102 protein-coding genes, 1 tRNA gene, 11 pseudogenes and 1 riboswitch (2 of these 115 cut by a window edge) are annotated in these 113794 nt (G+C 70.6%); of the genes and pseudogenes, 54 read left to right on the plus strand and 60 right to left on the minus strand.

The genetic code is table 11. The features are described 5' to 3' along the window. Positions 1–1245: the 5' portion of an amidophosphoribosyltransferase gene (gene purF, locus Phou_RS18860; protein WP_173057234.1), read on the minus strand. 336 nt of this gene lie to the left of the window's left edge; only the first 1245 of its 1581 coding nucleotides appear in the window; its start codon is at positions 1243–1245; the stop codon falls past the left edge of the window. 122 nt (positions 1246–1367) lie between these two features. After that, positions 1368–1640 (minus strand): sterol carrier family protein, encoded by a 273-nt coding sequence (locus tag Phou_RS51140; protein WP_218579150.1) that lies wholly within the window; start codon positions 1638–1640, stop codon positions 1368–1370. A 265-nt stretch (positions 1641–1905) separates the two neighbouring features. Here Phou_RS51140 and Phou_RS18870 point away from each other — a divergent pair, with 265 nt between their 5' ends. Beyond that, positions 1906–4122 carry a carboxypeptidase regulatory-like domain-containing protein gene (locus Phou_RS18870; protein ID WP_173057235.1) on the plus strand — a complete coding sequence of 739 codons (2217 nt, stop codon included), beginning with the start codon at positions 1906–1908 and terminating at the stop codon, positions 4120–4122. A gap of 630 nt (positions 4123–4752) precedes the next feature. Here Phou_RS18870 and Phou_RS18875 read toward each other — a convergent pair. From Phou_RS18875 to Phou_RS18900, 6 genes and pseudogenes are all read right to left on the minus strand, one after another. Further along, the gene (locus tag Phou_RS18875) at positions 4753–5940 is read right to left on the minus strand and encodes an amidohydrolase (protein ID WP_173057236.1); all 1188 of its coding nucleotides are present in this window, start codon (positions 5938–5940) and stop codon (positions 4753–4755) included. Positions 5941–5977: 37 nt separating this feature from the next. Continuing rightward, positions 5978–6733, minus strand: a complete 756-nt coding sequence (locus Phou_RS18880; protein WP_173057237.1) for a 2-phosphosulfolactate phosphatase — start codon at positions 6731–6733, stop codon at positions 5978–5980. Further along, positions 6729–9023: pseudogene (purL, locus tag Phou_RS18885) on the minus strand (phosphoribosylformylglycinamidine synthase subunit PurL); the annotation flags it as partial. The pseudogene purL and the gene Phou_RS18880, both read right to left, overlap by 5 nt. Positions 9024–9069: 46 nt before the next feature. After that, positions 9070–9804 carry a phosphoribosylformylglycinamidine synthase subunit PurQ gene (gene purQ, locus Phou_RS18890; RefSeq protein ID WP_173057238.1) on the minus strand — a complete coding sequence of 245 codons (735 nt, stop codon included), beginning with the start codon at positions 9802–9804 and terminating at the stop codon, positions 9070–9072. 76 nt (positions 9805–9880) lie between these two features. After that, entirely contained in the window at positions 9881–10177 is a 297-nt protein-coding gene (gene purS, locus Phou_RS18895) for a phosphoribosylformylglycinamidine synthase subunit PurS (protein ID WP_173057239.1), read from the minus strand. 134 nt (positions 10178–10311) lie between these two features. After that, positions 10312–10920: a TMEM165/GDT1 family protein gene (locus Phou_RS18900; protein ID WP_173057240.1), complete on the minus strand. Its 609-nt coding sequence runs from the start codon at positions 10918–10920 to the stop codon at positions 10312–10314. Positions 10921–11056: 136 nt separating this feature from the next. On the opposite strand from Phou_RS18900, the gene Phou_RS18905 reads away from it, so the two are divergent. Continuing rightward, positions 11057–11734, plus strand: coding sequence for a S1 family peptidase (locus Phou_RS18905; protein WP_173057241.1), 678 nt, complete (start codon positions 11057–11059; stop codon positions 11732–11734). Between the two features lie 87 nt (positions 11735–11821). Then, positions 11822–12169: pseudogene (locus Phou_RS18910) on the plus strand (heavy metal-binding domain-containing protein); the annotation flags it as partial. Positions 12170–12314: 145 nt separating this feature from the next. Here the strand turns inward: Phou_RS18910 and purB are convergent. Beyond that, positions 12315–13733 (minus strand): adenylosuccinate lyase, encoded by a 1419-nt coding sequence (gene purB, locus Phou_RS18915; RefSeq protein ID WP_178134968.1) that lies wholly within the window; start codon positions 13731–13733, stop codon positions 12315–12317. 17 nt (positions 13734–13750) lie between these two features. Next, a complete protein-coding gene (locus tag Phou_RS18920; RefSeq protein ID WP_173057242.1) occupies positions 13751–15058 on the minus strand; it encodes an acetyl-CoA C-acetyltransferase in 1308 nt (435 codons plus the stop codon). A 95-nt stretch (positions 15059–15153) separates the two neighbouring features. On the opposite strand from Phou_RS18920, the gene Phou_RS18925 reads away from it, so the two are divergent. Together Phou_RS18925 and Phou_RS18930 are read left to right on the plus strand one after the other, a co-directional pair. Continuing rightward, entirely contained in the window at positions 15154–16473 is a 1320-nt protein-coding gene (locus tag Phou_RS18925; RefSeq protein ID WP_173057243.1) for a 3-oxoacyl-ACP reductase, read from the plus strand. Beyond that, positions 16473–17273: a MaoC/PaaZ C-terminal domain-containing protein gene (locus Phou_RS18930; protein ID WP_173058557.1), complete on the plus strand. Its 801-nt coding sequence runs from the start codon at positions 16473–16475 to the stop codon at positions 17271–17273. Before Phou_RS18925 ends, Phou_RS18930 begins: the two co-directional genes overlap by 1 nt. Here the strand turns inward: Phou_RS18930 and Phou_RS18935 are convergent. Continuing rightward, positions 17270–17920, minus strand: a complete 651-nt coding sequence (locus Phou_RS18935) for a TetR/AcrR family transcriptional regulator (protein ID WP_173057244.1) — start codon at positions 17918–17920, stop codon at positions 17270–17272. The two genes, Phou_RS18930 and Phou_RS18935, sit on opposite strands and share 4 nt — an antisense overlap. A gap of 57 nt (positions 17921–17977) precedes the next feature. Between Phou_RS18935 and Phou_RS18940 the strand changes: the two genes are divergently transcribed. Genes Phou_RS18940 through Phou_RS18950 form a run of 3 tightly spaced genes read left to right on the plus strand, consistent with a single transcriptional unit; the run spans position 17978 to position 21199 of the window. Further along, a complete protein-coding gene (locus Phou_RS18940) occupies positions 17978–18430 on the plus strand; it encodes an SCP2 sterol-binding domain-containing protein (protein ID WP_173057245.1) in 453 nt (150 codons plus the stop codon). A 1-nt stretch (position 18431) separates the two neighbouring features. Beyond that, complete coding sequence (locus Phou_RS18945; protein WP_173057246.1) at positions 18432–19646, plus strand: acyl-CoA dehydrogenase family protein; 1215 nt, start codon at positions 18432–18434, stop codon at positions 19644–19646. Further along, entirely contained in the window at positions 19643–21199 is a 1557-nt protein-coding gene (locus tag Phou_RS18950; RefSeq protein ID WP_173057247.1) for an AMP-binding protein, read from the plus strand. The genes Phou_RS18945 and Phou_RS18950 overlap by 4 nt, the downstream gene beginning before the upstream one ends. 1 nt (position 21200) lies before the next feature. Here the strand turns inward: Phou_RS18950 and Phou_RS18955 are convergent, their stop codons facing one another. From Phou_RS18955 to Phou_RS18965, 3 genes are all read right to left on the minus strand, one after another. Next, positions 21201–21794: a hypothetical protein gene (locus tag Phou_RS18955; protein WP_173057248.1), complete on the minus strand. Its 594-nt coding sequence runs from the start codon at positions 21792–21794 to the stop codon at positions 21201–21203. Between the two features lie 50 nt (positions 21795–21844). Beyond that, positions 21845–23092 carry a phosphoribosylamine--glycine ligase gene (gene purD, locus Phou_RS18960; protein ID WP_173057249.1) on the minus strand — a complete coding sequence of 416 codons (1248 nt, stop codon included), beginning with the start codon at positions 23090–23092 and terminating at the stop codon, positions 21845–21847. A gap of 94 nt (positions 23093–23186) precedes the next feature. After that, the gene (locus Phou_RS18965; protein ID WP_173057250.1) at positions 23187–24473 is read right to left on the minus strand and encodes an adenylosuccinate synthase; all 1287 of its coding nucleotides are present in this window, start codon (positions 24471–24473) and stop codon (positions 23187–23189) included. 129 nt (positions 24474–24602) lie between these two features. Between Phou_RS18965 and Phou_RS18970 the strand changes: the two genes are divergently transcribed. From Phou_RS18970 to Phou_RS18985, 4 genes are all read left to right on the plus strand, one after another. After that, positions 24603–25433: a diacylglycerol kinase family protein gene (locus Phou_RS18970; protein ID WP_246273615.1), complete on the plus strand. Its 831-nt coding sequence runs from the start codon at positions 24603–24605 to the stop codon at positions 25431–25433. A 1231-nt stretch (positions 25434–26664) separates the two neighbouring features. Next, on the plus strand, positions 26665–28614 hold the full coding sequence (locus Phou_RS52765) for a MinD/ParA family ATP-binding protein (RefSeq protein WP_246273805.1): 1950 nt from the start codon (positions 26665–26667) through the stop codon (positions 28612–28614). Between the two features lie 71 nt (positions 28615–28685). After that, complete coding sequence (locus Phou_RS18980) at positions 28686–29057, plus strand: YciI family protein (protein ID WP_173057251.1); 372 nt, start codon at positions 28686–28688, stop codon at positions 29055–29057. Then, complete coding sequence (locus Phou_RS18985) at positions 29054–30256, plus strand: RNA polymerase sigma factor (RefSeq protein ID WP_173057252.1); 1203 nt, start codon at positions 29054–29056, stop codon at positions 30254–30256. Before Phou_RS18980 ends, Phou_RS18985 begins: the two co-directional genes overlap by 4 nt. Here Phou_RS18985 and Phou_RS18990 read toward each other — a convergent pair whose 3' ends face one another. Continuing rightward, positions 30257–30685 carry a DUF3151 domain-containing protein gene (locus Phou_RS18990; RefSeq protein ID WP_173057253.1) on the minus strand — a complete coding sequence of 143 codons (429 nt, stop codon included), beginning with the start codon at positions 30683–30685 and terminating at the stop codon, positions 30257–30259. Between the two features lie 193 nt (positions 30686–30878). On the opposite strand from Phou_RS18990, the gene Phou_RS18995 reads away from it, so the two are divergent. Then, positions 30879–32057 (plus strand): LOG family protein, encoded by a 1179-nt coding sequence (locus Phou_RS18995; RefSeq protein WP_173057254.1) that lies wholly within the window; start codon positions 30879–30881, stop codon positions 32055–32057. Between the two features lies 1 nt (position 32058). On the opposite strand, the gene Phou_RS19000 is transcribed toward Phou_RS18995, so the two are convergent. From Phou_RS19000 to Phou_RS19010, 3 genes are all read right to left on the minus strand, one after another. Then, positions 32059–32577 carry a hypothetical protein gene (locus Phou_RS19000; protein ID WP_173057255.1) on the minus strand — a complete coding sequence of 173 codons (519 nt, stop codon included), beginning with the start codon at positions 32575–32577 and terminating at the stop codon, positions 32059–32061. Between the two features lie 123 nt (positions 32578–32700). Next, positions 32701–33744, minus strand: coding sequence for a class II fructose-bisphosphate aldolase (gene fbaA, locus Phou_RS19005; RefSeq protein ID WP_281365074.1), 1044 nt, complete (start codon positions 33742–33744; stop codon positions 32701–32703). A 102-nt stretch (positions 33745–33846) separates the two neighbouring features. After that, positions 33847–34236, minus strand: coding sequence for a phage holin family protein (locus tag Phou_RS19010; RefSeq protein ID WP_173058563.1), 390 nt, complete (start codon positions 34234–34236; stop codon positions 33847–33849). A gap of 124 nt (positions 34237–34360) precedes the next feature. Between Phou_RS19010 and Phou_RS19015 the strand changes: the two genes are divergently transcribed. Together Phou_RS19015 and Phou_RS19020 are read left to right on the plus strand one after the other, a co-directional pair. Continuing rightward, positions 34361–34570, plus strand: a complete 210-nt coding sequence (locus Phou_RS19015) for a hypothetical protein (RefSeq protein WP_173057257.1) — start codon at positions 34361–34363, stop codon at positions 34568–34570. Between the two features lie 57 nt (positions 34571–34627). Continuing rightward, positions 34628–35392 (plus strand): DedA family protein, encoded by a 765-nt coding sequence (locus Phou_RS19020; RefSeq protein WP_173057258.1) that lies wholly within the window; start codon positions 34628–34630, stop codon positions 35390–35392. A gap of 132 nt (positions 35393–35524) precedes the next feature. On the opposite strand, the gene Phou_RS19025 is transcribed toward Phou_RS19020, so the two are convergent. The 8 genes from Phou_RS19025 to Phou_RS19060 form a co-directional block, all read right to left on the minus strand. Then, on the minus strand, positions 35525–35902 hold the full coding sequence (locus tag Phou_RS19025) for an ArsR/SmtB family transcription factor (protein WP_173040617.1): 378 nt from the start codon (positions 35900–35902) through the stop codon (positions 35525–35527). A 64-nt stretch (positions 35903–35966) separates the two neighbouring features. Continuing rightward, positions 35967–36500 (minus strand): orotate phosphoribosyltransferase, encoded by a 534-nt coding sequence (pyrE, locus tag Phou_RS19030; RefSeq protein WP_173057259.1) that lies wholly within the window; start codon positions 36498–36500, stop codon positions 35967–35969. 60 nt (positions 36501–36560) lie between these two features. Further along, positions 36561–37349: an SDR family NAD(P)-dependent oxidoreductase gene (locus Phou_RS19035; protein WP_173057260.1), complete on the minus strand. Its 789-nt coding sequence runs from the start codon at positions 37347–37349 to the stop codon at positions 36561–36563. Further along, on the minus strand, positions 37325–38002 hold the full coding sequence (locus Phou_RS19040) for a hypothetical protein (protein WP_173057261.1): 678 nt from the start codon (positions 38000–38002) through the stop codon (positions 37325–37327). The genes Phou_RS19035 and Phou_RS19040 overlap by 25 nt, the downstream gene beginning before the upstream one ends. Next, positions 37999–38850: a hypothetical protein gene (locus tag Phou_RS19045; RefSeq protein WP_173057262.1), complete on the minus strand. Its 852-nt coding sequence runs from the start codon at positions 38848–38850 to the stop codon at positions 37999–38001. The genes Phou_RS19040 and Phou_RS19045 overlap by 4 nt, the downstream gene beginning before the upstream one ends. Before the next feature lie 96 nt (positions 38851–38946). Beyond that, the gene (locus Phou_RS19050) at positions 38947–39306 is read right to left on the minus strand and encodes a hypothetical protein (RefSeq protein ID WP_173057263.1); all 360 of its coding nucleotides are present in this window, start codon (positions 39304–39306) and stop codon (positions 38947–38949) included. Positions 39307–39352: 46 nt separating this feature from the next. Continuing rightward, positions 39353–41956, minus strand: a complete 2604-nt coding sequence (clpB, locus tag Phou_RS19055) for an ATP-dependent chaperone ClpB (protein ID WP_173057264.1) — start codon at positions 41954–41956, stop codon at positions 39353–39355. Between the two features lie 68 nt (positions 41957–42024). After that, positions 42025–42597 carry a DUF1707 SHOCT-like domain-containing protein gene (locus tag Phou_RS19060; protein WP_173057265.1) on the minus strand — a complete coding sequence of 191 codons (573 nt, stop codon included), beginning with the start codon at positions 42595–42597 and terminating at the stop codon, positions 42025–42027. A gap of 23 nt (positions 42598–42620) precedes the next feature. Here Phou_RS19060 and Phou_RS19065 point away from each other — a divergent pair, with 23 nt between their 5' ends. The 3 genes from Phou_RS19065 to Phou_RS19075 all read left to right on the plus strand — a co-directional run bounded on the left by Phou_RS19065 (position 42621) and on the right by Phou_RS19075 (position 44910). Beyond that, on the plus strand, positions 42621–43121 hold the full coding sequence (locus Phou_RS19065; protein WP_173057266.1) for a cation:proton antiporter regulatory subunit: 501 nt from the start codon (positions 42621–42623) through the stop codon (positions 43119–43121). A gap of 4 nt (positions 43122–43125) precedes the next feature. Further along, the gene (locus tag Phou_RS19070) at positions 43126–44334 is read left to right on the plus strand and encodes a cation:proton antiporter (protein ID WP_173057267.1); all 1209 of its coding nucleotides are present in this window, start codon (positions 43126–43128) and stop codon (positions 44332–44334) included. 144 nt (positions 44335–44478) lie between these two features. Next, a complete protein-coding gene (locus tag Phou_RS19075) occupies positions 44479–44910 on the plus strand; it encodes a hypothetical protein (RefSeq protein WP_173057268.1) in 432 nt (143 codons plus the stop codon). Positions 44911–44998: 88 nt separating this feature from the next. Here Phou_RS19075 and Phou_RS19080 read toward each other — a convergent pair whose 3' ends face one another. The 5 genes and pseudogenes from Phou_RS19080 to dnaK form a co-directional block, all read right to left on the minus strand. Beyond that, positions 44999–45199, minus strand: coding sequence for an antitoxin (locus Phou_RS19080; protein WP_173057269.1), 201 nt, complete (start codon positions 45197–45199; stop codon positions 44999–45001). A 106-nt stretch (positions 45200–45305) separates the two neighbouring features. Then, entirely contained in the window at positions 45306–45740 is a 435-nt protein-coding gene (locus tag Phou_RS19085; RefSeq protein ID WP_173057270.1) for a heat shock protein transcriptional repressor HspR, read from the minus strand. 22 nt (positions 45741–45762) lie between these two features. After that, positions 45763–46944 carry a molecular chaperone DnaJ gene (dnaJ, locus tag Phou_RS19090; protein WP_173057271.1) on the minus strand — a complete coding sequence of 394 codons (1182 nt, stop codon included), beginning with the start codon at positions 46942–46944 and terminating at the stop codon, positions 45763–45765. 87 nt (positions 46945–47031) lie between these two features. After that, positions 47032–47756 (minus strand): annotated as a pseudogene (gene grpE / locus Phou_RS56055) (nucleotide exchange factor GrpE). Further along, positions 47753–49639 carry a molecular chaperone DnaK gene (gene dnaK, locus Phou_RS19100; RefSeq protein ID WP_173057272.1) on the minus strand — a complete coding sequence of 629 codons (1887 nt, stop codon included), beginning with the start codon at positions 49637–49639 and terminating at the stop codon, positions 47753–47755. Before dnaK ends, grpE begins: the two are co-directional and overlap by 4 nt. A gap of 981 nt (positions 49640–50620) precedes the next feature. Between dnaK and Phou_RS19105 the strand changes: the two are divergent. The 4 genes and pseudogenes from Phou_RS19105 (at position 50621) to Phou_RS19120 (ending at position 55613) form a co-directional block, all read left to right on the plus strand. Further along, positions 50621–52329, plus strand: a pseudogene (locus Phou_RS19105) (ABC transporter). Then, positions 52326–53981, plus strand: coding sequence for a GTPase (locus Phou_RS19110; protein WP_173057273.1), 1656 nt, complete (start codon positions 52326–52328; stop codon positions 53979–53981). Before Phou_RS19105 ends, Phou_RS19110 begins: the two are co-directional and overlap by 4 nt. After that, positions 53978–54388: a hypothetical protein gene (locus Phou_RS19115; RefSeq protein WP_173057274.1), complete on the plus strand. Its 411-nt coding sequence runs from the start codon at positions 53978–53980 to the stop codon at positions 54386–54388. Before Phou_RS19110 ends, Phou_RS19115 begins: the two co-directional genes overlap by 4 nt. A 10-nt stretch (positions 54389–54398) precedes the next feature. Continuing rightward, complete coding sequence (locus Phou_RS19120) at positions 54399–55613, plus strand: hypothetical protein (protein WP_173057275.1); 1215 nt, start codon at positions 54399–54401, stop codon at positions 55611–55613. Here the strand turns inward: Phou_RS19120 and Phou_RS19125 are convergent. Next, complete coding sequence (locus Phou_RS19125; RefSeq protein ID WP_173057276.1) at positions 55606–56049, minus strand: VOC family protein; 444 nt, start codon at positions 56047–56049, stop codon at positions 55606–55608. The two genes, Phou_RS19120 and Phou_RS19125, sit on opposite strands and share 8 nt — an antisense overlap. A 17-nt stretch (positions 56050–56066) precedes the next feature. After that, on the minus strand, positions 56067–56438 hold the full coding sequence (locus Phou_RS19130) for a flagellar biosynthesis protein FlhF (RefSeq protein WP_173057277.1): 372 nt from the start codon (positions 56436–56438) through the stop codon (positions 56067–56069). A gap of 694 nt (positions 56439–57132) precedes the next feature. On the opposite strand from Phou_RS19130, the gene pdhA reads away from it, so the two are divergent. From pdhA to Phou_RS19165, 8 genes and pseudogenes are all read left to right on the plus strand, one after another. Continuing rightward, positions 57133–58290, plus strand: a complete 1158-nt coding sequence (gene pdhA / locus Phou_RS19135) for a pyruvate dehydrogenase (acetyl-transferring) E1 component subunit alpha (protein ID WP_173057278.1) — start codon at positions 57133–57135, stop codon at positions 58288–58290. Beyond that, positions 58290–58762: pseudogene (locus Phou_RS54480) on the plus strand (alpha-ketoacid dehydrogenase subunit beta); the annotation flags it as partial. The gene pdhA and the pseudogene Phou_RS54480, both read left to right, overlap by 1 nt. Positions 58763–58921: 159 nt before the next feature. Then, positions 58922–59263, plus strand: a complete 342-nt coding sequence (locus Phou_RS54485) for a transketolase C-terminal domain-containing protein (RefSeq protein ID WP_281365075.1) — start codon at positions 58922–58924, stop codon at positions 59261–59263. 5 nt (positions 59264–59268) lie between these two features. Continuing rightward, positions 59269–60572 (plus strand): annotated as a pseudogene (locus Phou_RS19145) (dihydrolipoamide acetyltransferase family protein). A 93-nt stretch (positions 60573–60665) separates the two neighbouring features. After that, positions 60666–60803: a hypothetical protein gene (locus Phou_RS19150; RefSeq protein WP_173057279.1), complete on the plus strand. Its 138-nt coding sequence runs from the start codon at positions 60666–60668 to the stop codon at positions 60801–60803. An 836-nt stretch (positions 60804–61639) separates the two neighbouring features. After that, positions 61640–64987, plus strand: a complete 3348-nt coding sequence (locus Phou_RS19155) for a hypothetical protein (RefSeq protein ID WP_173057280.1) — start codon at positions 61640–61642, stop codon at positions 64985–64987. Next, a complete protein-coding gene (locus Phou_RS19160; RefSeq protein ID WP_173057281.1) occupies positions 64984–65262 on the plus strand; it encodes an LppU/SCO3897 family protein in 279 nt (92 codons plus the stop codon). Before Phou_RS19155 ends, Phou_RS19160 begins: the two co-directional genes overlap by 4 nt. Then, a pseudogene (locus Phou_RS19165) lies at positions 65255–67101 on the plus strand (NHL domain-containing thioredoxin family protein). The gene Phou_RS19160 and the pseudogene Phou_RS19165 overlap by 8 nt, the downstream one beginning before the upstream one ends. Here the strand turns inward: Phou_RS19165 and Phou_RS19170 are convergent. Genes Phou_RS19170 through Phou_RS19180 form a run of 3 tightly spaced genes read right to left on the minus strand, consistent with a single transcriptional unit; the run spans position 67075 to position 69264 of the window. Further along, complete coding sequence (locus tag Phou_RS19170) at positions 67075–67833, minus strand: LamB/YcsF family protein (protein ID WP_173057282.1); 759 nt, start codon at positions 67831–67833, stop codon at positions 67075–67077. The pseudogene Phou_RS19165 and the gene Phou_RS19170 sit on opposite strands and share 27 nt — an antisense overlap. Beyond that, positions 67817–68662, minus strand: a complete 846-nt coding sequence (locus Phou_RS19175) for a 5-oxoprolinase subunit C family protein (RefSeq protein WP_173057283.1) — start codon at positions 68660–68662, stop codon at positions 67817–67819. Before Phou_RS19175 ends, Phou_RS19170 begins: the two co-directional genes overlap by 17 nt. Continuing rightward, the gene (locus Phou_RS19180; RefSeq protein ID WP_173057284.1) at positions 68659–69264 is read right to left on the minus strand and encodes a 5-oxoprolinase subunit B family protein; all 606 of its coding nucleotides are present in this window, start codon (positions 69262–69264) and stop codon (positions 68659–68661) included. The genes Phou_RS19175 and Phou_RS19180 overlap by 4 nt, the downstream gene beginning before the upstream one ends. A gap of 65 nt (positions 69265–69329) precedes the next feature. Here Phou_RS19180 and trhA point away from each other — a divergent pair, with 65 nt between their 5' ends. Next, a complete protein-coding gene (trhA, locus tag Phou_RS19185) occupies positions 69330–70007 on the plus strand; it encodes a PAQR family membrane homeostasis protein TrhA (protein WP_173057285.1) in 678 nt (225 codons plus the stop codon). Here trhA and Phou_RS19190 read toward each other — a convergent pair. Further along, positions 69998–70282: a DUF6458 family protein gene (locus tag Phou_RS19190; protein WP_173057286.1), complete on the minus strand. Its 285-nt coding sequence runs from the start codon at positions 70280–70282 to the stop codon at positions 69998–70000. The two genes, trhA and Phou_RS19190, sit on opposite strands and share 10 nt — an antisense overlap. 50 nt (positions 70283–70332) lie before the next feature. On the opposite strand from Phou_RS19190, the gene Phou_RS19195 reads away from it, so the two are divergent. Further along, positions 70333–70830: a SixA phosphatase family protein gene (locus Phou_RS19195; protein ID WP_173057287.1), complete on the plus strand. Its 498-nt coding sequence runs from the start codon at positions 70333–70335 to the stop codon at positions 70828–70830. Between the two features lie 146 nt (positions 70831–70976). On the opposite strand, the gene Phou_RS19200 is transcribed toward Phou_RS19195, so the two are convergent. The 4 genes from Phou_RS19200 to Phou_RS19215 all read right to left on the minus strand — a co-directional run bounded on the left by Phou_RS19200 (position 70977) and on the right by Phou_RS19215 (position 75380). Further along, entirely contained in the window at positions 70977–71258 is a 282-nt protein-coding gene (locus Phou_RS19200) for a DUF6458 family protein (protein ID WP_173057288.1), read from the minus strand. Positions 71259–71341: 83 nt separating this feature from the next. Next, complete coding sequence (locus Phou_RS19205; RefSeq protein ID WP_173057289.1) at positions 71342–73201, minus strand: acyl-CoA dehydrogenase; 1860 nt, start codon at positions 73199–73201, stop codon at positions 71342–71344. A gap of 348 nt (positions 73202–73549) precedes the next feature. Continuing rightward, complete coding sequence (locus tag Phou_RS19210) at positions 73550–74677, minus strand: PP2C family protein-serine/threonine phosphatase (protein ID WP_173057290.1); 1128 nt, start codon at positions 74675–74677, stop codon at positions 73550–73552. A gap of 109 nt (positions 74678–74786) precedes the next feature. Beyond that, entirely contained in the window at positions 74787–75380 is a 594-nt protein-coding gene (locus tag Phou_RS19215; RefSeq protein ID WP_173057291.1) for a septal ring lytic transglycosylase RlpA family protein, read from the minus strand. A 133-nt stretch (positions 75381–75513) separates the two neighbouring features. On the opposite strand from Phou_RS19215, the gene Phou_RS19220 reads away from it, so the two are divergent. Next, a complete protein-coding gene (locus tag Phou_RS19220; protein WP_246273616.1) occupies positions 75514–76065 on the plus strand; it encodes a phosphoribosyltransferase family protein in 552 nt (183 codons plus the stop codon). Between the two features lie 279 nt (positions 76066–76344). On the opposite strand, the gene Phou_RS55540 is transcribed toward Phou_RS19220, so the two are convergent. The 3 genes from Phou_RS55540 to Phou_RS19235 form a co-directional block, all read right to left on the minus strand. After that, on the minus strand, positions 76345–76569 hold the full coding sequence (locus tag Phou_RS55540; protein WP_173057292.1) for a ribbon-helix-helix protein, CopG family: 225 nt from the start codon (positions 76567–76569) through the stop codon (positions 76345–76347). A 1006-nt stretch (positions 76570–77575) separates the two neighbouring features. Next, positions 77576–78280, minus strand: a complete 705-nt coding sequence (locus tag Phou_RS19230) for an HAD family hydrolase (protein ID WP_173057293.1) — start codon at positions 78278–78280, stop codon at positions 77576–77578. Further along, on the minus strand, positions 78277–79191 hold the full coding sequence (locus tag Phou_RS19235) for a winged helix-turn-helix domain-containing protein (RefSeq protein WP_371872139.1): 915 nt from the start codon (positions 79189–79191) through the stop codon (positions 78277–78279). Before Phou_RS19235 ends, Phou_RS19230 begins: the two co-directional genes overlap by 4 nt. Before the next feature lie 319 nt (positions 79192–79510). Here Phou_RS19235 and Phou_RS19240 point away from each other — a divergent pair, with 319 nt between their 5' ends. The 14 genes and pseudogenes from Phou_RS19240 to Phou_RS19305 all read left to right on the plus strand — a co-directional run bounded on the left by Phou_RS19240 (position 79511) and on the right by Phou_RS19305 (position 88807). Further along, a complete protein-coding gene (locus Phou_RS19240; protein ID WP_173057295.1) occupies positions 79511–79771 on the plus strand; it encodes a DUF6284 family protein in 261 nt (86 codons plus the stop codon). Further along, on the plus strand, positions 79771–79980 hold the full coding sequence (locus tag Phou_RS19245; protein WP_173057296.1) for a hypothetical protein: 210 nt from the start codon (positions 79771–79773) through the stop codon (positions 79978–79980). Before Phou_RS19240 ends, Phou_RS19245 begins: the two co-directional genes overlap by 1 nt. A 4-nt stretch (positions 79981–79984) precedes the next feature. Further along, the gene (locus Phou_RS19250; protein WP_173057297.1) at positions 79985–80347 is read left to right on the plus strand and encodes an RRQRL motif-containing zinc-binding protein; all 363 of its coding nucleotides are present in this window, start codon (positions 79985–79987) and stop codon (positions 80345–80347) included. A gap of 3 nt (positions 80348–80350) precedes the next feature. Further along, on the plus strand, positions 80351–81139 hold the full coding sequence (locus Phou_RS19255) for an ABC transporter permease (protein WP_173057298.1): 789 nt from the start codon (positions 80351–80353) through the stop codon (positions 81137–81139). Positions 81140–81229: 90 nt separating this feature from the next. Then, positions 81230–81703: a DUF3307 domain-containing protein gene (locus tag Phou_RS19260; RefSeq protein ID WP_173057299.1), complete on the plus strand. Its 474-nt coding sequence runs from the start codon at positions 81230–81232 to the stop codon at positions 81701–81703. Continuing rightward, the gene (locus Phou_RS19265; RefSeq protein ID WP_173057300.1) at positions 81700–81918 is read left to right on the plus strand and encodes a hypothetical protein; all 219 of its coding nucleotides are present in this window, start codon (positions 81700–81702) and stop codon (positions 81916–81918) included. Before Phou_RS19260 ends, Phou_RS19265 begins: the two co-directional genes overlap by 4 nt. Continuing rightward, on the plus strand, positions 81915–84059 hold the full coding sequence (locus Phou_RS19270; RefSeq protein ID WP_173057301.1) for a cell division protein FtsK: 2145 nt from the start codon (positions 81915–81917) through the stop codon (positions 84057–84059). Before Phou_RS19265 ends, Phou_RS19270 begins: the two co-directional genes overlap by 4 nt. A gap of 137 nt (positions 84060–84196) precedes the next feature. Then, positions 84197–84466, plus strand: coding sequence for a hypothetical protein (locus tag Phou_RS19275; protein ID WP_173057302.1), 270 nt, complete (start codon positions 84197–84199; stop codon positions 84464–84466). Then, a complete protein-coding gene (locus Phou_RS19280; RefSeq protein WP_173057303.1) occupies positions 84463–84777 on the plus strand; it encodes a hypothetical protein in 315 nt (104 codons plus the stop codon). The genes Phou_RS19275 and Phou_RS19280 overlap by 4 nt, the downstream gene beginning before the upstream one ends. Further along, the gene (locus Phou_RS19285; protein WP_371872140.1) at positions 84774–85076 is read left to right on the plus strand and encodes a hypothetical protein; all 303 of its coding nucleotides are present in this window, start codon (positions 84774–84776) and stop codon (positions 85074–85076) included. The genes Phou_RS19280 and Phou_RS19285 overlap by 4 nt, the downstream gene beginning before the upstream one ends. A 23-nt stretch (positions 85077–85099) precedes the next feature. Further along, a complete protein-coding gene (locus tag Phou_RS19290) occupies positions 85100–86020 on the plus strand; it encodes a bifunctional DNA primase/polymerase (protein WP_246273617.1) in 921 nt (306 codons plus the stop codon). Further along, positions 86017–87115: pseudogene (locus Phou_RS19295) on the plus strand (AAA family ATPase). The gene Phou_RS19290 and the pseudogene Phou_RS19295 overlap by 4 nt, the downstream one beginning before the upstream one ends. 244 nt (positions 87116–87359) lie before the next feature. Then, positions 87360–87602 (plus strand): excisionase family DNA-binding protein, encoded by a 243-nt coding sequence (locus Phou_RS19300; RefSeq protein ID WP_246273618.1) that lies wholly within the window; start codon positions 87360–87362, stop codon positions 87600–87602. Then, positions 87602–88807 (plus strand): tyrosine-type recombinase/integrase, encoded by a 1206-nt coding sequence (locus tag Phou_RS19305; protein ID WP_173057304.1) that lies wholly within the window; start codon positions 87602–87604, stop codon positions 88805–88807. The genes Phou_RS19300 and Phou_RS19305 overlap by 1 nt, the downstream gene beginning before the upstream one ends. Positions 88808–88897: 90 nt before the next feature. Here the strand turns inward: Phou_RS19305 and Phou_RS19310 are convergent. Then, positions 88898–88971 (minus strand) — tRNA-Gly (locus Phou_RS19310). A gap of 167 nt (positions 88972–89138) precedes the next feature. Between Phou_RS19310 and Phou_RS19315 the strand changes: the two genes are divergently transcribed. Further along, positions 89139–90065 (plus strand): zinc metalloprotease, encoded by a 927-nt coding sequence (locus tag Phou_RS19315; protein WP_173057305.1) that lies wholly within the window; start codon positions 89139–89141, stop codon positions 90063–90065. Here the strand turns inward: Phou_RS19315 and Phou_RS19320 are convergent. Next, the gene (locus tag Phou_RS19320; RefSeq protein ID WP_173057306.1) at positions 90007–90555 is read right to left on the minus strand and encodes a pyridoxamine 5'-phosphate oxidase family protein; all 549 of its coding nucleotides are present in this window, start codon (positions 90553–90555) and stop codon (positions 90007–90009) included. The two genes, Phou_RS19315 and Phou_RS19320, sit on opposite strands and share 59 nt — an antisense overlap. A gap of 54 nt (positions 90556–90609) precedes the next feature. Between Phou_RS19320 and dcd the strand changes: the two genes are divergently transcribed. Beyond that, positions 90610–91191 carry a dCTP deaminase gene (gene dcd / locus Phou_RS19325; protein ID WP_173057307.1) on the plus strand — a complete coding sequence of 194 codons (582 nt, stop codon included), beginning with the start codon at positions 90610–90612 and terminating at the stop codon, positions 91189–91191. 512 nt (positions 91192–91703) lie between these two features. Here dcd and Phou_RS52770 read toward each other — a convergent pair. Both Phou_RS52770 and Phou_RS19330 read right to left on the minus strand, forming a co-directional pair. After that, positions 91704–92270 (minus strand): annotated as a pseudogene (locus Phou_RS52770) (transposase); the annotation flags it as partial. Positions 92271–92629: 359 nt separating this feature from the next. After that, positions 92630–93601, minus strand: a complete 972-nt coding sequence (locus Phou_RS19330) for a C40 family peptidase (protein WP_173057308.1) — start codon at positions 93599–93601, stop codon at positions 92630–92632. A 12-nt stretch (positions 93602–93613) separates the two neighbouring features. After that, positions 93614–93746: riboswitch (cyclic di-AMP (ydaO/yuaA leader) on the minus strand. Between the two features lie 388 nt (positions 93747–94134). Here Phou_RS19330 and Phou_RS19335 point away from each other — a divergent pair. Next, entirely contained in the window at positions 94135–96090 is a 1956-nt protein-coding gene (locus tag Phou_RS19335) for an N-acetylmuramoyl-L-alanine amidase (protein ID WP_173057309.1), read from the plus strand. A gap of 820 nt (positions 96091–96910) precedes the next feature. On the opposite strand, the gene Phou_RS19340 is transcribed toward Phou_RS19335, so the two are convergent. The 5 genes and pseudogenes from Phou_RS19340 to Phou_RS19360 all read right to left on the minus strand — a co-directional run bounded on the left by Phou_RS19340 (position 96911) and on the right by Phou_RS19360 (position 102394). Next, complete coding sequence (locus tag Phou_RS19340) at positions 96911–97933, minus strand: hemolysin family protein (protein ID WP_173057310.1); 1023 nt, start codon at positions 97931–97933, stop codon at positions 96911–96913. Further along, a pseudogene (locus Phou_RS19345) lies at positions 97926–99234 on the minus strand (hemolysin family protein). Before Phou_RS19345 ends, Phou_RS19340 begins: the two are co-directional and overlap by 8 nt. Positions 99235–99265: 31 nt before the next feature. Continuing rightward, positions 99266–99829: a VanZ family protein gene (locus tag Phou_RS19350; protein WP_173057311.1), complete on the minus strand. Its 564-nt coding sequence runs from the start codon at positions 99827–99829 to the stop codon at positions 99266–99268. Between the two features lie 60 nt (positions 99830–99889). Then, a pseudogene (locus Phou_RS19355) lies at positions 99890–101996 on the minus strand ((Fe-S)-binding protein). Positions 101997–102130: 134 nt separating this feature from the next. Then, entirely contained in the window at positions 102131–102394 is a 264-nt protein-coding gene (locus tag Phou_RS19360) for a cell division protein CrgA (RefSeq protein ID WP_173057312.1), read from the minus strand. A gap of 130 nt (positions 102395–102524) precedes the next feature. On the opposite strand from Phou_RS19360, the gene Phou_RS19365 reads away from it, so the two are divergent. From Phou_RS19365 to Phou_RS19380, 4 genes are all read left to right on the plus strand, one after another. Then, positions 102525–103331, plus strand: coding sequence for a DUF881 domain-containing protein (locus Phou_RS19365; RefSeq protein WP_173057313.1), 807 nt, complete (start codon positions 102525–102527; stop codon positions 103329–103331). Between the two features lie 243 nt (positions 103332–103574). Further along, entirely contained in the window at positions 103575–104474 is a 900-nt protein-coding gene (locus Phou_RS19370) for a class E sortase (RefSeq protein WP_371872141.1), read from the plus strand. A 9-nt stretch (positions 104475–104483) separates the two neighbouring features. Beyond that, entirely contained in the window at positions 104484–104762 is a 279-nt protein-coding gene (locus Phou_RS19375; protein ID WP_173057314.1) for a hypothetical protein, read from the plus strand. 4 nt (positions 104763–104766) lie between these two features. Further along, the gene (locus Phou_RS19380; RefSeq protein WP_173057315.1) at positions 104767–105414 is read left to right on the plus strand and encodes an aminodeoxychorismate/anthranilate synthase component II; all 648 of its coding nucleotides are present in this window, start codon (positions 104767–104769) and stop codon (positions 105412–105414) included. Positions 105415–105467: 53 nt separating this feature from the next. On the opposite strand, the gene pknB is transcribed toward Phou_RS19380, so the two are convergent. The 7 genes in view from pknB to Phou_RS19415 are tightly spaced (at most 36 nt apart) and all read right to left on the minus strand, a layout consistent with a single transcriptional unit that may run on beyond the window. Then, on the minus strand, positions 105468–107237 hold the full coding sequence (gene pknB / locus Phou_RS19385; RefSeq protein ID WP_173057316.1) for a Stk1 family PASTA domain-containing Ser/Thr kinase: 1770 nt from the start codon (positions 107235–107237) through the stop codon (positions 105468–105470). Beyond that, positions 107234–108619 (minus strand): serine/threonine-protein kinase, encoded by a 1386-nt coding sequence (locus Phou_RS19390; protein WP_173057317.1) that lies wholly within the window; start codon positions 108617–108619, stop codon positions 107234–107236. Before Phou_RS19390 ends, pknB begins: the two co-directional genes overlap by 4 nt. Beyond that, entirely contained in the window at positions 108619–110121 is a 1503-nt protein-coding gene (locus Phou_RS19395; RefSeq protein WP_173057318.1) for a peptidoglycan D,D-transpeptidase FtsI family protein, read from the minus strand. Before Phou_RS19395 ends, Phou_RS19390 begins: the two co-directional genes overlap by 1 nt. Continuing rightward, positions 110118–111614: an FtsW/RodA/SpoVE family cell cycle protein gene (locus Phou_RS19400; protein WP_371872142.1), complete on the minus strand. Its 1497-nt coding sequence runs from the start codon at positions 111612–111614 to the stop codon at positions 110118–110120. The genes Phou_RS19395 and Phou_RS19400 overlap by 4 nt, the downstream gene beginning before the upstream one ends. Before the next feature lie 36 nt (positions 111615–111650). Next, positions 111651–113102 (minus strand): PP2C family protein-serine/threonine phosphatase, encoded by a 1452-nt coding sequence (locus Phou_RS19405; RefSeq protein ID WP_173057319.1) that lies wholly within the window; start codon positions 113100–113102, stop codon positions 111651–111653. Further along, complete coding sequence (locus tag Phou_RS19410; protein WP_173057320.1) at positions 113099–113581, minus strand: FHA domain-containing protein FhaB/FipA; 483 nt, start codon at positions 113579–113581, stop codon at positions 113099–113101. Before Phou_RS19410 ends, Phou_RS19405 begins: the two co-directional genes overlap by 4 nt. 5 nt (positions 113582–113586) lie before the next feature. Next, positions 113587–113794, minus strand: partial view of an FHA domain-containing protein gene (locus Phou_RS19415; RefSeq protein ID WP_173057321.1) — the final stretch only. It continues 590 nt past the right edge of the window; 208 of the gene's 798 nt are visible here — the last part of the coding sequence; its start codon lies beyond the right edge, outside the window — the gene reads right to left on this strand; the stop codon is at positions 113587–113589.

Raw genomic sequence — 113794 nt, forward strand, 5'->3', positions numbered from 1 at the left:
GGCTCGCGTCGCGAAGTCGATGCCGTAGAAGCACGGCCAGGAGACCGGCGGGGAGGAGATGCGCACGTGCACCTCGAGCGCGCCGGCCTCGCGGAGCATCCGCACGATCGCCCGCTGCGTGTTGCCCCGGACGATCGAGTCGTCGACGACGACGAGCCGCTTGCCGCGGACGTTTTCCCGCAACGGGTTGAGCTTGAGCCGGATGCCGAGCTGGCGGAGGGTCTGCGACGGCTGGATGAAGGTGCGCCCCACGTACGGGTTTTTCATCAGGCCGGCGCCATATGTGATGCCGGAGCCCTCCGCGTAGCCGATTGCGGCGGGCGTGCCCGACTCCGGAACCGGGATCACCAGGTCGGCGTCGACCGGGTGCTCCTTGGCGAGCTGGCGGCCGATCTGCACCCGGGCGGCGTGGATGTTGCGGCCGGCGATCGTGGTGTCCGGACGAGCGATATATACGTACTCGAAGAGGCAGCCCTTGGGCTCGGGGGCGGCGAAGCGAGCCGAACGCAGGCCATGCTCGTCGATGGCGATCAGCTCTCCGGGCTCCACCTCCCGCACGACGCTGGCCCCGACAATGTCCAACGCCGCGGTCTCGCTGGCGACCACCCAGCCACGCTCCAGCCGGCCCAGCACGAGCGGGCGCACGCCGTGTGCGTCACGTGCGGCGTAGAGCGTGGTCTCATCCATGAACACGAAACTGAACGCACCGCGGAGGGTAGGCAGGACCTCCAGCGCGGCCGCCTCGACAGAGAGGTCGGGACGGCTGGCGAGCAGCATGGTCACGAGCGCGGTGTCCGACGTGGCGCCGTCGGAGTTGAGCCCGCGCGAGGTCGCCTCACGCGCGAGCTGAGCGGTGTTGACCAGGTTGCCGTTGTGCGCGAGTGCGATCGTGGTGCCGGCTGGCGTCGCCCGGATCGTGGGCTGTGCGTTTTCCCACGTCGAGCCGCCGGTAGTGGAGTAGCGCGCGTGCCCGATCGCGAGGTGGCCGCGGAGGCTGGCCAGCGTGGGCTCGTCGAAGACCTGGGCCACGAGACCGAGATCCTTGTAGACCACCACGCCGGAGCCGTCGCTGACCGCGATGCCCGCGGCCTCCTGGCCACGGTGCTGCAACGCGTACAGACCGAAATAGGTGAGCTTCGCCACCTCTTCCCCCGGCGCCCAGACACCGAAGACGCCGCAAGCATCTTGCGGGCCGGGCCGTTGGGGGTCGAGGTCGTGGCTCAACCGGCCGTCGCCTCGGGGCACCTGCCGCTCCTCAGTGCTGATCCGGGACTTCCTGTCGCCACAGTGTACGCGAGGCAGAGCCGATAACAGAGAGCCACCTTTCGGCTTCCTCTCGTTACCGAGATCGTCAAATTACTACGGTGTTACATAGGTATGTAGGCGGATATGTCTGCCCGGTTGCCGCTAGCACTGATGCGTCCCTGCGTAACCGCCTCGTCCCAGGCAATCCGACCGGTGGCCAAACGGACCCAAGTGACCGGATCCATCTCCACGACATTCGCCGGTGTACCCCGGGTGTGTCGTGGACCCTCTCCCACCTGGACCGCACCGTATGGTGGGATCCGCACTTCCACGGACCGTCCCGGCGCGCGACGCGCGAGGGCGGAGAGGAGCTCCCGGACGGCGTCACGCAGCATCGACCGGTCGGGCGTACGCCCAGCGTCTAGCTCTGCGAGGACCGCTTCCAAGACGACGGACTTATTGTGCGCAGGGGACACGTCGGGACGATACGACCCTCTGTTTCTCCACAACGTCCCGCCCCTGGGTCGCGCCGGTACCCCCAAACAAGGCATAGTTGCCGACGGTGTACTCGTCACGGGCTGGTTGCTGCGCTGCGGCAGCCGCAAGCGGGATGACAGAAACGGAAGGGCGGTGGACGTGACTACGCACCGACAAGCCTGGATGCTTCGCGCCGGTGTGGTCGGGGCGCTGGTTGTCGGCGCCGCGGTCGCCTTCCCCGCGGCTGCATTCGCCCAGGACCCGGACGTGCAGATCACCAATCTCTCGTCCGGCACCATCCAGGCTGGACAGCAGGCCCAGCTGTCGTTCACGGTCAGAAACAACAACAACCAGCCGACGACATTCGCCGTGAGTGTCGAGACCTTCGACGGACTGCAATGTCAGGGTGACTGCAACATCCCCGCCCGGCAGATCGGTCCCAACGAGACCGTCACCTTCAACGCGCGGCTCGTCGGCGGCAACGTCGGCGCCGGCCAGCAGCGGCAGGGCACGGTCCGGATCACCGCCGAGGCGGACGACGACAACGACACCGCCCAGGCCCAGGTGACCGTTCGCGGCCAGGAGCAGCAGCAGGAGCAGACGGTCAAGCAGGTGTCCGGCAAGGTCAAGGACAGCACGACCGGCGAGGGCATCGAGGGCGCGTCCGTCGCGATGCTCGACTCCAAGGGCCACAACTGCAGCACGACGACGACCAGCAGCGGCAATTACCGGTTCACCAGCTGCCAGGGCGAGCCGATCGCGGTCGGCGAGATCTTCGTCGGCGCGCAGCACGAGGACTACGGTCCGGTCGACGAGAAGAAGGTCGTCGGGGCCGCGGGGCAGTCGGTGACGGTCGGCACATTCGCGCTGAAGTCCACGAAGGCGGCGACGCCGTCCGCGGCCGCCTCCGCTCCGCCGTCCGAAGAGCCGGCACCGAGTGACGAGGCCGCGCCGGAAGCCTCCGACCTCAACGCCAACAACGCCTCCAACAACTCTGAAGGCGGCGGTATGGGCTCGTGGCTCCTCATCATCGTGGGTGGCCTTCTCGTCGCCCTCGGTGTCGGCGCGATCGTGCTCCTCATCGTGCGGCGCAAGCAGGACGGCGGCGACCCCGGCCTGGACGACGACCAGCCGCTGCGCCCCGGTGGCCGCACGCCGGTGCCAGGTGCGGCGGGTGTCTACCACCCCGCCAACGACATGACCCGGATGGCCGGCGCAGGTGGCGTGGCCGCACCGACGATGGTCGGCCGCCCCTCGATCGCCGACGCACCGACGATGATGCACAGCCCGGTGCCGCCCGCCGACGAGTTCCCCGATCCGTACGGCGCACCGCTGCCGTCGCAGAGCCCGGGCTACAACGGCCAGGCCGGCGCTGGATACGGTCCCGGCGGCGGCGCCACCTCGGTCTACGGCGCGGCCCCGGGCCCGAGCAACGGTTACGGCGGTCCGGGCGGCGGTGGCCCCAACGGCGCCGGCACCTACGGCCGCGCCCCCGCCGGCGGCCCCGGGGAGTACGGGCGGCCCACGAGCGGTAGCGGCTACGGCGGACCCAGCGGCCCGACCAGCGGCAGTGGCTACGGCGGGCCCAGCGGTCCGACGAGTGGTGGCGGCTACGGCGGCCCCAACGGCGCGCAGGCCGGCGGGGAGTACGGGCGACCGACCAGCGGCAGTGGCTACGGCCCCTCCGGCGGTCAGGGCGGATACGACCGCGGCGGCGCCAATGGCTACGGCGGCCCGGCCGCTCCTGGTGGCTACGGCAGCCCTGCCGCACCCGCCGGCCCGTATGCGGGTGGCGGCCGTGGTGGCGACGACGCCTACGGCGGTAGCCGTGACTACCGCGAGCCGCAGGGCGGCGCATACGGCGCTCCCGCCGGTGGTGGCGCTGCATACGGCGGCGGCGACCGCTACGACGAGCCGACCGGCCGCTGGGATGGCAAGAGCGCGGGTGGCCAGGGTGGCGCCTACGGCCAGGCCAAGCCGTCGTCCTACGAGTCCGGTCCCTACGGCGGTGGCGGTGGCTACCGCGGCGAGCCGGAGCCGGACCGTGGCGTGGCGTATGGCCCGGCGGGCGGCGGCTACGAGCAGGGCGGCTACGGCCCGGCGGACAACGGCTACACCCGGCCGGCCGGTGGCGGCTACGAGCAGGGCGGCGCCTACGGCGGCCAGGGTGGCGGCGGCTACGGCGGCAACGGATACGACCAGCAGTCGGGCTACGACCCGCGTGGCGGCTACGACCAGGTGCCGCAGCAGCGCGGCGGTGGATACGACCCGCGTGGCGGCGGCTACGACGACCAGGGCGGTTACTACGACGACCAGGCCGGGCCGCGCACCGGTCGGGGTGGTCCGCAGCAGCCCGCTGGCCGTGGCGAGCGCCGCTCCCTCGACTGGCTCGACGACTGACCGATCAGACAGTGTGAAAGTGGCCGCGCCCGAAAGGGTCGCGGCCACTTCGCTTTCTAGAGAGACCTTTCGGCGTCAGGGTGGGGCGCGATCGTGGTGGCCCGGTTCAGAACGATCGAATTCGAACAGATCCGGGCTACCGCGACGTCCGCCGTGGTCCGGACCGTTGCTCCCGCGGCCTCACCCTCCGCGGTGGGCGAGCTCACCCACGATCTTCTTGATCGGCATCGGCAACGGCGACCACCCTCGCTCGGTTGTGGACGGATTCGCCCACCTCGACCCGGTTGCCGCCTCACCCTATGCGGTCGCCCAGCTCAACCCAGGAGCCCGCTCCGGCAGATCTTGGCAAGTTAGCGTCGAAATAACTCGCTAACTCACCAAGATTTTGAAGCTCACACCGCCTGCACCTGATCGGCAGTCACCGACCGCGACGACGGTGCCGAGCTGCGGGTGGCCTCGCGGACTCCCGCCTCGAAAGATCTGCAGAAGCTGGGAGGAACACCGGAAGCTGTCGCGGGAGCTGGGTTTTCGGGGCTGAGATGGGCGACCGCAGAGGGTGAGGCCGCGGGAGCAGCGGTCCGGACCACGGCGGACATCGCGGCAGCTCACATCTCGTCTTGGGTTGGACATCTACCAGACCGTTCCGGCGCGCGCGACGACCTGACCGGCCTTGAGTACCAGGTCGCGCGCCGGATGGACGACCACCGCCTCCGCGGGAGTACGCGCGTCCACGACGACGAGGTCGGCGGGTGCTCCGATCGCCAGCCCGTACGCGGGGAGCCCTAGCACGCGCGCGCCGCCGTACGTGGCAGCGGTCAGCGCGACCTCGATGTCCTCGTCGCGGCGGAACATGCTCCGGTAGGCGACGTGCATCGCGCGTTCGAGCATGTCGCCGCTGCCGTACGGGCCCCACAGGTCGCGGATCCCATCGTGTCCACAGGCGACGGTCACGCCGGCGGCGATGAGCTTCTTCAGCGGCGGGACCGGGAAGTCGTACACCGCGGCGGTCACCACTGCCACACCCGCCTCGGCCAGCCGCGCGGCGATCCGCTCCTGGGTGGCGACGTCGGCCTGGCCCAGCGCGTACGCGTGGCTCACCGTCACCCGCCCGTCGAGCCCGGCCGCCTTGGTGCGCTCGGCGATCAGCTCCAGCTGCCAGATGCCCAGCGTGCCACCGTCGTGCAGGTGGATGTCGACGCCCGCGCCGTACCGCTCGGCGAGGCCGAACACGACGTCGAGGTGCCGCACCGGGTCGCGGTCGAAGCCGGCCGGATCCAGCCCGCCGATCGTGCCCACGCCCGCCGCGAGCGCCTGCTCCAGCACCGCCTCGGTGCCGGGGTTGGCGAGGATGCCGTACTGCGGGAAGGCCACCTGCTCGACCGTCACGCGGCCGGCCAGCCGCTCCGCCGCGGCGTTGACCGCCTCCACTCCGGACAGTCCGATCGCCGGGTCGATGTCGGTGTGGCTGCGGACGTACGTGGTGCCGGCCGCGACCATCCGCTCCAGGAGCGCGGTGATGCGGTCCACATCCGGCACGCCGAGCTCGGTGCGGCGGCGGCGTTCGTTGCCGATGCGGTCGGCAAGCGCGTCGCCGGCGGTGTGCGGCACCCAGTCGCCGCCGAAAAGCGTCTTGTCGAGGTGGCAGTGCGCCTCGACGAGCCCTGGCAGGATCAGCCGCCCGGCCACGTCGACGACCTCGGCGCCGCCGGGCACCGGCAGGTCGGCGTCGATGGCGGCGATCTCACCGTCGCGCACGAGGATGTCGGCCACGGTGGGGCTGCGCCAAGGGCGCCCGCCGCGCAGAAGCACGTCGCTCATCACGACATCGTGCCCGACGGCGGGCTTCAAAACGGTGTCAGGCGGCGGCGAAGACGCCCTTGTCGAGCACGGGCACCACGTCTGACGCGCCCACCTCGACGGCGATCTCGACGTCTCCGCCGAACCCGGACCCGGACAGCTCGCGCCCGGACGCGCACAAGCGGATCGCCGCCGGCACGTCCGGCACGCCGCTCAGCGCGGACAGCGCCACCGCCGCTTCCACCGAGAGCCCGCCCGTGGCCTCGGCAAGGCCGTCGAGCACGGAAGCCGCACCGAGGAGGTCTTCGACGCAGGGGCGGAGGGTGCCGTCGGGCCAGCGTTCACCGGCCGCTATGACGCCGACCGGGGCGTGCGACGACCCGTACCCATTGGAAAGGAGCCAGCGCGCGACGGCGGGTGCGTTTCGGACGCAGCCGGCGAGTACCGGAAGGCCGGTTGCACTCGCGGCGGCGGAGATGGCCGACCCGTTCGGCGACGGAAGTACCAGGTCGGGGACGACCGGCGCGGACCGCAGCGAGGCCGGCGACAGCGACCAGGGCCGTTCCGGGCTCACCGCTCGGCGGCCGACCGCGGCGACCGCGCCCATGCGGCGGGCGAAGTCGTCGGCCTGCGCGCCCCACGGAAACGGGTGCACCCGCATGCCGCGCCCGACCGCGACGTCCACCGACGTGGTGAACGAGAGCACGTCCACCACGACCAGCGCCGCGCAGACCCGACCCAGCTCGGACGCGCCGGCGAGACCCCAGTCGAAGCGGACGCCGGCGCCGGGCTGCGCGAAGACCGGCTCAGCCACCGAAGAGGGCGGGGAGGGTCCCGGTGTGCGCCTCCCGCAGCTCGTCGAGCCCGATCGTGAACTGGTCGCGCACCTCGAGCTGACCGCCGTTTTCGTCGGTCACGCCCAGCGCGGTCCAGGGCACGCCGTGCTCGGTGCAGAGGGCGGTGAACGCCTTCTCCTGGCCGTGCGGCACGGACACCATCGCCCGGCCGGCAGACTCGCTGAAGAGGAAGACGAACGGCATCGAGCCGGCCGTGAACTCCTCGGGCAGCGCGATCCGGGCACCGACGCCGCGCCGCAGGCTGGCCTCGACGAGTGCCTGCGCGAGGCCGCCGTCGGAGAGGTCGTGCGCCGCGGTGAGGTGGCCGACGCGCGCGGCCTCGGCGAGCAGGCCGGCGAGCGCCTTTTCACCGGCCAGGTCGACCTTCGGCGGGACGCCACCGAGGTGCTCGTGGGTGACCCAGGCCCACTCGGAGCCGGACAGCTCCAGCCGGGTCTCGCCGAGCAGGAAGATGATGTCGCCGTCGGGGTTGGCCGGCTTGGGGAAGCCCATCGGCACCCGCTGGGCGACGTCGTCGAGCACACCCAGCACGCCGACGACCGGGGTGGGGTGGATCGCCGCGGCGCCGGTCTGGTTGTAGAAGCTCACATTGCCGCCGGTGACCGGGATGCCCAGCTCGGCGCAGCCGTCGGCGAGGCCGCGCACCGCCTCGGCGAACTGCCACATCACCGCCGGGTCTTCGGGCGAGCCGAAGTTGAGGCAGTTGGTGACCGCGAGCGGCGCGGCGCCGGTGACCGCGACATTGCGGTACGCCTCGGCGAGCGCGAGCTTCGCCCCGGTGTACGGGTCGAGCCGCGCGTACCGCCCGTTGCCGTCGACGGAGAGCGCGACGCCGAGGCCGGAGCGCTCGTCGATGCGGATCACGCCGGCGTCTTCGGGCTGGGCGAGCACTGTGTTGCCGAGCACGTACCGGTCGTACTGCTCGGTCACCCAGGTGCGGTCGCAGAGGTTCGGCGAGGCGACCATGCGCAGCACTGTCTCGCGCACCGCGTCCGGTGTGGACGGCCGGGGCAGCGTCTCGGCGCGGTCGGCCTGGAGCAGGATCAGGTCGGCGGGCTCGCGCATCGGCCGCGCGTAGACCGGGCCGTCGTCGGCGAGCGAACCCGGCGGCACGTCGACGACCGTGTGCCCCTGCCAGGTGATCGTGACGCGGCCGGGCAGCCCCTCAGGACCGGGCGGGGTGACCTCGCCGATCGCGGTGGCCAGCACGCCCCACCGGGCGGCCGTCTTGAGCACGGCCTCGAGCTGGTCGGGCTCGACGATCAGGAGCATGCGCTCCTGCGACTCGCTGGCGAGGATCTCGTGCGGCTGCATCGAAGGCTCACGCAGCGGCACCTTGTCGAGCTCGACCGTCATGCCGGTGCCGGCAGCCGCGGCGGTCTCGGTCAGCGCGCAGGTGAGGCCGGCACCGCCGAGGTCCTGGATCCCGACGACGCGGCGGTCGTCGTAGAGCTCCAGGCATGCCTCGATCAGGAGCTTTTCCATGAACGGGTCGCCGACCTGCACTGACGGGCGGCGCTGCTCGCTCTCGCTGTCGAACGTGGCGCTGGCCAGCACCGATACGCCGCCGATGCCGTCGCGGCCGGTCTTGGCGCCCATCAGCACCACGATGTTGCCCGGGCCGGCGGCGGCCTTGTTTTGCAGGCGGTCGACGGGGAGCACGCCGATGCAGAGCGCGTTGACCAGCGGGTTGCCCTGGTAGCAGGGGTCGAAGACGACCTCACCGCCGATGTTGGGCAGGCCGAGACTGTTTCCGTACCCCCCGATGCCGCCCACGACGCCGGGCAGAACGCGCGCGGTGTCCTCGTGGTCGGCGGCGCCGAAGCGCAGCGGGTCCATGACCGCGACCGGGCGGGCACCCATCGCGAGGATGTCGCGCACGATGCCGCCGACGCCGGTGGCAGCGCCCTGGTACGGCTCGACGTAGCTCGGGTGGTTGTGCGACTCGACCTTGAAGGTCACCGCGATGTCGTCGGAGATCTGGATGACGCCCGCGTTTTCGCCGATGCCGGCGAGCAGCTTGTCGCTGGGCGGCGCCTTTTCCCCGAACTGGCGCAGGTGCACCTTGCTCGACTTGTAGGAGCAGTGCTCGCTCCACATGATCGAGTACATCGCGAGCTCGGACTGCGTGGGCCGGCGGCCGAGCACCTCGCGGATCCGCTGGTACTCGTCGTCGCGCAGGCCCAGCTCCGCGTACGGCTGGAGCTCCTCCGGGGTGGCGGCGGCGCGCTGGACCGTGTCAGGCCCCCGTCGAACTCGCCCACCACGATGTCCGCTGCCTCGGACTGGGTTGTCATCCAGTGGCTCCCTGGTCCGCCTGGGCTGTGCCGGCTGCGCTCGCTTCGCTCGCTGGACGCCCGGCGAGGAACTTCAGCATCGACGTGAAGAAGCCGAGGCCGTCGACGGAAGGCCCGGTCAGGGCGTCCACCGCGTGCTCGGGGTGCGGCATGATGCCGACAACGTTGCCAGCCGCATTGCTGATGGCGGCGATGTCGCGCTGCGCGCCGTTGGGGTTGCCGCCGATGTACCGCGCGACGACCTGGCCATTGGCCTCGAGCTCGTCGAGCGTGCGCTCGTCGGCGACGTAGCGGCCCTCGCCGTGCTTGATCGGGATGACGACTTCCTGGCTGTCGTTGAACGCGTTGGTCCACACCGGCTGCACAGCCTCGATGCGCAGCCGCTGGTCACGGGCGCGGAAGTGCATGTGCTGGTTGCGGATGAGCGCGCCCGGCAGGATGTGCGCCTCGCACAGGATCTGGAAGCCGTTGCAGATGCCGAGCACAGGGAGGCCGTCGCGCACGGCCGCGGCGATCGTCTCCATCACCGGGGCGAAGCGGGCGATGGCGCCGCCGCGCAGGTAGTCGCCGTACGAGAAACCGCCGGGCAGGACCACCGCGTCGACGCCGTGCAGGTCGGGGTCGGCGTGCCACAGCCCCACGGCGTCGGCACCGGCGAGGCGCACGGCACGCGCCGCGTCACCGTCGTCGAGCGACCCCGGGAACGTGACCACACCCACCCTCGTGCTCATGGCCGTCCTCGCTTCGCTGCGGGCGCCCACGAGCCTTCAATGGCGCTGAGCCCGATGATTCGCTCGCTGCGCTCGCTCATGCCGGCGCCTCCGCCGGCTCCGACTCCTGCGAGTCGCCCTCGGGGGTCACGGTGCCGGCCGCGTCGGCGTGCACCACGAAGTCTTCGATCACCGGGTTGGCCAGGAGCTTGTCGGCGATCGCACGGGCCTGGTCGAGGTCGGCCTCACCGGCGAACTCGATCTCTATACGCCGCCCGATCCGCACCGAGGTGACATCGTTGACACCCAGCCTGGGCAGCGCGTTGGCGACTGCCTGGCCCTGGGGATCGAGGATCTCCGGCTTGAGCATGACGTCGACAACGACGCGAGCCACTGGACACTCCTGACTGTGTACGCAGAATTTGCCGCTATCGGCCGCGGGGCCGGATGTGTGCCGCCTCGCGAAGGGAGACGAGCGCTGCCCAGCGTACCTGGTAGAAGGTGACAGGCACGCACCGGCCGCCCTGCTCAGCCGGTCACCGCACCGACGACCGTGATCACGCAGAGCACGGCGCAGACGCCGGCCGCGACGTACCGCACGAGAGAAAGCCGCACGTGGCGCAGTAACCACCGCCCCAGCAGTACCGCCAGCCCCGAGACGACCGCGAGCGCGAGCCACGAGCCGAAGAAGACCGGGATGGCCGGCTTGCCGCTGGCCACCAGGCCGGCCGTGAGCAACTGGGACAGGTCGCCCCACTCGGCGGTGAAGAGCACCGCGAAGCTGGCACCTGCCGCCCGCAAACCACTGCGGGCCGGCGCCGCGCGACCCGCGTACTCCCTCTCCTGCTCCTTCTCCTCACTGTCGGCGCGCCGCGCCCCGCGGAGCAGGACCACCGCGCCGGCCCCGAAGAGTGCGGCGGCGACCAGCGCGACCGGCTTTTCGGGCAGCTGGGAGAGCAGGTGTCCGGCGCCGACGGCCACCAGGCACTGCACGCCGAACGCCGCGACCACGCCGAGCCACACCGGGAGCGGCGGGTAGCGGGTGCTGAGCACGAGGGTCGCGACGAACGTCTTGTCCGGCAGCTCCACCGGCAAGATCAGCACGAACGCGGTGAGGGCGACCAGCAGGTACTCCATTGAGGTCCCTTATACCCCGTAGCACCGTAAACACGTTGGGACCGACATCAACGCATCGTATGACCTCGATCTGATCTTTTAGACGATCGTCAATACCCCTAGCGTGTGGATCCACCCCCTACAAAGGAGTGCCCCCATGCGCATCCGCCTCACCGTGGCCGCCATAGCCGCCACCCTCACCGGCGCCCTCGTCGTCCCCGGCACCGCGGTCGCCGACCCGACCCCCCTGATCATCGGCGGCGGTACCGTCTCCTCCGCTCCGTGGGCGGCGGCGGTGTTCGCCAACGGCTCGTTCACCTGCTCCGGCTCGATCATCGCGCCGACCTGGGTGCTCACCGCCCGGCACTGCATCAACGGCACCATGTCGGTGCGGGTCGGCAGCGTGTACCGCAGCTCCGGCGGCGTCACCCGGACGGTGTCCGCCACGTACGCGCAGAACGACCTCGCCCTGATGCGGCTCAGCAGCTCGGTGAGCACGTCGTACGTGACGCTGGCCAGCAGCAACCCGCCGGTCGGCTCGACCAACTCGATCTACGGCTGGGGCATGACCTGCTACAGCGGCTGCGGCGCGTCCACCCAGCTGAAGACCGCGAGCGTGCAGGTCACCAGCCTCAACGCCACCGACGCCTACGGCGGCCAGGCCATCCGCAGCACCCGGATCAACGGGAACGCGTGGCGCGGCGACTCCGGCGGCCCGGAGTTCTACAACGGTCAGCAGGTGGGCGTCGCCTCGACCGCCAACGGCACGACCATCCAGAACTACGGCAGCGTCGCGTACAACCGGTCCTGGATCCGCTCGGTGTCTGGTGTGTGACGGTTACGACCTTGATCCGGCGCGGCGCGGGTTCTTGTCCGCGCCGCGCTGTTTTGCGGTACGCGGGGGCTTGTGCTGATTGCCGGCATGTCGGCGTCCGGAAAGTCCTACTTTCTCGTTGTGCTCGTCGTCACGACGGACGACTTACCCGGCTATCACGTGCACGCGGTGCTGGGTGAAGTCATCGTCTCTCTGGCCCGGACCCGCAACGCGTTCGCCGAAGGTGTGAAGTCACTGCGCGGCGGCGCGTACGACCCGCGCGCCCCGCAGCACCTGCTGCGCTGGCGCACCGAGGCCGTCGCCGAGTTGGGAAGGGCGGCCCGCAAGCGCGGAGCGAACGCGGTGCTCGGCATGCGGTTCGACCACCGCGACACAGGCACGCTCTGGGTGGAGATGTGCGCATACGGCACCGCCGTCGTCGTGACGAAGGCGGTGGCCTAGGGCGTGGAGCACGTCACTGCGTTGAGCTTCAAGCGACCGCCGGCCGTATGAGGGGCCGGTGGGCCGCACGGCCCGCGACATGTTGGGCCGTGTCACGCCGCTGGGTCGGGGAGGTTCTCCCCGACCCAGCGCGTCTTGGCTAAAGGATCGGCGCCGGTGCGTACGCGGCGGCTTGCGGGTGGCGGGCCACGACCTCGGCCACGCGGTCGACCACGGCCCGCACCTGGGCCGGCGCGGCGCCGACGAAGGCTTCCCGGTCGGCGACCAGCGCGTCGATCTCGGCGCGGGTGAGCCCGAGCCGGCTGTCGAGCGCGAGCCGGTCGAAGAGGTCGTTTTCGGCGACGCCCTTCTCCCGCATCGCCAGCGCCACCGCGACCGAGTGCTCCTTGATCGCCTCGTGCGCGGCCTCGCGACCGACGCCGCGCCGCACGGCCGCCACCAGAATCTTCGTGGTGGCCAGGAACGGCAGGTAGCGGTCCAGCTCGCGGGCGATGACCGCCGGGTACGCGCCGAACTCGTCGAGCACGGTGAGGAACGTCTGGAACAGGCCGTCGGTCGCGAAGAACGAGTCCGGCAGCGCGACGCGGCGCACGACCGAGCAGGAGACGTCACCCTCGTTCCACTGGTCGCCGGCCAGCTCGCCGACCATCGACAGGTAGCCGCGGACGATGACGGCCAGGCCGTTGACCCGCTCGCTGGAACGGGTGTTCATCTTGTGCGGCATGGCCGACGAGCCCACCTGGCCTGGGCGGAAGCCCTCGGTGACCAGCTCCTGGCCCACCATCAGCCGGATCGTGGTGGCCAGCGAGGAGGGGGCGGCGACGAGCTGCGCCAGCGCGGCCACCGTGGCGAAGTCGATCGACCGGGGGTACACCTGGCCGACGCTGTCCAGCACGCGGGAGAAGCCGAGGTGGGTGGCCAGCCGCCGCTCCAGGTCGGCGAGCCGCTCGGCGTCACCGTCAAAGAGGTCGAGCTGGTCGGCGGCGGTGCCAACCGGGCCCTTGATGCCCCGCAGCGGGTACCAGGCGATGAGGTCTTCCAGCCGCTCGTACGCGATAAGCAGCTCCTCGGCCGCCGACGCGAACCGCTTGCCGAGCGTGGTGGCCTGCGCCGCGACGTTGTGCGAGCGGCCGGTCATCACCAGGTCGGAGTGCTCGACGGCGAGGCGGGCCAGCCGCGCGAGCGAGGCGACGGCTCGGTCGCGGACCAGCTCCAGCGAGCGGCGCACCTGCAGCTGCTCGACGTTTTCGGTGAGGTCGCGGGAGGTCATGCCCTTGTGGACGTGCTCGTGGCCGGCGAGCGCGCTGAACTCCTCGATGCGCGCCTTCACGTCGTGCCGGGTCACCCGCTCGCGCTCCGCGATCGAGGCGAGGTCGACGTCGTCGAGGACCCGCTCGTACGCCTCGACCACGCCATCCGGCACCTCGATGCCGAGGTCGCGCTGGGCGCGCAGGACGGCGACCCACAGCCGCCGCTCCAGCCGTACCTTCTCCTCCGGCGCCCAGATCGCGGTCAGCTCGGCGGAGGCGTAACGGGCGGCGAGAACGTTGGGGATCACCCGCCCATTCTCACAGGTCAGCGTTCGAGGATGGCGACCACGCCCTGCCCGCCGGCCGCGCAGATCGAGATGAGACCGCGGCCGGACCCGCGCTGCGCGAGCAGCTTGGCCAGCGTGGCGACGATCCGGCCGCCGGTCGCGGCGAAGGGGTGCCCCGCGGCCAGGGACGAGCCGTTGACGTTGAGCTTGGACCTGTCGATCGAGCCGAGCGGCGCGTCGAGCCCGAGCTTGTCCTTGCAGAACTCCGGCGACTCCCAGGCGGCGAGCGTGGCCAGCACCTGTGACGCGAACGCCTCGTGGATCTCGTAGAAGTCGAAGTCCTGCAGCGTGAGCCCGCGGCGGGCGAGCAGCCGCGGCACCGCGTACGCAGGGGCCATCAGCAGCCCTTCCGCACCGTGCACGAAGTCGACGGCGGCCGTCTCCGCGTCGACGAAGTACGCCTGGACCGGCAGGTTGTGCGCGGCCGCCCACTCCTCGGACGCGAGCAGCACCACGGCCGAACCGTCGGTCAGCGGCGAGGAGTTGCCCGCGGTCATCGTCGGCTCGCCGCCGCCCGGCGCGCGGAAGGCCGGCTTGAGGGAGCCGAGCTTCTCCAGCGAGGTATCGGGGCGCAGGTTCTGGTCGCGGCCCAGCCCCAGGTACGGCGTGAGCAGGTCGTCGAAGAAGCCCTGCTCGTACGCCGCGGCCAGCTTCTGGTGCGACTCCAGCGCGAGCTGGTCCTGCTCGGCGCGGCCGATCCCCCACTCCAGCGCGGTCACCGCCGCGTGCTCGCCCATCGAGAGCCCGGTGCGCGGCTCGGCGTTGCGCGGAATCTCCGGGCGGAACGGCTGCAGCGGGCGCAGCCGGGTGGCCGCACGCAGCCGCCCACCGAACGAGCGGGCCGAGTTGATCTGGAGGAGCGCGCGCCGCATGTCCTCGTTGAGCTGCAGCGGAGCGTCCGACGTCGTGTCGACGCCACCGGCGATACCCGCCTCGATCTGGCCGAGCGCGATCTTGTTGGCGACGAGGATGGCCGCCTCCAGGCCGGTGCCGCACGCCTGCTGTACGTCGTACGCCGGGGTGTGCGCGTCGAGGCGCGAGCCGAGCACCACCTCCCGGGTGAGGTTGAAGTCGCGCGCGTGCTTGAGCACGGCACCGGCCACCACCTCGCCGAGGCGCTGGCCGGCCAGCCCGTACCGGGCGACCAGGCCATCCAGCGCGGCGGTGAGCATGTCCTGGTTGGACGCTGAGGCATACCGGCTGTTCGATCGGGCGAACGGGATCCGGTTGCCACCGATGATCGCGACCCTCTGCACGGACTTCCCCTCCCAGAGAAACTTACTCACGAGTAGGATACGCCCATGAGCGAGCGAAGCGAGCGAATCATCCGGCACAGTGCGACTGGAGTCTCGTGGCCGCGCGCAGCGAAGCGAGCACGGCCATGAGTGACGGGTACGCGAGATTCGCCAACTCTGGTCCAGGCCGTGCGGTGGTCAAGCGCCTCGGCTTGCCGGCTCCGCCCCGGCTGCGCCGGTTCAAGCCCGGTGAAGAGCTGGGTCCCGTGCTGCTCGACTCGGCACCCGGCGGCCGCCTGTTCGAGCCGGTCCGCGGCATCCTCAAGGCCGCCGGCATCTCCGAGGAGGGCGAGCGGTACAGCGCACTCGTCTTCGACGCCTCGGGCATCACCGACTCCACCGGCCTGCGCGCGCTCTACGACTTCTTCCACCCGAACGCCCGCTCGCTCGCCGGATCCGGCCGGGTGATCGTGCTCGGCACCCCGCCGGAGGCGTGCGAGTCGCCCCGCGAGGCCACCGCGCAGCGGGCGATCGAAGGGCTGACCCGGAGCCTCGGCAAGGAGGTCGGCCGCGGTTCCACCGCACAGCTCGTCTACGTCACGCCCGGCGCCGAGGGCGCGGTCGAGTCGACCGTCCGCTTCCTGCTCTCCGGCCGCTCGGCGTACGTGTCCGGGCAGGTCATCCGCATCGGCCCGGCCACCGCGGTCAACCCGCCCGCCGACTGGGAGCACCCGCTCGACGGCAAGGTCGCCCTGGTCACCGGCGCCGCCCGCGGGATCGGCGCGGCGATCGCCAAGGTCCTGGCCCGCGACGGCGCGCAGGTGATCGGCCTCGACGTGCCCGCCGCCGGCGACGCGCTCGCCGCGGTGGCCAACGACATCCGGGGTACCGCGTACCAGCTCGACCTCACCGCCGCCGGCGCGCCCGACCGGCTGGCCGACCACATCGGCGGGCGGCACGGGCGCGTCGACATCGTGGTGCACAACGCCGGCATCACCCGCGACAAGACGATCGCCCGGATGGACGCCGACCGCTGGGACTCGGTGCTCGACGTCAACCTCTCCAGCCAGGAGCGGATCAACGAGGTACTCCTGGATCGCGGCCTGCTCGCCGACGGCGGCCGCCTGATCGGCGTGGCCTCGATCGCGGGCATCGCCGGCAACCGCGGCCAGACCAACTACGCCACCAGCAAGGCCGGCGTGATCGGCCTGGTCCAGTCGATGGCGCCGGTGCTCGCCGAGCGCGGCATCACCATCAACGCGGTGGCGCCCGGCTTCATCGAGACCCCCATGACCGCGAAGATGCCGGTGATGCTCCGCGAGGCCGGCCGCCGGATGAACAGCATGGCGCAGGGCGGCCTCCCGGTCGACGTGGCCGAGACGATCGCGTGGTTCGCCTCGCCCGCGTCCGGCGGCATCACCGGCAACGTCGTCCGCGTCTGCGGCCAGAGCCTGCTGGGGGCGTGATGTACGCGCGCGCCGCGATCGGCCTCGTGCCGGGCTTCAACCGCCCCGGCTGGCTGCCCGAAGCCGTGCTCGAACGGGCCGGCGTCACCGTCGACCGCGCCCACCTCGCCGACTACAGCCGGGTCTGCGGCTTCCGCCTCTCCGACACGCTGCCCGCGACGTACCCGCACGTGCTCGCGTTTCCGCTGGCGTTCCGGCTGATGTCGCGGCGCGACTTCCCGTTTCCCGTGGTGGGTCTGGTGCACGTGGCCAACCGGATCGAGCTGCACCGCCCGATCGACGCGGATGAGCCGCTCGACCTGTCGGTACACGCCGCGGACCTGCGCGAGCACCCGCGCGGCCGGCAGCTCGACGTCGTGGCGACCGCCTCGGTCGGCGGCGAGGTGGTCTGGCGGGACGTGTCGACGTACCTGCGGCGCGAGGGCAAACCCTCCGGCGGCCGGCGGGAGGGCGAGCCGCCCGAGCCGCCCGCCGCCTCGGCGCAGTGGCGGCTGACGCCGCGGGTCGGCACCGACTACGCGCGCGTCTCCGGCGACCACAACCCGATCCACACGTCGCGGCTGGGCGCGCGCCTCTTCGGCTTCGCGCGACCCATCGCGCACGGGATGTGGAGCAAGGCGCGCTGCCTGGCCGCGCTGGAGGGGCGGCTGCCCGAGGCGTACACAGTGGACGTCTCGTTCAAGCTGCCGGTCTTCCTGCCGTCCACGGTGGCATTTTCGGCGGCTCCGGAGTGGAGCTTCGCACTGCACAGCGCGAGGTCGGGCAAGCCGCACCTCGCCGGCAGCGTGACACCGGTTTAGGGCGTCCAGGTCTCGCCGCGCAGGAGCTGGCCGGCGCCGAGCCAGGCCACGTTCATCATGCGGGTCGCGGTCTTCTCCGGGTCGGCCTCGGGGTGGTCGGCCAGCCAGTCGGCGAGCGACTCCGAGGCGCCGACCAGCGCGTACGCCACCACCTCAAGGTCGGTGTCGCGGACCTCGCGCCCTTCGGCGGCGAGCGCCCGCCCGAGCATCATCGCCACGACCTCGACCATCCGCTCGCGCATCTCGGCCGAGGCGCCGGCGAACGGCTGCTGCCCCCGCGCCTGCCGGTAGAGCACCGCCCAGCCGTCGCGGTACGCGCCGACGAACGTGAAGAACGCCCGCAGGCCGCGCCACAGCTGCTGGTCCGGCGTGTCGGCGCCGACGACCTCGGCGGCGATGGCCTCCATCAGCCGGGTGCCCTCGCGTTCGAGGCAGGCGACGAAGAGCTCCTCCTTGGTGCCGAGGTACGCATACACCATCGGCTTGGAGATGCCGGCGTCCTCCGCGATCTCGTCCATGCTCGCCGCATGGAAGCCTCGTCGGGAGAAGACGCGCACGGCGGAGTCGAGCATCTGCTGCTCACGTACCGCCCGCGGCAGTCGTTTGAAGGTGGGGGTGCCTGATACCGCGGTCACCCTTGCGAGCATACCTACCCGTGCGTAAGGTTACGCACGAGTAACTACTCATCCGGAGGCAACGAAACGATGACCGACTTCGACTTGTCCGATTTCTCCAGCGTAGACCCGAAGCAGTTCGCGCAGATCGTGAAGTCCGTCCCGGACTCCAAGATCCAAGAGGTGATGTCGAGCGACGCCCGTGGAAAGGTCCTCGACGAGGTGTTCGGGCGCATGCCCACCCTCTTCCGCCCCGACCGGGCGGGTTCGACAAACGCGGTCATCCACTGGAACATCACGGGTCGCCCGGACGGTGGCACGGACACGTACGAGGTTGTGATCGAAAACGGCGCCTGCACGGTCTCGCCGTCGGCCGACCGCGACCCCAAGCTGAGCCTCACGATGGGCCCTGTCGAGTTCCTCAAGGTCGTGTCCGGCGCCGGCAACCCGGTGATGATGTTCATGACCGGCAAGCTGAAGGCCAAGGGCGACCTGGGCCTGGCCGCCAACATCGCCAACCTGTTCGACATCCCCAAGGGCTGACATGTCCGAATTCTCGCTCGACCTGAACGAGGAACAGCGGGACCTGCGGGACTGGGTGCACGGCTTCGCGAAGGAGGTCGTGCGCCCGGCCGCCGCCGAGTGGGACGCCCGCGAGGAGACGCCCTGGCCGGTGATCCAGGAGGCCGCGAAGATCGGGCTCTACGGCTTCGAGTTCCTCGCCAACTGCTGGTCCGACCCCACCGGCCTCTCGCTGCCGATCGCCAACGAGGAGCTCTTCTGGGGTGACGCCGGCATCGGGCTCGCCCTGTTCGGCACCTCGCTCGCCGTCGCCTCCATCTACGGCTCGGGCACCCCTGAGCAGATGTTCGAGTGGGTGCCGCTGTGCTTCGGCACGGTGGACGAGCCCGCGGTGGGCGCGTTCTGCAACACCGAGCCCGAGGCCGGCTCCGACGTCGGGGCGATCCGCACCCGCGCGGTGTACGACGAGGCCACCGACGAGTGGGTTCTCAACGGCCAGAAGTCGTACGCCACCAACGGGGGCATCGCTGCCATCCACGTGGTGACCGCGGTGGTCGACCCGGAGCTCGGGTCGCGCGGGCACGCCGCGTTCGTCGTGCCGCCAGGCACCGCGGGGTTCTCCTCGCCCGGCAAGCTCAAAAAGCTCGGCCTTCGGGCGTCACACACCGCGGACGTGTTCCTCGACGACGTGCGGGTGCCGGGGCGGTGCCTGCTCGGCGGGCGGGAGGCGCTGCTGGAGCGGCTCGACCGGGCCCGGTCCGGGCAGCGGTCGGCGCGGCAGGCGGCGATGCGCACGTTCGAGCTGAGCCGCCCGACCGTGGGCGCGCAGGCGATCGGCGTGGCCCGTGCCGCGTACGAGTACGCGCTCGACTACGCGCGCGGCCGCGTGCAGTTCGGCCGCCCGATCGTGGAAAACCAGGCGGTCGCGTTCGCGCTCGCCGACATGAAGATGGAGATCGACGCGGCTCGGCTGCTGGTGTGGCGGGCCGCGTGGATGGGGCGCAACAACCGCACGTTCGACGCCGGCGAGGGCTCGATGTCCAAGCTCAAGGCCGGCGAGGTCGCGGTTGCCGTGACGGAAAAGGCGGTGCAGCTGCTCGGCGGCGCCGGCTACCTGCGCGAGCACCCCGTCGAGCGGTGGTACCGGGACGCCAAGATCTACACGATCTTCGAAGGCACGTCCGAGATCCAGCGCCTCGTCATCTCCCGCGCCATCTCCGGAGTACAGATTCGATGATCACGCCGTTCGCCGTCGCGACGCTGACCCGGCGCGGGCTGCTCACGCCCGGGTCCCCGGTACGGATTGCCGCCCAGCTCAATGCGTTGCGCCGGTGGGGCTTCAGCCTCTCCGGCGAGCTGCGCCAGGCGGCCGCCAGAGACCCGGAGCGCGTCGCGATCATCGACGAACGGCGCGGCGAGGTGACGTACGGCCAGCTGCTGGGCAACGCCGAGCGGCTGGCCCGGGCGTTGCGCGGCACCACCGGCGTGCGGGCCGGCGACCGCATCGGCCTGCTCTGCCGCAACCACGCCGGCATGGTCGAGGCGATGGTGGCGGGCACGCTGCTCGGCGCCGACCCCGTCTTGATCAACACCGGCCTCTCCCCGGCACAGCTGGCCACGGTGGCCGAAGAGCAGCGGCTGCGCATCCTGGTCCACGACACCGAGTTCGCGGAGAAGGCGCTGGCGCTGCCGCCCGGCGTCGAGCGGATCACCGAAGAGCGGGCGGCCGAGCTCGTGGCGACGGCGCCGCCGGGCGAGCTGCGCCCGCCGGAGCAGGACGGCCGCACGATCGTGCTCACGTCCGGCACCACCGGCACGCCGAAGGGTGCCCGCCGCCGCACGCCGTCCGGCTTCGGCCCGCTCGTGTCGATCATCCACCGCATCCCGCTGCACGCCCGCGACCGCATCATGATCTCGGCGCCGCTCTTCCACACCTGGGGGTACGCGGCGCTGCAGGTCTCGTTCGCACTGCGGGCCACCGTCGTGCTCCAGCGCCGCTTCGAGCCGGCGGGCTGCGTCGCGCTCGCGGCCCAGCATCGGGTACGTGGACTCTTCGCCGTGCCGGTGATGGTGCAGCGGCTGTTGGAGGTGCCGCCGCCCCGGCCAAACCCGCTGCGGATCGTGGCGGTGAGCGGCTCGGCGCTGCCGGGCGGGCTGGCCACACGCTTCATGGACGTCTACGGCGACGTGCTCTACAACCTGTACGGCTCGACCGAGGTCTCCTGGGCCTCGATCGCCACGCCACGCGACCTGCGCGCCGCACCGCACACCGCCGGCCGGCCGCCGCACGGCACCCGCCTCGCGATCCTCGGTCCGGCCGGGGAGCGGATGCCGCCCGGCCACGTGGGACGGATCTTCGTGGGCAACGACATGCTCTTCGAGGGGTACACCTCGGGTGCCGGCAAGGAGTCGCACGACGGCCTGTTCGCCACCGGCGACCTCGGCCAGGTCGACCACGACGGGCTCGTCTTCGTCGTCGGACGGGAAGACGACATGATCATCTCGGGCGGAGAGAACGTCTTTCCGTCCGAAGTGGAGAATCTCCTGGCCGACCTGCCACAGGTGCGCGAGGTCGCGGTGATCGGTGTCCCCGACCGCGAGTACGGCCAGCGCCTCGCCGCCTACCTCGCCCTGCACCAGGGTGAGGCGCTCGACGCCGACGCGGTACGCGAGTACGTGCGCCGCTACCGGGCCCGCTACTGCATACCGCGTGACGTCTACTTCGTGCCCTACCTGCCGCGCAACGCCACCGGAAAGGTTGTCGTGCGCGAACTGCCGCGCTTTCGGTGACTCAGACCTGCGTGACCTCGTAGGCCTCGGCAGTGGCGGAGATCTGCTTCGACCTCGTCGAGCCGCCGCCCACCGTCTTGAGCAGGTACGTGTGCTTCACGGTCTCGCCCGGGTCCGCGCCGCCGCAGGAGAAGGCGAAGGTCTCGGAGCCCTCGGTCGGGTACGTGCCGTAGACCCCCGGCCCGTCGAGGGAGATCGTGACCTCGTGCGCGCCGGTGACCTTCCACTCCACGATGACCGGCGTGCCCTCGACCGGGTACTCACTGGTCCCCTGTGGACACTGCGGCCTCTGCTTGATCCGGAAGTACACGATCCGGGGTCCGCTGTCCTGCGGCGGCCGGGTCGTGGCCGTTGTCGTGGTCCTGGTGGTTTCCGTGTTTCGTGGCGTCTCGCGGGTCGCGGTCGCGGTGGGGCTGGGAGTCGCGTCCGGGGTGCCGAGGCCGGCGTCGGCGCTCGGTGACGGCGTGCTGCCGGCACTGATGCCACCACCGTTTTCCCCGCCGTTGCTCAGGGAGAGGCAGCCAGCGACCGCACCGATCGAGCTGGCGAACACCACAGCGCTCGCGAGCACGAGCATTGCCGTCCGGTTCTTCATGACACAGACGGTAAGAGCCCGGTGGCACTGGGGTAATCCCGTGTTCGTGCCTAAGGCAGGCGCACGCGCCCCTCGACCGCGGCCAGCGCGATGTCCGAGCGCCTGTGCGCGCCCGCGAGCGTGACCCCGTCGACGAGTGCGTACGCGGCGTCGCGGGCGGAGGCCAGGTCGGGGCCGATGGCGGTACCACAAAGGACCCGGCCGCCCGCGGAGACGAGGGCGCCGTCGGTGGCCCGGCGTGCGGTGCCGGCGTGGATGATGCCGGGCCCGTCCGCGCCGGTGATGACATCGCCGGAACGGGCCGAGGCCGGGTAGCCATGCGAGGCCAGCACCACCGTGACCGCGGCGCCCGGGTGCCACCGCAGCGGCGGGTGGTCGGCGAGCGTGCCGGTGGCGGCCGCGTGCAGCAGGCCGGCGAGTGGCGTCTCCAGCAGCGCGAGGACCACCTGCGTCTCGGGGTCGCCGAAGCGCGCGTTGAACTCGATGACCCGCGGGCCCGCCTTGGTGAGTGCCAGTCCGATGTAGAGCAGGCCGGCGAACGGGGTGCCGCGCCGCCGCATCTCCGCGAGCGTGGGGTGGGCGACGTCTCGCATGACCTCGTCGACCAGGTCGGCGGGGGCCCAGTCGAGCGGCGCGTAGGCACCCATGCCGCCGGTGTTGGGGCCGGCGTCGCCGTCGCCGACCCGCTTGAAGTCCTGCGCCGGCATGAGCGGCAGGGCCGCCTCGCCGTCGGTGACGACGAAGAGCGAGACCTCGGGCCCGTCGAGGTACTCCTCGATCACGACCTGCCCGCACGCCTCGGCGTGGGCCAGCGCGACGTCGCGGTCGTCGGTGACCACGACACCCTTGCCGGCGGCGAGCCCGTCGTTCTTCACCACGTACGGCGTGCCGAACTCGTCGAGGGCCCGCTCGGCCTCCGCGCGCGTGGTGCAACTGAAGGCCCGCGCGGTCGGCACGCTCGCCGCCGCCATCACGTCCTTGGCGAACGCCTTGGACCCCTCCAGCCGCGCGGCCGCCCCGGACGGCCCGAAGCACGCGATCCCCTTGGCCCGCACCGCATCGGCGACACCCGCGACAAGTGGCGCCTCCGGCCCGACCACGACGAGGTCGGCCGCGAGCTCGACGGCGAGCGCGGCCACCGCCTCGGGGCTGGTGGCCTCGACATCGCGAAGCTCCGCGACCGCGGCGATCCCGGGGTTACCGGGTGCGGCGACGAGCCGCTCGGTGGCGGGATCCTGGACCAGGCCGAGCGCGAGCGCATGCTCCCGCCCGCCACCCCCAATGAGAAGAACGCGCACGCTGGAATCCTAGTAGCGCCCGTTGATCATGGTTCAAGCAGCGACAATCCGGACACGCCCTCCGCTGGCCCTCCGCGCGCTCCGCAGGGACGAGCTAGAGGAGGTCGTGGCGGACGACGTTTTCCTCGCGGCCGGGGCCAACCCCGACGATCGAGACCCGCGTGCCCACCAGGTCCTCGATGCGCTCCACGTAGGTGCGGGCGTTCGGCGGGAGGTCGCTGAAGGCGCGCGCCTTCGTGATGTCCTCCCACCAGCCGTCGTGCTCCTCGTAGATCGGCCGGGCGTGGTGGAACGCGGTCTGCGTCATCGGCATCGTGTCGACGCGTTCGCCGTCGATCTCGTAGCCGACGCAGATCGGCACCTTCTCAAGGCCGGTCAGCACGTCGAGCTTGGTCACCACCAGGTCGGTGATGCCGTTGAGGCGCGTGGCGTACCGCGCGACCACCGCGTCGAACCAGCCGCACCGGCGCTCACGGCCGGTCGTCGTGCCGTACTCAGCGCCGATCTTGCGCAAGTGGGCGCCGTTTTCGTCGAAGAGCTCGGTCGGGAACGGGCCGGAGCCCACCCGCGTCGTGTACGCCTTGCTGACGCCGATCACCTTCGAGATGGCGGTGGGCGGGATGCCTGCGCCGACGCACGCGCCGCCGGCCGACGGGTTGGACGAGGTCACGAACGGGTACGTGCCGTGGTCCATGTCCAGCATCGTGGCCTGGGCGCCTTCGAGCAGGACGGTGTCGCCCCGGTCGAGCGCGTCCCACAGGATCGTGCGCGTCTCCGCGATGTACGGCCTCAGCCGCTCCGCATACGCCAGGTACTCCTCCACCACCGCGGAGGGGTCGAGCGCCTTGCGGTTGTACACCTTGAAGAGGATTTGGTTTTTCTCCCGCAGCACCAGCTCAAGCTTCTTGCGGAGGATGCCGGGGTCGAGCAGGTCCTGCAGGCGGATGCCCATGCGGGCGACTTTGTCGCCGTACGCCGGGCCGATGCCGCGGCCGGTCGTGCCGATGCGCGAGGAGCCGAGGTAGCGCTCCACCACACGGTCGAGCGCGCGGTGGTGCGGCATGATCAGGTGCGCGTCGCCGGAGATGCGGAGGCGGGAGACGTCGACGCCCCGCTCGGCGAGGCCGTCGATCTCGCCGATCAGCACCTTGGGGTCGACCACCACGCCGTTGCCGATGACGATCATCGCGTTGGGCGAGAGCGCTCCGGATGGCATGAGGTGCAGGGCGTACTTCTGGCCGTCTGGCGTGATCACCGTGTGGCCGGCGTTGTTTCCGCCCGAGTACCGCACCACGTAGTGGACCCGCTCGCCCAGCAGGTCGGTAACCTTGCCCTTGCCCTCGTCGCCCCACTGGGCTCCGATGAGCACGATCGCTGGCATCTCTTTCCCGCCTTACTGGGGGCTCGGGTGCCAGTGTGGCGACCGCGTGGCGAGCCCGAGGTGTCAGGCTAACAAGAAGTTACGGCCAGCTCAGCGCTGGCCATAGAGATCAGCAGGGGGTCACCGCCGGTGTACGACGTGGTGTTGCTCACGCTCGGCGGCGGTTGTGGCGCTCCGCGCGTGCCCGTGCTCGCCTGTGCCGATGCGCTCACGGCGGCGGGCGCCACTGTACAGACGGTCACCGCAGAGTCCGATGCCGACATCGACGCAACCCTGGACGGCCGCCGGCTGGTCGTCGCCACGGCCACCGACGGGCAGTTGCGCGCCGTCGTGCGGCGCATGGTCCGGCGGTACGCCCCGGCGCCCAGCAAGCGCCCTACCGACCTGCCCGCCAACCGCACCGTGCCCGACCTGCCCGCGATCGGCGTGCTCCCGCTCGACCCGACCGCCGACGACCTCGCCACCCAGCTCGACCTGCCGCGCGACCCGGCCGAGGTGGCCAAGGCGGTGCTCGGCGACAAGGTGCGCCGCCTTGACCTGCTGCGCAACGATGGCGGGTCGGTCACGCTCGACGGTGCGCTGGTCGGCGGCGAGCAGGGCATGTGGCGGGGACGCGTGGAGGTTGACGACGCCGTGCTGAGCGACGGGTCCGACCCCATACTGGCGTGCGCGGTCGGCAACGGTGCCGGCTACACGCGGCTCGACGGACTGGCACTGCTCACGACCCCGGACCCGACCGACGGCGTGGTCGAGGTCGCGGTGGCGGTGCCGGTGGTCGCCCAACGCCTGCTGCGCCGCCCCCGCATGCGGATCGAGGTCCGCCGGGCCCGCGGCCGGGCCGTGGCCATCACGCCCCGCGAGCCCGAGATTGGGTACACCGACGACGGCGTGAGCGGCACCCTGACCCACAAGCGGTCGTGGTGGGTGGAGCCGGGAGCTTGGGCGGTGTACGTCCGCTGACGACTGTGCGAGGCTGCCGGTTGGGAGAGGAGGCTGCACGGTGGACGAGGAACGGCCGAAGTCGCGGCAGGTGCCGGTCGGCCCCAACCGCGGCGTCAAGCCGCTCTGGCCGACGGCGGACTACGTGCCCGAGGAGGACCTCAACCCCGCCCCCGCGGCGCCGCCACCCCCTCCGCAGCCGATAGCCGAGCCCTTCCCACCGCCCGACTCGCCCGCTTTCGGCGCTCCCCACGAGCCCTTCCCCCACAGCGGCCCAGCTACGCCACCCTTCGGCCCGCCCGGCGTTAACGCCCAACCGCCGCCCTACGCCCCGCCCGCCCAGCAACCGCCTTACGGCCCGCCCGGCCAGCAAGCGCCCTACGCCCCGCCTGGCCAGCAAGCCCCTTACGGCCCGCCTGGCCAGCAACCGGCGTACGGTCCGCCGCTGCACTACGGCTCGGCCGGGGCACACGGTGAGCCGCCCGCTTACGGCTCGGCCGGGACTCACGACCAGGCGCCGGCATACAGCCCGCCGATGGCTCACGGCCAGCCGCAGGTCCCCGGCCAGCCCGGTGTTTCCGACCCGGCGGGTGTCTACGGCCGGCCAGCAGCGCAGGGCGAGCCTGCCGAGCACGAAACGCCGCCGCCGCCCGCCTCCGACGCCGCGGCACAGGCCGGGCCGGGCTTCGGGCCGCCGCCACCCGGACCGCAAGGCTGGTCCAACGGCACGGACAACCTCCCGCCCGGCGTGTGGCACCTGGCCGGCACGTCACCGCACGCCGAGCCACTCACCCCCGTGCACAACGGCCCGCCGATCGCCACCACGCCGCCCGCTGGCATCCCGGTCTCGTCGGGCCACCACTCGGGAGGCATCCCGTTTCCGGCGTTGCCACCGACATCGGCCCCGCCGGTGACCTCGTCGCCGCCGGCTGAGTACGCCCCGCCGATCCCGACGGCCCCACCGGCATCGGCACCACCCGCAGCGCCGGCCGTCTACGGCGCAACGCCACCTGCCTACGGCCAGCCCACGTCGAGCCCGCCCGCCTACGGCCAGCCCACATCGGCACCGCCGGCACCGGGCTCAAACGCTTACGGGCAGCCCACCTCCGCACCGCCCGCCCCAGTATTTGGCCAGCCCACCTCGGCACCGCCCGCATACGGCCCACCGGGCGATGGTCAGCTCGCGCCCGACCCGCAGGCATTCAGCCAGCCGACCTCGGCGCCGCCGGCACCCGGACCGCAGGCCAGCAGCATGCCGACCTCGGGACCCCCCGCACCAGACCCGCAGGCATACCTCCAGCCCGCCTCAGCACCACAAGCGGCCGGACCGCCCGGCTACACCGAACCCACCTCGGCACCACCGGCATCAGGGCCGCCCGGCTACACGCAACCCACCTCGGCACCGCCAGCGGCCGGACCGCCCGCCAACACCGAACCCACCTCGGCACCACCGGCATCAGGGCCGCCTGCCTACGGCGGACCCACGTCCGCGCCGCCCGCATTTGGACCGCCCGGACCCGACCCGCACGCGCACGGCCAGCCCACCGCGGCACCGCCTGCGCACAGCCAGCCCGCCAGCGGATCGCCCGCGCCGGAACCACCGGCCTCCTACAGCCAGCCCACCTCCGCACCGCCCGCGCACAGCCAACCCGCGTCCGGACCGCCGGCCTACGGTCAGCCCACCGCGGCCCCGCCGGCCTATGGTCAGCCCACCGCGGCGCCGCAGGCCTCGGCGTCGCCGGCGTGGGTGCAGCCAGCCGGGCCGGCACCGGCTGACGGCGGGCCTGCATGGGATGGGGCCCAGACCGGCGCCGCACCGCCCAACGGTGGTCCACCGTGGAACGCCGCGCCGGCGCCCAACGGTCAGGGTGCGCACGTCGCCGGTCCGGGCGGGTGGGTGGCGCCGGCCGCTGAGGTGCCCACCAACAACCACGCGCTGCAGCCGCCCGCGGACCCGTGGGCCGGCGCCGCGCCGCTGCACCACCCGCCGGGTTCGCCGTGGGCCACCCCACCGGGCCACGTGCCGCCGGGGGCGGGACAGCCGCAGCCTGGCACGAGCGACGCCACGCCGGCCCAGGCCGCGCCAGCGGTGGGGCAGCCTGGCGCGCCCGCGTACCCGGTGCTGGGCTGGCCGGGCCACGGCGGGCAGGCAGGCTTCCCGCCGGTCCAGGGTGAGCCTGCGACGGTACCGACACAGCCTCACCCTGGCGTCACCCCGGCGCCGCCGCAGGTGTACCAGGAGCAGCAGCCCCATCGCCCGACGGAGGCGGGGGTGCCGACGGCGGAGGAGTTTGCGCGGCGCCGTGCGGTCCGCCCGCCGGAGCCGGTGGCCCGCACCGGCGTGCGGGCGGCGGTCAACAAGTCCACGCTGGGCCTCGTCAAGCTGGCGCCCGGCCGCCACGAGCAGGAGTTTCGCCAAGACGTCGAGAAGGTGCGGCGCAACTTCGGCGGCCTGCGCCAGGTGACCGTGGTCAACCCCAAGGGTGGCGCGGGCAAGACGGTGGCCGTGCTGCTGCTGGCGATGACGTTCGGGCAGAAGCGCGGCGGCTACGTGCTGGCCTGGGACAACAACGAGACCCAGGGCACGCTCGGCATGCGGGCGCAGCAGGACTTTCACAGCCGCACCGTGCGGGACATGCTCCGCGACCTCTCCAGCTTCCAGGGCGCGCGGGGACGTGTGGGCGACCTTTCGCAGTACGTGCGGTCGCAGGGCGAGGGCATGTTCGAGGTGCTGGCGTCGGACGAGTCGGCGACGGCGGGCGAGATGCTGACGGCGCACGCGTTCGGGGAGATCCGCGAGGTGGTGAGCCGGTTCTACAAGTTGATCTTTGTGGACACCGGCAACAACGTGCGCGCGCAGAACTGGCAGGCCGCGATCGACGCCACCGACCAGCTCGTGGTCACGATGTCGGCCCGCAACGACTCCGCCGAGCCCGCCGCCCGCATGCTCGACCACCTCGAGCAGTCCGGGCGCACCCGGCTGGTGCGGCAGGCGGTCACGATCATCTCAATGCCGCCCCGCGCCAAGGACATCGACCTCGCCCCGATCCAGCGGCACTTCGAGGCGCGCACCCGCGCGGTCCTGCTGGCCCCGTACGACCGCGTGATCGACACCGGTGAGCCGATGCCATACAGCCAGCTCTCCAACGCCACGCTCGACGCCTGGCTGAAGGTGGCCGCCGCCGTCGCGGAAGGGTTGTAGCCGGTGTCGAGATCCGGCCTCCGGCCTCGACCTATGGGGTAGGAAGGGCATCGAGACCCGGAGGTACCCCGATGAAGTACTTGATCATGATCTGGCACAACCCGAAGTCGCGCGCGATCTGGGAGAGCTTCTCCGACGCGGAGCGCGCCGAGGGGTGGCGGGCGTACGCCGAGCTGAACGAGAACCTGATCGCCTCCGGGGAAATGGTCATCTCCGAGGCGCTTGCCGACCCGTCGCAGGGCCGGCGGGTGCCGGCGGCCGAAGGGCAGTCGCTCGCCACCGACGGCCCCTTTCCGGAGGCGAAGGAGCAGCTCGCCGGCTTCTACCTGGTCGACTGCGAGAGCTACGAGCGGGCGATGGAGATCGGTGCGATGGTCCCGGAGAGTGCCCTCGGCCTGGTCGAGGTGCGCCCCGTCCTCGCCATGAACGGGCCCGACATGTGAACGAGGTCGAGTCACTGCTGCGCGAACACGCGCCGCAGGTGCTCGCCGCGCTCGTGCGGCACCACGGCGGCTTCGAGACCTGCGAAGACGCCGTGCAGGAGGCGCTGCTCGCGGCCGCCACCCAGTGGCCCGTCGAGGGCGTGCCGGCCAAACCGCGGGGCTGGCTGATCACCGTGGCCTCGCGCCGCCGCACCGAGCTTTGGCGCAACGAGACGGCCCGGCAGCGGCGCGAGGAGACGGTGGTGCTCCTCGAGCCGGCCGGGGCGCCACCGCCTCCGGACGTCGACGACACGCTCACGCTGCTGTTTCTGTGCTGCCACCCGGCGCTCACGGCGGCCTCGCAGGTGGCGCTCACGCTCCGCGCCGTCGGCGGCCTCACAACGGCCGAGATCGCCCGCGCGTTCCTGGTGCCGGAGGCCACGATCGGCCAGCGGATCAGCCGAGCGAAGCAGCGGATCAAGGCGAGCGGCGCCGAGTTTCGAATGCCACCGCCGGCCGAGCGGCCGGCACGGACCGCGGCGGTGCTGCGGGTGCTCTACCTGATCTTCAACGAGGGGTACACCGCCAGCTCCGGCCCGGCCCTGCACCGCGTGGAGCTGACGACCGAGGCGATCCGGCTGACCCGCCAGCTTCACGCCCGCCTGCCGGGCGACGGCGAGTTGGCCGGCCTGCTCGCGCTCATGCTGCTCACCGACGCCCGCCGTCCGGCCCGCGCCCGCCCGGACGGCAGCCTCGTGCCGCTCGCCGAGCAGGACCGCACCCGCTGGGACCGGGCGGCCATCTGCGAGGGCGTCGGGCTGGTCAGCGCGGCGCTGACGACCACCGAGGTCGGGCCGTACCAGCTGCAAGCCGCGATCGCCGCGGTGCACGACGAAGCCGAGCGCACTGAGGACACCGACTGGGCTCAGATCCTCGGCCTGTATGACCTGCTGGACCGGCTCGCGCCCGGACCCATGGTCACCCTCAACCGGATCGTCGCGGTGGCGATGGTGTACGGGCCGGCGACCGGCCTGGCCCAGCTCGACCGTGCCGAAGCCGACCCGGCACTGGCGGGACACCATCGGACACACGCCGTCCGCGCACACCTGCTGGACCTCGCCGGCGAGCGGGAGGCGGCACGCGAGCAGTACCGGCTGGCAGCCAAGCGCACGCTCAGCGTGCCCGAGCAGCGCTACCTGGAGTCGAAGGCGGCCGGATAGCTACACGCTGGAGAGCGCGTCTCCCGCGGCCGGGTCGCAGTCGCGCAGAAACTGGGCACACCGTGCCGCCTCGTCGGACTCGCCGATCTCGTCGGCCGCCCGGGAGAGCGCGTGCAGCGACCGCAGGAAGCCGCGGTTGGGCTCGTGCGACCACGGCACCGGGCCGTGGCCCTTCCAGCCGTTTCGGCGCAGCTGGTCGAGGCCGCGGTGGTAGCCGGTGCGGGCGTACGCGTACGCCGCGACGAACCTGCCCTCCGCGAGTGACCGGCTCGCGAGCGTCGCCCACGCCGCGCTGTACGTCGGGAAGTGAGCGGCCACATCCGCGTACGCCTCGTCGGTGTCGACCCGCTCCGCCTGGGCCAGTGCGGCCGCGGCCTTGTCGTCGGCGGGCAACAACGTGGCGGGCGGTTCGGGCAACAGGTTCTGCATGGGCACATTCAACCCGCAACGCCGCTCAGCATGCCTGAAAGGCTGAGGGATTCGTCACGCGTGCGGCCGGTGTGCGCGACCCCACACTGGACTACAAATGAAGGTCCGGAGCCTCCCCAGGACCCGGTAACGGGAGCCCGGTGGCCTTTGTGCCGCCGGGCTCTCTCTTGTACCGGTGGGGCAGGATTGGCACGTGCCGTCCCTCGATGTCCTTGAGCCGTTCGACACCACGCCGGAAGAAGTGGAGTCGCGCGCCGAGCTCGACCTGCACCTGCGCAGTGGCAGCCTCGCCGGGCTGACTGTCCAAGGGCTGCACCTCGACGCCGAGCCCGTGCCCGACCTCTCACAGGTGGACGTCGCCGGCACGCTCTTCATCGGCTGCCGCTTCGCCACCGTCGAGGCCGAGGCCGACGTGGTGCGGCGCGGGGCGCATGTCGTGCCGCCCTTCCGCGACCTGCCGTTCCCGACCCACCCGGCGCACCTCTACACGCCGGAGGACCTCGCGGCCGGCTTCGAGACCGGTGGCTTCGCCGGGATGTACGACACGGTGGTCTACGAGCAGTTCCTGGCGGCGGGCGGTGCGCTGCCGTCGGTGCGCGAGGCCCTCGCCCAGCGGCTGCACGACCACGGCATCGACAACGCGCTCGCCGACGTCACGCTCACCTGGCTGGGCCGCCACGGTCCGGGCTCGGTGATCGGCGTGATGGGCGGTCACGCCGTGCCGCGCGGCTCGTCGACGTACCGCTTGGCGGCCACGCTCGGCTGGGAGCTGGCCCGCGCCGACCGGCTCGTGGTGACCGGCGGCGGCCCGGGCGTGATGGAGGCGGCCAACCTCGGCGCCTACCTCGCCACCTACGACGCCGAAGACCTCACCGCCGCGATCGACCAGCTCAGTGCCGTGCCCGACTTCCTGGACCACGACCCGTACACGGCGGTCGCGCTGGAGGTGCGGGCCCGCTTCACACCGGCCGGCGACGTCGACTGGCCACGCCGCGGCGGCCTCGCGATCCCCACCTGGCTGTACGGGCACGAGCCGGCCAACCTCTTCGCCGGCCGCATCGCCAAGTACTTCTCCAACGCCATCCGCGAGGACACGATCCTGCGGCTGGCACGCGGGGGCATCGTGTTCGCGGCGGGCCGGGCGGGGACGGTGCAGGAGGTCTTCCAGGCGGCGACCAAGACCTTCTACGGTACCGACGGCGCGAGCGGGGCGTACGTCTTCCTCGACCGCGCCTTTTGGACCCAGACCCTGCCGATCGAGTCGCTGCTGCGGCCGCTGCTGGCGCTCTCCCCCGCGGGCGACCTGTCCGGCACGATCCACGTGACCGACGACGTGCGCGAGGCCGTGCGCGTCCTGACCGCCCAGAGCTGACTCAGGCGATCGGCACCCGGCACCAGAAGCCGACCGGGAGGTCGACCTCGGTCTCGTCGGTGACCCCGTTCTCGTCGAGCGCGTTGTAGATCGCGACCCGGCAGCCCTCGAAGAGGAACTCGACCGCGTGCAGGACCCGCGGCCGCCAGTGCGACGGCATGATCCGCTCGATCACGTTGACCTCGCGCAGCCGTCGGCCGCGGGCGGCCACCAGCGCCGGGTGGGCGTCGGGGCGCCAGTCGAGGGCGAGGCCGGGCCAGTCGAGCGGCATGGACATGTCCACCTGACCCCAGGTGATGCCGCACTCGTCGAACTTGCGGTGGGTGACCTCGACGTTCACGTCGCCGAAGCCGAGGATCACCGGCCCGTCGGCAAACCACTGGCGGCGCTCCAGGTCCCACATCAGCCAGGCGTCTTCCAGCGTCCGCCCGATGATGCGGGAGAAGCGGGGACGGTGGACCGCGGCCAGCGTCTTACCGCTGTGACACCACTGCGGTTCGTACCCTTCGATGCCGAGCACGACCGACCTCCAGAGGGCATTCAGATCGGACGATAGTACCGAAAAGCCGCCCATGACCACGGAACGGCGCGCGGCCGGCCCCCGAACGGGGACCGGCCGCGGACGTCTGGTTGGGGAGCGTGGTTACTTGGTGATCGAGGTACCCGTCGAGCGAAGGTGCTCGCAGGCCTCGACCACGCGCTTGGCCATGCCCTCCTCGGCGGCCTTGCCCCAGGTGCGCGGGTCGTACGACTTCTTGTCGCCGACCTCGCCGTCCACCTTGAGCACACCGTCGTACTTGCTGAACATGTGCCCGGCCACCGGACGGGTGAACGCGTACTGCGTGTCGGTGTCGATGTTCATCTTCACCACGCCGTAGTCGAGCGCGGAGCGAATCTCCGACAGCAGCGAGCCCGAGCCGCCGTGGAAGACCAGGTCGAGCGGCTTCTCCTTGCCGTACTTGGCGCCGAGCGCGTCCTGGATCTCCTTGAGGATCTCCGGACGCAGCTTGACGTTGCCCGGCTTGTACACACCGTGCACGTTGCCGAAGGTCAGCGCGGCGATGTAGCGACCCTTTTCGCCGAGGCCCAGCGCGGCGACGGTGGCGAGGCCGTCCTCAACCGTGGTGTAGAGCTTTTCGTCGATCGCGCCGACGATGCCGTCCTCTTCGCCGCCGACGACGCCGACCTCGATCTCCAGGACCACGTGGGCGGCGGCCGCCTCGGCCAGCAGCTCCTCGGCGATCTGGAGGTTTTCGTCCAGCGGCACCGCCGAGCCGTCCCACATGTGTGACTGGAAGAGCGGCGCCTCACCGCGCGCGACCCGCTCCTTGGAGATCGCCAGCAGCGGGCGGACGAAGCCGTCCAGCTTGTTCTTGGGGCAGTGGTCGGTGTGCAGGGCGATGTTGACCGGGTAGTTCTTGGCCACCTCCGCCGCGTACGCCGCGAACGCCACCGACCCGGTGACCATGTCCTTGACCGTCGGGCCCGAGAGGTACTCGGCGCCGCCGGTGGAAACCTGGACGATGCCGTCGCTCTCCGCCTCCGCAAAGCCACGCAGCGCCGCGTTCAGCGTCTGCGACGAAGTCACGTTGATCGCGGGGTACGCGAACGCGCCGGCCTTGGCGCGGTCGAGCATCTCGGAGTAGACCTCAGGGGAAGCGATAGGCATGTCAAACGCTCCTAGTATTCGGGCTTGTGTGCGCCGGACCGCGCTGTCCTCCAGCCGGAAGTATCGCGCAGGTCACCGGCCGCCACCTCACCGGCCCGGGGTGGTTCGGAGCGCCGGGAGTCAGGCTTCCTTGCCCTCCCACCGGTCCGGGATGACGAGGCTGATCAGCCAGCTGACCACGGCCATCACGATCGCGCCCCAGAACGCCGGCCAGAAGCCGTCGATCTGGAACGGCAGGTCGAGCTGGCTCGAGAGCCAGTCGGTCAGCAGGAAGAGCAGGGCGTTGACCACGAGCGCGAAGAGCCCCAGCGTCAGGATGTAGAACAGGCACCCGACGACGTGGATAATCGGCTTGAGAATGGCGTTTACCAGGCCAAATATGAGCGCGACGACGATCAGCGTCAGTGCGTTGCGACCGGAGGAACTGCCGGTCACGTCGATGCCGGGCACCACGAGCGTGGTGATCCACAGCGCTACCGCGTTGATCGCCCATCGGACCAGAAAACCCACCGTTCCATCCTGACACCGCAGCACCGGACCGGAGGCCGGTTTCCCCACCTTGATCAGCGGGCACCCTGCCCGCGGTACCAGCAAGACGCCGTCGTAACCGGGAAAGAAGCAGAAGGAGGCCACCATGGCCGACCCCGACGAAGACTTCGCACCCGAAGCAAGCCTGGCACCGGATGAGCGCGACCCGGAGGCACCGGCAGAAGACGCGGTAGAGCAGGCCCGCGTGGTCGACCCCGCCGACACCGACGCGGAGGTGCGCCGAGGCCTTGAGGTGGACGATTGGGACGCGCTGGAGCAGGCCCGTGTGGTCGGGCTGGACGACGACTACCGGTAGGGCCGGTCCGCCTTCAGCAACCACACAGCTTCGCCTGGTCGGGCACCGGTAGCCTATGTGCCCGTGGACACAGCCGAGAAGACCCGCGCGCTCACCGAGCAGCTCGCCGTCAACCCGCTTGATCCCAAGGAGCTCCTTCAGACGTTCGGTCTGGTGGGCGTCTGGGTGATCCTGTTCGCCGAGACCGGACTACTGCTCGGCTTCTTTCTCCCCGGTGACTCGCTGCTCTTCCTCGCCGGCGTGGCCGCTTCGCCGGTCGCCGACGCGATGTTCGGCGACGGCACCAGGCTCTCGCTGATCGGCCTCGTGATCGGTGCGCCGATATGCGCGATCGCGGGTGCGCAGCTTGGCCATTTCCTCGGCGCCCGCTACGGCCGCAGGATGTTCGAGCGGCCCGACTCCCGGTTCTTCAAGCGGGAGTACGTGGAGAAGGCCGAGTACTACTTCGAGAAGTTCGGCCCGGCGAAGGCCGTGGTGCTGGCCCGCTTCATCCCGATCGTCCGCACGTTCCTCAACCCGGTGGCGGGCGTGCTCGGCATGCCCGCCAAGACCTTCTTCTTGTGGAACGTCGTGGGCGGCGTCATCTGGACCGACGGGATCATCCTCGGCGGTTACTTCCTTGCGGACAGCATCTATGACGCGGTCGGTGACCACATCGACCGCTACATCCTGCCGGTGGTGGCCCTCATCGTGCTGATCTCGGTCTTGCCGATCTTCATCGAGATCATCCGGGAGCGGCGTGCCCGCCGCCGGGCGGCCGCCATCGCCGCCGAGGACCCGGAGCAGACGTCGCCTGCTGCCGGCCGGCACTCTCAGGTTTGATCAAATACCGGCGACTACCGCCTGTGATAGGCGCAAATCGCACCAGATGCCATACCTGAGGCGTGAGGAAATCGCCCGGTGTCACTGAGAATGGTGGTGCACCCAGTGACGCCGGGCGATCCCCGCGCTAACTCAGCGAGCCTTCTTGGTGGCGCGCTTACGAGGCGGAGTCAACAGGTCGGCGATCGTTGCGATCGCGGTAGGCACCAGCCGGTAGTAAGCCCACACACCGCGCTTCTCCCGCTCCAGCAAGCCGGCTTCGGTGAGGATTCGCAGGTGGTGGCTTACCGTCGGCTGCGAGAGGCCGAGCGGTGCGGTGAGGTCACAGACGCACGCTTCGCCTTCCGGGGCCGACTGGATGAGGCTCAAGAGCCGCAGCCGGGCCGGATCGGCAAGTGCTTTCAGGACCCCAGCGAGGCGCTCGGCATCAGCGCGCTCGATCGGCTCGCCGCCAAGCGGCGAGATCTGAGGCATGGTCGTTTCAGCCAACGCAGTTCCCACGTACTCCATCCTTCCACCTACACCATCGATCCGCCTGCATATCAGCAGGTCCGAATCGACAAACTTGTTAGACCTAAAGGCCGAGGTCGCCCAACGTGTAGGCAGCGCGATACGGGAGTCCCACGTCCCGAACCGCCTCACCCGCACCTCGATCAACGATAACCGCTACACCCACAACCACGGCTCCGGCCTGTTTGAGCGCCTCGACCGCGGTCAGCACGCTGCTGCCCGTCGTCGAGGTGTCCTCCACCGCCACCACCCGGCGGCCCGCCACATCGGGACCTTCGATTCGACGCTGCAGCCCGTGCGTCTTCTCCGCCTTGCGCACCACGAACGCGTCGAGCTGCCGACCTGCCGCGGCGGCCGCGTGCAGCATCGCCGCCGCGATCGGATCCGCGCCCAAGGTCAAGCCGCCGACCGCGTCGAACTCCCAGTCCGCGGTGAGGTCGAGCATTACCCGACCAACGAGCGGAGCGGCCGCATGGTGCAACGTTACGCGGCGTAGATCGACATACCAGTCGGCTTCACGACCCGAGGACAGCACGACCCGGCCCCGGACAATGGCCAGTTCAGTGATGGATTTACGCAGGTCGTCATGGTCCCCCATGGCGCACAAGGGTACTTGCCGAATGCCCGGTTCGTACCGTCGACCCGGTCACATCCCCAATTACTGTTCGTCGCGACCTGTACGCCCGCGCGTGTCGCGTGCGACGGCCTGCAGCAAACCGCGGGGCAGGTGCCGCATCCCGAAGACGGCGACCTTGTACTTCCAGTCGGGAACGCTCACGACCTTGCCCCGCCGCAGGTCGCGCAGGCCGTCCTCGACGACCCTGTCGACCTGGAGCCACATCCACTCTGGAGTTTTGGACATGTCGATGCCGGCCCGGTCGTGAAACTCCGTGTGCGTGTAACCGGGACAAAGTGCCATCACGCGAACGCCTTGGCGCCGCACGGATTGAGCGACAGATTCACTGAAGTTGGTGACCCACGCCTTGCTGGCCGAGTACGTCGAACCGGGCATCACCGCCCCGAAGCCGGCGACGGAGGAGACATTTATCACGTCACCCCGGCCACGCTCGATCATCCCTGGGAGGGCGGCGAGGGCGAGGCGCATGACCGCGTGCACGTTGACCCGCAGAAGCCGGCTCTCAGCCTCCACGGTGGACTTTACGAACGACCGGTTGAGGCTGAAGCCCGCATTGTTGACCAGCATGTCGACGCCCTCGGCGAGCCGCTTCTCCACCACCGCGCAGCCTTCGTCGGTGGACAGGTCGGCGCCGAGCGGCGTGACCGTCACCCCGTACCGATCGGACAGCTCAGCGGCCAGCTCGCTCAGCCGCTGCTCGCCACGCGCGACGAGCACGAGGTCGTACCCCTCAGCCGCGAGCCGGCGGGCGAACGCCGCACCGAAGCCGCTGCTGGCGCCCGTGATCAGGGCCGTCCGGGAGGCTGCCAATCGGAGTTCCTCACCTCGGGAAGCGGGGGCGGGATGGTGGGGATGGCTGGGGGCGTGGTGGGTGGCACCGGCGCCTGCGGCTCCGCCGGGCGCCGGAAGTACGGGTGCGAGGCTGGCAGCGCCAGCAGCAGAGCTACTAAAAGGTAGCCCAACGCCTGTCCCACGGAAACCACGCCGCTGAGGCCGATCCACCAGCCCGGGTACGAGTCGGTGAGCGCCTGGGTGAGGTCCTGGATCTGGTCGTCGGTCGATACGTTCCAGGACAGTGCGCTCTGGCTGACCACGGCGAGAAGGCCGCAGCAGCCGCAGAAGAGGCCCAGGCCGCTGACGATCCAGGTGGCGATGCGGGCGCCGCCACGACCCTGGAGGTTGCCCACGCCGAGCCCGATCAACAGGACCGCGAAGACGACCGAGAGCACCGCGCCGGTGATCACCGTGCCCCAGGCGAGCCCGGCGAGCCCGTCGATGTCGGACTGGCTGGCGCCCGTGGCCTGTGCCGCGTCGCGGAAGTCGTCGACGACGCCTCCGATGGTGGCCAGGCCGACGACCGCGTTCACCAGCCCGGCGACTCCCATGAAGATCATGATCGCCGCGGCGGTGGTGACGGTCGCCGGCCGTGGCCGGGCCGGCTCGGTGATCGAGACGTCGGTCATGCAGTTAGAACTACAGGACTGCCGGCTTGATCACTGACTGGGGGTGAATTCGGGTTGTCCCGCTTGTCCTCGACCGGCGCCTCCGGCGCACTCGCCGCTGGTGGGGCGGCCGGCGGCGGTGTGGGGTCGGACGAGGGCGGTACGGACGGTGTGGGCGGCGCGGGCGGCGGGACCTGCGTGCCAGGTGCCGGCGGTGCGCCCTGAGCCGGCGCCCCAGGGGCTTGCGGGACCTGCGGGTAGCCGGGGTAGGCCGGGTAGGTCGCGCCCGGTACGGGCGGCTCCCAGGCCGGGGCCGGCTTGCGGAAGAACTCGTTGGACGGCGGGAGCGCCAGCAGGATCAGCGCCGCCAGGAGCGCGAGCAGGCTGATCACGGCGAGCGTGATCGTGACCGGCGTGTACCAGCTCGGCAGCGCGTCCTCGAGCCGCCGCTGGATCTCACTCGCGTCGGGCACGTCGTTCTGCCCGGAGTCGAAGTTCATCGAGTTGCTGAACGCGGAGCCGGCGAGCGAGACGCCGGAGCAGCACAGCGAGATGCCGCCCAGCACCCAGGTGACGATGCGGGACGGATTCTTGCCGCGGTTATTGAAGATCGCCAGAACGACGAACGCGATGGCGAAAAGCAGGCCGATGACGCCCACGATCACCGAGGTGACGGTCACGAACGCCTCGGCGCCCTCGGCCGAGGTGCCTTCGTACGCCTCGCGGTACACGTCGGACGTGGTGCCGATCACCGAGAGCCCGATGATCACACCGAGCAGGCCGAGCGCGGCGTACAGGTAGAGCAGGTAGCTGGAGATGGTGACGGTCCCCGGGCGCCTGGGCGCTCCCGGGCTCGTGGGATCAGCCACGACGCTCCTTCCCTAGATCAAACTCAGGACGTATGCATACCCTGCCAGTTGACCGGCGCAAACGGTGGCCCCCTCGGTCCACTGTGGCTGCTCGGCTCAAGCCACGGTCAGCTGGCCGGTGGCGTACTTCCCCAGCGTCGTGCGGTCCATGATGCAGCCGTGGAAGGTGGTGAACTCCGCCGTCTCGTGGCTGAGCGAGCCCCACGCCGCGCGGGCCGCCTCGGGGTCGAAGGTGGCCAGGAGCGTGGCCGCGTACGCCTTGCCGGCCGGCGAGCCGTTGGCCAGCAGCCACGCCAGGTGGGGACGGAGATCCTCCGCCCCCTCCGGCAGCTCGGCCACGATCGTGCGGTACGCCTCGGTGACCGGGAGGATCCGCGCGGCAAGTCCCACACCGTTGAACGCGACGACCTCCGCGCTCGCCAGTTCCCGTACCGCAGCGGCGATTTCTCCGGCCATACCCGATTCTTACCCGGTCTGACCTGGGCCTAAGCCAACTTCGCGATCACGACCCGGCACGCGCTGGGAAAACCGACAGTCCGTCCTTGGTGTCCGCGATATCCACGCGCACGGTGTCGCCGTCCCGGATCTCACCGGCCAGCAGGGCCTTGGCGAGCCGGTCGCCGATCGCCGACTGCACCAGCCGGCGCAGCGGGCGAGCACCGTAGATCGGGTCGTACCCGTGTTCGGCCAGCCACGTGCGAGCCGCATCCGAGACCTCGACGCCGAGGCGCCGGTCGGCCAGCCGCTTGCGCAGGCGGTTGAGCTGGATGTCCACGATGGACGTCAGCTCCTGCCCGGTCAGCGAGTGGAAGACCACGATGTCGTCGAGCCGGTTGAGGAACTCGGGCTTGAAGTGCGAGCGCACCACGGCCAGTACCGCCTCGCGCCGCTCGTCCTCCGACAGGGTCGGGTCGGCGATCACCGACGAGCCCAGGTTGGAGGTGAGCACGAGGATCGCGTTGCGGAAGTCGACGGTGCGACCCTGGCCGTCGGTGAGCCGCCCGTCGTCGAGCACCTGCAGCAGCACGTCGAAGACGTCGGGGTGGGCCTTTTCCACCTCGTCCAGCAGCACCACCGAGTACGGCCGGCGGCGCACCGACTCGGTCAGCTGGCCACCCTCCTCGTACCCGATGTAACCGGGCGGGGCGCCGACGAGCCGGGCCACGGAGTGCTTCTCCCCGTACTCGCTCATGTCGATGCGCACCATGGCCCGCTCGTCGTCGAAGAGGAACTCGGCGAGCGCCTTGGCGAGCTCGGTCTTGCCCACGCCGGTGGGGCCGAGGAAGAGGAACGAGCCGGTGGGGCGGTCCGGGTCGGCGACGCCCGCGCGGGCACGGCGCACGGCGTCGGAGACCGCGCCGACCGCCTCGGCCTGCCCGATCACGCGGGAGGCCAGCGAATCCTCCATGCGCAGCAGCTTGGCGGTCTCGCCCTCCATGAGGCGGCCGGCCGGGATGCCGGTCCAGGAGGCGACCACCGCGGCGATGTCGTCGGCGCCGACCTCCTCCTTGAGCATCGCCCCGTCGGCCTGCAGCACGGCCAGCTCCGCCTCGGCCCTGGCCAGCTCGGCCTGGAGCTGGGGAATCCGGCCGTACCGCAGCTCGGCCGCCCGCTCCAGCTCGCTGTCGCGCTCCGCCCGGTCGGCCTCGCCGCCGAGCCGCTCCAGCTCCTCCTTGGCCGTGGAGATCTTGGTGATGTGCTCCTTTTCCAGGCGCCACCGCTCGGAAAGTGCGGTGAGCTGCTCGCGCTTGTCGGCCAGCTCGCGCCGCAGCCGCTCCAGCCGAAGGGCCGAGGCCTCGTCGGGCTCCTTGGCGAGCGCCATCTCCTCGATCTCCAGCCGGCGCACGGCCCGCTCGATCTCGTCGACCTCGACCGGCCGTGAGTCGATCTCCATGCGGAGCCGGGACGCGGACTCGTCGACAAGGTCGATCGCCTTGTCGGGCAGGAAGCGGTCGGTGATGTACCGGTCGGAGAGCGACGCGGCGGCCACCAGAGCTGCGTCGGTGATCCGCACGCCGTGGTGCACCTCGTACCGCTCCTTGAGGCCGCGCAGGATGCCGATCGTGTCCTCGATCGTCGGCTCGCCGACGAACACCGGCTGGAAGCGCCGCTCCAGCGCCGGGTCCTTCTCGATGTTCTCCCGGTACTCGTCGAGCGTGGTCGCGCCGACCATCCGGAGCTCACCGCGGGCGAGCATCGGCTTGAGCATGTTGCCGGCGTCCATCGAGCCCTCGCCCTTGCCGGCCCCGACGACCGTGTGCAGCTCGTCGATGAACGTGATGACGTGGCCGTCCGAATTCTTGATCTCTTCGAGGACGGACTTGAGGCGCTCCTCGAACTGGCCGCGGTACTGCGCGCCGGCGACCATGGCGCCCAGGTCGAGCGAGATCAGCCGCTTGTCGCGCAGTGACTCGGGCACGTCGCCGGCCACGATCCGCTGGGCGAGGCCCTCGACGATCGCGGTCTTGCCGACGCCGGGCTCGCCGATCAGCACCGGGTTGTTCTTGGTACGGCGGGAGAGCACCTGGATCACGCGGCGGATCTCGGAGTCACGGCCGATGACCGGGTCGACCTTGCCGTCGCGGGCGCGCGTGGTGAGGTCGACGCCGTACTTCTCCAGCGCCTGGTAGGTCTGCTCGGGATCCGCGGTGGTGACCCGCCGGTCGCCGCCGCGCACGCTTGGAAACGCCGCGACCAGGCTCTCCTCGGTCGCGCCGGCGGCCTTGAGGGTTTCGGCGACCGCGCCGCCCACCCGGGCGAGGCCGGCGAGCAGGTGCTCGGTCGACGTGTACTCATCGCCGAGAGGGCGGGCGATCTGCTCGGCAGCCCCGATGGCGTTTACGAACTCACGGGAGAGGCTGGGCTCGGCGATGCTCGATCCCCGCGCGCTCGGCAGCGTCTCGACCGCACGCGCGGCGGCCCGGCGGATGTCGGCCGGGTTGGCACCGACCGCACGCAGCAGACCGCCAGCGGTGGACCCGCCGGTGTCGAGCAGGGAGAGCAGCAGGTGCCACGGCTCGACGGTGGCGTGCCCCCGCTGGTTGGCGATGGCGACCGCGCCGGTGATCACCTCGCGGCTCTTGGTGGTCAAACGTTCGGCGTTCAAGCTGGCTCCCCAGAGTTGAGCGTGGACCACTCAACTTTAGCGCGCGCTGCCGAGAACGGCGCGGGGAGTCACCAGCGCCACCGCCAGAACCGGTACTGATGGCGCACGACCAGGTCACCCATCCGCTGCCGGCCGGTCACCACGAAGTGGATGTTGCCCCCGTGCTCGCCGATCTGCTGGCGAATCTTGAGGCTTCCCGCCATCGTGTGCACCTCGCTCGCGTCGACCGTGGCTCCCACCGGCAGCACGATCACGGTCGTACCGGCCAGCACGTCGAGGTGGATCTCCACGACGGGGAAGCTGATCAACGCATCGGTGAAGTCGAGCTTTACGCTGCCCGCCGAGTTGCGCACGACGAGCCGGCGAGGAACGGTCCAGGCGCCCGAACGGCTGAGAGTGGAGGCCATCGACTTCAGCTCGATGACGTCGCGCACCGGCGGAGCTGGAGGCTGGGGAAGGTCTGCCAGGTACGGCTCGACCTCGCCGAACGTGCGGGCGGCCAGCACCCCGGCGACCCGCTCCTCGAACTCGGCCAGCGTGATCCGGCCCTCCCCGACCGCGGCGTTGAGCATCTGCACAACGCGCTCCCGGTCGGCATCGGCCATCCGTAGCTCGCGACGCTGAGGGGAAAGCTCGCTCACAGCAGAAAGGTACCGTGTTCGACGTGCGAGTACGGGTAGAGCAGACCGCGCTGCCGGGCATCGGCGTGCGCCATGATCTGGTGACCGAGTCGGGCCGGCGCGTGGGCGTGGTGACGCACCGCACGGGACGTAGGGACCTGGTCCTGTACGACGAGGACGATCCGGACTCGTGCATCGCGTCGATACCGCTCAACGACGACGAGGCGGAGGCGCTCGCCGACGTGCTCGGCGCTTCGCTCATGCTCGGCCAGCTCTCCGGCCTGCGCCAGCAGGCGGCCGGCCTGCTCACCGAGCAGATCTCGATCCCGGCCGGGTCGCGCTTCGTCGGCCGGAAGCTCGGCGACACGAAGGCACGCACCCGCACCAGCGCCTCCATCGTCGCGGTGCTGCGTGACGGCCAAGTGATCAATTCACCCGGTCCCGAGTTCGTCTTCCAGGCGGGCAACGTGGTAGTGGTCGTCGGCACCCGTCAGGGCCTCGACGGCGTCAGCCGGATCCTCGCCGACGGCGACCCGGACAGCTGAGCGGATGCACGACACCACGGTTCTGCTCATCGAGCTCGGTGCCATCCTCTTCTGCCTCGGACTTCTCGGCCGCCTCGGCCGGCGCATCGGGCTCTCCCCCATCCCCCTCTACCTGCTCGCCGGCCTCGCCTTCGGTCACGGCGGCGTGCTGCCGCTTTCGGCCAGCGAGGAGTTCATCGCGGTCGGCGCCGAGATCGGCGTCATCCTGCTGCTGGTGATGCTCGGGCTGGAGTACTCGGCCCGCGAGCTCATCGGCAACCTGCGCACCAACGCGCCAGCGGGACTGCTGGACGGGTTGCTCAACGCCCTTCCTGGCCTGGCGTTCGGCCTGCTGCTGGGCTGGGGCTGGGTGGCCGCGCTGGTGCTCGCCGGCATCACCTGGGTCTCCTCGTCCGGCGTGATCGCGAAGGTGCTCGCCGACCTGGGCCGGCTGGGTAACCGGGAGACGCCGGTCGTGCTCTCGATCCTGGTGATCGAAGACCTGGCCATGGCCCTGTACCTGCCGCTGCTCACCGCCGTGCTGGCCGGCACCGGCCTCATCGGCGGCGCCAAGGCCCTCTCGATCGCGGTCGGCACCGTCATCGTTGTACTGATCGTCGCGCTCCGGTTCGGCCACGCGATCTCCGCGTTCATCTCGGCCCGCGACCCCGAGGCCCTGCTGCTCGGTGTATTCGGCCTCACCCTCCTCGTCGCGGGCCTGGCGGCGGAACTGCAGGTGTCGGCGGCGGTGGGCGCGTTCCTGGTCGGCATCGCGCTCTCCGGGCCTGTCGCACACCACGCCACCGAGCTGCTCTCCCCGCTGCGCGACCTGTTCGCCGCGGTGTTCTTCGTCTTCTTCGGGCTGTCCACCAGCCCGGGCGACATGCCACCGGTGCTGCTGCCCGCGCTCGCTCTCGCCGCGATCACCATGGGGACGAAGATCATCACTGGGTACCTGGCCGCGAAGCGCGCCGGCATCGCCGTGCCCGGTCGGGTCCGGGCCGGGTTGGGACTCATGCCGCGCGGCGAGTTCTCGATCGTCATCGCCGGACTGGCGGTGGCGACGCCCGGCATCGAGCCCAAGCTCGCACCCCTCGCGACGGCCTACGTTTTGATCACAGTTGTGAGCGGGCCGATGCTGGCACGGCTGCCGGACTTCGCCTGGTTCAAGCGGATTATCCGGCGGCCCGCCCGCCCAGCACCCCGCGCCGAGCCGTTACCGACAACGGACTGACAGGGAGTGCTTACGTAACGGGTTGGCGAATGGCGCTTACCGCCCCTTCCGTAAATAGCTCGCCGCGCGTTACCGTTTCGCCGCAGAATCCCTGAGGTTGGGGCCCGGGGCCTGCGGGAGGCATGCTCGCGAGGGGAGCAGCGGGTGACCTTACAGCAGTCGACGTTCAGGGGTTTCGCCAACGCCGTCGATCCCACCGCGGCTGAGCTGCGCGCTTGGGCTTACCAGCCCGACTCCGTGCCGCTGCAGACCATGCCGCAGGACTGGGATCTTCTCGTGTCCGGTGACCGCCTGATCGGCACCCTCTTCGATCTCGCCATGGACCGCTCGTGTCCGGCCCGCCGCTTCGCGCTGCACTGTCTGTATATCTACGCGGCCGACGGCATCCGCACCAACTTCCGCGCCCATCCCAAGCGGCGCCTGCGCAAGCTCGTGGAGCAGGCCGAGGAGTATGGCGACGAGCTGATGGTCACCTGGGCGCACAACAGCCGCGTGCTGCTGGCCAAGCCCGACCTCTTCGACTACCACGACTGGTGCGAGGGCGGCCTGGTCCGGCAGTCCCGCCGGCTGGCCTGACACCGGGGCCACACCCAGACAAAGAGACGGGCGGGGATCCCCCGTGGATCCCCGCCCGCGCGCTTGTCGCCATGTCGCGCCGACGAACTCAGCGGTTCGGTTCGTCGTCCATCTTTTCGACGTAGTCAGACGCGGCCGCCTGCCCCTTGTCGATGTGACTGGAGTACTTGCCACCCGTCATCTCATCGACCTTGTCGCCGGCCTTCTCCACGCCTTGCTTGACCCGGTCTCCACCGATCTTGTCGATGGCCTGCTCAGCCTTGTCCTTAAAAGAATCGGCGATCCCCATTGACCCCTCCTCTGTGTTTCCTTTTGGCCTGGAATGTGCCGTCCAAGCCAAAGGTCAGGTTAGTCGACGGGGACCGCCTGTGCTGCAGAAACGCGGATGTGGGTGATCAGGAGGAGCGGCGAGGACGCCACACGACCAACGCGTTGGAGGTGCGGGTGGTGGGGACCAGATCACCCCGCCGTGGGTACGCGCCGGCCTCGTACTCAGCCAGTCGCTGGTACGCCTCACCCAGTGCGGCTTCCAGCTCGCCGACCCGCTCCTGGAGCTCGGCGACGAGCTGCTCCAGCCCGATGATGCGCTTGATGCCGGCCAGGTTGACGCCGTCTTCCTGGCTCAGCCGCTGCACCTCGCGCAGCAGCGCCACGTCACGTGCGCTGTACCGCCGGCCACCGCCGGTCGCCCGGCCCGGCTGCACCAGCCCCAGCCGGTCGTACTGCCGGAGCGTCTGGGGATGCATGCCCGCCAGCCGAGCCGCCACCGAGATGATCAACACCTTTGCGTCGGAGGCGGCTTCGACGGTAATCGTGAACTCCTCTTCCACCACGGCTCACCTCCTAACGTGGTCAACCATATCGACGCACCCGCGCGTCCAGCTGTTCCCGCGAAGCGGGTGGAATCTCCGAGGCCAGCGTCTCCATCGCGTCGCGAGCCTTGTCGCTCAGGTCCTTCGGTATCGCGATCTCGACCGTGACCAGCAGGTCACCGACCTTGCCGTCGCGCCGGGCCACACCTTTGCCGCGGGCCCGGAGCGTGCGCCCGCTGGGAGTGCCCGGCGGCACCCGCAGCGTCACCGCGCCGTCCATCGTGGGCACCTTCAGGTCGGTGCCGAGCACCGCTTCCGCGATCGTGATCGGGACCGTGAGCGTGAGGTCGTCGCCGACGCGCCCGAACAGGTCGTCGCGGCGGACCTTGACCAGCACGTACAGATCACCGGAAGGCCCGCCCCGCTCGCCCGGCTCACCCCGCCCGGCAAGGCGGATGCGCTGCCCGTCGGCGACGCCGGCCGGGAAGCGGACGTTGATCGCGCGGGTCTTGGTGACGCCACCGGTGCCCTGGCACTCCGGGCACTTCTCGTCGACGATCGAGCCCACGCCTTGGCACTCGCGGCACGGCTCCGAAAAGCTGAACGACCCCTGGTTGCGGGTCACCAGACCGGAGCCGAGGCAGACCGGGCAGGCGCGGGGCTGGGTGCCGGGCTTGGCGCCGCTGCCGTGGCAGGTGTCGCAGGTGCCCGGCGAGCGCAGGGACAGCGGGAGCGTGATGCCGCGTACGGCGTCGCCGAAGTCGAGCACGACCTCCGCCTCGACGTCGCGTCCACGCGCCGGCCCGCGGGCACGGGTGGCACCGCCGGCGCCGCCGCCCGAGAAGATCGAGCTGAAGAGGTCGGAGAACCCGGCGCCGCCGAACCGGCGGTCACCGCCACCGCCGCCACCGCCGCCCTGGAATCCGCCGAACAGGTCCGACGGGTCGAACCCGCCGCCGCGCGCGTTGCGCCGGAACTGGCCCGATCCGAAGAGCGCGCGCATCTCGTCGTACTCCTTGCGCTTGCGGTCGTCAGACAGCACGGAGTACGCCTCGGAGACCGCCTTGAACCGGTCTTCGGAGTTGGTGTTGCCGGGGTTGTGGTCGGGGTGAAGCTCGCGGGCGAGCTTCCGGTACGCCTTCTTGATCTCGTCAGAGGAAGCGGACTTCGGCACCCCCAGGACGGCGTAAAAGTCCTTCTCCAGCCAGTCCTTTGAACTCACTCGCTCCTCCGTCTTTGCTACCGATCAGGGAGTTGGCACGGACGCTCAGCGCGCCGCCGCACCAACTCCCTGATCAGCTGAGGGGTGTTATTCGGGGTCGGCTACGGCGACCAGGGCCGCCCGCAGGAGGCGGTCGCCCAGCAGGTAGCCGCGGCGCATGACCTCGACGCAGGTGGGCTCGGTGACCTCGGACGAGGTGCGGTGCGCTACCGCCTCGTGCCGAGTGGGGTCGAAGGGGTCGCCCTTTTCACCGAACGCGGTCAGCCCGAACTTGCCCAGCGCGGCGACCAGCTGCTCGGACACCGCGGCGAAGGGGCCCACCAGATCCCCGTGCTCGCGGGCCCGGTCGAGGTCGTCGAGCACGGGCAGGAGGGCGCTGATCACCAGGCCGGTAGCCTGCTCCGCCTGCACGCCCCGGTCGCGGTCGACCCGCTTGCGGTAGTTGGCGTACTCCGCGGTGACCCGCTGGAGGTCGCGCGTGCGCTCCTCCAGGTCGGACCTCAGTGCCTCCAGCTCGGGGCCAAGCGGCCCGCCTGACTTGGCGGCCTCGGCCTTTTCCGTGGCGGGGCGTCCGAAGTGGACGCCTCCTCCTCGTCTTCGGGATCCGGCGCCGCGTGGCTCGGCTTGCGCTCCTTCTTCGCCGCGCCGTCCGTGGCCGCACTGTCCTTTGTGGCCTCGGCTGGCGCCTCGTCGGTCTCGTCCGCTGTGGCGGTATCGGCATCCTTCGCCTTGCCGCCGGTCGGATCTATCTTCCGCTTGTCACGGATGACGACCCGCTCGGCGGCCTGGCCATCGTCTCGTGCAGAGCTCACTTCTTGTCGTCCTCGTCAACGATCTCGGCGTCAACCACGTCGTCCTGCTTGGCGCTCCCAGCACCGGCCGCACCGGCCGCACCAGCACCCGTGTCGGCACCGGCGTCGCCGGGCGTGGCCTGCTCGGCCTGCTGCGCGTAGAGGAGCGAGCCGGCCTGCTGCGAGACCGTGGCAAGCTTCTCGTGCGCCGCCTTGATCTTCTCGATGTCGCTGCCGCCCAGCGCCGCGCGCAGGTCGCCCAGCGCCTCGTTGATCTGGTCCTTGGACTCGGCCGGCAGCTTGTCGCCGCTCTCCGCGATGAACTTCTCCGTCTGCCACTGGAGCTGCTCGGCGAGGTTGCGGGTCTCCGCCTCTTCGCGGCGCCGCTTGTCCTCGTCGGCGTGGTCCTGCGCGTCCCGCATCATGCGGTCGATGTCGTCCTTCGGCAGCGCCGAGCCGCCGGTGATCGTCATCGACTGCTCCTTGCCGGTGCCCAGGTCCTTGGCGTTGACGTGGACGATGCCGTTGGCGTCGATGTCGAAGGTGACCTCGATCTGCGGCACGCCCCGCGGCGCCGGCGGCAGGCCGGTCAGCTCGAACGTGCCGAGCTTCTTGTTGTACGCCGCGATCTCGCGCTCGCCCTGGAACACCTGGATCAGCACCGAGGGCTGGTTGTCGTCAGCCGTGGTGAAGACCTCGGACCGCTTGGTCGGGATCGTGGTGTTGCGCTCGATGAGCTTGGTGAAGATGCCGCCCTTGGTCTCGATGCCCAGGCTCAGCGGGGTCACGTCGAGCAGCAGGACGTCCTTGACCTCGCCCTTGAGCACGCCGGCCTGCAGCGCGGCACCGACGGCCACGACCTCGTCCGGGTTGACGCCCTTGTTGGCTTCCCGGCCGGTGAGCTGCTTGACCAGGTCGGAGACGGCGGGCATCCGGGTGGAACCGCCGACCAGGATCACGTGGTCGACGTCGGCGACCTTGACCCCGGCGTCCTTGATCGCCTGCTCGAACGGGCCCTTGCAGCGGTCCAGCAGATCCTGCGTCATCCGCTGGAACTCCGACCGGCTCAAGTTCACATCCAGGTGCAGCGGCGCCGACGGGCTGCCGTCCGAACCGGCCGGACCCGCCGTGATGTACGGCAGGTTGATACTGGTCGTGGTCGCCGCGGACAGCTCGATCTTGGCCTTCTCCGCAGCTTCCTTGAGCCGCTGCATGGCCATCTTGTCCTGCGAGAGGTCCACACCGTGCTGGCCACGGAACGTCTTGACCAGGTGATCAATCACCCGCTCGTCCCAGTCATCACCACCGAGGTGGTTGTCACCACTGGTCGACTTGACCTCGATGACACCCTCACCCAACTCCAGCAACGACACGTCGAACGTGCCACCACCGAGGTCGAAGACCAGAACCGTCTGCTCCTTGGTGCCCTTGTCCAACCCGTACGCCAACGCCGCCGCGGTCGGCTCGTTGACAATCCGCAGCACGTTGAACCCGGCGATCTCGCCGGCCTCCTTCGTCGCGGTGCGCTGCGCGTCGTTGAAGTACGCCGGAACCGTGATCACCGCATCGGTGATCCGCTCACCCAGGTACGACTCAGCATCCCGCTTGAGCTTCATCAACACCCGCGCCGAAATCTCCTGCGGCGTGTACTTCTTACCGTCGATGTCGATGGTCCAGTTCGAACCCATCTCCCGCTTGACCGAACGAATCGTCCGGTCCGGGTTCGTCACCGCCTGCCGCTTGGCAACCTCACCAACGAGCACCTCACCATTACGGGCGAACGCGACGATCGACGGCGTAGTGCGCGATCCCTCGGCGTTCGCGATGACGGTGGGCTCGCCACCCTCGAGCACGCTTACGACGGAGTTCGTAGTGCCGAGGTCGATGCCGACCGCACGTGCCATGTTCGCTTCCCTCGCTTCTGACGTGAGTCTGTGTGTCAAGTTGAGTGGACCGGACTCAATAGTGCCACGGGCTCGGTCAGCGTCAAGTTAGAGGTTGAGCCCAACACGCGCAACATTGGCGCGCACCTAGATCCTGATGAATCGACCGCCCGATCCCCGGTCAGCCGGAAACGGGCAAAGGCGCGCGGAAGCCGCAGGGTTCCTGTTGTCTGCGATGCCTGGATCGGGCAGGCTTTACCCGTGACGTCGCACGGTGACATGCCGCCGGGCCGGTCCGGCACGCCCACCGTGACTCCCGAAGAGCCGCCGGACGCCCCGAAACCCGGGCCTGACCAGGGCTCCGACGCCGCTGAGCGCGAGACGACACAGGAGAAAGCGCCGGTGGCGGACAAGGGCAAGAGAGAAGCGGAGGGTGAGGCCGCGTCGCCGGCCAAGGAGCCCGAGGCTGCCATAAACGGTACAAAACCGGCGGCACAAGAATCGGAGCCCACCACCGAGGCCGCACAGCCGCCGGACGACGCGCCCGAGCCCGTCGTGGAGACCACGGAGACGTCGACCGAGACGGCCAAGCCGGAGGTGGACGCGCCCGAGCCCGTGGTGGACGCACCCGAGCAGGCCACCGAGACGGCAGAAGACCCCGCAGAGGCGACCGAGCCACCCGCCGAGTCGCCGGACGCCGCCGAGGAGCCACCCGCCGAGGAGCCCACGACCGAGGAGCCGGCGGAGCCCACGACCAAGGAGCTGGCGGAGCCCTCGGGCGAGGAGCCCACGGTCGAGCAGTCACCCGCCGGGGACGAGCCGACCGCCGAGCGCACCCTCCCCGTGGCCAAGGACCCGACGCCGACGCTCACCGCCTTCGCCGCCAAAGCCCAGCCGTCAAGCGAGCGCACCCTCAAGATCGAGCCGGCCACGCCGACCGAGGCCGCTGCCGCCACACCCAGCGCGCCGGCCGAAGATGCCAGCAACGAGGTCGCCTCGGCGCTGCGCCGTCTCCGTTCGGCGATCGTCGGCTCGGCGTACCCCCTGGTGCTGGCCTCCGCGGAGGAGGCCCGCCACATCAGCGCGGCCCTTCTCGCGCAGCTCGACGACTATCTGCTCCCCGCCTGGCCCGCCTCGACGCGCCGCTCCTGGTCGTTGTCGGCGGCTCCACCGGCGCGGGCAAGTCCACATTGGTCAACAGCTTCGTCCGCGCCCCGGTGAGCCCCGCCGGCGTGCTGCGGCCGACCACGCGTACGCCGGTGCTTGTCTGCAACCCCGCCGACACCCAGTGGTTTCGCCGCGGCGAGCTGCTGCCCGGGCTGACCCGCACGGCAGAGGCGACCGCCGACCCCAACTCGCTGCAGATCGTCGCCGCCCCCGCCCTCACGCCCGGCCTCGCCTTCCTCGACGCGCCCGACATCGACTCCGTCGTGGACGCCAACCGCGCGCTCGCCGCACAGCTGCTGGCGGCCGCGGACCTCTGGCTGTTCGTGACGACGGCCGCGCGGTACGCGGACGCGGTGCCGTGGGAGCTGCTGCAGACCGCCCGCTTCCGGGGCACGGTCACCGCACTGGTCCTCGACCGCGTCCCGCCGGAGGCCACCGAAGAGGTCACCGCCCACCTGCTGGAGATGCTCTCGATCCACGGGCTGCACAATGCCCCGCTCTTCGTCCTGCCGGAGACCGAGATCGACAGCCAAGGGCTGCTGTCCGAGGGTGTGATGGCGCCGTTGCGCGACTGGTTCGGGCGGATCGCCACCGACGCGGCCACCCGCGCGGCGGTGGTGCGGCAGACGCTCGACGGTGCGCTCGCCGCGCTGGTACCGGCGGTGGAAGGGCTGGCCGCGGCGGCCGACGAGCAGGTGAACACCGCGGACGCGCTGGACGACCGGGTCCGCGCCGCGTACCGGAATGGGCGCCGCACGGTGTCGCAGGGTGTGCAGGACGGGCGGCTGCTGCGCGGCGAGGTGCTCGCGCGGTGGCAGGAGTTCGTCGGCACCGGCGAGCTGCTGCGCACGCTCGAGGCGCGGGTGGGGCGGCTGCGCGACCGCATCGTGGCCGCGTTCACCGGCCGCCCCCAGCCCGGGCGCGAGTTGAAGTCGGCGATCGAGGCCAACCTTGTCACGCTGATCCGGGGTGCGGCGGCGGACGCGGCCGACTCGGCGTACACGGGCTGGCAGGCGCACCCCGCCGGCGCCGCGCTCCTCGAGCCGTCGCTCGGCCGGCCCAGCTCCGACCTGCCCGAGCGGGCCGAGCGGCTGGTGCGCGACTGGCAGCGTGGCGTGCTGGAGCTGATCCGCAAGGAGGCCGGCCACAAGCGGGCCACCGCCCGGGGCGCCGCGTACGCGGTCAACGCGACCGGGCTGATCGTCATGATCGGTGTGTTCGCCTCGACGGCGTTCATCCCCACGGGTGCGGAGGTGGCGGTGGCCGGCGGTACGACGGTCGCGGCGCAGAAGGTACTCGAAGCGATCTTCGGTGACCAGGCCATCCGGCGGCTGGCCACGAAGGCCAGGGAAGACCTGATCTCCCGCACCAACGCGCTGCTCGACGCGGAGGCGGGCCGCTACACCGACCGCCTCATCGCGGCCGGCATCAGCGCCGACCCGGGCAAAGACCTGCGCGACGCCGCCGCGCTCGTGGAGTACACGCGGGCGAAGGCGGAGCTGACCGGCAACACCGGCCTGGCGCTGCCGGGGGTGGATGGGTGAGTCTCCTGAGCAGGCTGCGCGGCGGGGATCGGATCGACGCCGATCGGCTGGTCGGGCGGGTCGAGGCCGTCGACCGGTTTGTCCACGTGGTCGCCGGTCACCTGCCGGAGCAGCGCCTGATCGGCGCGCACACCGTGGTCGAGCGGGCCGGCGCGCGCCTCGCGCTCTCCCGCGACCACACGGTCGTGGCGCTCGCGGGCGCGACCGGCAGCGGCAAGTCGAGCCTCTTCAACGCGCTCGCCCGCCTCGACCTGTCGCCGGTGGGTGTCCGGCGCCCGACGACCGGCATGGCGCACGCCTGCGTGTGGGGCAACCTCCAGGGCGCCAACCGGCTGCTCGACTGGGTGGGTGTGCTGCCGCGGCACCGGTTCATCCGGGAGAGCGCGCTCGACGGCGACGACGAGGCGGCGCTGCGCGGCCTGGTGCTGCTGGACCTGCCCGACTTCGACTCGGTGGAGCGTTCGCACCGGCTGGAGGTCGACCGCCTCCTCGGCCTTGTCGACCTCGTGGTGTGGGTGGTCGACCCGCAGAAGTACGCCGACCGGGTCGTGCACACGCGCTACCTGCAGGCTTTCCGCAGCCACAAGGACGTCACGGTCGTGGTGCTCAACCAGGCCGACCGGCTGCCCAAGGACGAGGTCGAGCGGGTCCTCGACGACCTGCGCAAGCTGCTCGACGCCGACGAGCTCGACGGCGTGCCGCTGCTGGCCACGACCGCCCTGCACCAGCCGGCGATCGCCGAGCTGCGCGGTCTGCTCGAGCAGACCGTCGCCGAACGCCAGGCCGCGCTGCGCCGCCTCGCCGGCGACGTGGACGTCGTGGTCGGCCAGCTGTCCGATGTGGTCGGACCGCCGGTGGCCGAGGACGAGATCGACCGCAACACGGTGCGCGGGCTGACCGACGCGCTATCGGTGGCGGCGGGCGTGCCGGCGGTGGCCGAGGCGACCGAGCGGGCGTACCGGCACCGGGCCGCCAAGGCGACCGGCTGGCCGATCGTGCGCGGCTGGCGGCGGCTGCGCGCCGACCCGCTGCGCCGCCTGCACCTGCCGGAAGGTCCGGTGGAGGCGGGCACGCCCATCGGCGCCACGTCCGTCCCCGACCCGGACGCCGCGCAGCGCGCCGCCGTGAGCCTCGCGGTGCGCTCGGTCGCCGACCGTGCCGCGACGCCCCTGCCCGCGCCGTGGTCGGCGGCGATCAACACGGCGGCCCGCTCGCGCCTGCACGACGTACCCGACGCGCTCGACCACGCGGTGGCCAGCACAAACATCCACATGGACCACGGACCCACCTGGTGGCGGGCGGTCGGCGGGCTGCAGTGGATGGTCACGCTCGCCGCGCTGGGCGGGCTGCTCTGGCTGGCGGTCGGCTACGCGCTGCGGGTGCTCGGTCTCCCGCCTCTCGACTACCCCAAGGTCGGCGTGGTGCCGCTGCCCACCGCCATGCTGCTCGGCGGCCTCCTCTTCGGGCTGCTGCTCAGCCTGCTCGTGCGCCCCCTCATCCGCCAGGCCTCGCGACGCGCCCGGCGGCGTGCGGAAAACCGGCTGCGCGCGGCGGTCACCGACGTGGCCCGCGAATACATCGTGGCGCCGGTACGGACGGTCCTCCACTCGTACGCGGAGGCGCGGGAGGCGCTCGAGTCCGCTCGATCATGACGACCGCACTGGTCCGCGGCGGGCTCGTGCTGCTCGGCGCGCTGCACCTCTCCTGGGGAGTGCCCGCGACGCTCGCCCCGCGGTGGTTCTTCGACAGCTTCCCCGGGCTCGGGCACGCGTGGACGGCCGCGTACCCGCCGTACAACGGGCATCTCGTCACGGACCTCGGCGCAACGTTCACCACATTGGGCGTACTCCTGCTGCTTGCGGCCTGGCTCGCGGACCGCAAGGTGACCGCGGTGGTCCTGTGCGGTGTGCTGGTCTTCTCCTCCCTCCACCTGGCCTTTCACGTGCGCGACCACGGCGAGCTGGCCGGCGCGGACCTGGCGGCCAGCCTCACCGCGCTGGTGATGGGCGTGGTTCTCCCGGCGGCGCTTTTAATGCTCGATCGACGGAAGCGGGCGTAGGGTCTGCCACATGGCCACGCCACAGACTCCATACGACGCGGTGCTCCGCGCCGCACGGGACGTGACCAAGCTGGACTGCGCGCTCGACGCCGAGATGCTCGGGACCGCGCTGCTGGGCAGCGTCTACGCCATTGCCGAGGACGACCGCGCGGGGGCGGTGCGCGACTTCGTGAGCGCGTTCCTGGCGGCCACGTCACGCCGCCGTACCGCGGCCGCGACCACCATCCGGGAAATCTTCGCGACACTCGTGCCGGAGGCGCCGGGCGCCGCGGCCGTCAAGCGGGGTGCCCAGGCGCCGCCGTGGGCCGACCAGCTGGGGCGGGTGCGGCTTACCGGCACGTATGCGTACGGGGACGTATGGGGTGACCAGACGTCCTACCTGGCCACGTTCGCGTACGACGACCGTGACGCGGGCGGGCCCGAGCACGCCGTGGTCGCCCTGGTCGACCACAACATCGGCATCACGAAGGACGTCTTCGTGGGCGGGCCGGCCGAGCGCATCCTCGGTCAGGTGCGCGAGATGTGCGCGGGCGACGAGCTGACCTGGTTTCGCGAGGAGGACCCGCGTCGCCTGCGCAGCGAAGTGGCCCGCCACCTGCGGATCACCGACGGCCTGACCGACCTGCCCGACGAAGGCTCGCTGGCGACCGACCGCGCCCTCGCCGGCGCGCGGCTCGCCCTGCTGCCGGCGCCGGCGCTCACCGTGGTGCCGGCCGAGCCGGAGCCGCTCTCCTCCGACGAGCGCACCCGGCAGGTGCGGCGCTTTCTGGAGTCGCCCGAGGCCGCTCGCTTCAGCCTGGCCGAGGTGTCCGAGGCGGAGCTGCCGTCACTGCACTTCTGCCTCAGCCTGATCTTCGACCACACGGACACGTTTCCGGACCCCGACCCGATGCGGTGGAGCCCGGCGGTGGCGGGGCTCTTCCTGCTCGACTGGGTGCACCGGCGGGCGGTGCTGGACATGGACGACGCGGCGATGCTGCCGCGGGTCGTGCGGGCCTGGGCGGCCTACGCCAACCGGCAGCGCGGCCTGCCTGCGTCGGCGGCCGAGCGTACCGACGAGGCGATCGAGGAGATGGTGCCGGAGTTCGTGCGCCTCTACACGACAGGCGAGCGGCGCAGCCCCGCCACGGCGGCGGTGGCGCAGCTGATCGCGGAGGGCATCGACCCGAGCGACCCGGCGGCCCTGGAAGCCTGGATCGAGGCCAACCGCGACGACTTCAACTGACGCAGATCTCGTTGCCGTCGGGATCGGCCATCGTGACCCAGCTCATCGGGCCCACGGACGCGTCCCACAGCCGCCGAGCGCCGAGCTTTGTGAGCTTTTCGACCGTCTCATCCCGGTTGTCCACATGCAGGTCTAGGTGCAGCCGGTTTTTCGCGGTCTTGGGGGTGGGCTCGTCCTGGAAGAGCATCCGCCCGCCCCGGCCGGTGCCGGAGAACTCGTCGAAAGGACCCTCGGGGTCGCGGATCGCCGCGTACTTCCGCCACCGCAGCCGCCCGTCGACGGTCTCCACGTCGTCTTCGGTGGTGGCCCCCTGCTCCAGCAGCGACGTGATCAGGGTGGTGTGGTCCTCCACCACGTAGCCGATGGCCTCGGCGTAGAAGGCCGCCAAGCCGTGCGGATCGGCGGTCGAAAAGGTCACCTGGTAGTGAACGCTCATGGTCGGACGCTAGCGCCTCAGTCCGACAGGCACTTGTCGAGATCCGGCCAGCAGGTGGGCAGTCCGGTCGGCGGTACCACCGACGGCGTGAGCGAGGGCGGCAGCGGCACGTACGGCCCGGTCGGCAGCGGCGGCCGCGGGATCACCGGCGGCCGCGTCGACGGCGTGGGCGAAGCGGACGGCTTGGGCGGCTGCGTGGGCTCGGCGGACGTCCGCGACGGTTTGGGCGCGGGCGCCGACTCGGTGGGACGGGCCGGTCGCTTTGTCTTGCGCACCCGGCGGCGCTCGCTTGCCTCCCGCTTGGGGGCCACCGCGCGCAGCTGCTCGGCCACGCCGGCCGGCAGTGGCACCTCGGCCGGCAGAGCGGTCGGCGGCGGTGGCACGACCACCGGCCCTTCAGAGGGGGCGCGATGAAAGGCGTGGTACCGCTGGCGTCGACCGAGCCGCCCACGTCCGCCGAGCCGGCGGTGATGCCGGCGATGATCGGCAGCGACGACATGGTGGCGAGCATGACCACAATCACCGTGTACCGCCTGGTGGGACCCGCCAGGCCGGCCGCTCTGTGCACGCCTGCGACCCGCCGGCTCGCGACGTGCGTCCCGCCCATCCGGCGATGGCGGACGAGCAGTGGCGCCGGGGTGTCCCCGTGCTGCGGCACGACCGAAGCTCCTTTGCGTCAAGGTCCTCACACAGGGTGGACCAAGTCGACACGCAGCGCCACCACTAGAGAGCGTGTCAATGTGCCAACTTTCAGGCTCAATCCGAACAATCCGCGCCACGAGTCAACCTTGATCAGCTATATGGACCTTGATCGCCAAACTCGAAAACGGGGGCGGCAAGGCTCCTACCAGGCAGGCTGGCAATGAGGCGTCCGCCGGATGTGAGGTGGCTCTGTAGAGAGGCTCCTCACCTCTGCGAATATGGACCCGACGGCACCGCCGCCGTAATCTCCGCCCAGCCGCGGTGATCACGAGACGGGCCGCCGTACCGCCGCGCGGCAACCCACACCCGGGCTAGGCGTGGCGACCGAGCCGCGCGGTCCGGGACACCCCCGGCAGCCGCACCGACGACAGGGAGAGACGGATGGCGAAGGGCGACCGCGGAGCTCCTGCCCGCGGCAGGGAGGTTGCCGGCGAACCAGCGCCGGATTTCGTCCAGTTACTCACCCCGGACGGGGAGCGGATTGACAAGTCGGTCGGTGCCGACGGCGTGGAGTACACGGTCGACTTCACGGACGAGGAGTACCGGGGGCTGTACCGCGACCTCGTGATGATCCGTCGCCTGGACGCCGAGGCCACCGCCCTCCAGCGGCAGGGCGAGCTGGGCATCTGGGCCAGCCTGCTGGGCCAGGAGGCGGCGCAGGTGGGTTCCGGCCGGGCGCTGCGGGAGCAGGACATGGCGTTCCCGACGTACCGCGAGCACGGCGTGCTCTACTGCCGGGGCATCGACCCGATCATGCCGCTCAGCCTCTTCCGCGGCGTCGACCAGGGTGCGTGGGACCCGCTGGAGTTCAAGGTCAACATGTACACGATCGTGATCGGCGCGCAGACGCTGCACGCGACCGGGTACGCCATGGGCATCGCCAAGGACGGCAAGGTCGGCGGCGACGACGGCGAGGCCGTGATCTGCTACTTCGGCGACGGCGCCACCTCACAGGGCGACGTCAACGAGGCGTTCATCTGGGCCAGCGTCTTCCACGCGCCGATCGTCTTCTTCTGCCAGAACAACCAGTACGCGATCTCCGAGCCGATCGAGAAGCAGACCCGAATCCCGCTGTACCGCCGCGCGGACGGCTTCGGCTTCCCCGGCCTGCGGGTGGACGGCAACGACGTGCTCGCCACGTACGCGGTGACCCGCACAGCGCTCGACAACGCCCGCCACGGCCAGGGCCCGACGTTGATCGAGGCGTACACGTACCGGATGGGTGCGCACACCACCACCGACGACCCGACCCGCTACCGCGTGGCCAGCGAGGTCGAAGAGTGGCAGGCCAAGGATCCGATCACGCGGGTACGCGCCTTCGTGGAAAAGCAGCAGATCGCCGACGCCGCCTTCTTCGCCGAGGTCGACGAGCAGGCCAAGCAGGAAGCGCTGCACCTGCGCGAGCGCGTGCTGTCCATGCCCGACCCGCAGCCGCTGACAATGTTCGACCACGTCTACCCCCACGGGTCGCCCGTCGTCGACGCGCAGCGGGAGCGGCTCGCCGAGTACCTGGACTCGTTCGAGGGGAGTGCGCACTGATGGCCGAGAAGCTCACCATTGGCAAGGCGCTCAACGCCGGCCTCCGCCGTTCCCTGGAGCAGGACCCCAAGGTGCTCATCATGGGCGAAGACGTCGGCAAGCTGGGCGGCGTCTTCCGGATCACCGACGGCCTGCAGAAGGACTTCGGGGACGACCGGGTCATCGACACCCCGCTGGCCGAGTCGGGCATCATCGGCACCGCCATCGGCCTCGCGATCCGCGGCTACCGCCCGGTCTGCGAGATCCAGTTCGACGGCTTCGTCTACCCGGCGTACGACCAGATCGTCTCCCAGGTCGCCAAGATGTACTACCGGTCCCAGGGCAAGGTGAAGGTGCCCATGGTGATCCGGATCCCGTTCGGCGGGGGATCGGCGCGGTCGAGCACCACTCCGAGTCGCCCGAGGCGTACTTCTCGCACACCGCCGGCCTCAAGGTCGTGGCGTGCAGCTCGCCGCAGGACGCGTACACGATGATCCAGCAGGCCGTCGCCTCCGACGACCCGATCGTGTTCCTGGAGCCCAAGCGGCGGTACCACGAAAAGGGCGAAGTGGACCTCGACGCCACGTACCCGCTGCACGCCTCGCGCCGCCTGCGGGAGGGCACCGACGCGACCGTCCTGGCGTACGGCCCGATGGTGCGCACCGCCCTCGACGCTGCCACCGCAGCCCAGGAGGACGGCCGCGAGCTTGAGGTCTTCGACCTGCGCACGCTTTCGCCGCTGGACCTCGAGCCGGTGTACGAGTCGGTCCGCCGCACCGGGCGCTGCGTGGTCGTACACGAGGCGCCAAGCAACGTGGGGCTCGGCGCGGAGATCGCCGCCCGCGTCACGGAGGAGTGCTTCTACTCGCTGGAGGCGCCGGTGCTGCGGGTGACGGGCTTCGACACGCCGTACCCGGCCGCGCGGCTCGAAGAGGACTACCTGCCCGACCTCGACCGGGTGCTCGACGCCGTCGACCGCACCTTCGGCTGGTGAGCGGGATGTCGCGGATCAAGGAGTTTCCCCTGCCCGACCTCGGTGAGGGCCTGGTCGAGGGCGAGATCCTGAAGTGGCTCGTCGCCGTGGGCGACACCATCGAGCTCAACCAGCCGATCGTCGAGGTCGAGACGGCCAAGGCCGCCGTCGAGATCCCGGCGAAGTGGGCCGGCAAGGTCCACGCCATCCACCACGAGGAGGGCACGACGGTCGAGGTCGGCATGCCGATCATCTCGATCGACACCGACCCCGGAGCCGGCGAGCCCGCGGAGGCGGCCGAGGCGGCGCGCACGCCGGTCCTGGTGGGTTACGGTCCGCGGACGGCCGCGGCGTCGCGCCGACCCCGGAAAGCAAATGGGAGTACCGCCGCCGTCTCCCCGCCTCCGGTAGAAGTGGCTCCCCCACCACCGCCACCCCTCCGGTCGTGGAGACCCCGGCGCCTCCGGCGCGTGTGCTCGCCAAGCCGCCGGTGCGCAAGCTCGCCCGCGACCTCGGCGTCGACCTCACCGGGCTGACCGGCTCGGGTCCACAGGGCTCGATCACGCGCGACGACGTGCAGGCCGCGGTATCGGCTCCGGCTCCCGTCGCCGCCGCCCCGGTCTTCTCCGCCGACCGCGAGCAGCGCGTACCGGTCAAGGGCGTGCGCAGGCTGACCGCGGAAAACATGGTGTCCTCGGCGTTCACGGCGCCGCATGTCACCGAGTTCCTGACGATCGACGTGACGCGGTCGGTCAAGGCGCTCGACCGGCTGCGTGCGCTGCCCGAGTGGCGGGAGGTGCGGATCTCCCCGCTGCTCCTGGTCGCCAAGGCGGTGCTGCTGGCCGTCGGCCGCCACCCGATGGTCAACTCGACCTGGGCCGGCGAAGAGATCGTCGTCAAGCAGTACGTCAACCTCGGCATCGCCGCCGCCACCGACCGCGGCCTCATCGTCCCCAATATCAAGGACGCGGGGCGGCTCTCGCTGCGGGAGCTGGCCGACGCGATGACAGGGCTGGTGCAGACCGCCAAGGCGGGGCGCACCGCACCGGCCGACATGACCGGCGGCACCTTCACGATCACCAACGTGGGCGTCTTCGGTGTCGACACCGGTACCCCGATCCTGCCGCCGGGCGAATCGGCGATCCTCGCGTTCGGCGCCGTCAAGGAGGCGCCGTGGGTCCACAAGGGCAAGATCCGTGTGCGGCACGTCACGACGCTGGGTCTCTCGTTCGACCACCGCGTCATCGACGGCGAACTTGGGTCGAAGTTCCTGCGTGACGTGGGGGCCTTCCTCTCCGATCCGGAGGCCAGCCTCCTGGCTTGGACTTAGATTGTTAGGCGGGTGGCCGACCTCACCTAATAATCGTTGGCCACCCGCCCCTCTCCCGCGCTTCAATGAAAGGGAGCTACAGGGGGAGGAACCATGAAGATGATCGACCGCTACCGCAGCCACCGTGAGGCCACCCGTCGCGCCCGCGCCATCGAGCGCGCGCTCCGCCAGGCCAACTCGCCTGCCGTGCGCGACGAGATCCGCATCATCGCGCAGCGCCACTACGGGTAGTTTCACTACTCAGATCTACGACCCGTCCGGTTTCTCCGGGCGGGTCGTTGGCATGTGTACGCCCCTCTTCGGGCATTCACAGGTCCGCAAGACCGGGATTCCTTGGGGCTGCACGCGCCCGGTACGGTTGGCGGGGTCGCCGCCCATGGGTCACGCACCCGCCGTCATCGATCGACCACAGGTGGCAGCGGGGCGTATGCAGGAGCGGCGACATGCACGGCCGGCCTCGCCGGACCTCCCGCGCGGGGGCGGTGCGGCCGAATGCGATGAGGGAGGCGCAACATGACGTCCGAGGGCCCGCAGCACACCGGCCACGAGCCGGACGACGCTGCGCGGGGCGCCAGCGGACCCGCGCCGTACGGCGGCCAGCCGGCGCACGACAGCGAGTGGGACGCCCCGCAGTGGGGTGCACCGCAGGGCGGCGCTGAGCCCGCACCGCCCGCACCGACCTACCAGAGCGGCTGGTCACCGGAGCCCGGCGCGTACCCGCCCCCACCGGCCGCGTACCCCCCGCCGCCCGCACCGGCTGGTGGCCCTTCCGGCTCCGCCTCGGTGCCCCCGCACGGCGTGAGCGGCTCGGCGTCGGTGCCGGTGCCTGGCGGCCCTTTCGGCGGCCCCCGCCCTCAAGGCTCGGCCTCCGTCCCGCAGGGCACCGCGTCCGTACCTCGCCCGGCCGCCGAGCCGGTCGGCCTGCCGCCCGAGGCGTGGGCGCCAGCCGGCTCGTGGCCACCCGCTCCGACCCCTCCGCCAGCGGCCTTCCCCCGCCGGCTTCGCACGGCCCTGCGTCGGCTTCCGCATCAGTACCGGGCACCGCTTCCGTCCCCACTTCAGCTCCGGTGCCAGGCTCTGCTCCCGTCTCCGGCCCGGGCGCGGATGGCGGCTTCCCGTCCGGATACCAGCCGGGCCTCGGCTTCCCGCCGCCCAACATCCCGCCCGCCGGCTCGCCTCCCGAGGCGCCGACGAGCGGTGGCCGGGGCGGCCTGCCCAGGCGCGAGCCCGGCCGCTTCGAGCCTTTGGAGCCGATGTCCCGCGAGGCGGCCTTCGGCTCCGCCCGCGTCGACCAGGGCAGCGCCGGCGCCCCTGACGAGCGCGGCCAGGGCGGCCCCGCCGACCGCCGCGGCATCGGCGCCGCTTTCCCACAGGACCGCGGCAGCTACGGCGGCGGCTCGCCTGACGAGCGGGGCTTCGGCGCCCCGGGTGGTTTCGCGCCCGGCCGCCCCGACGATGACAGCTTCGGCGGCGGGCGCCCGGGTCCGTCCGCTTTCGGCGGCGACCGTGAGCCTGGCGGCTTCGGCGCATCCCGCGAGCCGGAGGGCTTCGGCGGCGACCGCCAGCCCGGCAGCGGCCGCGACCGGGAGGGCTTCGGGTCCGACCGGGAGCCGGGAGGGTTCGGCGGCGAGCGCCAGCCTGACGGCTTCGGCGCATCCCGCGAGGCGGACGGCTTCGGTGGCTCCCGTGGGCCGGAGGGCTTCGGGTCCGATCGCGAGGCGGGAGGGTTCGGCGGCGAGCGCCAGCCCGGCGGCTCCGGCGGGGCTGGTGCGTTCGGCGGCGACGGCCAGCCCGGCTTCAACGGCTTCGGCGCCGACCGGGGCGGCTTCCGGCCCGACCACGAGTCCGGCGGCCACCGCCAGCCTGACGGCTTCGGGTCCGACCGCGAGGCGGGAGGGTTCGGATCGGACCGCGGTCCCGCCGTCTATGGGAGCGGCGCTGGCGATGACGACCGGCGCTTCGGGGCTGGTTCGGGAGTCGGGTCCGATCGCGAGCCGGGTGGGTTCGGCGCCGGGCCTGGCGGCGACCGCCGCTTCGGTGGCGCTCCGGACGACGACCGAGGCTTCGGTCCCGGTGCCGGCGATGACCGTGGCTTCGGCGCGGGTCCTGGCGACGACCGTGGCTTCGGCCCGGGTGCGGGCGACGGGCGCCGTTTCGGCGGCGAGTCCGAGCCTGGTGGGTTCGGCGGCGCGAGCGACAGCGACCGCCACGTCGGCGCGGGCCACAGCGAGGACGACGGCCGCTTCGGCGCAGGTCCCGGTGATGAAGACCGCCGCTTCGGGGCGGGTTCGGGTGACGAGGACCGCCGCTTCGGCGGGGGCGCTGACGACGACGGCCGCTTCGGTGCGGGTGAAAGCCGTGGCTTCGGCGGCGACGAGGGCTTCAGCAGCGGCGGTGGCCAGGTCTATGGCGACGGCGGCCGTGGCTTCGGCGACGGCCAGCAGGGCTTTGGCGGCAGCGGCGTCGACGAGAGCGGCTTCGGCGGCGATCGCGAGTTCGGCGGCAACACCCCTGACGAGCGCGGCTTCGCAGCCGCCGGCCAGGGTGACCGCGGCTTCGCGACAGCCAGCCAGGACCAGCATGGGTATCCGGCCGCCGGCCAGGACGAGCGCGGCTTCGCCGCCCCCGGCCAGGACGAGCGCGGGTATCCGGCCGCCGGCCAGGACGAGCGCGGCTTCGCCGCCTCCGGCCAGGACGAGCGCGGGTATCCGACTGGCGGCCAGGACGAGCGTGGCTTCGGGGCCGGCGGCCAGGACGAGCGTGGCTTCCGTCCCCAGCACGAAGGCTTCGGAAGCGGCGGCCACAGCGGCTTCGGGCCCGCTGACCACGATGGGGCCGGCCACGACGGGTTCGGACCTGCCGGGCGGGAAGGCTTCGGGCAGGCGGAGCGCGACGGGTTCGGCGGTGCTGGGCGTGACGGGTTCGGGGCTGCCGCCCGCGAGGGTTTTGGTCCGGCGGGCCACGACGGCGCGGATGACTACGGCCAGGGACAGCGTGACGCCAGCGGCTTCGGCTCGGCCTGGACGGGTGCCTTCGAGTCCGGCCGTGCCGGGCGCGCGGAGGTACCGGGCCGCTACGAGGCGTTGGGACGGCCCGACGGCGGTCCCGCTGACGTCGACCGGGCGGAAGGCCACGACCGGGCGTTCGAGGAGCACCGCTTCGAGGCGGGCGGGTTCGACGCCGGCCGCCGCGAGGCTGGTCACCGCCAGCCCGAGCGCGAGGACACCCCGCCGCCGCGGCCGTTCGAGGGGCAGGAGGTCCGGGTTCCGGGCGCCCACCTCGGTACCCCGCCGCCGGACGAGCCGGGTGCCGGCCGCGGGATGTTCAGCGTGGACGAGGACGCGCCGCCGCCTGGGCGTGCGCCGGCTCCCCGCCCCACCGGGGCGGCGTCGGTGCCGGGTGCCGGTCCGTTCGGCTCCAACGGACACGAGTTCGGCCCGCCGCACCCGGACGCACAGCCGCCGGTGCCGCAGCCACGTGGTCCTGGTGGCGAGATCAAGCCGGTCTCCGCGAGCGCCTCTGTGCCGGTGGCCAGCCGGATCACACCGCCGACCGAGCAGCCGGTGCAGCCGCCGCAGTCCGGTGCGCCGCAGCCCCGGGTGTACGGCCGGCCCGCGCCAGCCGACCCCGACGACGATGCCGCGCCGCCGCCACCCCCGCCGCCCCGCGCTGGCAGCGTGACGGCCAGCGCGCGGGTCGCACCGCCGCCGCCTCCTGGCGCACCGCACGGGCCGCCCGGCTCTCCGGCCGCGCCGTACTCCGAGCCCACGGGCGTCTTCACCGGCGGCTCGCCCTACGGCGACGGCCCGCACGGCAGCCCGGTTGGACCCGGTAGCCCCGTGGGACCGGGCAGCCCGGTCGGTATCGGCAGCCCAGTGGGCCCGCCGCCGGGCAGTCCTGCCGGACCGATGGGGCCCTACAACCAGCCGCCGCAAGGCTTCGGCGCCCCGCCCGGACCGACGACGTACCCGCCGTCGACGTACCCGCCGCCGCCCGGTGGCTTCCCGCCGCCCGGTGGACCCCCGAGCGGCTTCGCACCGCCGCAGGGACCGCCCGGCGGCTACGAGCCCCCACACGGCCCACCCGGCGGGTTCGAGCCGCCACAGGGACCGCCCGGTGGCTACGAGCCCCCGCACGGCCCGCCCGGTGGCTTTGCGCCGCCTCAGGGACCGCCTGGTGGCTACGAGCCCCCGCAGGGTCCGCACGGTGGCCCGCCGCAGGGCACCGCCGCCTTCCAAGCGGGTGGCTTCCCGCCGCCCGGACCGCCCCAGGGCGGCAACACCGCGAGCTGGGGTGCACCGCAGGACGGCACGCAGGATCGCTTTGGCGCGTTCCAGCCGGAGGCGGGGGCCAGAGCCAGGCCACGAAGCCCGAGCCGAAGGAGCGCAACCTGCGCGTCTTCGTCCTCGTGGTGATCGTCGCCCTCCTGGTGCTGGTCGTCCCGCTCGGCCTCGTGTACGCCTTCACCCGCGGCTCGGACGCCTTCAGCCCGGACGTCGGCAGCTGCGTCAAGCAGTCCGGCACCAACGGCGCGGTGGCGGCCGAGTGCAGCGAGGCGAACGCGTTCGAGGTCGTGTCCAAGGAGGACAGCGCCGCGAAGTGCGCCGACCAGGCCCAGCCACGGATCGAGATCGCCGGCGACGGCGGTCGCGTCGAGGTGCTGTGCCTCAAGCCGGCCGCCAGTGGCTGATCCAGTCTCCGGCCGCCACGCCCGCGTACGCGCACCTGAGCTGCGCGGGCGTGGCTGGCTGAACACGGGGGCAAGCAGCTCAAGCTCGCCGACCTGCGCGGCAAGGTGGTGCTGCTCGACTTCTGGACGTTCTGCTGCATCAACTGCCTGCACGTCCTCGACGAGCTGCGCCCGCTCGAAGAGAAGTACGGCGACGTGCTCGTGGTCATCGGCGTCCACTCGCCGAAGTTCGAGCACGAGCGCGACGCCGCCGCCCTCGCCGCCGCCGTCGAGCGGTACGGCGTCGCCCACCCCGTGCTCGACGACCCGGAGCTGGTCACCTGGCAGCAGTACGCGGCCAAGGCCTGGCCCACCCTCTCCGTCGTCGACCCGGAGGGCTACGTGGTCGCCTCCATGGCCGGTGAAGGGCACGCTGAAGGCCTCGGCCGCCTCATCGACGAGCTGATCGCCACCCACGAGGCCAAGGGCACGCTGCACCGCGGCGACGGGCCGTACGTGCCGCCCGCCGACGCCGCCACCACCCTGCGCTTCCCCGGCAAGGCACTCGTCCTGCCGAGCGGCAACCTGCTCGTGTCCGACTCGGCTCACCACTCGCTCGTCGAGCTTGGCGCGGATGGCGAGACGGTCGTGCGGCGGATCGGCTCGGGCCAGCGCGGCCGCGCCGACGGCGGTCCGGCCGTGGCGGAGTTTTCCGAGCCGCAGGGACTGTGCCTGCTGCCGGAGCACGAGGCGGGTGTCGCCGGATACCACGTGGTGGTGGCCGACACCGTCAACCACCTGCTGCGCGGCCTGCGCCTCGACACCGGCGAGGTCACCACGATCGCCGGCAGCGGAAACCCGTGGCGATCCACTGTGGACGACCACGCGCACGACGCGCTCGCCGCGGACCTCTCCTCGCCGTGGGATGTCGCCTGGTACGACGGCCGCGTCATCGTCGCGATGGCCGGCATCCACCAGCTGTGGTGGTACGACCCGGTGAAGCGCACGACCGGCGTGTACGCGGGCACGACCGTCGAGGCACTCCGCGACGGCCCGATCCCGGACGTGTGGCTCGCCCAGCCGTCGGGGCTCTCCGCCGGCGGAAAGACGCTGTGGCTCGCCGACAGCGAGACCTCAGCCCTGCGCTACATCCGCGACGGCGTGCTGCATACCGCCGTCGGGCAAGGGCTCTTCGACTTCGGGCACATGGATGGACCGGCCGACCAGGCGCTGATGCAGCACCCGCTCGGCGTGTGCGCGCTGCCGGACGGCTCGGCGCTGGTGGCCGACACCTACAACGGGGCCGTACGCCGCTACGACCCCGCCACCGACACCGTGTCCACAGTGGCCGGTGACCTCGCCGAGCCGAGCGACCTCGTGCTCACCGGAAGTGGCGACGTGCTCGTGGTGGAGTCCGGCGCGCACCGGATCGTGCGGCTCGCGCCCGGCGCGATCCCGCAGGCCGCGACGGTGGCCGGCGCCCGCCACCGCACCGAGCGGCCACCCACCGACCTCGCGCCCGGCGAGGTGACGCTGGACGTGGTGTTCACACCGGCGCCGGGGCAGAAGCTGGACGAGTCGTTCGGCCCGTCGACCCGGCTGGAGGTCTCGGCCTCGCCGGCGGAGCTGCTGCTCGAAGGCGGTGGCGTGACCACCGACCTCTCCCGCCGGCTCGTGCTCAACGCGTCCGTCTCGGAGGGTGTGCTGCAGGTGGTGGCCCAGGCGGCGACCTGCGACGCGGAGGCCGAGCACGCCGCCTGCCACCTCACGCGCCAGGACTGGGGCGTGCCGATCCGGCTCACGCCGGAGGGCGCGCAGAGGCTCCCGCTCGTCCTACGCGGGCTGGACGAAGGCGCCTAGCCGCACGCCGGCCGCTTCGAGGGCCGCCCGCACGCCGCGAGCCAGCTCCACCGCGCCGGGCGTGTCGCCGTGCACGCAGATCGACTCCACGGGCAGGCGCAGGTCGATGCCGTCGACGGTGTGGACCACCGACTCCACCGCCATCCGCACCGCCCGCGCGGCCACCGCGTCCGCCGCCTTGACCAGCGCGCCCGGCGCCGATCGGGGCACCAGCGCGCCGCTGGCCTGGTATCCCCGGTCGGCGAAGCCCTCCGCCACCGCGCGCAGCCCGGCACCCGTCGCGAGCTGGCCGAGCACCGAGCCGGGTGGGCACAGCACCGGCAGCGTGCGGTCGTAGTCGACCACTGCCGCGACCACGGCCGCCGCCTGCGCCTCGTCGACGGCGGCGGTGTTGTAGAGGGCGCCGTGCGGCTTCACGTACCGCACGCGGGTGCCGGCCACCCGGCAGAACGCGTCGAGCGCCCCGATCTGGTACAGCACGTCGTCGCGCAGGTCGTCGAACGCGTACTCGATCCGGCGCCGCCCGAAGCCCGCCAGGTCGCGGTAGCCGACCTGCGCGCCGACGGCGACGCCCTTTTCCGCCGCGCCCGCGCAGACCCGCCGCATCGTGCCCGAGTCGCCGGCGTGAAAGCCGCACGCCACGTTTGCCGAGGTCACGACCGCGAGCAGCGCGTCGTCGTCGCCGAGGCGCCAGGCGCCGAAACCCTCGCCGAGGTCAGCGTTCAGGTCCATGGAACGTCACGGTAGTACCGGGCGCCGCCTGCGCGAGTGGCGTTACGTCGTCGACCACCCCGATAACGGGGTATCCGCCGGTGGTGGGGTGATCCGCCAAGAAGATCAACGGTTGGCCGCTCGCCGGCACCTGCACCGCGCCGAGCACGATGCCCTCGCTGGGCAGCTCCGCGGCCTCCGCGCGGGTCAGGGTCGCGCCGGACAGTCGCGCGCCGACGCGGTTGCTGACCGGACTCACCGTGTACACGGTGCCGAGCAGCATCGCCACCGCCTCCGCTGTGAACCAGTCCGCCCTGGGGCCGAGCGTGATGCCCAGCGCGAGCTCGCGCGGTGGCGGCCGCCAGGGCACGAAGTCCACAATGGACGGATCTTGTGGCGCCCCCAGCGGCAGCCGGTCCCCGTCCCGCAACGGGGCGGGGCCCAGCCCGGAGAGCGTGTCGGTCGACCGGCTGCCGAGCACGGGCGGGGCCGCGATCCCACCGCCGATCGCGAGGTAGGACCGCACGCCGTGCACCACGCGACCGACCGTGACCACGGCACCGGCCGGCACCGGCACGGGCAGGCCGAACCCCGCCGGCCGGCCACCCACCGCCAGCGACGCGGCCGCCCCGGTCAGCGCGACCGTCCCGGCCGCCGGCAGGCGCAGCGAACACCCACCCGCCGTCACCTCCAGCCCAGCCGCGTCCGGCGGGTTGCCCACGAGGCGGTTGGCAAGGCGCAGCGCCGGCCCGTCCAGGGCTCCCGCGCGTGGCACGCCCAGGTGGGCGAAGCCGGGGCGGCCGAGATCCTGCACGGTGGTCAGCGGCCCGGCCTTGAGCACCTCGATCATTCGGATACCAGCCGCACGCGCGTGCCGGGTGCCAGCAGCGCCGGCGGGTCGCGCTCGATGTCGAAGAGGACGGCGTCGGTGCTGCCGACGAGCCGCCACCCGCCGGGTGAGGCGGTGGGATAGATGCCCGCGTACTCGCCGGCGAGCGCCACCGAACCGGCCGGCACGCGAGGGCGCGGCGTGGCGAGGCGGGGCACCGGCCACGGCAGGCCGGTCATGTACGCGAAGCCGGGCGCGAACCCGCAGAACGCGACGCGCAGCTCGGTACCGGAGATCCGCTCCACCGCCTCGGAGACCGGGACGCTCCACCCCTCGGCGACGGCCGCGAGGTCGACACCGTCGTACCGGACGATGATCTCGACGAGCGGGCCGGCCGTGGTGCCGGCGGCCGGCGGCGGTGCCCAGCCGGCGAGCAGGCCGGCCGTTTGCTCGGGGTCGGTGAGGCCGTCGAGCAGGACGGTGCGGGCGCCGGGGACGATTTCGGCCGCGGCCAGCTCACCCTGCTCGCGGCGGCGCCACAGCTCGGCTCGCCACGCCTCGACCTCGGCGCCGTCCGCGCATTCGACGAGCAGGCCGGTGGCTCCGGCGCGGCGGGTGTGCATGACGTCATCGTGCCTGACGTCTCTGCTCTACTTGCAAGTAACCTACGCTGCCGTAACCTGGAACAGTGACAACTGATGCACCCGTCCGGCTCCGCCCGGTAGACGTGGGCAAGCCGCGGATGCGCGGCTGGCTGCATGCGTACGCGTTTTTTGTCGCCGTGGTCTGCGGGATCGTGCTCTGCTCCCTGGCCGCCACCCGGCCCGGCGTCGCGCCGCTGGTGAGCTGCGTGATCTACAGCCTTACGGTGTGCGGGCTGTTCGGCACGAGCGCGCTTTACCACCGCCGGGTGTGGTCGCCGCGCGGCTTCCAGATCATGCGGCGCCTCGACCACTCCATGATCTTCATCTTCATCGCGGGGACGTACACGCCGTTCTGCGTTCTCCTGCTCCCGCAGAAACTCGCCACGATCCTGCTCGCGATCGTGTGGGTCGGCGCGGTCGGCGGCGTGGTGCTCAAGCTGGCCTGGCCACACGCGCCGCGGTGGGCGTCGGCGCCGCTGTACGTGGCTTTGGGCTGGGTCGCGATCGCCGTGCTGCCCGACATCGGCCGGCACGGTGGGCCGGCGGCGCTGGTGCTGCTGATTGTGGGCGGCGTGGCGTACACGGTCGGTGCCGTCTTCTACGCGCTACGCCGCCCCAACCCCTGGCCGACGGTCTTCGGTCACCACGAGTTCTTTCATGCCTGCACCTTGGTGGCCGCGCTGTGCCACCACATCGCGATCTACTTCGCCCTCTATTCGTAGAGGCGACCGCTGGGACGCCGCACCTCGCGACGCTCCTCGATCCGCTCGGTCTGCACCGGCACGACCCGCTCGACCCGCTCGGTGGGCTGTACCACCGTGGTCGTGGTGCGGCGGCGGCTCTGCCAGAAGGAAATCGTCAGCAGGAGACCGGCGAGGCCGGCGATCATCAAGACCCAGCCAACGACGTTGATGTCGAGCCAACCGAGATCGAACTCGACCGCGAACGCGAATATCGCACCCAAGGCGATGAGGAAGATGCTTCCACCGATACCCATAAGGATTGCTTACCCAGGTGTTTCGTGCCTCAATCAGGCAAGCTGTACACATGACGGAACGCACCCTCGTGCTGTTGCGCCACGCCAAGGCCGAGCGCCCGGCGGGCACCGCTGACGTCGACCGGCCTCTCACCGCACGCGGCCACGCGGATGCCGCCGCGGCCGGCGCCTGGCTGGCACACCACTCGCTGCTGCCCGGCGAGGTCATCTGCTCGCCGGCGAAGCGGACCCGCCAGACGTGGCACGGGGTCGCCCTGGCGCTCGGCGGTCCCGCGCCGGAGGTGCGTTACGAGCCGCTGATGTACGGGGGAACCGCTCGCGAGCTGCTCACCCTCATCCGCGGCACCGCTGAGGGCACCGACACGGTACTGGTCATCGGCCACAACCCGACCATTTCCGACCTGTCCGGCCTGCTCGACCCGGCCGCCGCGCTCGACTCGGACGGCCTGCGCACGAGCGGGTTGGCGGTGCACCGCTTCGACAGCTCATGGGCCGACATCGAGCCGGGCAAGGCGGCGCTCGCCGACACGCACACGGCCCGCGGCTGACCGCCGCCCCTGTCCGCCGGTCTGTCCACAGTGGCCGGGCGGCTCCGGAGGCCGCCGCGACCAGCGGCGGAGGGTGAGGCCGCGGGAGCAACGGTCCGGACCAACGACGGGCGTCGCGGTAGCTCACCCCTAAAAAGTGATCTCTCTCAGCCTGAGGGTGACGGCGGAGGTGGCGCGTCCGGCGGGATCGGGGGTTGGGAGCCGCCGTCGCCGGTCTGGTGGGACAGGCGGTTTTCCTCGACCCACGACCGGATGACCCGGCGGCGGCGGTCCTGCCAGTACCAGAGGGTGACGAGGATGACGGCCACGCCGGCGAGGATCAGCACGAGGCCGACCGTGTCGATGTCGATCCACCATGGATCCAGCCGGATCGCGAACGCCAGCATGGCGCCGAGCGCGATCAGGAAAATCCCGCCGCTGATGCCCATCGGACCATTAGAGCGTCCGTTATGGGCGATGCGCAGCCAAATGCCGGGCAGTGGCACATTGCTCACTGCCCGGCATCGGCGTGTTAGAACGCGTCCTCGGCCAGGTCCATCAGCTCGAGGTTTGTCGACTCGATGATCCGGCGGTCGGCGCCGATGCGCGGCAGCACCTCGTGCGCGAAGAACCGGGCCGCGGCGACCTTGCCCTCGTAGAAGGACTTGTCCGCGGCCGAGGGCTCGCCGGCCAGCGCGCGGAGCGCCACGTCGGCCTGCCGCTGGAGCAGCCACGCGATGATCAGGTCGCCGAGCGCGAGCAGCAGGCGGCGGGAGTTGAGGCCCACCTTGTAGAGCGCGCGCGGCTCGCCGCCCTGCGCCTCGCCGAGCCAGCCGGTCATCGTGCCGAGGATCGTCTGCACCTCGGCAAGCGCCTTGCCCAGCGCCAGCCGCTCCTCCTTGAGCTGGCCGTTGCCTCCCTCGCTCTCGAGGAAGGACTGGATCTCGCCGGCCACTGTCATCAGCGCCTTGCCGCCGTCCCTGACCACCTTGCGGAAGAAGAGGTCGAGGCTCTGGATGGCGGTGGTGCCCTCGTACAGCGTGTCGATCTTCGAGTCGCGGACGTACTGCTCCAGCGGGTAATCCTGCAGGTAGCCGGAGCCGCCGTAGGTCTGCAGCGCCTCGTGGCCCAGCATCTCGTACGCCCGCTCGGAGCCGACGCCCTTCACCAGCGGGAGGAGGAAGTCGTTGATCCGCTTGGCGACCTTCGCGGCCCGCTCGTCGCCCGCCGCCTCGGCGAGGTTGATGCGGTCCTGCCAGGTCGCCGTGTACATGACCAGGGCGCGCAGCCCTTCGGCGTACGACTTCTGCAGCATCAGCGAACGCCGCACGTCCGGGTGGTGCGTGATCGTCACGCGCGGCGCGGTCTTGTCGGACATCTGCAGCAGGTCGGCGCCCTGGACGCGCTCCTTGGCGTACTCGAGCGCGTTGAGGTAGCCGGTCGACAGGGTGGCGATGGCCTTGGTGCCGACCATCATGCGGGCGTACTCGATGATGAGGAACATCTGCCGGATGCCCTCGTGCACGTCGCCGAGCAGCCAACCCTTGGCCGGGACGCCGTGCTCGCCGAAGGTCAGCTCGCAGGTCGTGGAGACCTTGAGGCCCATCTTGTGCTCGACGTTGGTGGCGAAGACGCCGTTGCGCTCGCCCAGCTCGCCGGTCGCGGGGTCGAAGTGGAACTTCGGCACGACGAAGAGCGACAGGCCCTTGGTGCCCGGGCCGCCCACGCCCTCGACGCCGACCGGGCGGGCCAGCACGTAGTGGATGATGTTTTCCGAGAGGTCGTGCTCGCCGCTCGTGATGAAGCGCTTGACGCCCTCGATGTGGAAGCTGCCGTCCGGCTGCGGGATCGCCCGCGTGCGGCCGGCGCCGACATCAGAGCCGGCGTCCGGCTCGGTCAGCACCATGGTCGACGCCCAGCGCTTTTCCACGAAGAGCTTCGCCCACTCCTTCTGCTCGGCCGTGCCCTCGCGGTGGAGGGTGGTGGCGAAGGACGGGCCGGAGGCGTACATCCAGACCGGCGCGTTGGAGCCGAGCACGAGGTCGGCAAGCGCCCACCAGAACACGCGCGGCGCGGGCGTACCGCCGATCACCTCGGGCAGGTCGAGGCGCCAGAACTCCGCCTTCATGAACGCCTCGTACGACTTGCGGAACGCCTCCGGCATCGCGACCGAGTGGGTCGCCGGGTCGAAGACGGGCGGCGTGCGATCGCCGGCCGAGAAGCCGGCCGCGAGGTCCTCGCGCGCCAGGCGGTCCATCTCGCCGAGGATGCTGCGGGCCGTGTCCGCGTCGATATCGGAGTACGGCGCTTGCCCGAACGCTTGCGCCTCACCCCCGAAGACCTCGAAGAGGTTGAACTCAAGGTCACGGACGTTGCTCTTGTAGTGCGTCATGCTCGTTGGCCCCCGCTCCCGGGCAGTGGTTACCGGTCAGTAATTTTGATTTTATTACCGGTCAGTAAGGGCCGACAAGGAGACGGTGGAAGTGACCGTCACCACATGGTTAATTTTTGTCCCATTAGACCCGATTAGCCGGGGAGGCAAGTCAGCACGCCGACAGTCTCGTCACGCCGGTCGATGTCACCTCGTTGGGTCGGATACCCGCCGCCTGAAGGCGGACCCACCCCGGGAGGCACCATGATCGCCAGGTTTCTCACTCTGATCGCCGAGCCCAGCCTTCTGCGCCGCTACGTGGGTCGCCACCGGGCGCGCTGAGCGTCACCTTGCTGGCGCTCCGTGTTCTCAGCTTTCCGGGGCTCCTACTTCCCAGCTGGGCACCGCGGCGGCGGTGACCTGCCGGGTGCCCGCGTACTCCATGAGCACCAGCGCGATGTCGTCGTCGAGGCGGCCGTGCACCCACTCGACCAGGGCCGTCTCCAGCGAGGCCAGCCCGTCGCCGACCGTGCCGTGACCGAGCAGCCGCCACGCGCGGTCGGCCGTCGGGAAGAACTCGCCGTCCCGCCGCGCCTCGCCCAGCCCGTCGGTGAAGAGCAGGAGGCGGTCACCGGGTTCGAGGCGCTCGACCCGCGGGCGTACCACCGGCATGAACCCCAGCGGCGGCGCCGGCGCCGGCGGCTCCAGCGGGATGACCTCACCGCGGCGCAGCAGCAGCGGGGCAGGGTGGCCACAGTTGACGATCGTGAGCGTGCCGCCCCGCTCCTCCACCAGCGCCGCGGTCACGAAGTCCTCGTCACCGACGCTGCGGGCCACCGCCCGGTCCAGGTCGGCGACGATGGCGCGCAGGTCGGCCCGCTCGTACGCCACGTGGCGGTAGGAGCCGAGCACGATGCTGGCCAGGCGTACCGCGTCGAGGCCCTTGCCACGCACGTCACCAATGATCATGCGGACGCCGTAGGGCGTGTCCAGCGCTTCGTAGAGATCGCCGCCGATGTCCGCAGCCGCCGTCGCCGAGATGTACCGCCCGGCCACGGCGAGCGTGCCCACCTGCGGGCCCAGCGGCCGCAGCACCGCCTGCTGCGCCACCGAGGCGAGACGGGAGAGCTCGGCGATGCGCTCGGCCTGCCGCTCCCGGATGAAGGCGACCGCTGCCGCGATGGCGGTGGCCAGGCCGATGCCGACCACGATCGTCAGGTTGGCCAGCCGGTTTTCCCGCCCGGCCAGCGCGAACGCCCCACCCACCGCGGTGGCCAACATGCCCACCCCGAGCACCACCCGCCACGAGGCGAACGCCGCGGCCAGGAAGGGTGCCGCCACGATCAGGCCGATGTAGCGCGCCTCTGAGCCGTCCGCGAGCTCGATGGCGGACACGAGTGCGAGCAGCACAAGGGCCGCGCCGAGGCCGGCGCGGGAACCAGAGCTCAACGGGCGGCGGCCCGGCGGCAACAAACGCATGGGTACGCCGAACAGCATGCCTGATCGACGGGCGCGACTGAACGAAGTTGACCCCTCGACCGATGGGGTTTTGACCACCTGGTGCAAAGTTCCCGATCGGCTTGGTCGGGGGTTGCTGCTCACCCGGTCATTTCAAGATCTCGTAGCGCACGTCGATGTGCCCCAGGTCCAGCGACGCGATGGCCCGGAAGGCGGCCCGGGAGAGGTCGATGCACCGCCCGTCGATGTACGGCCCGCGGTCGTTGATGCGGACGACGACCGACTTTCCGTTGGCCGGGTTGGTCACCCGCACCCGCGTGTCGAACGCCCACGTCTTGTGCGCCGCGGTCAGCGCCTCGGGGTCGAACTGCTCCCCGTTCGCGGTGCCCTGCGGCTCGTCGTAGAAGGACGCCCCGCAGCTGCCGGTGTCGGTGACCACCTCGGTCCTGGCCTTGGGGCTGGCGGTGGTCTTGCTCGGCGTCGGGCTGGGCTCCGCCCTGCGCACGTCGCCTCGCGATGCCCGCTGCGGCGTCTTGGACGGCGTCGGGGCCGGCGTGGCGCTCGCGGCGGGTGTGCCGGTCGTCGGCGCGGCGGTGATCTCCACCGTCGTCTCCGGAGTCCGCGCGCCGGCAAGCTGGACCGCGCCCACGCCACCCCCGACGAGCAGTGCGCCAACCACGGCCGCCGAGGCCACGGCGCTGATACGACTCCTCTGGGACCTGCGGTGATGCTTTCCGGTCACCGGCGGACCGTAGCCATCCCGCCACTTACGCTGTCAAAGTGATCTATGGCTTTCGTACACCTTTGCGGTGAAACGTTCAGCCATTCGAACGAGGCGGTGTAGGTCGGTTGTCCAGGTGGCGGACCATTGTCCTGTGGCTGACCTCGCTAAACGCCTCGTACACAGCTTCCGGTGGATCGACCCCGGTCCGGAGAGCACCCATCTGGTCAGCGACATGTCCGGCTGGTGGCGCGACCCGGAGATCCTCGCCGCGCTGGGCCCCGCACTTGCCGACCTCTACCGGCCGTCGCGCCCCACGCTCGTGGTGTCGCCGGAAGTGACCGGCTATCTGCTGGGCCCGCTGGTCGCGGCCGCGCTCGGCGTGGGCTTCGCAGCCGGCCACAAGGAGGGCGCCGACCGCCAGATCGCCGAGCCGGTCACGTGGGCACAGACCCCGCTGGACTACCGCGGGCGCAGCCTTTCACTGGGCGTACGCAGCCGGCTGATCGGTCCCGCGGACCGCGTGCTGGTCGTGGACGACTGGGTGACGACGGGGGCGCAGGTGAGCGCGCTGTATGAGGTGGCCCGCACGCTGGGCGCCGAGGTGGTGGGGTGCGCCGCGGTGGTGGCTGACTGCAGCCCGGCGGTGACCGCCACCTTGGGGATCAGGTCACTGCTGACGTCGGACGACCTCGCCCCGAACTGACCGAGGCCAATAAGGAAAGCCCAGGCCGGGCTCCGGCGTGGGCTTTGTCTGTGGAGCGGGTGACGAGAATCGAACTCGCACTGTCAGCTTGGGAATCGTCCAACATCGCCGGTTCGAGGCTGCCGCACGCTGGTCAGCGCAGCCTCCAGTGGCCTGGAGTGACCCTCAGCGTCCCCCGGTATTGGCACGCCAATGGCACGCGTGCGGCGGATGACTCTGCGCCGTCGGATGTCATCCCCAGTCTGGTTTTGTGGGGCTAGCAGCGGCGCTGCCTCGCCTTTAGAGAATGTGGATTTGGCGCCTCGTGCCGGTCTTGCGATTCACGAGTCGGAGTTCGCTGCCGGCGCGCTGCTCATCGTCCAGCAGCTTGAGCACTGCGACCGCGCGTCGGACGATTTCAGTGAGGGAAGTCTGGTTTCGTGCCGCTAGCTCCCGAAGCGACTCGGCAGTTGTCGATGAGATGTTCACCGAGAGTCGCTCGCTCTGCTTAATCGAAGTAGTCATCGTATCTCAAATCTGTCACGCCGTTGAACGACATACACTACGCTTAGTAGTCATGAAACTACCTGACGTTACAAGCTGTGGCCCGTAGCCCTCTCTGCGGCTCCTCGAAGCCGCACATCATGTGTACCACATCCACACCGGATGTGGACCGACATGATCCCAAACTGAGACACAGCCCGTGCGTGACCGCCCGCGACCACGGAGCCCGAAGGGGCTCCTACCACCGGAGGGACCATGACAACCGCCTCATGGTCATGGGATGAAGACGAGGACCCCGGACCAGACGTCCCCCCCTGGACAATGCGCCGGATCTCGCCGAGCGAGGACGTCCTTCCATCCCTTCAACAAATCGTTATACCCATCACTGCAACTCTGGGCCTGCTGGCGCTCGTCGGGTGGCGAGTTCGACGGGCGCATAGGAGGCGGAGATGATGGCGCCAATGGAGGAAGACCTGCCCCCTGGTCCGGACGAACCTTCCACCGACCTTAAAGAGGACGACACCCCAGGACCCGATACCCAGCCTTACGTTGTGAGCGCTGGCGACGCATGGGTACGCAATGTATTGACGTTTGTCGTCGCGACCGTCTGGATCGCAGTACTCCTAGGGCTATTCCTTCAACTCCACTGGGATAAGCCCCCGAGGACGTTAACGTGTGGTTAGGAGCTTTGACAACCGTAACCGGCCTTTTCACCGGACTCGTTGGCTATTATATAGGCGAACAGTCGTAGCGGCGATCACGCTGTATCGCGCTTCCATATACCGGAGCCACGCAACGGCACAGCGTTTCTCCAACCGGCCTCTTTAGAACCTACGTGCCCCCGCTATTGGCACGGCCGCGCGGGACGGCTGCACGGCAAGAGCGGCTGAAACATGTGTGAGCGGCGCCGCTGCTCTCCCGTGTTTCAGCCGCTGTTCGTGTCACTCAACCGTCACACAAGATCAGACGCGTTTCCGCAGGTCAGAGGTGATTGAGTGACACGAGTGACACAGGTGACACACTCCCGCTACCGAAGTTTCAAGAGGGACATGAGCGCGTCCGCGACTTCACCCATGGAGGTGACCACGACATCGGCACCGGCCACCGCGAACCGGTCGATCTTCCATGGGCGGTTCGCATACCCGATCACTGGGACGCCGGCCGCACGCCCACCGTCGATGTCCGTGAGCGAGTCTCCAATCAGGACGCACTGCGCCGGATCGACGCCAAGCGCGCTCGCGGCGCGCAAGATCGGATCGGGGCTGGGCTTCATCCGTGCCGGATCAGCGTAGGCGCGTCCTGCGACGGGATGCACGTGGCCGGCCAGCCGCCGCGCTGCGAGGTACGAGGTCACCGCGCCGGCCGAGTTGTTGCTGACTACCGCGACCGGTAAGCCGACCTGGCGCGCACCGACGATGACCTCACGTCCGTACGGGGTTGGCTCCGCAGTAGCCACCGCGCGAACCTCAGCCGCGCAGAGTGCATCCTCCACCATCGTGACTAGGCGCTGATCACCAGCACGCCCGACCCACCGGAGCACTTCTAGCGGGTCCTGTTCCTCGGCAACCTCGGCCGGCACAGACACGCCACTGTCACCGATCAGTGCGACCAGGTCCCCGGCAACGGTCCGCGCCGGGTAGCCGGCGAAGATGCTGCACACCGGCCCGTCAAAGTCGAGCAACAGGGGACCGCGCCGCGCCAGTAGGCCAGCCACGCTGTCCGCCGCGCTCACGCTTCGTACCGATACGCGATGGTGGACCACACGGAGTCGAACCACGCCCGTGAGGACTCAACGAACTGCGTGCCGTGCGACGCCTCATCATCACTCACGGCGTAGTGGAACAGCGGCACGTCCTTGCCCATCAGGTCGTAGATCGCGGTTGGCTCCCCCTTGATCGGTACGGCGCGCTCAACAACTGGGTAGAAGCCGAAGAAGACCTCTTCACCGTTGATGATGTAGAGCTTGAACAGCGACGCAGCCCGGTGCATGCGAACCTCGGCCGTGGTCGACCTGACCAAGCCGAGGTCACCCAACTCGGCCACCTGATCAAGGATGCCGTCCACCGCCCGGCGGGTGATGCGCTCGGCACGCTCGCGCACCGCGACGTCATCGCTCTGGGTCTCTGCCCGCGCCGGCACCGCCATCGGAACCGACATGTCCGAAACCAGAACGCGAACCGCGATGGTCTCTGGCGCCAGTCTTCCGACTCGTACCTTGTCGAGTACCTCGGCGAGCGCATTCCGCAGTGTCTCGCCGGAGAAGCCGGCGAAATCCACTGTGACGTGCGGCCGGTCGAAGGCCGCTTCGATGTGCGGCCGCAACTCAACCGCCCGCTGGGTCTGGGCGCGCACAAACGCGCCGCTCCCCTGTCGCGACACGATCAGCCGCTCCGCGCGCAGCGCCTCAAGCGCCCGCTTCACAGTCTCCCTGGCGACGCCGTACCGCGCCGCGATCTCCGGCTGTGACGGCAGCTTGTCACCAGGCGCGAGGCGCCTCGTAAGGATCGCCGCTCGTAGCTTCGCCGCGATCTGCGCCGACGCCTGTCTTGGGTCATCCGGATCAAGGTCACCGAGAAAGTCAACGTCCGTGGTCACCAGATCACGATAGCGCTGACTAGCCAAGTTAGGAAACTTCAGCACCATCTCTTGACCTGACTAGCCAACCAGGTCTACCTTCGTCTCACGCACCTGGCTAGCCATGCTAGGCAGGCTTGCTAGACCGACTGGTGTCGGGGAAGGCGATTCCGTCGGGATCGCGCGCCTACGGCCCGCTGTGATCGCTGGTTCATTGACAACTGAAGGGGTCGTGACCTCCCCGGAAAAGGTCGCCGCGCACGCCAAGGTCCGTGCGCTCTTACCCCCGGTTGACCTGGGGTTTTCCTCTGTCTCCGCTGGCGGCGCGTTGCGCTGATGCCGCGTGCCGCCAGCGGCTCCACTTCGACTCCCCCTGTGAGGCATCGACATGGACACGTTCGACGTGCCCGCGCTGGCTAAGGCCGGCCCGACTGTGGAAGATCTCGCCGCGATCACGGCTGAGTGGCCGTTGATCGAGGCTGAGCTTGACCTGCTGGACGCCGAGATCCGCATCATCACTACTGACGACAACGCCTCTGACCTGGACTGGCGCCGGTTGCGCCGGGCCGAGACTCGCGTGCTGCGCGAGGCGACCGCGTTCTATGGCCGCGCGTCCAGCGTCGCCGTGCCGCATCGGCTGGTGGCCTGATGACCGCCCGTAACACGCCGCACCCGCTGGCCCGCGCCGGTCGTGTGGCTCGCGTGCTCGGCCCGATCGCCGGGATCGGAGCTGCACTGTCCGCCGTGCCCGGTGTGATCGGCACGGCCGGCGCTCTGCTTGCGATCGCGGCCGGCATGCCGGCGGTGGTGCTCGGCCTGTACGACGTGCGCCGCTGGCTCCGGTCCGGCAGGCGGTAACCCGGTGAGCCGGATACGCGCCGCGTACTACGACCCGGAGGGGTCGCGGTACGGCATCCCAACGTTCTGGTGGCGTGGCGCGCCGGCCTGCTACGCGACCCGGCGGCAACTACGTGACCGGGGACTACGGCCTGCCGGTCAGCCGGTCGCCGCTCAGATCTTGTGGCGCGGCGTAGGCGGCACGCGGGTGGCCTACCTGTACCGCCTCGACCTGGCCCGCCCGAAGCGCACCGCAACGGCGCGTCAGCGCGCCGCGATCGACCGGGCGCTACTGGCGCGCCGGACCTGCCCGATCTGCCGCCGCGTGCGGCCCTACTACATCCGTCGCTCGCTCGGCGAGTGTCTCGACTGCAACGAAGGACGGTAACCGATGACCGCCGCACCGACTGTGAACAGCGCCTACCCGGCGCCGATCGAAGACCTGCTCCCCCGCGCTCGCGCGCTCGCCGACGCGCTCGGCGAGATCCCCTCCCGTAACCGCCTCAAGAAAGAGCTGCGCGTCGGCTCACCCAAGGCCAACGCCCTGCGCGACGCGCTGGCCGAGCTGCTCACCCCGCCCGCGCCGGCCGCCGCGCCGGAGCCCACCGAACCCACCCCGGACCTGATCGGCACGCCACCGGCCACGCCCGAACTGGCGCCGGCCGAGCAGACGCCGCCGCTGCCCGCGTCGCCGCTGGAAGGCAGCGACGCAGACCCGGGTACCAACATCACGGCCGAAGTCACCGCGACCGCGCGGCGCCGCCCGGTTGTCTGGCCGGTCCTGCTGCTGGCCGCACCCGCGTTCGTCGCCATCTGGGCCGGTTGGGTGGAGCTGGGCAAGCTCACCGGATTCGGCAAGGTCAACCTGCTGCCCGGTATCGCCGATGGCGTGATGCTGGACACGGCCATCACCCTGCCGATCGGCATGGAGACCTACGCCGCGTACGCGCTGTGGGTGTGGCTGTCCGGCCGCGCCCCGCACGCCGCCCGGCGGTTCGCCAAGTGGTCCGCGATCGCCTCGCTCGCGATCGGCGCCGCCGGTCAAGTCACCTACCACCTGATGGCCGCCGCTGGCTGGACGTCGGCGCCCTGGCCGGTCACCGCGCTGGTTGCCTGCCTGCCCGTCGCCGTGCTCGGCATGGGTGCGGCGCTGGCTCACCTAATGCGCGCTGAGCACTAGCACCGCCCGGCGGCGCGGCCCTGTGGCCTGAGAAACCGCGCCGCGCCGCCGGTCCCCCTTCCAGCCTGGAAAGACTTCGGAGGAACCTCCATGTTCGCAGACCCAACCGCCGAGCTGGGCACGTTCGGCGCTGTCTTCGCCGCTCTGTACGCCGCTCACCAGGTCGCCGACCACTGGATTCAGACCCAGTGGCAAGCAGACACCAAGGGCAAGACCGGGTGGCTCGCCAACCTCGCGTGTGCCGCGCACGTGGCCACCTACACGCTGACCGGCGTATTCGCGCTGTTCGCGCTCGCCGCTGCGACCGGCTGGCGTCCCGACCCGTGGCACCTGGTGATCGGGATGAGCATCTCGGCGGTCACGCACTACATCGCCGACCGGCGCACGCCGCTGTTCCGGCTGGCTTGCGCGCTGGGATCAGGTCGCTTTTGGACACTCGGCGCGCCGCGCCCGGACCGTGACGACAACCCCTCGCTGGGCACGGGCGCGTACGCGCTTGACCAGTCCTGGCATGTCGGCTGGCTGTTCTTCGCCGCGCTGTTCATCTCCGGAGGTCAGTCGTGACCATCCACAGTGCGCTAGCCCGAATCGGTTATGTGACAACGGATCTGGACGACTATGCCGCCGCGCTCGCCGACCTCGCCGAGGCGATCAGGTGCCGCAAAAGCGCCGATGTGCTCGGCCACGTGGAGCGCATCGGCGCTTGTGACCCGCCTACGGCCGCCGCGCTGACGGACTGGCTGATCTTCACTGAGATGTTCGAGGAGGTGACCTCGTGACCGTCAACCCCAACCCGGAAGAGTTCGACTGGAAGGCCGCTGAGGCTGACGTGATCGGCGGCGCTGACGTGGTGGACCTCGACGGGGTACGCGCCCGCCGGCAGCGCCCTGAGACGCACTTTGAGACGGTTCTTGATGAGGAGCCCACCCCTGGCGGCGCGCCGGTTGACGTGCCCGAGCAGGGCAAGGGTCAGCCGCCGATGGTGCCGACCTGGTTGCAGGGATGGGCGAACCTCAAGCACTCGCTGCGGTACGCGGCCAAGGTGACCGGCTATCGGGTTGGCTTCCACGCGATCCGCTCACCGTGGTACGCGACGCGAGCGCTGTTCTGGGCGGTACCGGGCGTGTTCCGGCTGACCGCGATGCACGTGCGCTGGTGGTGGGTGACCGAGCAGCACACGCTGCGGCAGAAGGCCGCTGACGACAACGACCCGCAGACGTGGCTCAAGCTGCACCGTGAGGCCAAGTCAACCCGGTCCTGGCGCGGCTTCGTGCTGGTCTGTGAGGCCGTCGCTGTCCTGTGTGGAGCGCCGATCGCGTACGCGATGGCTCCCTGGTGGGCGGTCGCGATCGCGGCGGTGGTGGCGATCACTGGACTTGCCCACATTGGACGCCCCGCTGACCGGCCGATCGTGTCCCCGGCCACGGTGGCGGGTCGGTTCCGGCGCCTCAACTCCGACATCGTGCTGCGCGCCTACTACGCGGCCGGCCTCGGCAACCCGGACAAGCCACACCAGCAAATCCAGTTCGGCTCGCCGATGTCGCGTGACGCAACGGATTCCGGCTCACAGGTGCTCATCGACCTGCCGTACGGCAAGACGTTCGATGACGCGCTCAAGGCCAAGGGTGCGATCGCCTCCGGGTTGGACGTGTCCATCAACCAGGTCTTCATCACCCGCGACCGCACCTCGCACCGCCGGCACGTGCTGTTCGTGGCCGACCGTGACCCGCTGGCCATCCCGGCCGGTCGCACGCCGCTGCTGGACGGCAAGCCGCGCGACATCTGGATTCCGGCACCGTTCGGGCTGGACGAGCGCGGCCGCAAGGTCGGTCTGCTGCTGATGTGGATCTCAGTACTGATCGGTGCTCAGCCGCGCAAGGGCAAGACGTTCTCCGCGCGGCTGCTGGCGCTGTACGCGGCGCTCGACCCGTACGTCAAGCTGCTCGTGGTGGACGGCAAGATGTCCCCCGACTGGGACAAGTTCCGTCTCGTGGCGCACCGCTACGTGTGCGGCGTGGTGCCGGACAGCCGCGACAACGACCCGATCACGCACATGCTGGAGCTGCTCCGCGAGGTCAAGAAGCACATCGAAGAGGTCAACGACTTCCTGGCCAAGCTGTCCGTGACCGAGTGTCCAGAAGGGAAGATCACCCGCGAGCTGTCCCGCAAATACGCGCAACTGCGGGTGTGGGTGCTGGTCATGGAGGAGTTCCAGAACTACTTCGAGACCGATGACCAAGACGTGAACAAGGAGATCGCGGCCCTGCTGTCGTTCATCAAGGCCGTAGGTCCCTCGGCGGGCGTGGTCCTGCTGTCGGCCAGCCAGAAGCCTTCCGGCGTCGGTGCTGGCGACGTGGCGCGGCTGTTCAACCGGTTCCGGGACAACCACGATGTGCGTTTCGCGCTCAAGTGCGGCAACCGCATCGTGTCCGAGGCGATCCTCGGCGGGGACGCCTACGCCGAAGGGTTCGACGCCTCCACCCTGCCCAACGGCCCGGAGTACCGGGGTGTCGGCATCCTCTACGGCGCCACCGATGACACCCCGATCGTGCGCACCTACCTAGCCGACCACGCCGACGCGGAGAAGATCCTGCACGCCGCGCGTAAGCACCGGATCGCGGCCGGCACCCTGTCCGGCCTCGCCGCTGGCGAGCAGGTCGAGCGTGAGGTACGCGACGCGCTCGCCGACGTGCGTGCCGTGTTCAACGCTGGCGAGCGTGGCCTGCACTGGCTGCACATCGCTGCCCGGCTGGCCGAGCGGTTCCCGGAGCACTACGCCGACACCACGCCCGAGGCGATCTCCGCGCAACTGCGCGCGCTTCGTGTACCGAGCGTGAACGTGAAGGTCGCCGGGGAGACGCTCAAGGGTGCCCGGCTGGACGCCATCGACACCGCGATCCGAGCACGCGGCAACCCCTGAAAGGTGGCGGCGGCGGCGCTACCCGGTAGCGCCGCCGCTACCTCTGCCGCTACCACCCTGGCCAGCCGCTACCTGTCCTGGTAGCGGGTAGCGCCAGCGGTCCCGCACACCCGAAAACCGGCCTCTGGAGGCATTCCATGCCCGCCCTTGCCGCTACCGCTACCGCCAGCGCCGGCACGATCGGCGCTCTCCTGATCGCCATGATCGTTGTCACGTTCGGTTACGCGTTCACGTGCTGGCTCTGGCCGTTCAAAGCCTGCCGCCGCTGCGGCGGCACCGGTCGCAAGCGCGGACCGATCGGCCGGATCTACCGGCTGTGCCGCCGCTGCCACGGCGACGGCCTACGCCTACGCGCCGGCCGCCGGATCGCCAACCACCTGCGTCAACTGCACCGGGACGCCCGATGAGCGTGTTCGACTTCAACCCTGATCACACCGACTGGTGTGCCCGCGATCACCGTTGCGGCACCGCCGGGGAACACCGGGCAGAGTCGATCGTGGTGCACATCCCCGGCCACGGCCGCGCCGCGCTCACCCGCGCACGCACGGCTGACGGCCGCGAGTACGCCGAGCTGCACATGCGCATCCCGCTGCGGCCGGTCGAGAACCATGCGCGCCGGCAACTGCACGGCATCCTGTCCGACCTACGCGACCTCGTAACCCGCGCCGCGACCATCACCCGACCTGCGTCCCGCCACAGTGGACGGAGGGCAGCGTGATGGCAGACAACCGCCGCGACGGACCGTCGTTCCGTGACCCGCCGCTGACCGGCGCCGAGGTCTGGCTGATCGGCACGCTCGCAGAGCTGCACGCCATCACGGCGGCGCTCGGCGATGCCGGCGCGGTCGCCTACCAGGCACCGCGCAAGGCCATGCACGGCAGCGACGCCGGCCGCTACCGCCAGTACGTACGCCTCAACATCGCCAGCGCTGCACCGCGTCAGCGCACCCACGCGCGACCGGACGACTCCGGCGGCGTGCTTATCGACCTCGACGCCGCCCGGCGGCGCACCGCATGACCACAATGGAGGGAGCAACCCTCATGACCCTGCTCGATACCGCGCTGGCCGCCGCACGGCGCGGCTGGCACGTCTTCCCCGTCCGGCCCGGGGACAAGACCCCCGCCCTGCACGGCGACCGGCGCTGTCCCGGCACCGGCCCGTGCAAGTCCGGTCACCTCGGCTGGGAGCAGCGTGCCACCATCGACCCGGACCGTATCCGCGCCTGCTGGTCCGGCGCTGTCTACAACGTCGGCATCGCGTGTGGTCCGTCCGGCCTTGTCGTTGTCGACCTCGACCGGCCCAAGCCGAACCAGGTCGCGCCGGCCGAGTGGCGCATCCCCGGCATCAGCGACGGTGGCGACACGCTCGCCGTGCTCGCCGACCGGCGCGGCCAGCCGTATCCGTGCGACACGTACACCGTCACCACGACAAGCGGCGGCACGCACCTGTACTGGCAGCACCCGGACGGGCCAGAGCTGCGCAACACGGCCGGCGCGCTCGGATGGCTCATTGACACCCGCGCACACGGCGGGTACGTGGTCGCGGCCGGCAGCATCGTGGCCGGCAATCGGTACACCGTCGAGTGGGAGACCGACCCGGTGCCGTTGCCCGGCTGGCTGGCCGACCTGCTCGCCGCGGAGTCCCGCCCGCTGCCGGTCGAGGAAGCCGCGCCGGTCCTGCTGCGCGAGGCCGGCCGCCGTGCCGCGTACGTCGGCGCCGCCATCGACGCCCAGCGTCAGCGGATCGCCGAGGCGCCGCAAGGCCAGCGCAACCGTGCGCTGTACCTGTCCGCCGTCGCGCTCGGCCAACTCGCCGCTGGCGGCGCACTCGCCGAGGAAGACGTTTACACAGCCCTGTGGCCGGCCGCACGCGCCGCCGGCCTCACCCGACGCGAGACAGACCGCACCATCCGATCCGGCCTCAAAGCCGGCGCGGCGCGACCTCGGAGCGTGGCGGCATGAGCGCCGCGACGCCGGCCGAGCGGCCCGACCTACGCGTGGTCGAGCCGGGCGAACAGCCGGACGTGCTGTCCCCGGTCCGCCGAGAGACCGGCCGTCTGCGCACCGCATGGACAGCCGCCGACCTGATGGGCATGGACTTCCCCCGCCACGGTGGGCCGTACCCGGCATCATCTGCGAGGGCGTCAACCTGCTAGCCGGACCGCCGAAGGTCGGCAAGTCCTGGCTGTCCCTCGCGCTCGGCCTCGCCGTCGCGGCCGGAGGTCAGGCGTTCGGCGCCATCGACGTGCAAGCCGGGCCGGTGCTCTACCTCGCGCTGGAAGACACGCCGCGCCGGCTACAGAGCCGGATCGGCAAGGTCCTCGCTGGGCAACCCGCGCCGGCCGCGCTGACGCTCGCGACCTCGTGCCCGCCGCTACCGCAGGGTGGCGACGAAGCGATCGCGACCTGGTTGGACCGCAACCGCGACGCGCGCATGGTCATCATCGACGTGTTCGCCAAGATGCGCGGCGCCTCAGCGCCGGGCATGTCCGCCTACGACGCCGACTACGCCGCCGTAGGCCGAATCAAGAAGGTCGCCGACGCCTACGGGATCGCGGTCCTGATGGTCCACCACGTACGAAAAGCAGGCAGTGAGGACTTCCTAGAGGCCGTGTCCGGCACCAACGGCATCGCGGGTGCCGCCGACGCCACGCTGGTACTCAAACGGCCACGCGGGCAAGCCGATGGCGTGCTACACGTGACCGGCCGCGACGTGGACGAATCCGAGTACCCGCTGGCGTTCGACGCGCACGCCGGAGCATGGCTCATGCTCGACGGCCCAGCCACCGACCACGAGCTAGGCGACACCCGATCGGCGATCATCCGTCACCTGCGCGCCAACCCGGCCAGCGCACCGAAGGTCATCGCCGAGGCGACCGGCCTAAACCCGGCCACCGTCCGGCAGACCTGCACGAGGATGCTCGCCGACGCGCAGGTCACCTGCGACGCCGCCGGACGCTACTCGCTGCCCGGCGGGGACCTGTCCTGAGTGTCACCCGTGTCACCCGTGTCACTCAACCGCCTCTGACCTGCGGAAACGCTTCTGATCATGAGTGACAGCAGAGTGACAAGATCAGGCAGACATACTGTTACATAAGCCTCTGAGAGGCTCTGAGCGGACTAGACGGTACCCATCACACCGGACCATCACAGATCTTGGCTCTACGTGGCTCTGAGCGCGCCGTTCTACGGCCCGTTGAGCGTCCGCACCCCGCATCCACTCCCGACGCTGCGTGCCGCCCGATGGGCGCCTACAAGGCGTCTCAGGCGGCACGCGGCGCGACCGGAAGGAGCCTCCCGAGTGAGCGCGAAGTCGTTGGCGCCTCTGCCGGACGAAATGCTGACGATCGAAGAAGCGGCGGCGCGAATCAAGATGAGCGCCCGCTACGTGCGCCGGCTCATCGCCGAGCGTCGCATTCCCTTTCACCGGCTCGGCCGGTCTGTACGCATCCACCCAGCCGACCTGGCGTCGTTCGTTCACGCCGGTCGCGTCGAGCCGATCAACCCGGGAACCGTGTGGAACGAGTTTAGGAGGGTCGCCTAGTGGCGAACAAGGGAGGGCACCGGCGGTTCGGCAACATGCGCCGGTTGCCGTCCGGCCGGTACCAGGTCCGCTACCCCGGACCGGACGGACTGCCGCGCACAGCGCCAGAGACGTTTGCGCGCAAAGGAGAGGCCGAACGGTATCTGTCCATCGTGGAGGCTCAGCTAGCGCGCCACGAGTGGGTCGATCCGGATCGGGCGAAGATCCGGCTACAGGACTACGCGGAGCGCTGGATCTCGCACCGTCCGAACCTCCGGCCGCGTACGGTCGCGCTGTACACGTGGCTACTGGGCAGGTACGTAACTCCGTACCTCGGCGGCGTGCCGCTCGGCCGGCTCGACACGCCGATGGTGCGCGAGTGGCGGGCAACCCTGCTGGGAAACGGCGTATCGGCCACGATGACCGCCAAGGCGTACCGCCTGCTTCGCGCGGTGCTCATGACCGCCGTGAACGAGGATGAGCTAATCCGCAAGAACCCATGTCGCATACCGGGCGCTGACCAGGAAAAGGCGTCGGAGAGGCCGGTACTGAACATGGCTCAGGTCTTCGCGCTCGCCGATCAGGTAGGCGAGCGGTACCGGGCGCTGATCCTGGTAGCCACTTTCGGGTGTCTGCGGTGGGGCGAGGTCGCCGCGCTGCAACGGCAGGACATCAACGCCAGCACGGGCGTCAACCGCGTCCGTCAGGCGTTCACGGAGCTGCGCGGGGTTGGCATGGTGCTCGGCCCGCCCAAGTCGCGGGCCGGTCGCCGCGCGGTGTCCGTGCCGGCCGCGATCCTGCCCGTGCTCCGCGCCCACCTCGGCCGATGTGTCGGCGAAGGGCCGGACGCGCTGGTGTTCACCGGGCCGAACGGCGCGGCGATCCGGCGCGGCAACTTCAACAAGCTCACGAAGTGGTCAGCCGCCGTGGCCGCGATCGGCGCGGCCGGCCTGCACTTTCACGACCTCCGACACACGGGCAACACGCTCGCCGCGCGGACCGGCGCCAGCACGAAGGAGCTGATGGCGCGCATGGGTCACGACTCGGCACAGGCCGCGCTGATCTACCAGCACGCCACGGCCGAGGCCGATCGGGCGATCGCCGAGGCGGTCAACGACGCCGTCAAGGCAGAACAGCGGCGGGGCAAGAAGGCGCCCAAGCGCGAGCGGAAGCGGCGCGGCGACCCTGACGACGGAGCGGCCGGGATGCTCGCCAAGGTGAGCTAATGGCACGTGAATGGCACGCGGGCCGATAGGCGCCGCAAAAGAGATCGAAAGCCCTGGTTGGGACATGCGTCCTGACCAGGGCTGGATCACTGGAGCGGGTGACGAGAATCGAACTCGCACTGTCAGCTTGGGAAGCTGATGTTCTGCCATTGAACTACACCCGCAAGCGGAGACCACTGTACCTGGTCCTGCCTTCGTCACGCACGCACCTTCACCAGCGCGGCTCTAAGCCGCCCAAAGGTGTGCCAATCCGCACGTAACTATTTTCAAGAACATCAATGCGATGTAGCCTCCGCTGCAAGCAGATTGGGCAACCTGGGGAGGGTTTGCGATGCGGGCTTGGCGGGCGCTCGTCGCCGTCGTCGCCGCGATGGCGGCCGTCGGCACACCGCCGCCAGCGGGTGCCACCAGCGCCGCCTGCGTCGACACAGCCGCAACGCCAGGCACCACGCAGCCCGCCGCACGAGCACGACCAGGCGCCGGCGCCCAGCACGACCCCAACCACCTCACGGCAGAGCAGGTCAGGCAGCTTCAACTCCTCACCGAACAAGCTCTCGCCGCCCGAGGCCTCGCCGGCCAGCCCCGGACCACGGCGACCGTCACCGTCCCCGTTGTCGTACACGTCGTCGCTCGCGACGCCTCACGAGAAGGCGGCAACATCCCCGACGCCATGGTCACCGCGCAGATCGACGTGCTCAACCAGGCCTACGCGGCGGCGACCCAGTTCGCCTTCGAGCTGGTGCGGATCGACCGGGTCACCAACGCCAGCTGGTACCCCATCGTCTATGAATCCGCCGCCGAGCTTGCCATGAAGACCCAGCTGCGCGTCGGTGGCATGGAGACGCTCAACCTCTACCTCGGCGACCTCAGCGACGCCCTCCTCGGCTGGGCGACCTACCCCCAGCCGGCCCTCGACCCCAGCGACGGCGTCGTCATCCACAGCGAGTCGCTGCCGGGCGGGACGTCGCTTCCCTACAACGAGGGCGACACGGCGGTGCACGAGGTCGGGCACTGGCTCAACCTCTTCCACACCTTCCAGAACGGGTGCACCGAAGAAGGCGACCTCGTCGACGACACGCCCGCGGAGGCATCGCAGGCGCGTGGCTGCCCCGAAGGTCGCGACACGTGCACGGCGGATCCGGGTGAGGACCCGATCCACAACTACATGGACTACAGCACGGACGCCTGCATGATCGAATTCACGCCGGGGCAGGCAGCTCGCATGCTGAGCGGCTGGGACGCCTTTCGGGCGACCTAGCGGGCTCCGCGGCGGCCGAGGGGTCGAGCCACACCTGCACGGCGGGGCGGCCAGGAGGCTCGACCGCGAACGGGGTGGCGCCGTTACGACCGTGTCGGGCGAGCATGGCGACGTCGACCGTAAATTCGTACAGCTCCCAGTCGACCTGCGGCGCCGCGCGCAGGTGGCCGGCGAGGCGGGCGACCTTGGCGCGGTCGGTGACCACGGTGGCGCGGCCCGCGAGGTAGGCCTCGTCGTCGCTGTCCTCAGGCGGAAACGAGTGGAGCGCATACCGCCCGTCGCGCTGCAGGTCGCGCCGCTTGGGCGAGTCGACCACAAAGCAGAACAGCCCCTCATCCGTGATCACCGGCGAGACCGGGTGCACCCGCGGGCCACCGTCGGCGCGAACAGTCGCCAGGTAGCCCAGACCCGGACCGTACTGCAGCATGAGGGCGCGGATCGCATCGGCGAGGCGGGGCTCGTCGGCGGAGAAGTCGGACCAGGATGCCATGAACACACTCTATCGAACATACGTTCGACACAGGTAGTCCCCTATGGTGTGTTGATGCTGCTCTCCGACCGTGACCTCGTCACCGAGATCAAGGCGGGCAACCTCGCGCTCGATCCGTTCGAGCCCGCGCTGGTCCAGCCGTCGAGCATCGACGTGCGACTCGACCGGCTCTTCAGGGTGTTCAACAACCACCTGTACACGCACATCGACCCCTCCGTGCAACAGGACGAACTAACCTCGCAGCTCGAGGTGCCGGACGGCGAGCCGTTCGTGCTGCACCCGGGCGAGTTCGTGCTGGCCTCGACGCTAGAGGTCATCTCGCTAGGCGAGCAGCTCGCCGGCCGCCTGGAGGGCAAGTCGAGCCTCGGCCGCCTGGGGCTGCTCACGCACTCGACGGCCGGCTTCATCGACCCAGGCTTCAGCGGCCACGTGACACTTGAGCTGTCCAATGTGGCCAACCTGCCGATCACGCTCTGGCCAGGCATGAAGATCGGCCAGCTCTGCATCTTCCGGCTCTCCTCGCCGGCCGAGCACCCCTACGGCTCGACCGTCTACGGCTCCCGCTACCAGGGCCAACGCGGCCCCACCCCGAGCCGCGCCTGGAAAAACTGGCGCACCTGGCCCACGAGCCGATAAAAGCCCGAAGTTTGCCCCCGTCCGCGCCAGCTGCGGACCGCATGCTCCCGCGGGCACCGCTCCGGCCGGCGACGAGCTGGCGCTCGTCGAATTCCCCGGCCTCCGCTTCCGGGCCCGCGCGACAAGCCCACCCGCGCCGGTGGCACGACGCGCCCGCGGCGCGCAGGTCTCCCGGTGCAATCAGCACGACCACCACGTAGCCCAGCGCGGTGCTACGCCGAATCAGGCGCAACATCGTCATCGCCACGCCGGCGCCAGAGTGCGGTCAGGTCGGCCGGCGGTGCGCAGCCGGAGACCGCACGAGTTGCCCAAGGGTGGCGCACGCCGCGCGTGGCCAACGCCGCACAGGCCCTTGTCGTCGATCTCGCAGCCCGGCGCCGGTGTTGCCAGCAACTCGATTCCGGATCCCGCTGCCAGCCCACCGGTTGGGGCGGCGTGCAGCCCGCTCCGGGCAGGCCTGGCCCAGCCGGCCCGTCGCGGTCAGCGTGACCAAACGTGGAGCCCTTTAGATGCCCAACCCCGGAACCGTGAGGCTGGCCCCGCCGGGCGATGGCGGGTCGGATCCCTGGCCGCGGACGGCCGTGCGGTGATGGTCGTGGTCATAGACGCGGTCGCCGTAGAGCAGGGCGGGACAACGACGCGGACGACCACGACGACCGGATACTGGTGGCACCCGCGTCGATCAGCGGCAACAGCTGAGTGATGTCATTGCGGTTGCCGCCGGTCAGGGCGGCGGCCAGCGATATACCGGCGCCCTCGGTGAACACATGGTGCTTGGAGCCCGCTCCGGCACGGTCGACCAGTCAGCTTGCCGGCGCTGTTCAACTCGGCCAGCAACAGCTCATGCAGGCGTTGCCACACCCCGGCCGGCCCCGATCCGAAACCAAGCTGCTGGGCAGGAACGCCCACTGAATACCGGTGCGCAGCACGAACAAGATCCCGCACAACACCCTCCTGTCCGGCAGCCGACGCCGCGGCACGCGACGATCCGCGGGCCATTTTGGCCAGCGAAGCCGCGGTGGGGAACCGGTCCTGGCAGTCACCGACCTCAGGCAGCAGCCGACCGCCGCGCGAAGCAAGCCTGCACGGGCCGGCCTAGTGAAGATCGGTGCGTCCCGAACTTGCTGTTGCAGGGCATCGGCCTGCTCGGGCTCAGCGTCCAGCGCGTCATGGGTGGCGAAGGCCGCGATTGGCGCCCGGGAGCTTGCAGTTTGCCAACTCGGACAACGACCCAACCGGCCTCGTCGGGGGCCAAGCAGCCAGCCAACGCCGGCGATCACGAACAGGCCCCAGCAGTCGACACCCACGAGCTGGGACGAACGGACAAGAGAACGCCCTCCCAGCCCGGGTGGATGGGAGGGCGTCTCTTTTACTGGCCGGTGCGGGTGCGTGACGGGGGAACACGCAGCAGGCGCGGCCACGGGGGTGGGTAACGCTTTTATCCGGGGCGGCCGTAGCTGTGGATGGGCGCGGCGTTGATCGTGCGCATCCGGATCGGCACGCCTGGTTTGGACGCGTCGACGATGTAGCCGCCACCGACGTAGATGCCGACGTGGTGCAGGTCGCTGTAGTAGAAGACGAGGTCGCCGACCTTGAGGTTGCTCCGGCTGACCGACGGGACCTGGCCGCGCTGGCGAGCCGCGTTGTGGGGCAGGCTTGTGCCGGCGGCGGCCCACGCCTTCATGGTCAGGCCCGAGCAGTCGTACGTGTTGGGGCCCTCGTTGCCGAAGACGTAACCCTTGCCGATCTGGGCGCAGGCAAACTTGGCCGCCTTCGTGCCGGCGCTGCCGTCGTACTGCACGGGGCAGGGAGCCGGCCGGAGCTCGCCGATGCCGCCACCCGACCCGTACGCGTCCAGGCGCATCTTTTCGAGCTTGGCGATCTCGACGTCGATCTGCTTCTTCTTCGCCGCCAGCTGCGCCTCTTCTTCGGTGAGCTGGCCGACGAGCTGGTCGAGCGGCTCCTTCTGCGCCACGTACCGCGCGCGGAGGTCGACGACCGCCGAAATGTCCTTCTGCGAACGGCGGGCGAAGACTTCGAGCATCTCGAGCTGGTTGGTGAAGGTCGAGGGCGACCCTGTCGTCAACATCGCGTTGAGCGCCGAGAAGTTGCCGCCCTTGTACTGCTCGGCTGCGTACTCTCCCACCTTCGCCATGGCGAGGTCGATCTGCAGCTGCAGCGGCGCGATCTTCTTGGCGAGCGCGTCAGCCTTCTTGCGCTTCGCCTGGAGGTCGAGCCGGGTCGCGTTGTGCTTTTCCGCCAGCGGCTCCAGCTTGACCCAGGCCGCGTCGATCTGCTTCTCGATCTCGGCGGGTGTGGGCTGGGCGCGTGCCACGGTGCCGGTGGAGAGCACGGTCGCGACAGCGACAAGAGCGGTGATTACGGTGCGACGCGCGGCATAGCGTGCCACCGGAGCCGTTACTCCTTCTCCCTGGCCGCCTACCGGGTTAGCTGACGGGTTCGGGCGGGAGAGCGCGCCCTACCGCTTTCGCGGATTCACCCCGAAGTGCTTGGGTCCCCGGCTCGTTTCTTTCTCGACTCGGCGGGCTGAGCCGTGGTCTCCCAGGCTGGGAGGCCGACCGCCGGCTCAACGATCCCCAAGGGTAGGAGTGGCCCAATCACCCGCGCAAGCGCTGTGGAAAACCCTCTCGGTGCGTATATGAGCCGGTAGCGGCGCGTGTATCGAAACGTTCTCGGTGAATGGTAATTAGCGCGGAATTCACAGTGGACACAAGAAGTAGCGCGGTGACTCCGAGGCGTGTACCGGCGCGTCGTGTGCATAAAGCGTGACATTGCTCGATTGTGGAGTTTCGTGGCAAGGCGGACAAAGCGGCGAGCGAGACCGAGTGAAGCTTTTTTACGAGCGCGCTACATCTGGCGGAATCTATTGACGAAGACGGCTGGCGACAGCCAGGGTGACCCCATCCCCGAACGGAGGTTCTGATGCCCTACCTGACAACGCGCATCGCCCTCACGACAGCGGTGGTCGGGGCGGCGACCCTCATGCCGGCCGCCGCCGTCCCCGCGTCCAGCCCCACGCAAGACACCAGACAGCAGGAGTACGCAGCGGCCGCGGAACAGCACGGCGTCCCGGAGAGCGTGCTGCTCGCGGTGTCCTATCTGGAGTCCCGCTGGGACACCAACGCCGGCACGCCCAGCACCAGCGGCGGCTTCGGCCCGATGCACCTCACCGACGCCGAGTACGTGATGTCGCTGCCCACCGGCAACCACCACGACCACGACGGCGAGGACCCGCGCGGCGACGCCGCCCGCCCCGCCCGAAACGTCGACTCCGGCGGCGTGGCCGCCCCGGCGCCGCAAGCGCTGCAGACGCTCGACCGTGCCGCGGCGATCACGGGTGCGTCCGAGGCCGACCTGCGCACAACCCCCGCGGCGAACATCGCCGGTGGGGCGGCACTCCTGGCCTCGTACCAAAGAAGCATTGGTGGACCGGCGGGGAGCGCGAGCGACCCCGCGGCCTGGTATGGCGCGGTGGCCAGTTACAGCGGCGCGGACAGTGCCGATGCCGCGGCGGCCTTCGCCGACGAGGTCTTCGCGACGATGCGGAGCGGCGTGGCGCGGGTGACCGACGACGGGCAGCAGGTCACGCTGGCCGCGCGCGACGTGGCGCCGGCGCGGAGCTGGCTGTCCCGCCTCGGCCTGCGCAAACTTGCCCGCCCGGACGGCCTGGAGTGCCCGACGGACATCTCCTGCGAGTGGATCCCGGCGCCCTACCAGGACCTCGGCGGCGGCGACTACGGAAACCACGACAAGGGCAACAGACCCCAACAACAGAAGATCGAGTACATCGTCATCCACGACACCGAGGGATACTTCCAGCCGTCGGTTGACCTGGTGCTCGACCCCACGTACGTCAGCTGGCACTACACGCTCCGCTCCGTCGACGGCCACATCGCGCAGCACCTCAAGGCCAAGGACGTGGGGTGGCACGCCGGCAACTGGTACGTCAACGCGAAGGCCATCGGCCTCGAACACGAGGGCTTCGCCGCGCAGGGCACGTGGTACACGGAGGCGATGTACCGCACGTCGGCGAAGCTGGTGCGGCACCTCGCACTGCGGCTGGGCATCCCGCTGGACCGCAACCACATCATCGGCCACGACAACGTGCCCGGCACCGTGCCGTCCACGGTCCGCGGCATGCACTGGGACCCGGGACCCTACTGGGACTGGTCGCACTACTTCGACCTGCTCAAGGCGCCCTTCCACACGACCGGGTGGCCGGGCAGCGGGCTGGTGACGATCGACCCCGACTTCGCGGCGAACAAGCCGGCGTTCGTGGGCTGCTCCGGCGGCGCCACCGTGCCGTGCCCACCGCGCGGCTCGTCCGCCGTCATCCTCCGGACCGCGCCGGACGCCTCGGCCCCGCTGGTCAAGGACGTCGGCCTGCGCCCCGGCGGCGAGGACGCGACCATGCAAATCTCCGACCACGGCGCGCGGGTGTCGGCCGGCCAGACGTACGCGGTGGCCGACCGCCAGGGCGACTGGACGGCGATCTGGTACCTGGGGCAGAAGGCGTGGTTCCACAACCCACGCTCAGCGCCGGCGGCGAAGTGGGCCACCGGCCTGATCGTGACGCCAAAGGCGGGGAGGGCCACGATCCCGGTGTACGGGCGGGCCTACCCGGAGCAGGCCGCCTACCCGGCGGGTGTGCCCTATCAGGCGATCACGCCGCTGCAGTACACCTTGGCGGCCGGCCAGCGGTACGCCGTGGGCAACCTGCTGCCGAGCGAGTACTACCGCGCGGTCACGTTCGACGGCTCCTCACCCGGCGACTGGACGGTCATCCGGGGCGAGAAGAGGTACGCCCAGATCCAATTTGGACACCGGATCATGTTCGTGGATCTGGCCGACGTGGACGTACGCCTGTCGTTCCTCTAGGAGCGTTTATTAGCTATTGCCCCGGTCCGTGTCAGCTGCGGACCGCATGCTCCCGCGGGCAACGCGGAGGTCGGCGGCGAGCTTGGCGCTCGCCGAGTTCCCCGACCTCCGCTGCCTGGTCCGCGCGACAAGCCCAATCGCCGTGCTGGGCCGGGGTCGCGTCTTCCATGCCGTGCCGGGGTCGCGAGGTCTCCTTTCCTGGAGGCGCGGGCGTCGTGTGGCGGATGTTCTCAAGCTGGGCGCACCGATGCGCCCACGTGCGGCGCCAGCCTCACCCGCGCCGGGGTTGGGCGCGGTGGTCGGGACCAGGGTCGGCCGGCCCGGCGGGCTGGGCCGCAGGGGAACGGTTTGTCCGGTTCGGCCTGTGCTTGTCGCGTGATGATGGTCTGAGCAGGAAAAATCGCCCGACATTGGGTGCTCAGACCGTCGCAATGCGGCTGAAGCCATGGTCACGCTGGCCGGCGCAGGGCCTGAGGGCGATGGGTTGACACGGGTGGGGGCGCCTGGTCGCTGGTCAGGTCAGTGAGCGCGGAAGCACGGGCAGAGCAACTGCTGGACGTGGACCAACCCGCACCAGCGGCACGATCGCGGGGATCGCGGTGTTGTCCTCGATCAAGGACCTGCGCGTCGAGATCATGATGCGTGGCTGTGACGCGATCAAGACTGGGGACGCAACCGCTCAGCTGAGTGGAGACCGATCACGCGAGCTTGACGGCACCGGTGCGCGGACTGGTTGACGCTCTGCTGGACGATCCGAGGCAAGGCCGACTCAGGCCACACGCGGATCGCGCCTATACCGCGCCCCGCGACAAAGATGCAGTCAGCGCCCCGGCGCACCACGAGGACCCATGACGGCGGTGAGCACGTCGTCCAGGGTGACCACCCCGAGCGCCGCCCGCCCGTCGCTGACCAGCACCATGTGGCGCCGCTCGCGGCGCATGGAGAGCAGCAGCTCGGCCAGCGTGCGCTCGGGTGGGACCACGGCCAGCGAGCGCACGATCTCCTCGGGCACCGGGGCGGTACGGCGCGGGCCCTCGTAGCCGAGCACGTCCTTGACGTGCACGAAGCCGAGCACGCGCCGCGTCGCCCGGTGCACCACCGGAAAGCGCGAGCGGCCGGTGCGGGTGGCGAGTACCTCCAGCGAGGCCGGCGAGACGTCCTCCGCGACGGTCGTGACCTGCGCCCACGGGCGGAGCGCGTCCGCTGCCGTGCGGCGGCCGAGGGCGAGGGCGCCGGTGATGCGGGCGTGTTCCTCGGCGTCGAGCAGGCCCTCGGTACGCGCCTGCGACACCAAGCCGGCCAACTCCTCGGCGGTGAAGACGGTCTTGACCGCGTCGGTGGCCTCGACCCGCCAGATCCGCAGCACCGCGCGGGATGCCCACTTCATCGCGAGCAGGAGCGGCTTGGTGGCCAGGCAGAAGACGAGCATCGCCGGCCCGAGCCAGAGCGCGGAGAGCTCCGGGCCGGCGAGCGTGATGTTCTTCGGGACCATCTCGCCGATCACCGTGTGCAGGAAGACCACGATGCCCAGCGCCAGCACGAACGCCACCGGATGGAGTGCGCGGTCGGGCACCCCGAGCGCGTGGAACGGTCCCTCCAGCAGGTGGGCCAGCGCCGGTTCGGAGATCGCGCCGAGCAGTAGGGCGCAGACGGTGATGCCCAGCTGGGCACCGGCGATCATGAGGGGGATCTGGTTCATCGCGGAGAGCGCCCACCGGGCCCGCCGGGAGGTCTCCGCGAGTGGCTCGATGACCGTGCGGCGGGAGGCGATCAGCGCGAACTCGCTACCCACGAAGAACGCGTTGCCCAGCAGCAGCACGACCGTGATCAGGACCTTAGTCATAGTGCGCCACCTCCGGCGCGACCACGCGTACCTGCTCGATGCGGTGCCGATCCACCTCCACGACCGTAAACTCCCAGCCCTTTTCCTCCACCGACTCGCCCGCCACCGGGATGTGTCCCAGCCGCGCCATGAGGAAGCCGGCGAGCGTCTCGTACGGCCCGTCGGGCAGCCGGAAGCCGATCTGCTCGGCCACCTCGTCGCCGCGCAGCAGCCCGTCCACCTGGAAGGTGCGCTCGCCGCCCGGCACGGTCAGCTCCACCGGGCCGGCGTCTTCGACCGCGTCCGGGTCGAACTCGTCGGCGATCTCCCCGACCAGCTCCTCGACCAGGTCTTCGACGGTGACGACGCCGTCGGTCCCGCCGTACTCGTCGACCACGATCGCCAGGTCGGCGTCGGCGGCGCGGAGCGCCTCCAGCACGCCGTCGAGATCCAGGCTCTCCGGGACGTAGACCGGCTCGCGGGCCACCGCGGCCACCGTCGTTGTCGACCTTCTCGCCGGGGTACACCGAGCGCGTCCGGGACGCCCACCACGCCGGTGACCAGGTCGAGCGTGTCCTCGTACACGGGGAATCGGGTGCGTCCGGTCTCCTGCGCGGCCGTGATCAGCTCGGCCACCGTGGCGGTGGCCTTCAGGGCGACCACGTCGACGCGGGGGTCATCGCTTCGGCGGCCCGCTTTTCGCCGAACCGGATCGTGCGCTGAAGCAGCCGCGCGGTCTCGGTGGGCAGCGCGCCGGCGCGCGCCGAGATGGCGGCCAGCAACCCCAGCTCCTCCGGTGAACGGGCGCTGGCCAGCTCCTCCTGGGGCTCGACGCCGAGGCGGCGGACCAGCCAGTTTGCCGAGTTGTTGAGGCCCCGGATGAGCCACCCGAAGACCATCGAGAAGCCACGCATCGGCGCGGCCGTCGAGAGGGCGGCCGGCATCGGGCGGGCGAGGGCGGCGTTTTTGGGTACGAGCTCGCCGAAGAGCATCGACAGCAGCGTCGCCAGCACCAGGGCGAGGATCGGGGTGACCGAGTCGGTGGAGTCGCCGGCGAGCGGGCGGATGGCCGGAGCGAAGATCTTGGCGAGTGCCGGCTCGGCGAGGTAACCGGTCAGTAGCGCGGTGATCGTGATGCCCAACTGCGCGCCGGAGAGCTGGAAAGACAGCTCGTGCAGCGCCTTCTGCACGGTTGTGGCACGGCGGTCGCCGGCCTCCGCGCGCTGTGCGATCTCGGCGCGGTCGACCGTCACGAGCGCGAACTCGGCCGCGACAAAGAAGGCGTTGCCCGCCGTCAGCGCGGCGAAGCCGAGCAGCGGCAGGATGGTCAGTAAAAGGCCGTCGATGGTCGATTCACCTCGGCGGTGATTCTCCCACGCCAGCGGGTTGACGGGTTGCCACCCGTGCGGCGAGCACGCCGAGCAGTACGCCCAGGATCGCGCCGATGGTGTTGTTGACCCAGTCGTACCCGACGCACTCCCGACCCAGGTGCATCACGGACTGGGTGAGCTCGATCCCGCCGGACATGAGCACTCCCACGGCCGCCACGAGCAGCGGGCGCCGGATGGCGAGGACGGCGAAGAACGTCGCGGGTACGAACATCGTGATGTTGCCGACCCGTTCGCCCCGCTCGGTGGTCGAGATCAATGCCCGCCACAGCTGCCCGGCGTCGGACAGCGAGCCCACGCACCTGTCGACGTCGGCCACGCCGGGGACCCCGATCGGCACGTGCGGCGCGGGTGGCAGCGTGAGCGTGAGCACGATCGCGACGCTGAGCAGCATGCCGAGGCTCGGCCAGGTGGCCCACCGCATCCGCTCCGCGAGTGGCCGGTGCACCGCCACGGCGAGAGCCGACAGCAGCAGGAACGTGATCGCCGGCCACGGTTGGGAGAGGAAGTCGAAGGCCCAGCCGCGCACTCGTGCCTTTCTACCGGAGGTACGCCAGCTGCCTTGCCGCCAATCCGACAGCCGGACCGGTTATGCGTCGGCCTTGACCGATCGGAGGAGCACGGTCGCCACGTCGACGACCTCCACCTGCTCGTTCGCCCCTTGCCGGTAACGCCGTCGTTGATCATGGTGTGGCAGAAGGGGCAGCCGACCGCGATCGTGCTGGCGCCGGTGGCCAGTGCCTCCTCGACGCGCTCGACGTTGATGCGCTTGCCGATCCGCTCTTCCATCCACATGCGGGCGCCGCCGGCGCCGCAGCAGAAGGACCGCTCCTGGTTTCGCGGCATCTCGGTGACTCCGCTGGCGCTGGCGTTGGCCAGGACCTCGCGGGGTGGCGTGAAGACCCGGTTGTGGCGGCCGAGGTAGCACGGGTCGTGGTACGTGACCGTGCCATCGAGCGGCTGGACCGGCGTCAACTTGCCGCCCGCGACCAGGTCGGCCAGCAGCTGGGTGTGGTGCACCACCTGCACGTTCTTGAGGCCGAGCTGCGGGTACTCGTTGGCGAGCGTGTTGAAGCAGTGGGGCAGGAGGCGACGATCTTCGTCACCTTCGCCTCGGTGAGCGTCTCCACGTTTTGCTGGGCGAGCATCTGGAAGACGAACTCGTTGCCGATCCGCCGGGCCGGGTCACCGGTGCACGTCTCGCCCTCGCCGAGGATCGCGAAGTCGACGCCGGCCTCGTGCAGCAGCGTGGCGACGGCACGGGCGGTCTTCTTTGCCCGGTCTTCGAAGGCAGCCGCGCAACCGACCCAGTACAGGTACTCGAACTCGACCTCGCCGTCGGCCCGCTTGATCTCGAAGTCGAGGGCCTTGGTCCAGTCTTCGCGGGTGTTCGGCGGCGCGCCCCACGGGTTGCCCTTGTTTTCCAGGTTGCGCAGCATCACGCCGGCCTCGGAGGGGAACGAGGACTCGATGAGGACCTGGTAGCGGCGCATATCCACGATGTGGTCGACATGCTCGATGTCGACCGGGCACTGCTCGACGCAGGCGCCGCAGGTAGTGCAGGACCACAAGACGTCGGGGTCGATCACGCCGCCCTCTTCGGCGCCGCCGATCAGGGGGCGCTGTGCCTCCGCCAGTGCCAGGGCGTCGACGTTGGCGTGATCGTCGCCCGCGAGCAGGTACGGCGCCTTCGCGTAGGCATGGTCACGCAGGGAGAGCACGAGAAGCTTCGGGGACAGCGGCTTGCCCGTGTTCCAGGCGGGGCACTGCGACTGGCAGCGGCCGCACTCGGTACATGTGGTGAAGTCCAGCAGGCCCTTCCAGGTGAACTGCTCCACGCTGGCGATACCGAACTGGTCCTTTTCGGGGTCCGCCTCCTCGAAGTCGAGGAGCTTGCCGCCTGACGTCATGGGCTTCAGCCCACCGAGGCCAGAGCCCGCAGGCCGGCCCGGGTCGCGCTTGAAGAAGATGTTGAAGAACGCGGCGAACCGGTGCCAGGCCACACCCATCGTCAGGTTGGTGGCGATCGTGATCAGCCACGTCATCGACACCACGATCTTGATCGCGGCCACGATGGACAGGGCGGCCTCGGATGCGGGCAGCACGTCGCCGAGCGCGTGCGAGACCGGGGCTGCCCAGGTCGGCCACTCCATGTGGCCGGTGGCGGCCTTGAACCCGCGGATCAGGAACCCGCAGATCAGGACCGCGACGATCACCCACTCGACGAAGTAGCCCTGCCACATCGTCGACCCGGTGAACCGCGAGCGCCCCTGCGGGCGAGTGGGCCGGTTGGCGAGCCGGATGCCGATCAGAACGAGGATGCCGGCGAGCCCGAAGACACCGATCAGCTCGGTGGCGAAGCCGTAGACCGCCCAACCGCCGATGATCGGCAGGCCGGCGTGCGGGTCCACCACCTCGAAATAGGCTTCCAGGACCAACAGCGACAGCACGATGAACGCGACCATCACGAACCAGTGCGCCGCACCGACCACGGACCACTTGAGCATCCGCGTGTGGCCGAGGGTCTCGGCGAGCATCCGCTTCAGCCGCGTGGACTTGTCGCCGAATCGCGTCGGATCGGGCTGACCGGCACGGATCACCGCGAGCATCCGCCGCACCGCCCGCACGGCCAACGCCACCGCGACCACGGTGATCACGGCCGCGACGACTGAGGTCACGATCTGGACGCTGCCCATGTACGTCGCCCTCCCTGTGGAAAGGTCGTGGCTCCGTCGCCACGAGAGCAGCGTACTGTCTTAGTTACCGATCGGTAACGTGAATAAAGTCGCAGCCCAGGGCACAACCATAGAGGTTTGGCCAGAAGGCCGGGTCACCGCCAGCGAGACAGCAGGATCAGCGAGGCGACCATCGAGCCGAAACCGACCGCGAGATTCCAGTAGCCCCAGGACTCGACGGGGTAGGCGGTCTCGGTCAAGTAGTAGACGACGAGCCATCCGATGCCGGCGAAGATGAGCCCCACCGCGGTGATCGGCAGCCAGATCGGGCTCGGCTTTTTGGCTGCCTGCGCTGCCGACGGACGAACGTCGGTCGGCGGGGTGTAGACCTTCTTCTTCCGGACCTGTGACTTGGGCACGACGCTTACTCCTGTCAGCACTTTGGTACATAGATTAGCGCCGCTGCACCCGGCCGTCAGCCGGGCGAGGCTCGCACCTACCGCTAGAGTAGTCAAGCCGGCGCGCGGAAGCACGAGGGGGCTGAGACGGGTGGAGTACACCTCCGGCGGCGCCTCTTGGCGCGAAGCGCTGCGCACAGCCGCGTCGGGACTCTTCTCCCGCCCCGCTGGTCGGCGGCGTTCTCCCTGGTCAATCGGTGTCCCACTGATCGCGATCGCGGCCGGGCTGCTCTTCACCACCAGCGCCACCACTGCCAACGGCACCTCGCTGCGCGAGGACCGCCGCCCACAGCTCGCCCAGCTCATCGAAGACCGGCGGGAGCGGGTCGAGGAGAGCGACGAGCGGCGGGCCGCACTGCGCACCGAGGTCGAGGCGGCCACACAGGCACTCGCCGGCTCTGACACCCCGATCGCCGAGCAGCGAAACCGCGGTGACGCGAGCCTGCAGGGCGCGGGCTTCACCGCGCTGAAGGGGCCTGGCCTCACCGTCGAGCTCGACGACGCGCCTCGGCTGAACGAGACGCGGCCGGGCAACCCGAGCAACGACGACCTCGTCGTGCACCAGAGCGACGTTCAGGCGGTGGTCAACGCGCTGTGGGCCGGCGGAGCCGAGGCGATGTCGATCATGGGTGTCCGGGTGATCTCCACCAGCGCGGTACGCTGCGTGGGCAACACCCTCCTGTTGCACGGCAGGGTCTACTCCCCGCCCTTCAGGATCACCGCGATCGGCGATCCGGCGCGGCTGCGCGGCGCCTTGGACGCCTCAGATGGTGTGCGCCTCTTCCGCGACGCCGTCGACCACTTCGGCTTGGGCTACCAGGAGACCGTGGAAGGGAGCGTGACCGTGCCGGCATACGACGGTTCCAGCGCTCTCAGCGAGGTCGAGGTGCCGAAGTGAGAGTCCGCCGGTGAGCCGGCACCGCGCTCGGGACGGCGAGGAAGACCCAACCGCGATCATCCCGCGCGTGCCCGACGACGGGCGTTCGCCGCCTTCATCCCGTCCCAGCCCACGCCCTGCCACGCCCACCGGTCCGCCGGTCGTGCCCGGCCCACCGATGCCAGGCCCACCGGTCGTCCCCGGTCCCCCGCTGGCCCTGTCGCCGGACGGCCGCCGGCTGACCTGCCGCCGCCCCCGGCCCGCGTGCCGCTCGACCGGACCGAGACGCCCACGGCCATCATCCCGGCCGTGCCGTCGGACGCGACCGGCCTGCTCGGCGCCGTCCCGCCGGTGCCGCCCCGACCCGACTCGCCCGCTGACAGCGCCGCGGACCGTCCCGCACCGGTCCAGCCGCGGCGAGGCGAGCGCGTGGTCAAGCTGCGGCCGGAGCAGACCGACGAGGGCTACAAGAGCGTGTACTCCGAGCTCACCCGCCCGACGATCGGCTCGCGCATCCGCACCGGCGTCCGCGGCCTCGGCGAAATCATGATCACGTTTGGCGTGGTGGTGCTGCTCTTCGCCGCGTACGAGGTGTGGGGCACCACCGCGGTCATCGGCTCCCACCAGGACACGCTCGACCAGCAGCTCAGCGAGGAGTGGGACCAGCCGGACCCGACCGTCGGGCCCACGCCGAGCGCCTCACCCAACCCGCTCGCCGGCAACGCGATCGCCCGCCTGTACATCCCGAAGCTGGCCAAGCAGTGGGTGGTCGTGGAAGGCGTGACGCAGAAGGACATCCGGTACGCGCCCGGCCACTACCCCAGCAGCGCCGACCCCGGCAAGATCGGCAATTTCGCGGTCGCCGGGCACCGCAACCGGGCCACCTTCTGGCGGCTGGACGAGCTCGACCCCGGCGACGCGATCGTGGTGGAGACCAAGACCGACTGGTACGTGTACAAGGTCGTACAGACCCGCATCGTGCTGCCGACGCAGGTCGAGGTCGTGGCGCCGGTGCCCGGCCGTCCGGGCGTCAGGCCGACCCAGGCCATGGTCACGCTCACCACCTGCAACCCGAAGTTCGACAACTACCAGCGCCTGATCGTCCACGGCGAACTGTCCCGCAAGCAGGCCCGATCTGCCGGCCAGCCCGCGGAGCTGGGTTAGGGGCGCGGGGTGTACGCGTGGATCTGGCGGCACCTGCCGTTTCGCCAATGGCCGGCCAAGCTGGCCACCTCTCTGGTGCTCATCACCGCCGTCGGTGCGCTCCTCTGGTACGTCGTCTTTCCCTGGGCCGAGCCCCTGCTCCCCTTCGACGACGTGCAGGTGACCGAGGACTCCGGCGTGCCCGGCGGACCCGTCGAGCCGGATGCGCCGGGGGTCGGGGACGAGCCCTCGGGCGGAGACGAGCACGATATCCCTTACAGCACCAATGAGCCCGCGACACCAAGGTGATGGCATGCGCGTCCTCGTGATCGACAATTACGACTCGTTCGTTTTCAACCTGGTCCAGTACCTGGGCCAGCTCGGCGCCGACTGCGACGTGCGGCGCAACGACGAGATCGACCTGGCCGCCGTCGGCCGCACCGGCGCCGCGGGCATCCTGCTCTCCCCCGGGCCGGGTACACCGGAGCGCGCCGGAATCTGCATGGACGTGATCCGGGAGTACGGCGGGAAGCTGCCCATCTTCGGCGTGTGCCTGGGCCACCAGGCGTTCGGCGCGGCGTACGGCGCGACGGTCAACCGTGCGCCCGAGCTGCTGCACGGCAAGACCTCGGACGTGCACCACAAGGGCGCGGGGGTGCTTGCCGGTCTGCCCGACCCGTTCACGGCGACGCGCTACCACTCCCTGGCCGTGGTCGAGTCGACGCTGCCGGACGAGATCGAAGTGACCGGTCGCACGGATTCCGGCGTGGTCATGGCGATGCGCCACCGCGAACTCCCGATCGAGGGCGTGCAGTTTCACCCCGAGTCGGTGCTCACCGAGGGCGGCCACGTCATGCTGGCCAACTGGCTGGCCACCTGCGGCCTGCCGAGCGCGGTCGACCGTGCGCCCGCGCTCGCCGCGGAGATCGAGGAACGCCGCCGCGCCGCCTTCGCGTCCTAGGAGTTATCCACAGGCCGCAGAGTTATCCACAGGCCTGTGTGTTCAGCGGGCGGTCAGCCCTCGGTCCCGCCACCGGTGCCGGGGGGCGCCGTCGTCGAGGTGCTCGGTGCCGGGGTCGTGGGCGGCGGCGTGGTCGGCTCGTCATCCTCCGGCTCCCCGAAGACGCTGAGCTCGATCTTCGTGCCCTTCTTCGCCTTGCCGGTCTCGCTCTGCCGCTGCACGGTGCCGACCTTGTTTTCCGAGGCGGCCGGGTCGCCCTCGACCTGCTCCACCACGAATCCGGCTGCTTCCAGCTCCTCCTGCGCGCTGTCGGCGTCGTCGCCCACAACGTTCGGAATCGGCACGATGTTGCCGCGCGAGACCTCGACGACCACCGAGGTTTCCTTGGCGACCAGCTTGCCCGCGTTGGGCACCGCGGTGACCTGGTTTTCCGGCGCCTCGCTGTCGACGAGCCGGATGTCCGGCCGCAGCCCCAGCTCGGTGAGCCGCTTCTCGGCCGCCGCGCGGTTGCTGCCGACCAGGTCGGGGATCTCGACCTCTTGCGGGCCCTGGCAGACGTTGATGACGACTTCGGTGTCCCGATCGACCCGCTCGCCGTCGGACTTGCTCTGCTTGGCGACCGTGCCCTTTTCGCAGTCGTCGCCGAAGTAGGCCTCCCCGACGGTCGGCCGCAGGCCGGCGTTGCGCAGGTCGGCCTGCGCGTTTGCCGGGGAGAGTCCGATCACGTTGGGCACGGTGGTCTGTGGCGTCTCGTTGCCCTGGTTGGAGAGGATCAAGCCGGCGATCAGCGCGACCACGGCCAGCACGCCGAGCGTGCTGAGCGCGGCCAGCACCCAGGCGGACGCCTTGCGGCGGCGCGGGTCACCGACCCGGGCGGTCGGCCGGGTGGCGGTCGAGTTGATGGGGCGGGTGACCGAAGTCTGGCCCATCATCGCGACGGTCTCGGCATCGCGGAGCACCGGCGTCGCCATCACCGGGCGGCCGGCGGCGGCGCGGAGCAGGTCTGCCCGCATCTCCTGGGCGCTCTGGTAGCGGTTGAGCGGGTTTTTCGCGAGCGCCTTGAGCACGATCGCGTCGATGTCCGGGTTGACCTCGGGGTTGATCTCGCTCGGCGCCCGCGGGTCCTCCCGCACGTGCTGGTACGCCACGCTCACCGGGCTGTCGCCGACAAATGGCGGGTGGCCGCAGAGCAGCTCGAAGATCACGCAGCCGGCCGCGTACACGTCAGAGCGGGCGTCGACGGCCTCGCCCCGAGCCTGCTCGGGCGACAGGTACTGCGCGGTGCCGATCACGGCGCTGGTCTGCGTCATCGTGGTGGCGCCGCTGGCCAGGGCCCGGGCGATACCGAAGTCCATGACCTTGACCTGACCGTTTTGGGTCAGCATGACGTTTCCGGGCTTGATGTCCCGGTGGATGATGCCGTGCCGGTGGCTGAACTCCAGCGCGGCACAGATGTCCGCGGAAATCTCCAGGGCACGGCGGGGCATCAGCCGCCCCTCGGCGGCGAGCACCTCCTTCAGCGTGCGCCCGTTGACGAACTCCATGACGATGAACGGCAGCGTCTCGCCGGTCGGCGCGATCTCCTCGCCCGTGTCGTAGACGGCGACGATGGCGGGGTGGTTGAGCGACGCCGCGTTTTGCGCCTCGCGACGGAAGCGCATCTGGAAGGTCTGGTCACGAGCGAGGTCCGTGCGCAGCATCTTGATCGCGACGTCCCGGCCGAGCCTCAGGTCGCGGCCGCGGTGGACCTCTGCCATGCCGCCATAGCCGAGCAGCTCGCCGACCTGGTACCTGCCACCGAGCAGGCGGGCCTGCGCAGTCATCTCGTCTGTCGTCCTTCGCTCGTCTGTGCGTCAGCCGGGCGGGTTTCTAGGCCTGCCCCACCCGACGGTACGGGGCGATCCAACGGAGCGTCCTGGCGCACCCCCATCTGCAACCCGGTTGGAACCGAGCTTGAGGTGTTCTGATTGCCCTGCTGTCCCACCAGGTAAGAAATGAGACCGGCGCACAGCAGCACCAAAACTCCCAGCACAACCGCGAGCACGATGAGGATCTGCCGGTTGGTCGAGCTGTCTTCGGGCTGTGCCGGCTGGTACCCGTACGGCTGGGCAGGCCGCGTCGGCGGACCGTTTGTCGGCGCGAGGGGGCGGCCGGGTGGCACCGATGCCGCGCCGGGGCGGTAGCCGCTGGGCGCCGGGTGTGCCGGACGGTAGGGCTGCTGGGACACCGGGGCAGGCGGGGCGGCGACCGGGCTGGCCGGCGCCGGCGGGTACGACGGGGTGGTGCGCGGTGGGACGGGCGTGCTGCCCTGGCCCGGGGACGAGGTGGGCGCCGGCGAGGAGGGTCGGCTGGGCTGCTGCGACGCGGGACGGCTGGCTGGCGCGGCACCGAGCGTGGCCGCGGCCTGGCGGGCGACCGCTCCGAGCATCGCAGCGGTCTGGAAGCGGGCGGCCGGGTCCTTGGCCATCGACTGGTCGACGATGCGCCGGATCGCGGGCGGGATGTCACCGGGCAGCGGCCGGGCCTGCTCGCGCACGTGCTTCATGGCGATTTCGAGTGGATTGTCGCCTTCGAACGGGCGGTGACCCGAGAGGCACTGGTAGGCCACCACGCCCAGCGCGTAGATGTCCGACGCCGCGGTGGCCGTGCCGCCGGCCGCCTGCTCAGGTGAGATGTACGACGCCGTGCCCAGCACCGAGCCTGCCGCGGTCAGCTGCCCCACCATCGCGGAGCGGGCGATGCCGAAGTCGGTGAGCACCAGCGTGCCGTTGGGACGGACGAGGAGGTTGCCCGGCTTGACGTCACGGTGGACGATGCCCTTTTCGTGGGCGGCCTGAAGCGCGTCCGCCGCCTGAGCGACCAACGCCATCGTGCGGGCCGGGGTGAGGCGACCCACCCGGCTCAGCGTGCGCGACAGGGCATCTCCCTCGACGTACTCCATGACCAGGAAAGCGATTTGCTGGTCGCTGCCGTAGTCATACACGTCCACGACGCCCGGATGGTTGATGGTCGCCATCGTCCGGGCCTCGCCGCGGAAGCGCTCGGCGAAGCCGGGCTCCTCCAGCAGGGCTGGGAGCAGGATCTTTACCGCGACGGTGCGCCCGAGCACCTCGTCGGTGCCGCGCCACACGTCGCCCATGCCACCGCTGGCGATGCGCTCGTCGAGACGGTAGCGACCGCCCAGCAGGACGCCGCGACTGAGCATCAGTCGGCCCCCCGGTCGCGGATCACAGCCTGCATGATCTGGCCGCCGATCTCCGCCGCGGCGGAGCTTCCGCCGGACTCGCCGGCCCGCTCCAGCAGCACGCATACCGCCGAGATGGGTTGTCCGTCCTTCAACACGAACCCAATGAACCACCCGTGGTCCTTTGGATCATCCCCATCCTGTGCCGTTCCGGTCTTGCCGCCGACCGTGAACCCGTCGATCTGGGCGCGGCGACCGGTGCCGTTTTCGACGACGCTGACCATCATCTGCTGCAGGTCGGCCGCCACGTCGCCGGTGATCGGATTGTTGATCTTCTTGGGCGACGCGGTGCCGATCGTGCGCCGGTCCGGACCGAGGAGCTGCTGCACGAGGTACGGCCGCATCCGCTCGCCGCCGTTGGCGATGGTCGCCGCGATCATGGCGCCCTGGAGCGGCGTCATCCGCACGTTGTTTTGCCCGATGCCGGACTGGGCGAGAGCGGCCTTGTCTTCGCTGCCGTCCGGGTTTTGGATGTCACCGGTGCGGCTGGCGGCGACCGTGAGCCCGCCACCGTCGAGGTTGCCCACCTTGAGGTCGGTGGTCTCGAAGCCGAACGCCTTCGCCTTTTCCTTGATCTTGTTAGCGCCGAGCTCGACCGCCAGGCGGGCGAAGCCGGTGTTGCACGACTCGGTGAGCGCCTGGATGAGCGTGACCTGCGACTCGGGGCAGATGCCGGACGAGGAGTTGCGGATCGGGCTGCCCGAGGTCGGCGGCGTGTAGGTAGGGCCGGCCGGGATTCGCGTGTTGAGCTGGTAGCCCGACTCGAGCGCGGCCGCAGAGTCGATCACCTTGAACGTCGAGCCCGGCGGCAGCACCTCGCTGAGCGCCCGGTTTTTGAGCGGCCCCTGCTTGTCGGCGTTCAGCTTGTCGTACGCCGCCTGGGCCGCCTTGGTGTCGTGGCTGGCCAGCGGGTTGGGGTCGAAGCTCGGCATCGAGACCAGCGCCTGGATCGCGCCGGTGTTCGGGTCGATCGCGACCGCGGCACCGCGGGTGGAGCCCACGTCGTTGTTGGCCAGGCCCTTGATGGCGGCGTCCTGGGCGCGCAGCGACAGCGTGAGCACGACGTTTCCGCCGGCGGTGTCCTCCCCGGTGAACATGTCGCGGAACCGGTCGGCGAAGAGCCGGTCGCTGGTGCCCGCCAGGAACTCGTCCTCGGCCTGCTCGATGCCGGTCGCGCCGAGGTTGACCGGCTTGTACCCGATCACGTGCGCGAACTGGCTCTTGAACGGGTAGGTCCGCAGGTACTTGAGCTCACCGTCGGTGGCCTTGTTTTCGGCGAGTGCCTTGCCCCCGACCTCGATCACGCCCCGCGGCCGGTTGTACTCGTCGACCTGGACGCGCGCGTTATACGGGCTCGTGCGGTAGTCGTCGGCCTTGTACGCCTGCACCCAGTTGAGGTTGGCGAAGAGCAGGCCGAAGAGGACCATCACGACCACGCCTGCACGGCGCAGTGGGGCATTCACGACCTGATCACCTCCGTCGGGGCGCCGTGCAGCTGGGCCGGAGGCCCACCACCGCCGGGACCGCCTGCGCGACCGCCCGTGGCACCGGTGACCGGTCGCCCGGCGGCGTCCGAAATCCGCAGCAGCATCGCGATGATCAACCAGTTGGCCATCAACGAAGATCCGCCGGCGGAGAGGAACGGCGTGGTCTGGCCAGTGAGCGGGATCAGCCCGGTGACGCCACCGACGATCACGAAGACCTGCAGGCCCAGCGTGAACGCGAGGCCGCCGGCCACCAGCTTGCCGAACGAGTCGCGCACGGCCAGGCCGGCACGCAGGCCCCGCTCGACGATCAGCAGGTACACGACGAGGAGGGCGGAAAGGCCGAAGAGGCCGATCTCCTCACCCAGCCCGGCGAAGACGAAGTCGCTCACGACCAGCGGGATCTTGTTGGGCTGGCCGCCACCCGGGCCGGCACCGAAGAGCCCGCCGGTGCCGAGGCCGAGCAGCGACTGGACCATCTGGAAACCGTCCGCGTACGGGTCGGCGAAGGGGTCCAGCCAGATCTCGGCCCGCTGGTAGAAGTTGGCGAACGGGCCGCCAACGCTCGCACCCAGCGTGTACGCCAGAAAGGCACCGCCGAAGAAGAGCAGCAGACCGATGATCAGCCAGCTGACCCGCTCGGTCGCCACATAGAGGATGACGACGAACATGCCGAAGTAGAGCAGCGCGGTGCCGAGGTCCTTCTCGAACACGAGGACCAGGAGGCTGAGCAGCCACACCGCGACGACCGGCCCGAGGTCGCGGCCGCGCGGGAAGTCGATGCCGAGGAAGCGGCGGCTGGCCAGCGACAGCACCTCGCGCTTGCGGACCAGGTAGTACGCGAAGAAGGAGACCAGCGCGAGCTTGGCGAACTCACCGGGCTGGATCTGGAAGCCACCGAACTTGATCCACAGCTTGGCGCCGTTGATCTCGGAGAACTTGCCGGGCAGCACCGCCGGGATCATCACCAGCACGATGCCGACCAGGCCCAGCGTGTACGCGTACCGCGAGACGGCCCGGTGGTCGCGGACGATGATCAGCAGGCCGGCGGCGAGCACCACCGCGATGAGCGTCCAGGCGAGCTGCCGCCCGCCGACACCCGAGAAGATCGGCAGGTCGGCCCGCTCGTTGGCGTCGGCGAACGCGAGGTCGATGCGCCGCAGGAACGCCACTCCCAGCCCGTTGAGCAGGGCCACCGCCGGGACGATCGCCGGGTCCGCGTACGGCGCGAGGAAGCGGATCACCACGTGCAGGCCGAGGAACACGCCGGCCACCAGCGCGACCGGCACCCAGAAATCGCTCGTGATCGTGTCCAGCGCGGTGGCCTCGACCGTCGCCGCGTACGCCAGGACGAGCAGCATGACGAACAGCAGCAGTGCCAGCTCCGCATTGCGCCGGCCGCTCGACTCGCGGACACGGGGCATCTCGCCCGTGGTGGCGGGCGTGGGTGCCGGCACGGCTGGGGCGGTCACGACTTAATCCCTGCAGTTCCTGTATCGGGCGACGGGTCAGTCCGCCGCACGGCACCCGGTCGGATCGACCGGCGGGTCCGAGTAGGCGGGCGGGGCGTCAGGCGTGGTGGCCGGTCCCGAACCGGCGGGTGAAGCGGTGTTTGCGGGCGGCGTTGTGCGCGGGGCACCGGTGGTCGCGGTGGTGCTGGCCTGCGGCGAGCTCGGCGACGGGCTCGGAGTGGCCGACGGCGTCGTGGTCGGCGGGCAGGTCGGCTTGAGGTTGGGGTTCGTCGGGGTGTCCGACGTCAGCTCGGCGAGCCGGCGCTGGGCGTCGGGCTCGTCGTCGGCCTGGATGCCCTGCTTGACCCGGTCCTGGGCGACCACGGTGAGGTCGTCCAGCCGCGTGCCGCTGGTCTCGTGCACGCTGGACAGGCTGAGCCCGGCGATCTGCCCCGGAACGCCGCGGAAGACAGCGAGCTGGCCCTCGTCGGTGGCACCCACGTAGTACTGCCGCTGGGTGTAGCTCCAGCCCACCCACAGGCCGCCGCCCAGGATGGCGAGCAGCGCGGCGAGCAGCACGGCGGTGCGCACCGGGTGCCGGCGCGGACGCTCGGGCTCGTCGTGGTGGTGACCGCCGTTGGCGCCGTTGCCCGGGTCGGGCGCAGCCGCACGGGGCACCGCAGCCTGGAGGGCCGAGGCGCGCGCGGCCGGCGTCGACTCGTGCACCGCCGTCGCCATGCCGCGGTCGCGGGCGGCCGCACCGCCGACGATCGGGGCAGCTTCCAGGATGTCCTGGTCGGTGGCGTCGGCGACGACGACGGTGATGTTGTCCGGGCCACCGCCGCGCAGCGCGAGCTGGACGAGCCGCTCGACGCACTGCTGCGGGTCGGTGAACTCGGTCATCGTCTCGGCGATGGTCTCCGCGCTCACGACACCGGACAGGCCGTCGCTGCAGATCAGGTAGCGGTCGCCGGTGAGCACCTGGCGGACCGAGTACTCCGGGTCGATGTCGCGACCGTCGAGCGCCCTGGTGAGCAGCGAGCGCTGTGGGTGGCTGCTCGCCTCCTCGGCGCTGATCCGGCCTTCGTCCACCAGCATCTGGACGTACGTGTCGTCCTTTGTGATCTGGTTGAACTCGCCGTCACGAAGCATGTACGCCCGGGAGTCACCGATGTGGACCATCCCGATTTTGCTACCGGAGAAGAGCACGGCAGTGAGCGTGGTGCCCATGCCCTCCAGGTGGGGGTTGGCGTCAACGGTGTCGCGGAGCTGCTGGTTGGCCGTGTCGACTGCGCCGCGGAGGGCGTCGACCAGGGCATCGCCTGGCACGTCCTCGTCGAGGGGAGCCATCGCGGCAATGACGATGTTGCTGGCGACGTCACCGGCGGCCATGCCGCCCATGCCATCGGCGACGGCGAGCAGGCGCGGGCCAGCGTAGACGGAGTCTTGGTTTCCGTCTCGGATCAGGCCGCGGTCACTGTGGGCCGCATAACGCAAGGTGAGAGTCATGGCCGTAACTCAAGAGAAGTGCGGCCGATGCGGATCGGCACGCCGAGGGGTACGGGGGTTGGTCCAGTGACCTTAGCGCGATCCAGGTAGGTGCCGTTGGTCGAGCCGAGGTCTTCTATGAACCACTGTCCGGCGCGGGGGACGAGCCGGGCGTGTCGTGCGGACGCGTAGTCATCGGTGATCACCAGAGTGGAGTCTTCCGCCCGACCGATGGTGATCTGAGCCTCACCGAGAGTGATGCGGGTGCCGGCCAGCTGGCCGGCGGTGACCACCAGCTGATGTGCCGCGCGGCCCCGCTTCACCTTTGCCGGGCGGGAGTGCCCCGTCGACGCGCCAACCCCCCGCGGCGCGGCGACGAGGCGACTGCTCCTGGCCCCGGCGAACAGGTCCCGGCGGATGACTCCCACCACTGTGAACACGAAGATCCACAGCAGGATGAGGAAGCCGAACCGGGCAACGGTGAGGACGAACTCAGGCAACGTCCTTAGCCATCCACTCGGAACGTGAGGGTGGTCGTTCCGAGCTGGATCATGTCGCCGGGGTTGAGCGCGACCGCGGAGACGCGCTGGCCGTTGACCATGGTCCCGTTGGTGGATCCCAGATCGGTGAGCACCACCTGGGCGCCGTCGAAGTCGAGGCGGGCGTGGCGGCGGGAGATGCCGACGTCGGGAAGGCGCAGGTTGGCCTGGTCA

It is taken from the genome of Phytohabitans houttuyneae, from assembly GCF_011764425.1.
Lineage (GTDB): Bacteria > Actinomycetota > Actinomycetes > Mycobacteriales > Micromonosporaceae > Phytohabitans > Phytohabitans houttuyneae.

What these genes read in the sequence shown, in the direction of transcription:
- Phou_RS19390 (WP_173057317.1), bottom strand. Translation starts at nt 108,619, where the DNA reads ATGCTCAGTCGCGGCGTCCTGCTGGGCGGTCGCTACCGTCTCGACGAG.
- Phou_RS18940 (WP_173057245.1), top strand. Translation starts at nt 17,978, where the DNA reads ATGACCGACTTCGACTTGTCCGATTTCTCCAGCGTAGACCCGAAGCAG.
- Phou_RS19280 (WP_173057303.1), top strand. Translation starts at nt 84,463, where the DNA reads ATGAGCGTGTTCGACTTCAACCCTGATCACACCGACTGGTGTGCCCGC.
- Phou_RS19125 (WP_173057276.1), bottom strand. Translation starts at nt 56,049, where the DNA reads ATGAGCGTTCACTACCAGGTGACCTTTTCGACCGCCGATCCGCACGGC.
- Phou_RS19245 (WP_173057296.1), top strand. Translation starts at nt 79,771, where the DNA reads ATGACCGCCCGTAACACGCCGCACCCGCTGGCCCGCGCCGGTCGTGTG.
- Phou_RS18870 (WP_173057235.1), top strand. Translation starts at nt 1,906, where the DNA reads ATGCTTCGCGCCGGTGTGGTCGGGGCGCTGGTTGTCGGCGCCGCGGTC.
- pdhA (WP_173057278.1), top strand. Translation starts at nt 57,133, where the DNA reads ATGGCGAAGGGCGACCGCGGAGCTCCTGCCCGCGGCAGGGAGGTTGCC.
- Phou_RS19050 (WP_173057263.1), bottom strand. Translation starts at nt 39,306, where the DNA reads ATGGCCGGAGAAATCGCCGCTGCGGTACGGGAACTGGCGAGCGCGGAG.
- pyrE (WP_173057259.1), bottom strand. Translation starts at nt 36,500, where the DNA reads ATGGGGGACCATGACGACCTGCGTAAATCCATCACTGAACTGGCCATT.
- purQ (WP_173057238.1), bottom strand. Translation starts at nt 9,804, where the DNA reads ATGAGCACGAGGGTGGGTGTGGTCACGTTCCCGGGGTCGCTCGACGAC.
- Phou_RS19180 (WP_173057284.1), bottom strand. Translation starts at nt 69,264, where the DNA reads ATGCACACCCGCCGCGCCGGAGCCACCGGCCTGCTCGTCGAATGCGCG.
- Phou_RS54485 (WP_281365075.1), top strand. Translation starts at nt 58,922, where the DNA reads ATGGTGCGCACCGCCCTCGACGCTGCCACCGCAGCCCAGGAGGACGGC.
- Phou_RS19175 (WP_173057283.1), bottom strand. Translation starts at nt 68,662, where the DNA reads ATGATCGAGGTGCTCAAGGCCGGGCCGCTGACCACCGTGCAGGATCTC.
- Phou_RS19240 (WP_173057295.1), top strand. Translation starts at nt 79,511, where the DNA reads ATGGACACGTTCGACGTGCCCGCGCTGGCTAAGGCCGGCCCGACTGTG.
- Phou_RS18925 (WP_173057243.1), top strand. Translation starts at nt 15,154, where the DNA reads ATGAGTGACGGGTACGCGAGATTCGCCAACTCTGGTCCAGGCCGTGCG.
- Phou_RS19315 (WP_173057305.1), top strand. Translation starts at nt 89,139, where the DNA reads ATGCGGGCTTGGCGGGCGCTCGTCGCCGTCGTCGCCGCGATGGCGGCC.
- Phou_RS19170 (WP_173057282.1), bottom strand. Translation starts at nt 67,833, where the DNA reads ATGGACCTGAACGCTGACCTCGGCGAGGGTTTCGGCGCCTGGCGCCTC.
- Phou_RS18900 (WP_173057240.1), bottom strand. Translation starts at nt 10,920, where the DNA reads ATGGAGTACCTGCTGGTCGCCCTCACCGCGTTCGTGCTGATCTTGCCG.
- Phou_RS18930 (WP_173058557.1), top strand. Translation starts at nt 16,473, where the DNA reads ATGTACGCGCGCGCCGCGATCGGCCTCGTGCCGGGCTTCAACCGCCCC.
- Phou_RS18950 (WP_173057247.1), top strand. Translation starts at nt 19,643, where the DNA reads ATGATCACGCCGTTCGCCGTCGCGACGCTGACCCGGCGCGGGCTGCTC.
- Phou_RS19025 (WP_173040617.1), bottom strand. Translation starts at nt 35,902, where the DNA reads ATGGAGTACGTGGGAACTGCGTTGGCTGAAACGACCATGCCTCAGATC.
- Phou_RS18875 (WP_173057236.1), bottom strand. Translation starts at nt 5,940, where the DNA reads ATGAGCGACGTGCTTCTGCGCGGCGGGCGCCCTTGGCGCAGCCCCACC.
- Phou_RS18980 (WP_173057251.1), top strand. Translation starts at nt 28,686, where the DNA reads ATGAAGTACTTGATCATGATCTGGCACAACCCGAAGTCGCGCGCGATC.
- Phou_RS55540 (WP_173057292.1), bottom strand. Translation starts at nt 76,569, where the DNA reads ATGACTACTTCGATTAAGCAGAGCGAGCGACTCTCGGTGAACATCTCA.
- Phou_RS52765 (WP_246273805.1), top strand. Translation starts at nt 26,665, where the DNA reads ATGCCGACCTCGGGACCCCCCGCACCAGACCCGCAGGCATACCTCCAG.
- Phou_RS19120 (WP_173057275.1), top strand. Translation starts at nt 54,399, where the DNA reads ATGGCCACGCCACAGACTCCATACGACGCGGTGCTCCGCGCCGCACGG.
- Phou_RS18990 (WP_173057253.1), bottom strand. Translation starts at nt 30,685, where the DNA reads ATGCAGAACCTGTTGCCCGAACCGCCCGCCACGTTGTTGCCCGCCGAC.
- Phou_RS18935 (WP_173057244.1), bottom strand. Translation starts at nt 17,920, where the DNA reads ATGCTCGCAAGGGTGACCGCGGTATCAGGCACCCCCACCTTCAAACGA.
- Phou_RS19070 (WP_173057267.1), top strand. Translation starts at nt 43,126, where the DNA reads ATGCACGACACCACGGTTCTGCTCATCGAGCTCGGTGCCATCCTCTTC.
- dnaK (WP_173057272.1), bottom strand. Translation starts at nt 49,639, where the DNA reads ATGGCACGTGCGGTCGGCATCGACCTCGGCACTACGAACTCCGTCGTA.
- Phou_RS19080 (WP_173057269.1), bottom strand. Translation starts at nt 45,199, where the DNA reads ATGGGGATCGCCGATTCTTTTAAGGACAAGGCTGAGCAGGCCATCGAC.
- Phou_RS19150 (WP_173057279.1), top strand. Translation starts at nt 60,666, where the DNA reads ATGAAGATGATCGACCGCTACCGCAGCCACCGTGAGGCCACCCGTCGC.
- Phou_RS19115 (WP_173057274.1), top strand. Translation starts at nt 53,978, where the DNA reads ATGACGACCGCACTGGTCCGCGGCGGGCTCGTGCTGCTCGGCGCGCTG.
- Phou_RS18905 (WP_173057241.1), top strand. Translation starts at nt 11,057, where the DNA reads ATGCGCATCCGCCTCACCGTGGCCGCCATAGCCGCCACCCTCACCGGC.
- Phou_RS19195 (WP_173057287.1), top strand. Translation starts at nt 70,333, where the DNA reads ATGACGGAACGCACCCTCGTGCTGTTGCGCCACGCCAAGGCCGAGCGC.
- Phou_RS19290 (WP_246273617.1), top strand. Translation starts at nt 85,100, where the DNA reads ATGACCCTGCTCGATACCGCGCTGGCCGCCGCACGGCGCGGCTGGCAC.
- pknB (WP_173057316.1), bottom strand. Translation starts at nt 107,237, where the DNA reads ATGACTGCGCAGGCCCGCCTGCTCGGTGGCAGGTACCAGGTCGGCGAG.
- Phou_RS18945 (WP_173057246.1), top strand. Translation starts at nt 18,432, where the DNA reads ATGTCCGAATTCTCGCTCGACCTGAACGAGGAACAGCGGGACCTGCGG.
- Phou_RS19015 (WP_173057257.1), top strand. Translation starts at nt 34,361, where the DNA reads ATGGCCGACCCCGACGAAGACTTCGCACCCGAAGCAAGCCTGGCACCG.
- Phou_RS51140 (WP_218579150.1), bottom strand. Translation starts at nt 1,640, where the DNA reads ATGCTGCGTGACGCCGTCCGGGAGCTCCTCTCCGCCCTCGCGCGTCGC.
- Phou_RS18955 (WP_173057248.1), bottom strand. Translation starts at nt 21,794, where the DNA reads ATGAAGAACCGGACGGCAATGCTCGTGCTCGCGAGCGCTGTGGTGTTC.
- dcd (WP_173057307.1), top strand. Translation starts at nt 90,610, where the DNA reads ATGCTGCTCTCCGACCGTGACCTCGTCACCGAGATCAAGGCGGGCAAC.
- Phou_RS19190 (WP_173057286.1), bottom strand. Translation starts at nt 70,282, where the DNA reads ATGGGTATCGGTGGAAGCATCTTCCTCATCGCCTTGGGTGCGATATTC.
- Phou_RS19340 (WP_173057310.1), bottom strand. Translation starts at nt 97,933, where the DNA reads ATGACTAAGGTCCTGATCACGGTCGTGCTGCTGCTGGGCAACGCGTTC.
- Phou_RS19205 (WP_173057289.1), bottom strand. Translation starts at nt 73,201, where the DNA reads ATGACGCACTACAAGAGCAACGTCCGTGACCTTGAGTTCAACCTCTTC.
- Phou_RS19200 (WP_173057288.1), bottom strand. Translation starts at nt 71,258, where the DNA reads ATGGGCATCAGCGGCGGGATTTTCCTGATCGCGCTCGGCGCCATGCTG.
- Phou_RS19320 (WP_173057306.1), bottom strand. Translation starts at nt 90,555, where the DNA reads ATGGCATCCTGGTCCGACTTCTCCGCCGACGAGCCCCGCCTCGCCGAT.
- Phou_RS19040 (WP_173057261.1), bottom strand. Translation starts at nt 38,002, where the DNA reads ATGACCGACGTCTCGATCACCGAGCCGGCCCGGCCACGGCCGGCGACC.
- Phou_RS19255 (WP_173057298.1), top strand. Translation starts at nt 80,351, where the DNA reads ATGACCGCCGCACCGACTGTGAACAGCGCCTACCCGGCGCCGATCGAA.
- Phou_RS19335 (WP_173057309.1), top strand. Translation starts at nt 94,135, where the DNA reads ATGCCCTACCTGACAACGCGCATCGCCCTCACGACAGCGGTGGTCGGG.
- Phou_RS19275 (WP_173057302.1), top strand. Translation starts at nt 84,197, where the DNA reads ATGCCCGCCCTTGCCGCTACCGCTACCGCCAGCGCCGGCACGATCGGC.
- Phou_RS19380 (WP_173057315.1), top strand. Translation starts at nt 104,767, where the DNA reads ATGCGCGTCCTCGTGATCGACAATTACGACTCGTTCGTTTTCAACCTG.
- Phou_RS19260 (WP_173057299.1), top strand. Translation starts at nt 81,230, where the DNA reads ATGTTCGCAGACCCAACCGCCGAGCTGGGCACGTTCGGCGCTGTCTTC.
- Phou_RS18965 (WP_173057250.1), bottom strand. Translation starts at nt 24,473, where the DNA reads ATGCCAGCGATCGTGCTCATCGGAGCCCAGTGGGGCGACGAGGGCAAG.
- Phou_RS19405 (WP_173057319.1), bottom strand. Translation starts at nt 113,102, where the DNA reads ATGACTCTCACCTTGCGTTATGCGGCCCACAGTGACCGCGGCCTGATC.
- Phou_RS19210 (WP_173057290.1), bottom strand. Translation starts at nt 74,677, where the DNA reads ATGCTGTTCGGCGTACCCATGCGTTTGTTGCCGCCGGGCCGCCGCCCG.
- Phou_RS19235 (WP_371872139.1), bottom strand. Translation starts at nt 79,191, where the DNA reads ATGGTGCTGAAGTTTCCTAACTTGGCTAGTCAGCGCTATCGTGATCTG.